General features: G+C 71.3%; 103 protein-coding genes, 8 tRNA genes and 1 pseudogene (1 of these 112 cut by a window edge). 63 read left to right on the forward strand and 49 right to left on the reverse strand.

Going from position 1 to position 113,467, the window contains the following annotated elements; translation table 11 throughout:
* The coding region (locus Raf01_RS22480) for a chitinase (RefSeq protein WP_203919952.1) at nt 1–962 on the forward strand (962 nt) is incomplete at its 5' end.
* A 182-nt stretch (nt 963–1,144) separates the two neighbouring features.
* Here Raf01_RS22480 and Raf01_RS22485 read toward each other — a convergent pair.
* Nucleotides 1,145–1,576 carry an SsgA family sporulation/cell division regulator gene (locus tag Raf01_RS22485; protein ID WP_203919953.1) on the reverse strand — a complete coding sequence of 144 codons (432 nt, stop codon included), beginning with the start codon at nt 1,574–1,576 and terminating at the stop codon, nt 1,145–1,147.
* An 835-nt stretch (nt 1,577–2,411) separates the two neighbouring features.
* On the opposite strand from Raf01_RS22485, the gene Raf01_RS22490 reads away from it, so the two are divergent.
* The 7 genes from Raf01_RS22490 to Raf01_RS22520 all read left to right on the forward strand — a co-directional run bounded on the left by Raf01_RS22490 (nt 2,412) and on the right by Raf01_RS22520 (nt 7,318).
* On the forward strand, nt 2,412–2,687 hold the full coding sequence (locus Raf01_RS22490) for a hypothetical protein (RefSeq protein WP_203919954.1): 276 nt from the start codon (nt 2,412–2,414) through the stop codon (nt 2,685–2,687).
* A 14-nt stretch (nt 2,688–2,701) separates the two neighbouring features.
* The gene (locus Raf01_RS22495) at nt 2,702–3,352 is read left to right on the forward strand and encodes a DsbA family oxidoreductase (RefSeq protein WP_203919955.1); all 651 of its coding nucleotides are present in this window, start codon (nt 2,702–2,704) and stop codon (nt 3,350–3,352) included.
* A gap of 184 nt (nt 3,353–3,536) precedes the next feature.
* Nucleotides 3,537–4,166 (forward strand): class I SAM-dependent methyltransferase, encoded by a 630-nt coding sequence (locus tag Raf01_RS22500; protein ID WP_203919956.1) that lies wholly within the window; start codon nt 3,537–3,539, stop codon nt 4,164–4,166.
* Between the two features lie 77 nt (nt 4,167–4,243).
* Nucleotides 4,244–5,329 carry a sensor histidine kinase gene (locus Raf01_RS22505; protein WP_203919957.1) on the forward strand — a complete coding sequence of 362 codons (1,086 nt, stop codon included), beginning with the start codon at nt 4,244–4,246 and terminating at the stop codon, nt 5,327–5,329.
* Entirely contained in the window at nt 5,314–6,000 is a 687-nt protein-coding gene (locus Raf01_RS22510; protein WP_373319550.1) for a response regulator transcription factor, read from the forward strand. The genes Raf01_RS22505 and Raf01_RS22510 overlap by 16 nt, the downstream gene beginning before the upstream one ends.
* Nucleotides 6,001–6,057: 57 nt before the next feature.
* The gene (locus Raf01_RS22515) at nt 6,058–6,654 is read left to right on the forward strand and encodes a hypothetical protein (protein WP_203919958.1); all 597 of its coding nucleotides are present in this window, start codon (nt 6,058–6,060) and stop codon (nt 6,652–6,654) included.
* A 118-nt stretch (nt 6,655–6,772) separates the two neighbouring features.
* Complete coding sequence (locus Raf01_RS22520; RefSeq protein WP_203919959.1) at nt 6,773–7,318, forward strand: histidine phosphatase family protein; 546 nt, start codon at nt 6,773–6,775, stop codon at nt 7,316–7,318.
* Nucleotides 7,319–7,327: 9 nt separating this feature from the next.
* Here the strand turns inward: Raf01_RS22520 and Raf01_RS22525 are convergent, their stop codons facing one another.
* Nucleotides 7,328–8,287: an MBL fold metallo-hydrolase gene (locus tag Raf01_RS22525; protein WP_203919960.1), complete on the reverse strand. Its 960-nt coding sequence runs from the start codon at nt 8,285–8,287 to the stop codon at nt 7,328–7,330.
* Nucleotides 8,288–8,399: 112 nt separating this feature from the next.
* On the opposite strand from Raf01_RS22525, the gene Raf01_RS22530 reads away from it, so the two are divergent.
* Nucleotides 8,400–8,591: a helix-turn-helix transcriptional regulator gene (locus Raf01_RS22530; RefSeq protein ID WP_203919961.1), complete on the forward strand. Its 192-nt coding sequence runs from the start codon at nt 8,400–8,402 to the stop codon at nt 8,589–8,591.
* Nucleotides 8,581–8,991 (forward strand): hypothetical protein, encoded by a 411-nt coding sequence (locus Raf01_RS22535; protein ID WP_203919962.1) that lies wholly within the window; start codon nt 8,581–8,583, stop codon nt 8,989–8,991. The genes Raf01_RS22530 and Raf01_RS22535 overlap by 11 nt, the downstream gene beginning before the upstream one ends.
* Nucleotides 8,992–8,998: 7 nt before the next feature.
* Here the strand turns inward: Raf01_RS22535 and Raf01_RS22540 are convergent, their stop codons facing one another.
* Genes Raf01_RS22540 through Raf01_RS22550 form a run of 3 tightly spaced genes read right to left on the reverse strand, consistent with a single transcriptional unit; the run spans nt 8,999 to nt 10,019 of the window.
* On the reverse strand, nt 8,999–9,211 hold the full coding sequence (locus Raf01_RS22540; protein WP_203920143.1) for an SPOR domain-containing protein: 213 nt from the start codon (nt 9,209–9,211) through the stop codon (nt 8,999–9,001).
* The gene (locus Raf01_RS22545; protein ID WP_203919963.1) at nt 9,212–9,778 is read right to left on the reverse strand and encodes a hypothetical protein; all 567 of its coding nucleotides are present in this window, start codon (nt 9,776–9,778) and stop codon (nt 9,212–9,214) included.
* 55 nt (nt 9,779–9,833) lie between these two features.
* Nucleotides 9,834–10,019 (reverse strand): response regulator transcription factor, encoded by a 186-nt coding sequence (locus tag Raf01_RS22550; protein ID WP_239133818.1) that lies wholly within the window; start codon nt 10,017–10,019, stop codon nt 9,834–9,836.
* A 10-nt stretch (nt 10,020–10,029) separates the two neighbouring features.
* On the opposite strand from Raf01_RS22550, the gene Raf01_RS22555 reads away from it, so the two are divergent.
* Complete coding sequence (locus tag Raf01_RS22555) at nt 10,030–10,491, forward strand: hypothetical protein (protein WP_239133819.1); 462 nt, start codon at nt 10,030–10,032, stop codon at nt 10,489–10,491.
* Nucleotides 10,492–10,523: 32 nt separating this feature from the next.
* On the opposite strand, the gene Raf01_RS22560 is transcribed toward Raf01_RS22555, so the two are convergent.
* The gene (locus Raf01_RS22560) at nt 10,524–10,811 is read right to left on the reverse strand and encodes a hypothetical protein (protein WP_203919964.1); all 288 of its coding nucleotides are present in this window, start codon (nt 10,809–10,811) and stop codon (nt 10,524–10,526) included.
* A gap of 265 nt (nt 10,812–11,076) precedes the next feature.
* Nucleotides 11,077–11,733, reverse strand: a complete 657-nt coding sequence (locus tag Raf01_RS22565) for an alpha/beta hydrolase (protein ID WP_203919965.1) — start codon at nt 11,731–11,733, stop codon at nt 11,077–11,079.
* Nucleotides 11,734–11,830: 97 nt separating this feature from the next.
* Here Raf01_RS22565 and Raf01_RS22570 point away from each other — a divergent pair, with 97 nt between their 5' ends.
* Entirely contained in the window at nt 11,831–12,085 is a 255-nt protein-coding gene (locus tag Raf01_RS22570) for a hypothetical protein (protein ID WP_203919966.1), read from the forward strand.
* 158 nt (nt 12,086–12,243) lie between these two features.
* On the opposite strand, the gene Raf01_RS22575 is transcribed toward Raf01_RS22570, so the two are convergent.
* Nucleotides 12,244–12,315: transfer RNA gene (locus Raf01_RS22575), tRNA-Val, on the reverse strand.
* Between the two features lie 198 nt (nt 12,316–12,513).
* On the opposite strand from Raf01_RS22575, the gene Raf01_RS22580 reads away from it, so the two are divergent.
* Genes Raf01_RS22580 through Raf01_RS22590 form a run of 3 tightly spaced genes read left to right on the forward strand, consistent with a single transcriptional unit; the run spans nt 12,514 to nt 14,726 of the window.
* Entirely contained in the window at nt 12,514–13,161 is a 648-nt protein-coding gene (locus tag Raf01_RS22580) for an ArsR/SmtB family transcription factor (RefSeq protein ID WP_203919967.1), read from the forward strand.
* A gap of 7 nt (nt 13,162–13,168) precedes the next feature.
* On the forward strand, nt 13,169–13,987 hold the full coding sequence (locus Raf01_RS22585) for an alpha/beta fold hydrolase (protein ID WP_203919968.1): 819 nt from the start codon (nt 13,169–13,171) through the stop codon (nt 13,985–13,987).
* Nucleotide 13,988: 1 nt separating this feature from the next.
* On the forward strand, nt 13,989–14,726 hold the full coding sequence (locus tag Raf01_RS22590) for an SRPBCC family protein (RefSeq protein WP_203919969.1): 738 nt from the start codon (nt 13,989–13,991) through the stop codon (nt 14,724–14,726).
* A gap of 71 nt (nt 14,727–14,797) precedes the next feature.
* Here Raf01_RS22590 and Raf01_RS22595 read toward each other — a convergent pair whose 3' ends face one another.
* Together Raf01_RS22595 and Raf01_RS22600 are read right to left on the reverse strand one after the other, a co-directional pair.
* Nucleotides 14,798–15,757 carry a fructosamine kinase family protein gene (locus tag Raf01_RS22595; RefSeq protein ID WP_203919970.1) on the reverse strand — a complete coding sequence of 320 codons (960 nt, stop codon included), beginning with the start codon at nt 15,755–15,757 and terminating at the stop codon, nt 14,798–14,800.
* A gap of 63 nt (nt 15,758–15,820) precedes the next feature.
* Nucleotides 15,821–16,672 (reverse strand): spermidine synthase, encoded by an 852-nt coding sequence (locus tag Raf01_RS22600; protein ID WP_239133820.1) that lies wholly within the window; start codon nt 16,670–16,672, stop codon nt 15,821–15,823.
* A gap of 125 nt (nt 16,673–16,797) precedes the next feature.
* Between Raf01_RS22600 and Raf01_RS22605 the strand changes: the two genes are divergently transcribed.
* Nucleotides 16,798–18,159: an outer membrane protein assembly factor BamB family protein gene (locus Raf01_RS22605; RefSeq protein ID WP_203919971.1), complete on the forward strand. Its 1,362-nt coding sequence runs from the start codon at nt 16,798–16,800 to the stop codon at nt 18,157–18,159.
* A gap of 111 nt (nt 18,160–18,270) precedes the next feature.
* Nucleotides 18,271–18,789: an SRPBCC family protein gene (locus Raf01_RS22610; protein ID WP_239133821.1), complete on the forward strand. Its 519-nt coding sequence runs from the start codon at nt 18,271–18,273 to the stop codon at nt 18,787–18,789.
* A 7-nt stretch (nt 18,790–18,796) separates the two neighbouring features.
* Here Raf01_RS22610 and Raf01_RS22615 read toward each other — a convergent pair whose 3' ends face one another.
* The 8 genes from Raf01_RS22615 to Raf01_RS22650 all read right to left on the reverse strand — a co-directional run bounded on the left by Raf01_RS22615 (nt 18,797) and on the right by Raf01_RS22650 (nt 21,881).
* A complete protein-coding gene (locus Raf01_RS22615; protein WP_203919972.1) occupies nt 18,797–20,674 on the reverse strand; it encodes a PAS domain S-box protein in 1,878 nt (625 codons plus the stop codon).
* Nucleotides 20,675–21,031: 357 nt separating this feature from the next.
* Nucleotides 21,032–21,105: transfer RNA gene (locus tag Raf01_RS22620), tRNA-Val, on the reverse strand.
* Nucleotides 21,106–21,182 (reverse strand) — tRNA-Met (locus tag Raf01_RS22625).
* Between the two features lies 1 nt (nt 21,183).
* Nucleotides 21,184–21,258, reverse strand: a tRNA-Pro gene (locus Raf01_RS22630).
* Nucleotides 21,259–21,291: 33 nt separating this feature from the next.
* A tRNA-Arg gene (locus Raf01_RS22635) sits at nt 21,292–21,366 on the reverse strand.
* A gap of 291 nt (nt 21,367–21,657) precedes the next feature.
* Nucleotides 21,658–21,729: transfer RNA gene (locus Raf01_RS22640), tRNA-Glu, on the reverse strand.
* 1 nt (nt 21,730) lies between these two features.
* Nucleotides 21,731–21,803 (reverse strand) — tRNA-Ala (locus Raf01_RS22645).
* A 5-nt stretch (nt 21,804–21,808) separates the two neighbouring features.
* Nucleotides 21,809–21,881, reverse strand: a tRNA-Pro gene (locus Raf01_RS22650).
* A 737-nt stretch (nt 21,882–22,618) separates the two neighbouring features.
* Between Raf01_RS22650 and galE the strand changes: the two genes are divergently transcribed.
* The 4 genes from galE (at nt 22,619) to Raf01_RS22670 (ending at nt 27,388) form a co-directional block, all read left to right on the forward strand.
* On the forward strand, nt 22,619–25,360 hold the full coding sequence (galE, locus tag Raf01_RS22655; RefSeq protein WP_203919973.1) for a UDP-glucose 4-epimerase GalE: 2,742 nt from the start codon (nt 22,619–22,621) through the stop codon (nt 25,358–25,360).
* A 35-nt stretch (nt 25,361–25,395) separates the two neighbouring features.
* Complete coding sequence (locus Raf01_RS22660; protein WP_239133822.1) at nt 25,396–26,109, forward strand: polysaccharide deacetylase family protein; 714 nt, start codon at nt 25,396–25,398, stop codon at nt 26,107–26,109.
* A 41-nt stretch (nt 26,110–26,150) separates the two neighbouring features.
* Nucleotides 26,151–26,441: a hypothetical protein gene (locus tag Raf01_RS22665; RefSeq protein WP_203919974.1), complete on the forward strand. Its 291-nt coding sequence runs from the start codon at nt 26,151–26,153 to the stop codon at nt 26,439–26,441.
* A 332-nt stretch (nt 26,442–26,773) separates the two neighbouring features.
* Complete coding sequence (locus tag Raf01_RS22670) at nt 26,774–27,388, forward strand: FKBP-type peptidyl-prolyl cis-trans isomerase (protein WP_203919975.1); 615 nt, start codon at nt 26,774–26,776, stop codon at nt 27,386–27,388.
* 129 nt (nt 27,389–27,517) lie between these two features.
* Here the strand turns inward: Raf01_RS22670 and Raf01_RS22675 are convergent, their stop codons facing one another.
* The 3 genes from Raf01_RS22675 to Raf01_RS22685 all read right to left on the reverse strand — a co-directional run bounded on the left by Raf01_RS22675 (nt 27,518) and on the right by Raf01_RS22685 (nt 30,740).
* On the reverse strand, nt 27,518–28,804 hold the full coding sequence (locus Raf01_RS22675; RefSeq protein ID WP_203919976.1) for a citrate synthase: 1,287 nt from the start codon (nt 28,802–28,804) through the stop codon (nt 27,518–27,520).
* A gap of 56 nt (nt 28,805–28,860) precedes the next feature.
* A complete protein-coding gene (locus tag Raf01_RS22680) occupies nt 28,861–30,291 on the reverse strand; it encodes a serine/threonine-protein kinase (protein WP_203919977.1) in 1,431 nt (476 codons plus the stop codon).
* A gap of 74 nt (nt 30,292–30,365) precedes the next feature.
* Nucleotides 30,366–30,740, reverse strand: coding sequence for a hypothetical protein (locus Raf01_RS22685; RefSeq protein ID WP_203919978.1), 375 nt, complete (start codon nt 30,738–30,740; stop codon nt 30,366–30,368).
* Nucleotides 30,741–30,881: 141 nt separating this feature from the next.
* Here Raf01_RS22685 and Raf01_RS22690 point away from each other — a divergent pair, with 141 nt between their 5' ends.
* From Raf01_RS22690 to Raf01_RS22700, 3 genes are all read left to right on the forward strand, one after another.
* Nucleotides 30,882–31,073: a hypothetical protein gene (locus Raf01_RS22690; RefSeq protein ID WP_203919979.1), complete on the forward strand. Its 192-nt coding sequence runs from the start codon at nt 30,882–30,884 to the stop codon at nt 31,071–31,073.
* A 73-nt stretch (nt 31,074–31,146) separates the two neighbouring features.
* Nucleotides 31,147–31,317 (forward strand): hypothetical protein, encoded by a 171-nt coding sequence (locus Raf01_RS22695; RefSeq protein WP_203919980.1) that lies wholly within the window; start codon nt 31,147–31,149, stop codon nt 31,315–31,317.
* 218 nt (nt 31,318–31,535) lie between these two features.
* On the forward strand, nt 31,536–32,930 hold the full coding sequence (locus tag Raf01_RS22700; protein WP_203919981.1) for a cellulose binding domain-containing protein: 1,395 nt from the start codon (nt 31,536–31,538) through the stop codon (nt 32,928–32,930).
* Nucleotides 32,931–33,014: 84 nt separating this feature from the next.
* Here Raf01_RS22700 and Raf01_RS22705 read toward each other — a convergent pair whose 3' ends face one another.
* The 7 genes from Raf01_RS22705 to Raf01_RS22735 all read right to left on the reverse strand — a co-directional run bounded on the left by Raf01_RS22705 (nt 33,015) and on the right by Raf01_RS22735 (nt 41,035).
* Entirely contained in the window at nt 33,015–33,920 is a 906-nt protein-coding gene (locus Raf01_RS22705; RefSeq protein WP_203919982.1) for an SRPBCC family protein, read from the reverse strand.
* A gap of 7 nt (nt 33,921–33,927) precedes the next feature.
* The gene (locus tag Raf01_RS22710) at nt 33,928–35,166 is read right to left on the reverse strand and encodes a vWA domain-containing protein (RefSeq protein ID WP_203919983.1); all 1,239 of its coding nucleotides are present in this window, start codon (nt 35,164–35,166) and stop codon (nt 33,928–33,930) included.
* Nucleotides 35,167–35,176: 10 nt separating this feature from the next.
* A complete protein-coding gene (locus Raf01_RS22715) occupies nt 35,177–36,079 on the reverse strand; it encodes an AAA family ATPase (RefSeq protein ID WP_203919984.1) in 903 nt (300 codons plus the stop codon).
* A 130-nt stretch (nt 36,080–36,209) separates the two neighbouring features.
* Complete coding sequence (locus Raf01_RS22720; RefSeq protein WP_203919985.1) at nt 36,210–37,250, reverse strand: XdhC family protein; 1,041 nt, start codon at nt 37,248–37,250, stop codon at nt 36,210–36,212.
* Nucleotides 37,251–37,267: 17 nt separating this feature from the next.
* On the reverse strand, nt 37,268–39,658 hold the full coding sequence (locus tag Raf01_RS22725; RefSeq protein WP_203919986.1) for an aerobic carbon-monoxide dehydrogenase large subunit: 2,391 nt from the start codon (nt 39,656–39,658) through the stop codon (nt 37,268–37,270).
* Nucleotides 39,655–40,131, reverse strand: coding sequence for a (2Fe-2S)-binding protein (locus Raf01_RS22730; protein ID WP_203919987.1), 477 nt, complete (start codon nt 40,129–40,131; stop codon nt 39,655–39,657). The genes Raf01_RS22725 and Raf01_RS22730 overlap by 4 nt, the downstream gene beginning before the upstream one ends.
* A gap of 1 nt (nt 40,132) precedes the next feature.
* Complete coding sequence (locus Raf01_RS22735) at nt 40,133–41,035, reverse strand: FAD binding domain-containing protein (RefSeq protein WP_203919988.1); 903 nt, start codon at nt 41,033–41,035, stop codon at nt 40,133–40,135.
* A gap of 162 nt (nt 41,036–41,197) precedes the next feature.
* Between Raf01_RS22735 and Raf01_RS22740 the strand changes: the two genes are divergently transcribed.
* The 4 genes from Raf01_RS22740 (at nt 41,198) to Raf01_RS22755 (ending at nt 45,144) form a co-directional block, all read left to right on the forward strand.
* Nucleotides 41,198–42,145, forward strand: coding sequence for a LysR family transcriptional regulator (locus tag Raf01_RS22740; protein ID WP_203919989.1), 948 nt, complete (start codon nt 41,198–41,200; stop codon nt 42,143–42,145).
* Between the two features lie 44 nt (nt 42,146–42,189).
* A complete protein-coding gene (locus Raf01_RS22745; RefSeq protein WP_203919990.1) occupies nt 42,190–43,356 on the forward strand; it encodes an XdhC family protein in 1,167 nt (388 codons plus the stop codon).
* A gap of 43 nt (nt 43,357–43,399) precedes the next feature.
* Nucleotides 43,400–43,966, forward strand: a complete 567-nt coding sequence (locus Raf01_RS22750; protein WP_203919991.1) for a nucleotidyltransferase family protein — start codon at nt 43,400–43,402, stop codon at nt 43,964–43,966.
* A gap of 119 nt (nt 43,967–44,085) precedes the next feature.
* Entirely contained in the window at nt 44,086–45,144 is a 1,059-nt protein-coding gene (locus Raf01_RS22755) for an alpha/beta hydrolase (protein WP_203919992.1), read from the forward strand.
* Here the strand turns inward: Raf01_RS22755 and Raf01_RS22760 are convergent.
* Both Raf01_RS22760 and Raf01_RS22765 read right to left on the reverse strand, forming a co-directional pair.
* Nucleotides 45,141–45,707 (reverse strand): TetR/AcrR family transcriptional regulator, encoded by a 567-nt coding sequence (locus Raf01_RS22760; protein WP_239133823.1) that lies wholly within the window; start codon nt 45,705–45,707, stop codon nt 45,141–45,143. The two genes, Raf01_RS22755 and Raf01_RS22760, sit on opposite strands and share 4 nt — an antisense overlap.
* Before the next feature lie 55 nt (nt 45,708–45,762).
* Entirely contained in the window at nt 45,763–46,488 is a 726-nt protein-coding gene (locus tag Raf01_RS22765) for a hypothetical protein (protein ID WP_203919994.1), read from the reverse strand.
* 98 nt (nt 46,489–46,586) lie between these two features.
* Between Raf01_RS22765 and Raf01_RS22770 the strand changes: the two genes are divergently transcribed.
* The gene (locus Raf01_RS22770) at nt 46,587–48,686 is read left to right on the forward strand and encodes a catalase (protein ID WP_275413024.1); all 2,100 of its coding nucleotides are present in this window, start codon (nt 46,587–46,589) and stop codon (nt 48,684–48,686) included.
* A gap of 85 nt (nt 48,687–48,771) precedes the next feature.
* Here the strand turns inward: Raf01_RS22770 and Raf01_RS22775 are convergent, their stop codons facing one another.
* The gene (locus tag Raf01_RS22775; RefSeq protein ID WP_239133824.1) at nt 48,772–51,267 is read right to left on the reverse strand and encodes a Tex family protein; all 2,496 of its coding nucleotides are present in this window, start codon (nt 51,265–51,267) and stop codon (nt 48,772–48,774) included.
* Between the two features lie 55 nt (nt 51,268–51,322).
* On the opposite strand from Raf01_RS22775, the gene Raf01_RS22780 reads away from it, so the two are divergent.
* The 3 genes from Raf01_RS22780 (at nt 51,323) to Raf01_RS22790 (ending at nt 54,455) form a co-directional block, all read left to right on the forward strand.
* A complete protein-coding gene (locus Raf01_RS22780; protein WP_203919995.1) occupies nt 51,323–51,862 on the forward strand; it encodes a DUF1697 domain-containing protein in 540 nt (179 codons plus the stop codon).
* Nucleotides 51,863–52,622: 760 nt separating this feature from the next.
* On the forward strand, nt 52,623–53,684 hold the full coding sequence (locus Raf01_RS22785) for a LacI family DNA-binding transcriptional regulator (protein ID WP_203919996.1): 1,062 nt from the start codon (nt 52,623–52,625) through the stop codon (nt 53,682–53,684).
* A gap of 27 nt (nt 53,685–53,711) precedes the next feature.
* Nucleotides 53,712–54,455: an SDR family oxidoreductase gene (locus tag Raf01_RS22790; RefSeq protein ID WP_203919997.1), complete on the forward strand. Its 744-nt coding sequence runs from the start codon at nt 53,712–53,714 to the stop codon at nt 54,453–54,455.
* A 64-nt stretch (nt 54,456–54,519) separates the two neighbouring features.
* Here Raf01_RS22790 and Raf01_RS22795 read toward each other — a convergent pair whose 3' ends face one another.
* The 3 genes from Raf01_RS22795 to Raf01_RS22805 form a co-directional block, all read right to left on the reverse strand.
* Nucleotides 54,520–55,266 (reverse strand): SDR family oxidoreductase, encoded by a 747-nt coding sequence (locus Raf01_RS22795; protein ID WP_203919998.1) that lies wholly within the window; start codon nt 55,264–55,266, stop codon nt 54,520–54,522.
* A gap of 140 nt (nt 55,267–55,406) precedes the next feature.
* Nucleotides 55,407–56,084, reverse strand: coding sequence for a BON domain-containing protein (locus Raf01_RS22800; RefSeq protein ID WP_203919999.1), 678 nt, complete (start codon nt 56,082–56,084; stop codon nt 55,407–55,409).
* Nucleotides 56,085–56,207: 123 nt separating this feature from the next.
* A complete protein-coding gene (locus Raf01_RS22805) occupies nt 56,208–59,000 on the reverse strand; it encodes a winged helix-turn-helix domain-containing protein (protein WP_203920000.1) in 2,793 nt (930 codons plus the stop codon).
* A gap of 199 nt (nt 59,001–59,199) precedes the next feature.
* On the opposite strand from Raf01_RS22805, the gene dnaK reads away from it, so the two are divergent.
* The 9 genes from dnaK to Raf01_RS22850 all read left to right on the forward strand — a co-directional run bounded on the left by dnaK (nt 59,200) and on the right by Raf01_RS22850 (nt 71,493).
* Complete coding sequence (dnaK, locus tag Raf01_RS22810; protein WP_203920001.1) at nt 59,200–61,062, forward strand: molecular chaperone DnaK; 1,863 nt, start codon at nt 59,200–59,202, stop codon at nt 61,060–61,062.
* A complete protein-coding gene (locus Raf01_RS22815; RefSeq protein ID WP_203920002.1) occupies nt 61,059–61,628 on the forward strand; it encodes a nucleotide exchange factor GrpE in 570 nt (189 codons plus the stop codon). The genes dnaK and Raf01_RS22815 overlap by 4 nt, the downstream gene beginning before the upstream one ends.
* Nucleotides 61,629–61,702: 74 nt before the next feature.
* Nucleotides 61,703–62,488 carry an aldo/keto reductase gene (locus Raf01_RS22820; RefSeq protein ID WP_203920003.1) on the forward strand — a complete coding sequence of 262 codons (786 nt, stop codon included), beginning with the start codon at nt 61,703–61,705 and terminating at the stop codon, nt 62,486–62,488.
* Between the two features lie 112 nt (nt 62,489–62,600).
* Nucleotides 62,601–63,026 (forward strand): pilus assembly protein CpaE, encoded by a 426-nt coding sequence (locus Raf01_RS22825; protein WP_203920004.1) that lies wholly within the window; start codon nt 62,601–62,603, stop codon nt 63,024–63,026.
* 5 nt (nt 63,027–63,031) lie between these two features.
* Nucleotides 63,032–63,703 (forward strand): DUF1707 SHOCT-like domain-containing protein, encoded by a 672-nt coding sequence (locus Raf01_RS22830; protein ID WP_203920005.1) that lies wholly within the window; start codon nt 63,032–63,034, stop codon nt 63,701–63,703.
* 86 nt (nt 63,704–63,789) lie between these two features.
* Nucleotides 63,790–66,231 (forward strand): transglycosylase domain-containing protein, encoded by a 2,442-nt coding sequence (locus Raf01_RS22835; protein ID WP_239133825.1) that lies wholly within the window; start codon nt 63,790–63,792, stop codon nt 66,229–66,231.
* A gap of 250 nt (nt 66,232–66,481) precedes the next feature.
* Complete coding sequence (locus Raf01_RS22840; protein ID WP_203920007.1) at nt 66,482–68,599, forward strand: diguanylate cyclase; 2,118 nt, start codon at nt 66,482–66,484, stop codon at nt 68,597–68,599.
* Between the two features lie 234 nt (nt 68,600–68,833).
* Entirely contained in the window at nt 68,834–70,600 is a 1,767-nt protein-coding gene (ggt, locus tag Raf01_RS22845; RefSeq protein WP_203920124.1) for a gamma-glutamyltransferase, read from the forward strand.
* Nucleotides 70,601–70,740: 140 nt separating this feature from the next.
* A complete protein-coding gene (locus tag Raf01_RS22850; RefSeq protein WP_203920125.1) occupies nt 70,741–71,493 on the forward strand; it encodes an ROK family protein in 753 nt (250 codons plus the stop codon).
* Nucleotides 71,494–71,557: 64 nt separating this feature from the next.
* Here the strand turns inward: Raf01_RS22850 and Raf01_RS22855 are convergent, their stop codons facing one another.
* The 3 genes from Raf01_RS22855 to Raf01_RS22865 are packed head-to-tail and all read right to left on the reverse strand — an operon-like array spanning nt 71,558 to nt 74,738.
* A complete protein-coding gene (locus Raf01_RS22855) occupies nt 71,558–72,424 on the reverse strand; it encodes a carbohydrate ABC transporter permease (protein ID WP_239133827.1) in 867 nt (288 codons plus the stop codon).
* A 3-nt stretch (nt 72,425–72,427) separates the two neighbouring features.
* Nucleotides 72,428–73,411 (reverse strand): carbohydrate ABC transporter permease, encoded by a 984-nt coding sequence (locus Raf01_RS22860; protein ID WP_203920008.1) that lies wholly within the window; start codon nt 73,409–73,411, stop codon nt 72,428–72,430.
* Nucleotides 73,412–73,427: 16 nt separating this feature from the next.
* Nucleotides 73,428–74,738 (reverse strand): extracellular solute-binding protein, encoded by a 1,311-nt coding sequence (locus tag Raf01_RS22865; protein WP_239133828.1) that lies wholly within the window; start codon nt 74,736–74,738, stop codon nt 73,428–73,430.
* A gap of 144 nt (nt 74,739–74,882) precedes the next feature.
* Between Raf01_RS22865 and Raf01_RS22870 the strand changes: the two genes are divergently transcribed.
* Together Raf01_RS22870 and Raf01_RS22875 are read left to right on the forward strand one after the other, a co-directional pair.
* A complete protein-coding gene (locus Raf01_RS22870) occupies nt 74,883–75,887 on the forward strand; it encodes a LacI family DNA-binding transcriptional regulator (protein ID WP_239133829.1) in 1,005 nt (334 codons plus the stop codon).
* Between the two features lie 96 nt (nt 75,888–75,983).
* Nucleotides 75,984–78,437: a beta-glucosidase family protein gene (locus Raf01_RS22875; RefSeq protein WP_203920009.1), complete on the forward strand. Its 2,454-nt coding sequence runs from the start codon at nt 75,984–75,986 to the stop codon at nt 78,435–78,437.
* On the opposite strand, the pseudogene Raf01_RS22880 reads toward Raf01_RS22875, so the two are convergent.
* Nucleotides 78,422–78,622 (reverse strand): annotated as a pseudogene (locus Raf01_RS22880) (response regulator transcription factor); the annotation flags it as partial. The gene Raf01_RS22875 and the pseudogene Raf01_RS22880 overlap by 16 nt on opposite strands.
* A 149-nt stretch (nt 78,623–78,771) precedes the next feature.
* Nucleotides 78,772–79,518: a GntR family transcriptional regulator gene (locus Raf01_RS22885; protein WP_203920010.1), complete on the reverse strand. Its 747-nt coding sequence runs from the start codon at nt 79,516–79,518 to the stop codon at nt 78,772–78,774.
* 161 nt (nt 79,519–79,679) lie between these two features.
* On the opposite strand from Raf01_RS22885, the gene Raf01_RS22890 reads away from it, so the two are divergent.
* The 15 genes from Raf01_RS22890 (at nt 79,680) to Raf01_RS22960 (ending at nt 95,955) form a co-directional block, all read left to right on the forward strand.
* On the forward strand, nt 79,680–80,681 hold the full coding sequence (locus Raf01_RS22890; protein WP_203920011.1) for a Gfo/Idh/MocA family protein: 1,002 nt from the start codon (nt 79,680–79,682) through the stop codon (nt 80,679–80,681).
* The gene (locus Raf01_RS22895) at nt 80,678–81,523 is read left to right on the forward strand and encodes a TIM barrel protein (RefSeq protein WP_203920012.1); all 846 of its coding nucleotides are present in this window, start codon (nt 80,678–80,680) and stop codon (nt 81,521–81,523) included. Before Raf01_RS22890 ends, Raf01_RS22895 begins: the two co-directional genes overlap by 4 nt.
* A gap of 71 nt (nt 81,524–81,594) precedes the next feature.
* Nucleotides 81,595–82,605 (forward strand): 5-dehydro-2-deoxygluconokinase, encoded by a 1,011-nt coding sequence (iolC, locus tag Raf01_RS22900; protein WP_239133830.1) that lies wholly within the window; start codon nt 81,595–81,597, stop codon nt 82,603–82,605.
* On the forward strand, nt 82,598–83,473 hold the full coding sequence (locus Raf01_RS22905; protein WP_203920013.1) for a Cgl0159 family (beta/alpha)8-fold protein: 876 nt from the start codon (nt 82,598–82,600) through the stop codon (nt 83,471–83,473). The genes iolC and Raf01_RS22905 overlap by 8 nt, the downstream gene beginning before the upstream one ends.
* A gap of 9 nt (nt 83,474–83,482) precedes the next feature.
* On the forward strand, nt 83,483–84,337 hold the full coding sequence (gene iolB, locus Raf01_RS22910) for a 5-deoxy-glucuronate isomerase (protein ID WP_203920014.1): 855 nt from the start codon (nt 83,483–83,485) through the stop codon (nt 84,335–84,337).
* A 12-nt stretch (nt 84,338–84,349) separates the two neighbouring features.
* Nucleotides 84,350–86,209 carry a 3D-(3,5/4)-trihydroxycyclohexane-1,2-dione acylhydrolase (decyclizing) gene (gene iolD, locus Raf01_RS22915; RefSeq protein WP_203920015.1) on the forward strand — a complete coding sequence of 620 codons (1,860 nt, stop codon included), beginning with the start codon at nt 84,350–84,352 and terminating at the stop codon, nt 86,207–86,209.
* A gap of 32 nt (nt 86,210–86,241) precedes the next feature.
* Nucleotides 86,242–87,222, forward strand: coding sequence for a sugar ABC transporter substrate-binding protein (locus Raf01_RS22920; protein ID WP_203920016.1), 981 nt, complete (start codon nt 86,242–86,244; stop codon nt 87,220–87,222).
* Between the two features lie 71 nt (nt 87,223–87,293).
* Nucleotides 87,294–88,337, forward strand: coding sequence for an ABC transporter permease (locus Raf01_RS22925; protein WP_203920017.1), 1,044 nt, complete (start codon nt 87,294–87,296; stop codon nt 88,335–88,337).
* On the forward strand, nt 88,334–89,164 hold the full coding sequence (locus Raf01_RS22930; protein WP_203920018.1) for an ATP-binding cassette domain-containing protein: 831 nt from the start codon (nt 88,334–88,336) through the stop codon (nt 89,162–89,164). The genes Raf01_RS22925 and Raf01_RS22930 overlap by 4 nt, the downstream gene beginning before the upstream one ends.
* A 200-nt stretch (nt 89,165–89,364) precedes the next feature.
* Nucleotides 89,365–90,606: a S8 family serine peptidase gene (locus Raf01_RS22935; RefSeq protein ID WP_203920019.1), complete on the forward strand. Its 1,242-nt coding sequence runs from the start codon at nt 89,365–89,367 to the stop codon at nt 90,604–90,606.
* An 80-nt stretch (nt 90,607–90,686) separates the two neighbouring features.
* Entirely contained in the window at nt 90,687–91,691 is a 1,005-nt protein-coding gene (locus Raf01_RS22940; RefSeq protein WP_203920020.1) for a phosphotransferase family protein, read from the forward strand.
* Between the two features lie 9 nt (nt 91,692–91,700).
* A complete protein-coding gene (locus Raf01_RS22945) occupies nt 91,701–92,912 on the forward strand; it encodes an acyl-CoA dehydrogenase family protein (RefSeq protein ID WP_203920021.1) in 1,212 nt (403 codons plus the stop codon).
* Nucleotides 92,913–92,968: 56 nt separating this feature from the next.
* Entirely contained in the window at nt 92,969–93,601 is a 633-nt protein-coding gene (locus tag Raf01_RS22950) for a TetR/AcrR family transcriptional regulator (RefSeq protein WP_203920022.1), read from the forward strand.
* Complete coding sequence (locus tag Raf01_RS22955) at nt 93,588–94,781, forward strand: acyl-CoA dehydrogenase family protein (RefSeq protein WP_203920023.1); 1,194 nt, start codon at nt 93,588–93,590, stop codon at nt 94,779–94,781. The genes Raf01_RS22950 and Raf01_RS22955 overlap by 14 nt, the downstream gene beginning before the upstream one ends.
* Before the next feature lie 91 nt (nt 94,782–94,872).
* Nucleotides 94,873–95,955, forward strand: a complete 1,083-nt coding sequence (locus tag Raf01_RS22960; protein ID WP_203920024.1) for an acyl-CoA dehydrogenase family protein — start codon at nt 94,873–94,875, stop codon at nt 95,953–95,955.
* Here the strand turns inward: Raf01_RS22960 and Raf01_RS22965 are convergent.
* The 4 genes from Raf01_RS22965 to Raf01_RS22980 all read right to left on the reverse strand — a co-directional run bounded on the left by Raf01_RS22965 (nt 95,936) and on the right by Raf01_RS22980 (nt 100,375).
* A complete protein-coding gene (locus tag Raf01_RS22965; protein WP_203920025.1) occupies nt 95,936–96,598 on the reverse strand; it encodes a Rossmann-fold NAD(P)-binding domain-containing protein in 663 nt (220 codons plus the stop codon). The two genes, Raf01_RS22960 and Raf01_RS22965, sit on opposite strands and share 20 nt — an antisense overlap.
* A complete protein-coding gene (recD2, locus tag Raf01_RS22970; RefSeq protein WP_203920026.1) occupies nt 96,595–98,805 on the reverse strand; it encodes an SF1B family DNA helicase RecD2 in 2,211 nt (736 codons plus the stop codon). Before recD2 ends, Raf01_RS22965 begins: the two co-directional genes overlap by 4 nt.
* A gap of 296 nt (nt 98,806–99,101) precedes the next feature.
* On the reverse strand, nt 99,102–99,722 hold the full coding sequence (locus Raf01_RS22975; protein ID WP_239133831.1) for a YflT domain-containing protein: 621 nt from the start codon (nt 99,720–99,722) through the stop codon (nt 99,102–99,104).
* A 215-nt stretch (nt 99,723–99,937) separates the two neighbouring features.
* Entirely contained in the window at nt 99,938–100,375 is a 438-nt protein-coding gene (locus Raf01_RS22980; RefSeq protein ID WP_239133832.1) for a universal stress protein, read from the reverse strand.
* A gap of 117 nt (nt 100,376–100,492) precedes the next feature.
* On the opposite strand from Raf01_RS22980, the gene Raf01_RS22985 reads away from it, so the two are divergent.
* Nucleotides 100,493–102,601, forward strand: coding sequence for an alpha-galactosidase (locus Raf01_RS22985; protein WP_203920028.1), 2,109 nt, complete (start codon nt 100,493–100,495; stop codon nt 102,599–102,601).
* Nucleotides 102,602–102,640: 39 nt separating this feature from the next.
* Here the strand turns inward: Raf01_RS22985 and Raf01_RS22990 are convergent, their stop codons facing one another.
* The 3 genes from Raf01_RS22990 to Raf01_RS23000 all read right to left on the reverse strand — a co-directional run bounded on the left by Raf01_RS22990 (nt 102,641) and on the right by Raf01_RS23000 (nt 105,830).
* Entirely contained in the window at nt 102,641–103,585 is a 945-nt protein-coding gene (locus tag Raf01_RS22990; RefSeq protein ID WP_239133833.1) for an LLM class F420-dependent oxidoreductase, read from the reverse strand.
* Nucleotides 103,586–103,737: 152 nt separating this feature from the next.
* Entirely contained in the window at nt 103,738–104,412 is a 675-nt protein-coding gene (locus Raf01_RS22995) for a response regulator (protein ID WP_203920029.1), read from the reverse strand.
* Nucleotides 104,409–105,830, reverse strand: a complete 1,422-nt coding sequence (locus tag Raf01_RS23000; protein ID WP_203920030.1) for a sensor histidine kinase — start codon at nt 105,828–105,830, stop codon at nt 104,409–104,411. Before Raf01_RS23000 ends, Raf01_RS22995 begins: the two co-directional genes overlap by 4 nt.
* Nucleotides 105,831–106,073: 243 nt before the next feature.
* Between Raf01_RS23000 and Raf01_RS23005 the strand changes: the two genes are divergently transcribed.
* Nucleotides 106,074–107,456 carry an alpha/beta hydrolase family protein gene (locus tag Raf01_RS23005; RefSeq protein ID WP_203920031.1) on the forward strand — a complete coding sequence of 461 codons (1,383 nt, stop codon included), beginning with the start codon at nt 106,074–106,076 and terminating at the stop codon, nt 107,454–107,456.
* An 89-nt stretch (nt 107,457–107,545) separates the two neighbouring features.
* Here the strand turns inward: Raf01_RS23005 and Raf01_RS23010 are convergent, their stop codons facing one another.
* Complete coding sequence (locus Raf01_RS23010; RefSeq protein WP_203920032.1) at nt 107,546–108,904, reverse strand: MFS transporter; 1,359 nt, start codon at nt 108,902–108,904, stop codon at nt 107,546–107,548.
* A 279-nt stretch (nt 108,905–109,183) separates the two neighbouring features.
* Between Raf01_RS23010 and Raf01_RS23015 the strand changes: the two genes are divergently transcribed.
* Complete coding sequence (locus tag Raf01_RS23015; RefSeq protein WP_203920033.1) at nt 109,184–109,609, forward strand: winged helix-turn-helix transcriptional regulator; 426 nt, start codon at nt 109,184–109,186, stop codon at nt 109,607–109,609.
* A 412-nt stretch (nt 109,610–110,021) separates the two neighbouring features.
* The gene (locus tag Raf01_RS23020; RefSeq protein WP_203920034.1) at nt 110,022–110,990 is read left to right on the forward strand and encodes an NAD(P)/FAD-dependent oxidoreductase; all 969 of its coding nucleotides are present in this window, start codon (nt 110,022–110,024) and stop codon (nt 110,988–110,990) included.
* A 136-nt stretch (nt 110,991–111,126) separates the two neighbouring features.
* Here the strand turns inward: Raf01_RS23020 and Raf01_RS23025 are convergent, their stop codons facing one another.
* Complete coding sequence (locus tag Raf01_RS23025; RefSeq protein WP_203920035.1) at nt 111,127–111,771, reverse strand: hypothetical protein; 645 nt, start codon at nt 111,769–111,771, stop codon at nt 111,127–111,129.
* A 38-nt stretch (nt 111,772–111,809) separates the two neighbouring features.
* Nucleotides 111,810–112,472 carry an HAD family hydrolase gene (locus Raf01_RS23030; protein ID WP_203920036.1) on the reverse strand — a complete coding sequence of 221 codons (663 nt, stop codon included), beginning with the start codon at nt 112,470–112,472 and terminating at the stop codon, nt 111,810–111,812.
* A gap of 169 nt (nt 112,473–112,641) precedes the next feature.
* Between Raf01_RS23030 and Raf01_RS23035 the strand changes: the two genes are divergently transcribed.
* Nucleotides 112,642–113,467, forward strand: the start of a protein-coding gene (locus Raf01_RS23035; protein WP_203920037.1) for an acyl-CoA dehydrogenase family protein. The gene runs 1,253 nt beyond the window's last position; only the first 826 of its 2,079 coding nucleotides appear in the window; its start codon is at nt 112,642–112,644; its stop codon lies off the right edge, out of view.

The following is a 113,467-nucleotide window of genomic DNA, read 5'->3' on the forward strand; positions in this document are numbered from 1 at the left end:
GCCCACCGCCTACCAGCGCGCCGCCGACCAGCCCGCCACCGAACAATGGCAGCTTCAAGAACCCGATCTACTTCATGCCGCTGGACAACAACCCGCAGAACATCACCGACGCGATCAACGCGTCCGGGGTGCGGAACTTCAATCTGGCGTTCGTACTGGACTCGGGCGGGTGCACGCCGGCCTGGGGAGGGGACTCCGCGCACCGGGTGTCCTCGGACGGCACGGTCACCGGGGTGGTGAACGCGGTACGGGCCAAGGGCGGCGACGTCGCGGTGTCCTTCGGCGGGTACAACGGCAACGAACTGGGCGCCTCCTGCGGCGGCGCGTCCGGCCTCGCCGCGGCGTACCAGTCGGTCATCAGCAAGTACGGGCTGACCCGCATCGATCTCGACTACGAAGGCGATGACCTGGATGCCAACACGGCGGTCCGGTTCGGCGCCATCAAGATCCTGGAGGACAACGCCCGCGCGGCCGGTCGGGCGCTGCACGTGTCGCTGACGGTACCGATGACGACGGTCGGCTTCCCCGGCTCCGGTACCGATGAGATCCGCGCGGCCATCTCGGCGGGCGCGGCCTTCGACATCATCAACATCATGGCCTTCGACTACGGCCTGACCAACGCCGGCGACCAGGTGACCAGCGTCGAACTGGTGACGGCGGCGGCCCAGGGGCAGCTCAAGAGCCTGTACGGCTGGGACGACGCGACCGCGTGGAGCCACCTCGGCCTACAGATCATGAACGGGCACACCGATCAGCCCTCGGAACTGTTCACGCTGTCCTCGTTCCAGTCGCTGCTGGCCTACGCGAAGTCCAAGCACGTCGGCTGGTTCTCCTACTGGTCGCTGAACCGCGACCGGGCCTGCGATCCGAGTGTGCCGCACAACTGGGCGGACGGATCGTGCAGCAGCGTCGCCCAGAACCCGTACGACTTCTCCAAGATCATCGCGCAGTACAACGGGTAGGCCAACCCCGTCGTATCACCGGTGATCGGAACGGGCCGGCAGTCGCCCCACACGGCTGCCGGCCCACCGCTGCTCTGTCGCCCCGCTGCTCTTTTGCCCCGCGGTTCTGTCGCCCCGCGGGTTGACGAAGAGCCGGCGCTGGGATCGCGCCGACTCGTTGCGTCATCGTGAGAGGTGGCCGGTCAACGACCCGCCAGCAACCTGGACACCGCGCCGTCGAGGTCGAGATAGTCGGTCTCCCGCCCGCGCGGGACGACTACATAGGTACGGCGAAGGAATCGCACCAGCACGCTGCGTGGTACCTCGAACAGTGCGTTGCCGTCCGGCGAGGACAGGGCGAGCGCGATGAAGTCCCCGCGCGGCGTGGCCCACGGCCAGACCCTCACATCACCGATGCCGGCTGGTTCGTCCAGCCCACTGACCAGCAGTTCGCGGGCGAAGGACCAGCTGACCGCCTCGCCGCCGGCAGATTCGGCGTGAAAGAGCACATGAACGGCATATGGATCGACCGGGTCGTACCTCAAACTCGCCCGGACCGGTAAGGCGGTGGCGTCCGGCGCAACCAGCCGTAGTGACGTCTCGACCTCTACGGTCGTGGGACGAATGGCACTCATGTTGTACTCCCCCCGGCACCATTGCGGGGCCGCTCGCTGTGCCCCGCCCCTCCCATACTCAAGGCGCTACCTCTCGTCACGCTCCGCCATGGCCTTATCTCACCCTGTAGTGGGATGACAAAACAGAGTACTCAGGCGATTGAGTGGAAATTTAATGAGATGTCCACTTCCGCTTTTGTGCCCCGATTTGCCCGGCGTCGGGTTTTGCTTTTCTGCCGTTGACTCACCTCGGTAACGTGCGTTGGTCCGTTCAGGTGACGGCGCAACCCTTATTGCCGGTCGCCGCCCACGAGACGAGGCGAGCCGCCCGAACCGTGCGCACCCGTTCGTACCGGTCTTGTCCGGCGGACGGATGAGATTCGGCTGTGGCGCCAACGGTTCCGGCGATGTCATGCGATGTGCTGCGGGGTGGTCCGTGCGTGGTCGGCGCGACGGGGTGGTGTCCGGAGTGCTCCGCGGGCCGATGCTCCCGTGGACGATGCGGTCGCGAACGTACGTCGATGTTTCGCACATAATCGCGCCATTACCGGCCGGCCCCACTGTTCTGTCTGAAGAAAAGCTTTTGGCGCGCGCCGCACGGTTGAGTGGCGTCTCGTTGTCGAGAGCCCGAACCCGCGACAAGTCGTCGGAGTGGCGATCCCGCTGCGACATCTCCCATTTAATCGGACATGTTGCGTCTTTGCGGACAGATGCCTTAGAGGAGGCCAAGTCGGCTCTCGGCACCGGCCATCAGTCACATCGGTGTGCCTGGCTGACCTTCAGGTGCCTCCTACCGATCGCCACCATGCTGACGCATGATTGGGTTACGAACAAGAAGTAACCAATGGGAGACCCGATGAGCGTATCCAGCCCTGACGGGCGCGCGCCGGCCGACGAGCCCGCGCCGGCCGACGGAACCATCGCCGGCGGCGCGACCGTCGCCAGCACCGGAACCGTCGCCAGCACCGCGACCGCCCCGACCACCGCGGGCACCGGAACCGGCGAGTCCGCGCCGCCCGCGTTGTCGGTACCCGCGAATTCGGTGCCCGCGCTTTCGATGCCCGCGGTACCGGGTCTGGTCGTGCTGGCCACGGACGACGCGCCGATGTGCTCGGACGGGGTCTGCCTGTGAGCAGGGAGTTGCCGGTGAAGATCGAAGTGTGGTCGGACGTCGTGTGCCCGTGGTGCTACATCGGCAAGCGTCGGCTGGACCGGGCGCTCGCGGGGTTCGAGCACGCCGACGAGGTCGAGGTGGAGTGGCGTAGCTTCCAGCTCGATCCGACGTACCCCAAGGGAGCCCAGCGGCCGGTGCTGGCGCACCTGGCGCAGAAGATGGGCGGCTCGGTCGACCAGGTACGCGCGATGACCGACCGGGTGAAGTCGCTGGCCGCCGACGAGGGGCTGGAGTACGACTTCGATCGGGCGATCGCCGTCAACACGGTCGATGCCCACCGGGTGTCCCACCTGGCGAAGGCCCATGGGCTCGGCGGCCAGATGCACGAGCGGCTGCTGCGCGCCCACCTCATGGAGGGCGAGACGGTCGACGACGTCGAGACTCTGGTCCGGCTGGCCGGTGAGGTCGGTGTCCCGGCCGACGAGGCGCGCCGCGTGCTGGCCGGCGACGAGTACGCCAAGGACGTCGAGGCGGACAGCCGGGAGGCCCAGCTGCTGGGTGCGAACGGGGTTCCGTTCTTCGTACTGGGCCGCCGGTACGGCATCTCGGGCGCCCAGCCGCTGGAGGTGTTCGAGACTGCGCTGCGCACGGCGTACGAGCAGGCGAGCCCGACCGCCGAGTAGCCGCCGCCGAGTAACCGGCCCGACGCGACGCACCCTGTTCGGAGAATGATCTCCGGACGGGGTGTTGTCGTCAGGCGTGCCGGGCGGTGACGATGACTTGTGGCGAGCGCAGAGGGCCGTGCCGAGTGGTGAGGGCCTGGCGAGCGCTGAGGGCCGTGCCGAGCGCAGAGGGGGAGCCACCGCGATGAGTACCGACGCGACCGCCCACAACCGGCGCCTCTGGGACCGGATGGCACCGAGCTACGACCGCGCCATGCGGCGATGCGAACCGCTGATGTTCGGCCGTGACGTCCGCCCGCTGGTGTGCGCCGAAGCCGGCGGCGACGTCCTCGAGGTCGCCATCGGGACCGGGCTGAACCTGCCGTACTATCCGCCGGGCGTCCGGCTCACCGCCGTCGACCTGAGCCCGGCGATGCTGGCCGCCGCCCGTACCCGCGCCGCCGACCTCGGACTGGCCGCCGACCTGCGCGAAGCCGAGGCCGAACGGCTCCCGTTCGCGGACGCCTCGTTCGACACCGTGGTGGCCACCCTCTCGCTGTGCAGCGTGGTCGACGACCGGGCCGCGATCGCCGAGATGCACCGGGTGCTGCGCCCGGGCGGGCAACTCCTGCTTCTCGACCACGTCGCGGCGACGAACCCGATCGTCCTCGCCCTGCAACGGCTCCTGGAGCGCTTCACCGTCCGCACGGCCGGCGACTACCAGACCCGGCACCCGCTGCCGCTGGTCGAGCGGGCCGGCTTCACCGTGCGGTACAGCCACCGCTCCAAGCTCGGGATGGTCGAACGCCTCGCCGCGGTCAAACCGGCGACCTGATGGTCCGCGACGCGGCTGTGACGACAGTACCGCGTTCGTGGTATGCCAGATCCCCGCGGGTTTCGTACCGTGGCCCCATGCGTCGTTGGTGGTTGGACGCCGGTGTGGTGGTCGTCGCCGGTGCGGCCGCCGCGGCCCGGGTCGCGGCGGCGCCGGTACTGCCGCGCGATCGGGCACCGGACGGTGTCGCGTACGCGATGGTGGCGGGCATGGCGCTGGCGCTCCTGCTGCGCCGGTACTATCCGGCGGCCGTCATGGCGGCGGTCGGTGTGCTGTACCTGGCCTACCACGTGTCCCGCTATCCCGGTGGTGCGCCCGCGGTCGCGGTCTGGGTGGCCCTGTACTCGGTGGCGGTCGCGCCACGCCGGCGCCTCGGCCTGGCCGTGGCGGCCGTACTGATCGTGCTGGACGCGCAGGGGCGCATGGCGGTCGCCGGGGTAGGGCCGCTGGATTCCACACTGGACGGTTCGACCGGCCTGTTCATCGCCGCGCTGTTGCTCGGCGAGGTGGTACGCGGGCGGCAGGTTCGGCTGGCGTTGCTGGCCGCGGAGCGCGACCGGGCGGAGGAGCAGGGCCTCACGCAGGAGCGCATCCGGATCGCCCGCGAGCTGCACGACCTGAGCGCCCACACGCTGGCGGTGGTGAGCGTGCAGTCCGGGGTGGCCGCCGAGCTGATCGACGAGGATCCCGTCCAGGCGCGTACCGCGTTGGAGGCGGTGAGCCGCGCGGCCCGGGAGGCCATGGTGGAACTGCGCGCCGCGGTGGGCGTACTGCGCGACGGAAACCGTCCCCGCACGGCCGAACCACCCGCGCCGACGCTCGATCGGTTGCCCGACATCGCCGCCGGTACCGGAGCGACGCTGGTGTGCGAGGGCATGCCGCGCCAGCTGCCCCGGGCGATCGAGGCCACCGCGTACCGGATACTGCAGGAAGCCGTGGCCAACGCGGTGCGGCACTCTGGCGCCCGACATATCGAGATGCGGGTCGGCTACCTGCCCGACGGGCTGTCGTTGACTGTGCTCGACGACGGGCGCGGCGGCGAGGCCGTACCCGGCAATGGCCTGCGCGGCATGGCAGAACGGGCTCGTGGCCTGGGCGGCTGGCTGCGCGCCGGACCGGCCGAACGGGGAGGGTTCCAGGTGCGGGCATGGCTGCCGGGATGACGGTGCGGGTACTGCTGGCCGACGATGAGACGCTGGTGCGCGCCGGGTTCCGGGTCCTGCTGGAGCGCGCACCCGACATCGAGGTCGTCGCCGAGGCCAGCGACGGCGACGAGGCGATCGCGCTGACCCGGGCGCACCGGCCGGATGTCGTCCTGATGGACGTGCGGATGCCGGGTACCGACGGCCTGACCGCCACCCGCCGGATCCTCGGCGACGGCCGGCTGCCCGGCGTCCGGGTCGTCGTGCTGACCACCTTCGAACTCGACGAGTACGTGTACGGCGCCCTGCAGGCGGGCGCCAGCGGCTTCCTGCTCAAGGATCTGACCCCGGACGAGCTGCGCCACGCGGTCCGGGTGGTGGCCGCCGGCGAAGCCCTGCTCGCGCCGGCCGTCACCCGGCGCCTCATCGCCGCCTTCACCGCCCCAACCGGCCCCGCCGACGAACCGCCACCACCCGGGCTGGACACCCTCACCGTGCGCGAGCGGGAAGTGGTCGCGCTCATCGCCGACGGGCTGTCCACAATGGAGATAGCGGATCGGTTGAGGATGAGCCCGGCCACGGCGAAGACCCACACCAACCGGGCGATGACGAAGTTGGGAGCACGCGACCGCGCGCAGCTGGTGGTCTTCGCCTACCGCTGGCGGCTGGCTCGGCTACCACGTTCGTGGTAGTCCGGGTACCGCGTTCGCGAGATTGCGGACGGTCTCGACGGCCATAGCGTCATTCGCATGTTTCTCATCCTCGGTCCGGCGCTCAACCTCATCGCCGGCTTTTTCTGGCGGCAGGACGGAAGTCAGGGCGTGACGGGCGGTACTCTCACCGCGCTGTCCACGGGGTGCTGGCTTCTCGGCCTCATCGGTATCTACGGGCGGCTCCGGCCCCTCTCGCCGCGCTACGTGGCGGTCGCTCTGGCGGCCACCGTGTTCGGCACGGTGGGCGGTGTGACGTTCGCCGTACAAGCGATCCACGAACAGATGTTCGACATCTCCCACTCCGTGGCCGTTGAGCGGGTCAATGACTTCCCGCTCGCCACCACGCTGTTCTGGATCTGCGGCCCGCTGTTCCCGGTCGCCCTAGCCGCGTTCGGGGTGCTGCTGGCCCGGCTCCGGGTGGCGCCGCTGCCGGTCAGCATCCTGATCGTGCTGGGGAGCCTGGCGTTCCCGCTGAGCCGGATGACCCGGCAGGCATCCATCGCACACGTGGCCGACGTGCTGCTGCTCCTGCCATTCCTGTACCTCGGCATTCAAGAGCTGCGTACCGCAAAGGCCGCGCCGAGCCAGGCGGTCCACGCGCAACCGTCCGTCCAGCAACCCGTCTCCCGGTAATTCGTTCTCCCGCAATCCGTTCTCCCGCAATCCCTGGCGACCTGGCCGGGCATCGGTCGACAGACCGCCGCCCGGTCAGGTCGCCAGCCGTATGCTCCCCATGCGCTAACCTGCGCTTGTGACGATCGCTGTCGATCGGCTGATCCTTGTGCGGCATGCCATGCCGGCAGTGGATCCCGAAATTCCCGGTCACCTGTGGGAACTGGGCGAGGAAGGGCGCGCGGCTGCCCGGGCGTTGGCCGCGCTGCATGAGCCCGGATACTACGTGGCCAGCGACGAGCCGAAGGCGCTCCAGACCGTACGGGAGATGTCGGCCGGTCGTGACGTGGTACCCGAGCCGCGCCTGCGCGAGGTGCTGCGGCCGCACCGTTGGTCCGACGGCTATCGCGCGCAGGCCCACGCCTACGTCGACGGCGTCTGCCACGAGGGGTGGGAACCTCACGCCCGAGTGGCCGCCCGCTACGAGGCGGCGATTTCTCACCACGCCCGGGTCGCTGCCGCCCGGAAGCAGGCGCTGATCGTGGGTACCCACGGTCTCGCCCCGACGGTGTGGCTGGCGACCCGTCTGCGTCTCGAACCCACTCCGGCCGACTTCTGGTCGAGCCTGCGGTTCCCCGACCTCATCGAGGTCGACTTCGTCGGAGGGCGTGTGCTGCGCGGCTGACGAGTCCAGCTACAGGCGTGCGAGCCGGTTGCGGATCCGTGACCACATCCAGTACCCGTAGTAGGACGGTCTCTTCGGGTTGCCCAGGTCGTTGAAGATGACGAAGTCGTCGAACACGTGGACCCCGGGCTTCGCCGCCACCGAGACCGCGGCATCCCGCGCGGCGGTCAGTTGCGCGACCGTCATCGGCAGCGGTGCTTCGTGCGGCTGGTACAGGCATCCCGCTTGGTAGTCGTGGCGGGGTCTGCGGCTCATCTCGATGTGGCAGCCCAGTATGTGCGTGACCGGCCGCGTGGACGCGAACTCGACGAGCCGGGTCAGACTGTCGACGAACGCGGGCATGTCGCGGACATACAGCCGGAACGGACCGACCGAGTCGCCGGTGACCAGGAATCCGGTCCACCGGTCGTACACCGCGATGCTCCGCTCGTCGTGGCCGGGAATCCCGGTCAGCTCCAGCACCCGACCGCCGAGGTCGAACGTCACCACCTCGGTCGGCCAATCCGTGAAGCCGAAGAACGCCGTGATCGCCTCGACCGTGGCGGGCACAACCGTGGCGGGCACAACCGTCGCATCCGCACACTCCCCGAACTGCGCGTCGCCCGCTACGTGGTCGCCATGGCCGTGGGTATGCGCGACAACCAGCCGGTACCCCTCGCGTGGGTTCGCCGCCAGCCACCCCCGTACGACCTCGTCGATCGTGCGGCGCAACGGGAACAGGTCATGCTCAGCCGTCGCGCCGGTGTCGAGCAGGAGAGCGCGGTCGTTGCCGAAGAACAGGTAGAGGAATGGCGCCTCGAACGAGGTTGCCTTGCTCTGCCGCAGGATGTGCGTGTGCTCGTCGTACCGATGCACCTGGATCGGTGGGTCGGTATGGGGATGCCCCTTGGGCGTGCCATGGATCCAGCGCACATCGAGCGACCCGGCCACCGGCGCGCCCGACTCGTAGTCGACCGGTGCGAAATCCATCGCGGCCCCCTGAACTCGTCGAGCTACAACGTACCCGGCCGCCGGGTTCTTGACGCTGCGTGGTGTCAAGTGTACTTTCCATTTGTCGGTTGATGTAAAGGACGCTTTACGCATGCGCAACGACGTCCGGGGCCTCCGCAAGGCGAAGGGCATCTCACAGGAGCAGCTCGGCCGGGAGCTCGGAGTCTCCCGGCAGACGATCAACGCCGTGGAACAAGGGCGATACACGCCATCGCTGCCGCTGGCGATCGGCATTGCCCAATTCTTCGGTCGTACCGTAGAGGAGATCTTCCATGTCGACTGAACGGACGTCACCACCACGCGGCTGGCGTCGATGGGTTCCCGCGCTCTGGACCGGATACGGCGCGCTCTACGTCCTGGCCTTCGCCCTGCGCGGCCAGCTCGCGCCCGCTCTGGTGGCCGCCGCGCTCGTCGCAGCAGTGGGTGTCGGTCTCGCCGTCGAGTTGCGCCGACCCGGGAGAAACCAACCTCAGCAGTTGGGTTGGGCTCAGGACGAACGGCAGCGGCTGATTCACCACAAGGCCATGGCCCTTGTCGGTTACGCGGCACTCGCCGCGGCCACCGTTGCGTGCTTCGTGACGTTCATCGTGAGTTCCCGCCCGCCATCGTGGCCGATGCTCTGCGTGCTCGGGCTTGCGGCCGTCTACGGCGGCGGTCTGGCTTTCTACCAGCGCCGCATGTGAATCGACGTCACTTGGTGCTGTGCCGCCGGGATCGGCGAGCGACCCAGTAGGTCTGCTTGTGGCCGCGCGCCTCCAGCGTCGCGGCCGCCGATTCGGCATCCGCGCGAGAGTCGTGCCGGGACACCTCATACTGGTTGCCGTTGTCGTCCTGCCGCCACACGGTCCACACCGGATCCGGCGTCTCCGCGTCGCGCATCGCCGCGTCACTCAACGGTTCCACCTACTCCTCGGCGTCGTCCGTGGACTGTTGACCGGCGGGTTCGGCGGGCGCGGCGGCGCCCTTGGTGGCCGCCTCGGCGGTGGCCTCGGCGGTGGTGGCTTGGGCGGTGGCGGCCTCGGCGATGGCGGCTTTGGCGGCGCGCTCCAAGCGGAAGTAGCCCGCCGAATGGACCATCATCGCGACGAAGCCACTGACCAGGATCCCCACCCCGGCGAGCCACATGATGTGCCAGAAACCGGCGACCACGCCGACGAACGCGAGGAACTGCGCGATTGCCTGAGTCGCCCGTACGAGAAGGGAATCGGTCGCCCGGCGCCGGAAGCTTTCCTGGCGGTTGACCAGGACCAGGGCCGCCAGTAGCGGGATCGCCACGGAGAAGGCGATCACACAGGTCTTCGCCGACCAGTTGAGGGTCGTCACGGTGAGGAACGGCTGTACCAGGACCAAGCCGATCGCGATCAGTCCGGCGTAGATCACGTTGTTCTGCCGGATCCACTCCCGCTGCTGCTCCGGCTCCTCTGCCGCCTGCTGGAGCCATGCCGCCTGCTGCTCTGGGTCAACCGCCACGGTGGACATCATCCCAGGACGTCCGCCTCCCAGCGCGACCGCGCTGGCGGCAGGTTCAGGCGTTTCCTATGACTCGGTTCTCGTAGGCCCAGACGGCGATCTCGGTGCGGTTGCGAAGGCCAAGCTTGGTCTGGATGGTCGAGACGTGGCTTTTGACGGTGCTCAGGGAGATGAACAATTCCGCCCCGATCTCCACGTTGGTGCGGCCGCGGGCGATTTCCCGCACCCTGGTGCGCCGCACGTTACCGGCGATGGCGATCGTGTTCCTGGCCGTGATCGCGATGCAGTTCGCCGTACCGAATCTGCTGCGACCGCATTTCATGCCGGCCGAGCGGGCCACCGTACCGATGACTGCCGACACCATCGACCAGGCCCGGATGCTCGGCAGCATCACCGGCGGGCCGGTCGTGGGAGGGCTGGAGGTACCGAACGCCTGGGTGACCGATACCAGCAGACTTTTGACGCCAGACGGTCGCCAGCTTTCCGACGCGGCCTTCAACGAGTGCTTCAACAACGCCCCAAAGACCGGCGCCACCGGGAGATTCGGAGACATCGCGGTGTGCCTCGGCAAGCTCGACCTCCACGTAGACCTGGCCTACCAACCCGATCGACGATTCTGGCCGTTCCAATGGATCGAACTGGCCCTGTATCTCGGCGCTAGCGGGCTACTGGCGGCGGTCGGCCTGTGGCGCGTCCAGCGCCGTGCCAGCTAGCCCACGGGTCTGGCGCGAGGTCGGATGGGTTGTCACGGCTTGCTGGGGTCGCGCTCGACGTCGTCGGCTGCCGCATTTGGCTGCTGTACGGCTTGCGGAGACGGGGACGTTTCTGGTGGACGTGTCCGTCGCATGACCCACACCTTGAACCTCGTCCAGCCGTGCATCTCCGACCCGAGGGTGAAGAGCACGCAAGCCGGGATCCACCAGGTGAGGGCGAACGTCCATGTCTTGCTACTCAGGAAGTGGGACCAAACGGCCATGAAGACGCCAAAAACAACGCCGCGGATGAGCACCTTCAGCAGATCGGCACGTCGCATGTCAACTCACAGAGGTGGCTTTCGCACGCCGCAAGGGACTGCCGGAACTGTCCGGAATCCCGGCGACAAAGAACACTGTCGAAGGATCCTTGACGATACATCGCTCGTCGTTGCCCCGTACGCCGTCGACCCGCAACCGTAGAGCGGGCAGGTTCTGGGGTCGCCACGATCCGTCGACGGTGACCGGCGGTGCCAGGCAGGCGACCCCGGGTCCGATCGCCTCGCCTCGCCTGGTCGACGGAGGGCGGGGCGGCCGCGCAACCGTTCAGCTTCCGAACGCCCACGCCACCATCAGCGGGAACTCTTCTGTCCAGAACGCGTCGCCGTGCGACCCGACCCGCTCGTTCATGACGACGTCCGCTCCCGCCTCCCTCAGCGCGACGGCCCACCGTGTGGCGTTCTCGAGAAAGAACGGCTCCAGGGTGCCGGCGACGAGGTACACGCGGGGAAGCGGGCTTGGCATCAGGGCAGGTGGCCGGTAGCCGCCGCCCGGCGAGGCGGAGAAGACGGCGCCGTAGACGTCCGGATGGCGAAGCCCCATGGCGAGCGCGAGCTCACCCCCTAGGGAGGCACCCCACACCGCGGTGCGTTCAGCGCGTAACACGATTCCAAAACGCGACTGCACCCATTGGCGCACGTCCTCGACGAAGAACTGCTCGTGTGCCGCGAAGCGTTCCGCATCGAACACCGGCACGTACTCGTGGAGCCGCGCGTCGTCATCCGCAAGCCCGTGGACACCGACGACCATCGTGGACGGGGCGTTGGCGGCCTCAAGGACGGCGACCAACCGCGAGACATGCCACCCACCGTCACCGGCGAAGACAACGGACTCCGTGGAGGCACGCGGGACGTACACCGTGACCTCGCGGCCACCGTCGTAGTCGAACGTCTCGCAGACGAACTGCCCGGCTGTGGACGACATTGGCGTGCACTCCTCGTCGGTAGCGGCGACCGCCCGATGGCCATATCCACTGGCGGCTCTCTTCGGTCTGTTGCTCCTGAATGGTTCAATCACGCTCGTGAGCCGCATGCAGCGTCGCTTGGTCGTGACGATCGTCGTGGCGTTCGTCTTCGGGCTCGTTGTGCCCGTCGTCGGCCTGGCGCTGGAGTGGTATCTCCCGCTGCCACGCCGGTGGTGGAGTCTTCTCTTGTTCGTCGCTACCATCTACTTCCCGCAGCCCATCGTGTTTCTAGGTGTTCGTCGGTTGATCCGGCTAACGCGAGAGATCAAAGCCGAGCGTGCGTCTGGAAGCATCGCCGATCAGGCCTTTTGACGGGTTACGTCAGGCTTGATCGCCAGCCGGCTCGCTCGGCCACCCGGAACACGGCTAGTCGATGTGGCGCGTCATGCGGTCTCCCAAACGACCGCCCGAGACAGCAAAAAGGCCGGTCGCCTCTTCGGCAAACCGGCCCTGACCTGGGCTTTCTTCGGTGGGCGATACTGGGATCGAACCAGTGACCTCTTCGGTGTGAACGAAGCGCTCTCCCGCTGAGCTAATCGCCCTCAGCGGGTTCAGACTGTACCCGATCCGCCCCCCGAGTGCGTATTCCGATCCCCCTTCTTGAGTCACCTCCTTCCGCGCGCCGCCCTTACGCGGCATTTGAGCGCATATAAGCCGCCTCTCCGCCCGCCATTCCGCCGGCCGCCCCGACAGTCGAAGTTGTCTTGACAAAAAAAGCTGTCGGTGCGAGGCTCATGGACATGTTCGAGGTAACAGTGATCGAGGATCCGGCGGCCGCCGAGGCGTCCCTGGACCCGATGCGGGCGCGACTGCTGGCCGCTCTGGCCGAGCCGGGGTCGGCCACCACCCTCGCCGCCCGGGTCGGCATGGCGCGGCAGAAGGTGAACTACCACCTGCGGGCGCTGGAGGAGCACGGACTCGTCGAACTGGTCGAGGAGCGGCGCAAGGGCAACATGACCGAGCGCGTGCTGCGGGCGACTGCCGCGTCGTACGTGATATCTCCGGTCGCCCTGTCCTCGCTGGCGCCGGACCCGGCCCAGTCACCCGACAGGCTCTCCGCGAGCTGGCTGCTCGCGCTGGCCGCGAAGCTCGTCCGTGACGTCGGCGCGCTGATCACGGGCGCGGCACGGGCCGACAAGCGGGTGGCCACGTTCGCGCTCGACGGCGAGGTCCGGTTCGCCTCGGCGGCCGATCGGGCCGCGTTCGCGGAGGAGTTGGCCGCCGCGGTCACCGCGCTGGTCGGCAAGTACCACGACGACCAGGCGCCGGGCGGCCGGACCCACCGGGTGGTGGTGGCCGTGCACCCGAGCATGAAGAAGCCCGCCGACACCGGTGCGGGCGATAGCACCGACACCGACAACGACACCGACAGCGGCGAAAGGAACTGATCCGGCGATGACCTCCGTGACCTCCACCGACGGCACCATCATCGACTATGACCGCAGCGGCGACGGGCCGCCGCTCATCCTGGTCGACGGCGCCTTCTGCAGCCGGTCGTTCGGGCCGATGCCGGCGCTCGCGCCGCTGCTGACCAAGCACTTCATGGTGTACCTGTACGACCGGCGGGGCCGGGGCCGCAGCGGCAACACTCAGCCGTACGCGGTCGAGCGGGAAATCGACGACATCGAGGCGCTCATCGACGCGGCGGGCGGGTCGGCCCACCTGTACGGTGTCTCGTCCGGCGCGGTACTGGCGATGCGCGCCACGGCCGCACTGCCCGGGAAGGTGCGCAGGCTGGCGGTGTACGAACCGCCTTTGGTGGTGGACAAGAGCCGGCCGCTGCCGCCGGCCGATTACCGGCAGCGGGTGGACGACATGCTCGCCAATGGGCGCAACGGCGACGTGGTCAAGTTCTTCATGACCAAGGTGGTCAACGGGCCGGCGTTCCTCGGGGTCATCATGCCGCTGATGCCGGTCTGGTCGAAGCTCAAGGCGGTGGCTCCGACGCTGCCGTACGACCTCGCGATCCTCGGCGACGTGATGCGGGGCGAGCCGATCCCCGAGGAGTACCGCAAGGTGCTGGCAAACATCGACGTGCCGACGCTCGTCGGCGACGGCGGCAAGAGCCCTGCCTGGATGCACAACGGAGTCCAGGCGGTGGCTGACGCCATAGGACAGACCCGGCGGATCACGCTGCCGGGACAGACACATCAGGTCAAGGCTGGCGCGATCGCGCCGGCGCTCATCGATTTTTTCACGGCGGAGGCCATCTGACATGGGGCACAAGTTCGAGCAGGCACACGACGCGGACGTTGACGCGACCGTCGACGAGGTATGGCAGGCGATCGCGACCGGGCCGGGGATCGACGCCTGGTTCATGGGGCGCACCGAGGTGGAGAACGGCGTCGTGCGTACCAACTTCGGCGACTGGGCGCCGGAGTCGCCGATCACCATCGAGGAACCCGGCAAGCGGTTCGGGTACCGCATGCCGGACGGGCCGGACGGCCGGTTCATCGCGTACGACTACCTCATCGAGGGCCGAGCCGGCGGCGGCACGTCGCTGCGCGTGGTGGCCAGCGGCTTCCTGCCCGGCGACGACTGGGCGGAGGAGTTCGAGGCGATGAGCAAGGGTGGCGCGATGTACTTCCGCTCCCTGGTGGAGTATGTCAACCACTTCGCGGGCCGCACCGCCACGCCGCTGACGGCGTTCGGGCCGCCGGTCGAGGACTGGAGCCGGGCGTGGGAGAAGCTGGGTGCGGCGCTCGGCCTGGACCGGTCGGTGCGCGAGGGCGACAAGGTGCGGGTCAGTGTCCCCGGCGGAGAGACGGTCGACGGGGTCGCCTTCCACGTCAACGAACAGACTGTCGCCGTCCGCACCGCGGACGCGTTCTACCGCTTCGTCCAGGGCTTCCACGGCCCGATGCTCGCGATGCACCAGCTGTTCGCGCCGGACGCCGACGCCACCGCGGCCGGCCGTGACTGGCAGGAGTGGCTGGGCCGGGTGTTCGGCTGAGCCAGACATCTTGTACCGCAAGGGATGCCCGCCGGTTCGCGCCGGCGGGCATCCGCGTGCCCGGCACCGGATCAGCGGAACACGCGAATGATGTGCCGTACGTCGGCGACGAAGTCGCGCCGCTGGTCCCCGTGCGCGATCAGGCTCAGCAGCTCGCGCAGGTGCAGCAGAGGCGCCCGATCGCGCCAGCCGTCCGCGATCGGGCGCCGCTCGGCGTACGCGTCGAAGAACCGGTCGGGCACCCTGGCGCCGGGCCAGGCCAGCCCGACCCAGTACAGCATGCTGAGATCGACCTCCGGCCAGGTGAACGACACGGCCGGGTCGATCAGTGCCGGGCGCCCGTCCGGGGTGGCCATGACGTTTGCCGGCGCCAGATCGCCGTGCGTGATGGTCGCGGGCGCGGGCGGTATGAGCTGGGGGAGCCGTTGGCAGATCCGGTGCAGGCCGGCCCGGTCCTCGGCGGTGAGCGCCGCGTCGACCGGGGATTCCTTCAGGTACCGCAGGATGCGGTGCGTGGCATAGAACGCGTGCCCGTCCTCGTGCCACCCGTTCTCCTGGCGCAGCGAGCCCAGCCACCCGTCGCGGTGCCAGCCGAAGCATGAGTCGGTCACGCCGTGGGTGGCGGCCAGCGCGTGGCCCGCCCGCTCCCAGAACCCGACGTCGTCGTGCGGTCTGGGAAGCAGGGACTGGAGGACGAGGGCGTGCGGTGTGACGGCGAGTACGTCGGGGATGACGAATCCGCCGGGGATGCGCAGCGCGGCCAACCCCTGCGCCTCCACCTCGAACAGATCGTCCGGCGCTGCCGTGCTGTCCAGCCCTCCGGGCTTGCCGAACGCCTTGACCACGACCGCCGACCCGTCCGGGCGGCGTACCCGCCACGCGGTGCTGTTGTCCCCACCGGCCAGCATCTCCGGTGACTGGTCCGGGTCGTCGCGCGGCGTCAGACGCGCCGAGCCGGACCGGTCGAAAGGTCCGGCACCGGTCAGTCCGGCGGCGGCCAGCGCCTCACGTACCGCGGGAAGGTCGGTCACCCGCCGATCCTCCCGCACCGCCGGAGCGGTGGTCGAGTTTCCGGGCGGTGTATCAGGGGACCGTCAGAGCATCCGGTCCGCGATGCCGGCGGTCTCGTCGGTCAGGGGCCGAGCGCCGGCGATGAAGTCGTCCAGCTCGGAGCCGTGGACCAGCTTGCCGCGGTCGCCCTCGGCGCGCCGCAGAACACCGGCGAGCCGCGACACCGGAAGGCCACCGGCTCGGGGCGACGCGGCCATCACGATGTTGCCGAACCGGCGCCCGCGCAGCACACCCGGCTGGCCGATGACCGCGACGTCGGGGAACACCCGGCGCAGCGTGGCTGCCTGTACCCGGGACTGGGGCAGGCCGGGCAGGTCGGTCACGTTCAGCGCGTACAGCCCGGTGTCGGCCAACGCTTCGCGTACCGCGAAGGTGAACTCCACGGTCGCCACCTGAGCCGGCATCTGGGCCGCCTGGTAGGCGTCGGCGATGACCAGGTCGTACCGGTCCCCGGGCGCCCTGTCGCGCAACGCCGCCCGGGCGTCCGCGACGCGCAGCTCGATGTCCGCCGACTCCGGCAGTGGAACGATCCGGCGTACGGCTCCGGCCAGTTTCCCGTCCCGCTCGATCACCCGCTGCACCGACCCGGGCCGGGTCGCGGCCACGTACCGGGGCAGGGTCAGCGCTCCGCCCCCCAGGTGCAGCGCCCGGATCGGGGCGTCGCGCGGGCCGACCACCTCGATGACGGCGGCGACCCGGCGGGCGTACTCGAATTCCAGAAACGCCGGCCGATCCAAGTCCACATAGGACTGAGCCACGCCGTCGACCAGCAGCGTCCAGGCACGCTCGCGCCTCGGGTCGGGGACGAACTCCGCGGTACCCAGGTCCACCGGCAGGACGATGCTGTCGCCGTTCGCCGGCCCGGTGGTCGCCACACGATCACGGTAACCGGTGTATGACCAGTGCGAACGGCCGGCCCCGGATATCGGACGGGGGACCGGAAACCGGGCAGCGGGGTAAAGTGCGGTTCCCGGGCAGTCACCGCGAGACGGGCGTGTCGATGGCGGACGACGTGATCATCGATCTGGACTGGGAACCGCCGGCCCCGGCCGCCGGTCGACAGGCCGCGCGGCGCCCGGTACACCGCCTGCTGGTCGTCGCGATCGCGGTGCTGTGCATGGCGGTGCTCGGCGGGGTCGAACCGGCTCCGCCGCGGATTGCCGCGGTGTTCGCGGTACCCATCGACGAGCGGCCGGCGATAGCGCTGACCACGGACACCATCGTGGTCGCAGAAGCCGCCGACACCTCGGGTGGCCGCACCCCGCGCGGCGTGGTGACCGCGTACGCGTTGCCCAGCGGCGCGCTGCGCTGGCGGAGCCTGCTTCCCAACGGGGTACGGGACCTGACCGCCCTGCCCGGGGCCGGGGTGGTGCTGGTCACCAGCGAATCGGACGGCGACGACGCGATGACCGTGCTGGACGTCCACGACGGCAGGACACTGTGGGCGAGCGGGTCCACGGTTGTGCTGGACGCCCCGCCGGGCAGCACCGAGGGGCTGCTGTTCGACGGCGGAAGCGGCGGTACCGCGACGGTCCGGTGGGCCGACCTGCGTACCGGCCGGGCCGTGTGGACCCGCTCCTGGTCCACCTCGGCGGACATACAGTTCAGCACCAACATCTGGCCCCCGGAATCGACCCGGCTGCTGATGCCCGCGGCGGACGGTACGGTCGACCTTGTCGAGGAGCGGACCGGGAAGGTGCTCGCCTCGGGGCGCTTGGGCGACACCGCGGCGCCGCCCCGGCACGACGGCCAGCCCGAGGGGGCCGACCCGACGGCGCCGCCCGGATCCGCCGGGACGTCTCCCACGGAGTCGGTCGTCGCCGGAGACCGGATCGTCGTGCTCCGCCCGTCCCCCCTCGGCCAACCGGGGCGGTTGGCCGCCTTCGACGCGTCCACATTCGCTCCACAGTGGACAGCCGATGCGCGGCCGGGGTACCTCGACGGAGCGTGCCGGCCGATGCTGTGCCTGTCCGGCGATCAGTTGACGGTGATGGATCCGGAGACCGGACCGTTGTGGCGCAGCGGCCACTGGCAGGCCGCCGCGCGGTTGGACGACGCCCACCTGCTCACCTTCAGCGCGGACAACGACTCGGCAATGGTCGACACGCGCACCGGCAGGGTGGTGGCGGACCTGTCCGACTGGAGGCCGGTCTTCGACCGGGACACCGGGCAGCTCCGACTGCTGCTGAGCACCACGTTGAGGCCGTACGGGGGATTCTGGCTCGCCGAGCTCGGGAGCGCCGGGGTGCGGCCACTCGGGTTCGTGCCGGCCGCCATCTTCGGTGACTGCCAGACCGCGGGCGATCTGCTGGCCTGCGACACCCAGCGGGGCATCGTCCAGGTGTGGCGGTACCGGGACTGATCCCGGGCGGCCCGCCGTCGCCGCCGGCCGCGACGCGCCTGCTCAGCCTTGACATGTGACTGAACGGTCACATATTTTGGCGTCATCGGAATCGAGCTGGAGGACATAGTCATGACTGACGCCATGCAGGCCGGCACGGTCACCAGGACCGCACCGGTCACGCAGGTCTACCGCGTGTATATCCGGGCGACGCCCGAGCAGGTCTGGGACGCGATCATCAAACCGGAGTGGTCCGCGCTGTACGGGTACCGCTGCGCGTCTGAGTACGAGTTGCGCGCGGGCGGGGCGTTCCGCGGGTACGCGAACGACGGGATGAAGGCGATGGGGGCGCCGGACGTGGCCGTCGACGGCGAGGTGATCGAGGCGGATCCGCCGCGGAAGCTGGTCCAGACCTGGCGGTTGGCCATGGCCCCGGAGGGCGTGGAGGAGGGCTTCACCCACCTCACGTACGAGATCAAGTCCGGTGACGGTGGCGTCACGACGCTGACCGTGACCCACGATCTGACCGATGCGCCGAACACCGCCCTGCTGGTGGCCGGGGCCTTCGGCGAGAGCGCGGGCGGCGGCTGGAACTACGTGCTGAGCGACCTGAAGACGCTGCTGGAGACCGGCACGGCACTGTCCGGCTGAGCGCGCGTCACGCGTGCGGGGCTCGGCTCATGCGGAGCCCCGCACGGCCGGGTCCGCTCACCCGGTTCTGGGCGGCCGGCGACGCGCTCAGCGCGCGCTGGATCGACTCGCGCTGTCCGGCACCGGTACCCTGCTCGGTCAGGTCGCGCAGGGTGATGACGTACCCCCGCACCATCCGGTCCTGGCGCAGGTCGCGGCAGCTCACCTCGACCGTCATCAGGCTGCCGTCGGGGCGGGGGAGATGCCACCAGTCGCGCGCCCCGGCCGGCTGCGCCGTCCGGTGTGACGCCGACAGCGTGCGCTCGACCTGCTCGTGGTCGTCGGCGTGCACGATGTCCCACAGCGTCGTCAGCAGCGCAAGCTCCACGCCGAGGATGTCGGCGAGTGACGGGCTCGCGTACCGGACCCGGTGCTCCCGGTCGACGATCACCACCACGTCGATGCTGTTGCGGGTCAACGTGCGCAGGTACTCCTCGTTGGACCGGCGGTTGAACTCGTCGGTCAACGCGATGCGCTCCAGCGCCAGCGACGCCTGTGTCGCCAACACCTCCACCGAGTCCTGGATCGCGGCCAGTTTCCGGTGCTCGCCGGCCACCAGCAGCGTCCCCAGGTCGGGATCGTCGAGGTCGCGCTGGTTCACGACGAGGCGGCAGGCCAGGGTCGCGGGAAGCTGGTGCAGGCGTTCCCGCAGGTCGGGGTGCAGGATCCGGGTGTTCAGCAGGCGAGTGTGCCGATCGCCCGCGCTCGGCAGCGGGTGCTGCCGGATGAGCCCGGCGACCGGGTCCGTCCCGGTACCCTCGGTGCCCTCCGGCGATGGATCGTGGACCGCGAGTACCACCGCATGGGCGAGCCCGGCGGGCATGAGTTCGCTGACCGCGGCGTGCACGGCGGCGCGGACCTCCTCGGTGTCGCCCGCGGCGACCAGCGTGCCGCACGCCCGGCGCAGGCGCCGCTCCCGGGCGACCGCCTGGCGATGCTGCCTCAGCGCCATGGCGAGCCGGGTGATCACCAGCGCGGCCATCACCGTCCAGGCGACCGCGATGACCACGCCGTCGTCCACCTGCCCGGTGGCCGCCTCGACCAGCAGGACGGCCGGCGGGATCGCCAACGACAGGCCGAGCAGCACCATCCAGCGCAACGGAAGCTGAGAATTCCTCACGGCCGCCGGCTCGGTCAGGCGCACCATGGACGGTTGGAGCGCGGCCGCGCCCCAGCAGGCGTAGCCCAGCAGGTACCCGGCGTCTCCCGGGCCGCCCGCGCGCCAGCCGCCGCCGAGCGTGGCCAGGGCATACATCACGTCCGCCGTCAGCAAGGCGAACGCACCCGCGGCCAGCAGGATCATGGAGGCGTTACGGGGAGCGGCGGACACCAGCCGTACCGTCGTCACCAGGACCAGAAGGCCACCAAGCGCGTACGCGGCCAGCGTCGACCGGTCGACCGGATCGAGGTTGTCGGCGCCGAGGCTCGGTCCGATCAGGCACACCCAGGCCAGCAACGCGGCGGCGCAGGTGAACGTCAGCAGGTCGAGGGTGCGCGACCAGTCGACGAGCACGGCACGTGTCCTGACCATCTGGATGAGGCCGATCGTCAGCAGCGGGAACATCGCCAGGTAGCAGACGTCCGCGACGACCGGGGCGGCCGAGTGGACCCGTACGTCCGAGCCGAAGATCGTGTCGCCGACCGCCATGGCGAGGATCGCCGCGGCAATCATCCACCAGGGCAGGGCGCGCACCGGGGCATGCCGCCGGGTGCCCACGACCACCGCGCCGGCGCTGCACAGACCGATCGCCGCCCAGCTGTACGCGGCCAGGCCGGGCGTGACGAACACGCTCGCTCCGAGTACGGCCATGAGCGCCGTGTATCCGGCGGTCCACCGGGTCGACACGCAACCTCCTTCGAAGACGGTCCCCTTCGAGACGATGCCTCGTCCGGCACGCGTGGCCTGCGTCGTCGCAGGCACGGGCGGGAGGGTCTTGGGGTCGGCGAGCGGGTCGACCGCAGCACGATCACCCACGCCGTCGGCCATTCAACAAGCAGGGTGCCATATCGATGGGCGGTCATGGAACCGTCCGGACGTCGCCAACCGTCCACCGACCGGACGCCGTGGCCGCCCGACGGTCGTTGCTCACCACCGCCGGGCGGCCACCCGCCCCCGTTCCGGCCAGCCCGTACGTCGCGGGCTGGCCGGCCCCCGTACCGTGCGCTCCACAGCGGATGGCATCTACCCGGGCGAGCGATCGCGTGTCCCGACCTGGGATCGAACCAGGGGCCTCGGCCGTGTCGTGGCCGCGCTCGTACCGCCTGAGCTACCGGGACTGGGAGCGGGACCGGGAATCGAACCCGGGACCTCTGGCGTATGAGACCAGCGCGCTTCCTTACTGCGCCATCCCGCAGTCGGGCTGGCGGGATTTGAACCCGCGGCTTCTGCGTCCCGAACGCAGCGCGCTGACCAAGCTGCGCCACAGCCCGTTGAGCCGGACCCGGCGTCTCCGCCGGTTCCCGCGGCCCCGGGAGGATTCGAACCTCCAACTGACACGGCTTCGTAAACCGTCGCTCTATCCATTGAGCTACAAGGCCAAGCATCGCCGGCAGCGCCGGCGACTGGACGACGTGGCGGACGGGCCGACGGTCGCGGGAACCGCCGCTTGGCCCGGCCGATCGGCGCCGGGACCCGTCCGCCAACTCAGCGCGCGGTGAGGGCGGCCCACGGCGCGGCGTACGGGGTGGTCCGTAGCGTCATCCGTGTCTCGGCCGGCGTCCGGTCGCCTCTGCGCTGATTCGTGGCCGCCGCAGGCGGCCACGGTATCTGTCTCGGCCGCCACTGCTTCCGGTGCGCGGCGGATCACCGCGTACCTCGGGGCGGCACCGTAGCGAGTAGGGGAGTCGAACCCCTGTCTCCGCGCTGAGAACGCGGCGGCCTGACCGCTAGCCGAACCCGCCGTGGAGCTGCGGGGAGTCGAACCCCGGGCCTTCGGTCTGCCGAACCGACGCTCTACCTCCTGAGCTACAACCCCTCGCGTCCGGGGCCCGGGAATCGAACCCGGTGTGTCCTGGTCCCAAACCAGGCGGGTCAACCAGCTCCCTCGCCCCGGATGCGTACAACCAGTCCGGCTCGGGGCGTGTGACCCGCGCGGCGATCCGGACCGCTTGCCCGTCGTCGGTATCCGTGGCGACGGGGCATCCTGTTGTGCCATCCACTGTGGAGTTTTCAATATCCGCTGCCACGAGCGCTGCCGGGGCGCTGGAAATCTGGTGTGCGTGCGGCGGGCGCGCGCCATCGACTGAGGAAAGTGCGGGAACGTGCGTCCGGCCCGGGACGGAAAAGCCGCCCGTTCCGGATCCGGAAGGGCGGCGTCGACGCGATGCGTTCGCGTCAGTCGCGCCACCGTTCCGGCGGAGTGCCGTGAGTGTGCGTGGGCACGCACACCGGTCGAGCATCTTCGCGCCGGCTCGCCTCACCGCGCGGCGACAGCCGGTGCGGGTTCGCTGAGGCTTGCCAGAACATCTCGGAATCTCCTTGTTCGGTGTTGCTGACAACGGTACGGGCGATGATCCCCGCGGGCAATCCATTTAGTGGCCGAGCCCGCTTTCACGCATCTCCACACGTCAATCGTCTGCCAATCGCGCGCCAATCGCCCGGCCCTCGCTTGCCAATCGCCGTCGGTCGTCCGGCCTTCGCGGCGGTTGCGGGCACACTCACCCGTTCGGGTAACGCGCCACGAAACCGGACCGCCGTCGGCCGAACCCTGTGGCAGCGGCCGAAACGGACACTCGTACCAGGTCGTTGCGGGGGGAGGGTTAAACCGAGCAATCGGGGTAACGGGGCCTCGTGGCCTGGTTGGTAACGGGCGGGGCCGGATACATCGGCGCCCCCGTGGTGCGCGCGCTGCTGGACAGCGGCCGGCCGGTCGTCGTACTGGACGATCTGTCCTCCGGCGACCTCGGCACGGTACCGCCGGAGGTACCGCTGGTGCGCGCGTCCGTCGGCGACGGCCTCGCGGTCCGGCACGCGCTGGCCGAGTACGGCGTGACCGGCGTGGTGCACCTGGCCGGCCGCAAGTCGGTCGTGGAGTCACTGGCCCGTCCGCTGACCTATTACCACCACAACGTCGGCGGTACTCAGGTTCTCATCGAGGCCATGGCCGAGGCGGGCGTGGAGAAGATCGTGTTCGCGTCGAGCGCGGCGGTCTACGGCGATCCCGACGGTGACCCGGTCGACGAGGACGCACCGCTGGAGCCACGCAATCCGTACGGCGCCACCAAGGTGGTCTGCGAATGGATCATGGCGGAGGCCGCCCGGGTACACGGGCTGAAACCACTCGTCCTGCGGTACTTCAACGTTGCCGGTGCATCGATGATCGGGCGGCCGCGACCGGCCGACATCGGGCTGGTCGGCCGGGCCGTCGAATCGGTCGCACGGGGCGCGCAACCGGTCGTCTACGGCCGGGACTACCCGACGCCCGACGGCTCCTGCGTCCGGGACTTCGTACACGTGCTGGACGTCGCGGCCGCGCACGTCCTCGCGGCCGACGCGCTCGACGCCGGCCGCACCGGTGGCGTCTACAACGTGGGTCGCGGCGTCGGCTACTCGGTCGGGCAGGTATTCGACCAGATCCGGGAGGTGACCGGCATCGCGTTCGAGGAAGAGACCCGGCCGCGGCGCGGCGGTGACCCGGTCCGGGTGGTCGCGTCGATCGCCCGGATCGGACGGGAGCTGGGCTGGCAGCCGGGCCACGACCTGGCCAGCATCGTGCGCAGCCAGTGGCTGGCGCACCTGGAAGCCGCACACCGCCGGCCGGGAACGCCGCAGGCACGGCCGTTGCCGGTGGGTACGAGGGCCGGCAAGGACGGGTTGGCCGATGGCGGGTTGGCCCATGGCGGGTTGGTCGAGGGCGGGTTGGTCGAGGACGCTGGGCGGCGCTCGGAACCCGGTGCCGCCAGGGAACCAGACAACAGGGCGCAGACGGCTCAGCTGCCACCGCGCGGGGACGAACGTTCCGCCCGCATCCAAATCATCTCGGCGAGCATCGGCGCCGGGCACGACGGCGCGGCGCGGGAACTGGCCGGCCGGCTGACCGAGCGCGGGTTCCAGGTCGAGTCCATGGACCTGATCTCGGTCTTCCCGGGATGGCTGGGACCGCTGTTGCGCGGCATGTACCGCCGCATGCTCACCAGGCGACCCCGGCTGTACGACTCGCTGTTCCGCATCGCCTGCACGTTCAACGGGGCGGCCCCGATCACCCGCGCACTGCTGCGACCGATGCGCCGCCGGCTGCTGCGCCGCCTCCCGCCGGACGCCGGTGCGGTGGTATCCACGTTTCCGTTGGGCGCCCAGATCCTCGGGCCGCTGCGCCTGAGTGGGCGCCTCACCGTACCGGCGGTCACCTACCTGACCGACTTCGGCGTGCACCCGATCTGGATATCGCCCGGCGTCGACCTGCACTGCGCGGCGCACGAGGTGACCCGCGCCCAGGCGCGCGCCCACGGTGCCGGCGACATCCGGGTGGTCGGCCGGCTGGTGTCGCCGCTGTACCGCCCGGCGACGCCGGAGGAGAAGCGCCGGGCGCGGGAGCGTCTCGGGCTGCCGGTCTCCGGCCGGTACGCGTTGCTGGTCGCCGGATCCTGGGGCGTGGGCGAACTGGTCGAGACCGCGGCGGAGGTGGCCGGGAGCGGAGCCGCCGTACCGGTGGTGGTCTGCGGCAACAACGCGGAGATGTGCCGTGCCGCGCGCCAGCAGGGTGTCGGGTACGTGTACGGCTGGGTCGAGGACATGCTCGCCATGCTCCAGGCGGTCGACGTACTGGTGGAGAACGCCGGCGGGTTGAGCGCGCTGGAGGCGATGGCGTGTGGTGTACCGGTGGCCACCTACCGCGCGATTCCCGGGCACGGTACCCAGAACGCGGAGGCCATGGTGGAGGCCGGGGTCACCCACTGGATCCACGACCGCGAATCGCTGGGCCCGTCGCTGACCGAGCTGATCGACGGGGGAGCGAGCCTGCCGCAGTGCCAGATCGCGCTGGCGCTGTTCGAATCCGATCCCGCCACGGTGGTCGCCGACCTGGCGAAGGCCGGCGCCGAACACAACGGCCAGAGGCGCGATAGTCAGGCCCGGGATGGCCAAGGGCGGGATGGCCAGGGGAGCGAGCGCCCGGGACGCAATGGCCAGGGAAGCGGCAGTCCGGGACGCAACGGCCCGGGGCACAGCGGTGCGGCCACCAACGATGCGGGAAACAACCGTCCGGGGCACGACCGCCCGGGGCACGATGGCGCGGGCAGCCGCAAGGGCATCTGGCGCAACCGCGGCGCGGGCAAGCGCCGCCGCTTCCGCAAGGGCGGTGCGGGAGCGAGCGGTGCCGCGCCCGACGGCGCTGAGGTGAACGGTGCCGCGTCCGACGGTGCCGCACTCAACCGCGCCGCGTCCGATTGCGCCGCACCCGAGGGCGGGGCGTCGCGCGGCGCCGGAACGCCGGTCGCCGCCACGCCGGTCGCGGTTCGCGGCACCGGTACTGAGCGGGCCTCTGGTAAGGACGGCCCGACCGGGCAGGGCGGCGGCGAACGGCCGATGGCGTGACGCTGCGCCGGGGCCGTGCTCTGCGGAGTACGGCCGTGGCGCTGGGTGCGGCGCTCGGAGCGGGCGTGACGGCCCACGCGGTACCGGGACTGCTGGGCATCCCCTGGATACGGGCGGCCGTCTCGTCCCGGATGACCGGCGTCGGCGACGGCGGCCGGATCGCCCTCACCTTCGACGACGGTCCGAACCCGGCCTCGACGCCCCGGTTCGTGGAGACACTGAACGCGTCCGGCGTACGCGCGACGTTCTTCATGCTCGGCTGCATGGTCGCCCGGGCACCCGCGCTGACCCGGTCGATCGTCGAGTCCGGTCACGAGGTCGCCCTGCACGGGTGGAGCCACCACAACCTGATGCTGCGCGGGCCCCGCGCCACGTACGCCGACCTCAACCGCGCCCGTTCGGTCCTCGCGGAACTGACCGGTCAGGTACCCCGGTTCTTCCGGCCGCCGCACGGACTGTTCAGCTCGTCCGCGCTGCTGGCCGCGCGGCGGCTGGACCTGACCCCGGTGCTGTGGACGTGCTTCGGGCAGGACTGGACGCCCCAGACGACGCCGGAGTCGATCCTGGGCAGGCTGCGCCCGGGGCTCAACGGCGGAGCCACCATACTGCTGCACGATTCCGCCGGGTCGCGCGCGCCGGACGCCTGGAAGTCCACTCTGGACGCGCTGCCGCGCGTGCTGGACGAGTGCGCGCGGCGCGGGTTGCGGGTCGGGCCGCTGCGCGACCACGTCCTCCCCGCCAATGCGTGAGCCCCCGCTACCCGGCCGCCCGGCGGTGTTATCGTCTGCCCATGCCTGATCGGGATGATTCCGGAAAGCCCGACGACCGCGACCTGTCCACGGCCGCCTCCGACGAAGCCCGCGCCCGCAGCGACGGTGAGCAGACCGGTGGTGGCCAGGAGGCCGGCGCTCCGGACGGCGAGCCCGACGCGGAGCCGGCCTTCCTGAACCGTGCCGCGCGGCGGGCCCGGGGCAAGGGCGGGGCCGCGCCGCACCAGACGCCGGGCAGAGGATCCAACCCGCCCGGACGCGGCCCGGCGCAGTCCCGCCGCCAGTGGGGTAACCGGCGCACTGGCGGCTGATCCGCAGGCGCCCACGGGGCACGTCCGGGGAGGCCGGTAGGGCCGTCTTGTCAACTTTCTGAGGTCGACCGGGTACCTTGTGCACAGTCTCTGCCCGGACTCCGGGTGGGGACTCTCACACCGAATCTGCCTACAGGGAGCGATGTCCAGTGAGCGACCGGGTGCGCAGCCGCCAGCCTGGTGGGTCGACGATACGGAGGCCGGCTGGTCAGCCGGTGACGCAGGGCAAGTCGTCGACAAGGGATCAGCCGTCGACCAACGGCTCTGCCAAGGGCTCGGGGTCGTCCGGTGGGCGGTCGCCCGGAGGCAGGCCCAGGGTCGGCAAGCAGCCGATGACCAAGGCCGAGAAGCGGGCCGCTTCCAAGGCCGCTCGGGAGGCCGCCGCGGCAGCCGCCGCCAGGCGCCGGTTCCGTCGCCAGTGGGGCATCGCCATCGGTACGGCGGTGGTCGTGGTCGCACTCGTCGTCGGGGGCTTCGCGCTGTTCGGCGGCAAGGACAAGGGCACCGCGACCGCCAACCCGTCGGCAAGCGCCAGCGCCACCGCGGCGGCGTTCCCCTCACTGCCGCCGGGCACGGACTCGGCGCTGGCCACGAAGCCGACCGTGAAGGCGGGCACCGGTACCCTGTCGAAGCTCAATGTCACCACGCTGGTCCCGGGCACCGGCGCGGCCACGAAGGCCGGCCAGAACATCACGGTGAACTATGTCGGCGTCTCGTACCAGACCGGTGCCGAGTTCGACTCGTCGTGGAAGAACAAGCAGACGTTCAGCTTCGTCCTCGGCCAGGGCAACGTGATCAAGGGCTGGGACCAGGGGCTGGTCGGGGTCAAGGTGGGCAGCCGGGTCCAGCTGGACATCCCGGCCAACCTCGCATACGGCGACAATACGACCGACGGCAGCCCGTCCGGTCCGCTGCGCTTCGTCGTGGACGTGCTCGGCGCCCAGTAGGCCCGTTGTCCGCCGCTGGAAAGTCGCCCGGCGCCTCTGCCGCCGCGCGACCCGGATCAAGCGCGGGCGCGGGCCGGTTTCCCGGCCCGCGCCCGCTTTCCGTCGCAGGGGTGCGCCTGAGGACGGGACCTAGCCGCGCTGCTCCATCGGCACGTACGCGCGCTCGGTCGCCCCGGTGTAGATCTGCCGCGGGCGGCCGATCTTCGTCATCGGGTCGGCCATCATCTCGCGCCACTGGGCGATCCAGCCGGGCAGCCGGCCGATCGCGAACAGCACCGTGAACATCCGGGTCGGGAAGCCCATCGCCTTGTAGATCAGGCCGGTGTAGAAGTCCACGTTCGGGTACAGCTTGCGCTCGATGAAGTAGTCGTCGGACAGCGCGATCTCCTCGAGTCGGAGCGCGATGTCCAGCAGCGGGTCGGGCTTGGCCATCCCACTGAGTACCTCCTGGGCCGCCTTCTTCACGATCGCCGCGCGAGGGTCGTAGTTGCGGTAGACCCGGTGCCCGAAGCCCATCAGACGGGTACCGGCCTGCTTGTCCTTGACCTTCTTCACGAACGACTGCGCGTCGTCGCCGGCCGCGTGGATCTGCTGCAACATGTCCAGCACCGCCTCGTTGGCGCCGCCGTGCAGCGGGCCGAACAGCGCGTTGACGCCGGCCGACACCGACGCGAACATGTTGGCCTGGGCCGAGCCGACCAGACGGACCGTGGACGTCGAACAGTTCTGCTCGTGATCGGCGTGCAGCACGAAGAGCATGTCCAGCACGCTGGCGTGTACCGGATCCAGCTCGTACGGCATGGTCGGTACGCCGAACGTCATGCGCAGGAAGTTCTCGACGTACCCCAGCGAGTTGTCCGGGTACAGGAACGGCTGACCGATCGAACCCTTGTACGCGTAGGACGCGATGGTGGGCAGCTTCGCCAGCAGGCGGACCGTGGAGATTTCCACCTGCTCGCGGTCGAACGGGTCGAGGCTGTCCTGGTAGAAGGTGGACAGCGCGCTGACGGCCGATGACAGCACCGCCATCGGGTGTGCGTCGCGCGGGAAGCCGTCGAAGAACCGGCGCATCTCCTCGCGCAGCAACGTGTGCCACTGGATGCGTTCAGTGAAATCGGCCAACTCGCTCGCGCCGGGCAGTTCGCCGTAGATGAGTAGGTAAGCCACCTCGAGGAAAGAGGACTTCTCCGCGAGCTGGTCGATGGGGTAGCCGCGGTACCGCAGCACCCCGGCATCACCGTCGATATAGGTAATCGTCGATGCGCAGGACGCCGTGTTCACAAAGCCGGCGTCGAGCGTGACGTGTCCGGTCTGGGCGAGAAGCCCGGTGACATCGAGTCCGGACGGGCCCTCGGTCGCTTCCTTGACCTTCAGTGGGAACGTGCCGCCGTCAAATCCAAGGTTGAAACCCGTCATCCGCCCAGTGTGCGGTTTTTCGTGACGAGCGCCACCCCGCGAAGTCGAGAGCTGAATCACTTCTCAGGCTGGTCGTTCTGGCCGCTCGGCCCTCCGGTCGGGGTGTCCTGGGGCGACGGCGGAGCGCTCGATGGCTGGTCAGCCGGGCCGGTCCCGGTGGGGGTCGGGGACGCGGGCGGGGCCGACGGGCTCGTCGAGGCGGTCGCCGACGGCGCCACCGAGGATGGCACACCGGCGGACGGCGGGGTGCTGAAGTCGACGGTCGCCGGCCGGGAGCGCCGGTCGCCGGTCGGCTGCGGCCCGAGGGTCTGCGTCTCGGTCGGCGTCGATGAGACGGGCGGCCGATGCACCGGTCCGGCGGGCGTGGACTGATGGTTATTCAGCAGTACCGTCAGCCCCACCAGCCCGATCAGCACGACAGCGCCGGCCACCGCCAGGATCGCGGTGCGGCGACGGCGGACCGGTCGGCCGGCATCCATCGGGTCGTCGGACTCAGCCCCGGTCAGGGTGTCGCCGGGCGCGGCCCCGGCCGCCGCGAGCCCACCGGCGCCGAGGGCGGCCCTGGAAACAGCGGCGGCCTTGGCGCCGGGAACGCCCTTCGAGCCGGCCGCCAGCAGGGCCGTGGCGGCCGGGTCGGCGGTCTCGGGTACCGCATCGGGATCGCTGGCGACCGCGCGGGCGGCGGCGGCGAACGCGGCGGCGCTGGCGAAGCGATCGGCCGGATCCTTCGCCAGCGCACGGGTGACCAGGGCGCGCGCGGCCACCGGAACGCTCTCCGGCAGCGGCGGCGGCTCGTCGGACACGTGCTTCAGGGCGACTTCCAGCGCGGTCTCGCCGTTGAACGGGGGAGTCCCGGCCAGGCAGTGGAACGCCACCGCGCCGAGGGAGTAGATGTCGGTGGTCGCCGAGACCGTCTTGCCGGACGCCTGCTCGGGAGCCATGTAGAGAGCGGTACCGATGATCGCGTTCGCGGTGGTCACGGACGTCAGGGCATCGGTCCGGGCGACGCCGAAGTCGACCAGGGTGACCGTGCCGTCGGCCTGTACCAGGAGGTTCGCCGGCTTGACGTCGCGGTGCACGATGCCGTGCTGGTGTACCGCGTGCAGCGCGTCGGCGGCCTGCGCCAGCAGCGTCATCGTCTCGACCACCGGCAGCGGACCGCCATTCGTCAGCCGGTCGCGCAGCGACTCGCCGTCCACATAGGTCATCACCAGAAACGACACCGTGGTGCCGTCGGGCAGCGGGCTGCGCCCGTAGTCGTAGATGTTCACCACGTTGGGGTGGTGCAGCGCGGCCATCGTGCGTGCTTCCGCCCGGAACCGGGCGTCGAAGTCGGCGTTGGCGACCCGCTCGGCGCGCATCACTTTCAGAGCAACGGTCCGGTCCAGGGTGGTGTCGGTCGCCCGCCACACTTCGCCCATCCCGCCGCTGGCGATCGGGGCATCCAGCCGGTATCGCTCGTTGAGCACGTCTGCGGGGGTCAGCACTTCAGTACTCTACCCACGCCGCCGATACGCTAAGCCGGCCGGGGCGCGCTAGTCGATATTGAGGCCGGCCGGGCTCAGCGCTCCCGGAATCCGCCGAACATGCGGCGGAAGAAGCCGCCCTCCGGAGGCAGCGGAGGCGCCGTAGGCGGGGCGGTCGACCGCCGCCGCGCGACGGGCTGGTTGTAGTCCGTCCGCTCGATGGCATCGATGACCTGCTGCTCGTCGAAGTTCTCCGAGCCCTCGATCTCGGGTACGTAGCCGACCAGGATGCCGTCGCGCATGACCTGGGCCTCCAGGCCGGCGGTGCCGTCGGTGTCCCAGACCGCCTCGCGCCCGTCCGGAAGGCTCACCCGCACTCCGAACTGGTTTACCCCACCGCGCTCCAGATGCGCCGGTACGCCCTTGCCGCGCAGCTTGTCCACGACGTGCTGCGCCCGGTTCTCATCCACGTCCCCAAGATAGCTCGCCGGAGGTGGCTCTCCGTGACGCCCGGGAAAGCGGCGTGTCCGGCCTCTGACATGGTCGTCTTGCCATGGTGATTGCCTGGGCCGGGCCTATTCCGCACAATGAGTGAAGAGCGAGGGGGTCCGATGACAGAAGATCACGAAACTCCCGAGAAGTTCACCGACGAGGAGGCCGCCTTCCTGCGGCACGTCAGGTTCGGGGAACTGCCGCCCCGGGCACGCCGCGAGGACTGGGTGGCCCTCGTCGAGACCGACGCGAAGCGTTGCGAGCCCGATGAGGAGCCGATCGGCCGCGACACTCGCTACTGGGGCAGCTGAGGCTCCTGTTACTCCCGGTGCCGGTGCGACCGCTGGGCCGTTTCCGCCCGTCGGGCGGGGGTAGCAGCCGGGCATGAGCCAGCCCGAGGAGAGCAAGGCAAAGACCGCGAGTACCGACGACGTCCTGCTGCGTACCGCGAAGGAAGGCGCGCGGGAACCGGACGAGGCGCTGCGCCCGCCGGAGGAGGAGTTGCCGGAGGAGGAACGGCGGCACAGCAAGCCGCAGCACAAGCTCACCGGCTGACCGAACCGGCTGACCGAACCGGCTGACCGAACCGGCCGACTGGGCCGGCCGACTGGGCCGGGTGGTCGAGCCGGGTCATCGACGTCGATCATTGACAATCCGCCATCGCCGGCGAAACCATGGAGCCGGGCGCCAGGGGCCGGGTTCGAGATCCCGACCTCATTTCTTCGCAGCCGTGCACGGGGCAACGGCACGGCGCCGCCCGGAAGGACAATCCCATGGATGTGCCTCGCAGGAGGCGCACCGGCGTGTGGGTACGCGTTGCCCTGGTTGCCGCGCTGTGCGCCGTCGCGTCGTTGCTCATCGCACAACTCCCCGCCGGCGCTCTCACCGTGACCGACACGCCGACACCGGTGACCGGCAACTCCACGTACTTCGACGGACTCGGCCAGCCCTACGGCGGCTGTGGCATACCCCAGGCCAACCTCGACTCGCAGGACTTCGTCGCGCTCAACGTGTTCAACACCCCCGGCGACTACGGTGCCTACCCCCGACCGGTACCGCCCTCGCTCGCCGACAAGATGGGGATGTGGGACAACGGGCTCAACTGCGGGCGCTACGTGCAGGTCAGCATCGGCGACTTCTGCACCGGGGTCAACGACGGTGCGCCCAACCAAGCGTTCTGCCGTAACGGCTCCTGGGTCTCCGACGCGTACAACGGCGCGACCCTCACCATGCTGATCGCGGACAGCTGCGCCGACTCCAACGCCTGGTGCCGGGACGACCCGTACCACCTGGACCTGCACAAGGATTCGTTGAACCGGTTCGTCAAGAACGGAGCACCGGTCGGCGACCTGTACCCGAACCACTTCAACAACCGTCACATCCAGTGGCAGTTCGTCTCCGCGCCCAACTACACCGGCGACATCCAGATCGGGTTCCTGCAGGGTGCCCAGTCGTGGTGGGGCGCCGTCGCCATCTCCCATCTGCCCAACGGCATTCACGGCGTGGACTTCCAGACCTCCAGCGGAGGTTGGCAGGCGGCCACAATGGACGGTGACATGGGTCAGGCGTACATCGTGTCGCCGACCACCGCCGGGGGTACCCAGTTCCAGATCCGGGTCCACGACAGCACTGACGCGTTGCTCAACAACGGCCGGGTGTACACGTTCTCCCTGCCGGCGGCGTGCGGCTCCCAGTGCTCCGCGGCGTACACCCAGGCCAGCTACACCACGACGAACCCGGGCGGCGGCCCCAGCACCTCGCCGTCGGCGAGCCGGTCGCCGACCCGCAGCCCCTCGGCGAGCCCGTCGACGAGCCCGTCGCGGACTCCGCCGACCAGCGCACCGCCAACCAGCACGCCGCCGACCGGCTCGATCCAGTGCGACGTGAACTACCAGGTGGCCAACGCGTGGAGCGGCGGCTTCACCTCGAACGTCACGGTGACCAACCGGGGAACGACCGCCTGGAACAACTGGACCATCGGCTGGACGGTACCGGCCGGGGTGAGCCTGGTCAGCGCGTGGAGTTCGACCATCACCACCAGCGGCACCAGCTGGACCATCAAGGCGCCGAGCTGGGCCACCAGCCTGGCAGCCGGGGCGTCGACCACCTTCGGGTTCCAGGCGAACGGGTCGTCCACGCCCGCGCCGAGCGGCATCCGATGTAGCTGAGCCGGGGTAGAGCTAACCGAGATCTTGGTACCGATCCGCCCCGCTGGGGGCAGATCGGTACCAAGTCTCCGCGAGGAGCCGGGCTCAACCGAGCCAGACGATCAAGATGACGATGATCGCCACGATCAGCACCAGCGGCGGCAGCACCCGCTTGAGAATCGGTACCGCCGCGACGCGTAGCAGGTCGGCAGGCGCTGCGGCTTCGGGCTCGGCCGCCGGAGTGCGGGCACCGGCCTCGGCCGAGCCGCCCGCGGGCGTCCGTCCAGCAGCGGCGGCTTGGCCTCCCGTGCCGGCCTCGGCCGTGGTGCTCGTGGCGGCCTCGGCCGTGGTGCTACCGCCGGCGGCGCTCTCGGCCGCACCCGCTACCGGCGCGGAGTCTCCGGAAGCGCCGGCCTCGGCGGCGGCCCGGGGAGCCGGGACAGCCCCGCCGGCGGCCGTCGTGGTCCCAGTGGCTGCCGCCGCAGCCGCCGCCGAAGGGGGAGCCGACGGTGAAGACGACTCAGCCGCCGGTGTGCCGGCCGCCGGCACCGTCTCCTGAGGCGCTGTCTCCTGAAGCACCGTCTCCTTGAGCCGGTCGACGAACTGGTTCAGCAGCCTGCTGCTGACCTCCGCGATCGCGCCGCGACCGAACTGCGCCAGCGGTCCCGAGATGGTCAGGTCCGTGCTCACCGTGACCCGGGTGCTGCCGTCCTCGCCGGTCAGGTCCGCGGTGACCAGCGCCGAGGCCAGGCCGCGCCCGTTGCGCTCCTTGCCCTTGGCTTCGAGTACCACGCGGTGGCGCTCGGCATCCAACTCGGTGAAGCGGACCGCGCCGCCGTACTGGGCGACCACCGGCCCGACCTTCACCTTCACCGTTCCGTGGTAAGAGTCTCCGACCACCTCGGTCAGCTGCGCGCCCGGCATGCACGGGGCGATCCGCTCCACGTCGGTCAGCACCGTCCATGCCTCGTCGACCGGTCGCGGTACCACGAACTCGTTGTCCAGTCGCATTGGCTGCTCATCCTTCCCGGAACTGGTTGGTGCGCCGCCGCTGCGGGTCGGCCAGCGCGTCGAGGAGGTCGGTCAGCGCGGTCAACCGGTGCGCGCTGACCACGGCGTCGCAGTGTGGCCACGCCGCCGCCATCCCGCCGACCAGCGGGCGGTAGCGCGGGCTCTGGGTACGGGGGTTGACCCACACGATCCGGTACGCCAGCCGGGACAGCCGGGCCATCTCGCGCCCCAGCGGCACCGGGTCGCCGGTCTCCCAGCCGTCGGAGATGATCAGAATGACCGCGCCGCGCGCCAGTCCCCGCCGCCCGTACCGGTCGGTGAACTCGCGCAGCGCCGCACCGATCCGGGTGCCGCCCGACCAGTCCGGAGCCGCCCTGCCGGCCCGTTCCAGTGCGACCGCCGGAGCGGTCCGGGCCAGTACCGGGGTGAGTCGCGTCAACCGGGTGGCGAACGTGAACACCTCGGCCCGGGTACCGCCGGCCGCGCAGTACAGCAGCTGGAGCATGGCCCGCGCGTACGGCTCCATCGACCGGGAGATGTCGCACAGGGCGACCAGGCGCCGGGGCTTGTCCCGGGCCCGCTGCCGGATCACGCGCAGCGGATCCCCGCCGGTACGGCGGCCCAGCCGCAACGTCGCCCGCAGGTCCACCCGGTGCCCGTGCGGTACCCGCCGGGTCCGCCGGCAGCGGCGCGGCGGGGTGGCCAGCCGCAGCCGACCCATCACGTCGGCCAGCAGCGCGAGTTCCTGCGCGGTCAGCTCTGCGAAGTCGCGGCCCGCCAGGCGTTCGCCGGCACTGGCCGCAGACGGTACGTCGACCCGGACCCCGGCCCGACCACTATGGGCATCGGCCTCGGCACGCGCCGACCCGGAGTCCCGGCCGTCGAGGCCGGCACCGGACGGTGACGGCGCCTCCGGTGCGAAAGACACCGGAGGGAACGACCCGGGGGACAGCGGCGGGGCGTTCGGGTCGCCACGCGAGTCGGCCGGATCGACCAGGCCGCCGAACACCTCGTCGAAGACCCGATCCAGCAGGGCGAGCTGGGCCGGACCGGTGGCCAGCGTGGCTCTCGCGCACCAGCGCAACTGCTGGGTGGTGCGCGGGGCGGCCAGCCGGATCGCACCGGCGAACCGCTGGCACCGGTCCGGTCCGGCGGGCAGCCCGGCGCCGCGCAGCCGCTCGCCGAAGTGCGCGGCGACCTCGGCGAGGTCGACCGGCCACCCGGCCAGCCGAGCAGCCTCAGGCATCCGAACCCGCTCAGGCATCCAGACCCACCACAGTGGACAGTCCCGCACCGCGTACCGTCTCCTGGTCCTCCTGGTGCTTGACCACAGCTCCCAACGTACCCGCGGCGGCCGCCGCCGTCAGGCGCGTGACGCCGAGCGTACGCAGGGCCGACGCCCAGCTGATCGCCTCGGCCACCCCGGGCGGCTTGGTGAGATCCAGCGCCCGCAGCCTGGCGACCGACCCGGCGACCGACTCGGCCAGCGCGGCATCCGTGGCCGGCTCCCGCAGCCGGATGATGTCCGCGACCCGGTCGGGCCCGGGATAGCTGATCCAGTGGTACAGGCAACGGCGGCGCAGGGCGTCGTGCAGGTCGCGGGTGCGGTTGGAGGTGAGTACGGCGACCGGCGGCACCACCGCCCGCCGGGTGCCCAGCTCCGGAATGGTCACCGCCGACTCGGCCAGCAACTCGAAGAGGAACGCCTCGAACTCGTCGTCGGCCCGGTCGATCTCGTCGATCAGCAGCACGGCCGGCCGGGGTCCGGGGTGCTCGATCGCGGCCAGCAGCGGACGGGCCAACAGGTACTCGGGGCCGAACAGGTCGTCGTCGCGCAGGCGCTCGCCCCGCGCCTCGGCCAGCCGGATGCCCAGCAGTTGCCGGGGGTAGTTCCACTCGTACAGCGCCTCGGCCGCGGTCAGGCCCTCGTAGCACTGCAGCCGTACCAGTGCCGTGGCCAGCACCGCGGACAGTGCCTTGGCGGCCTCGGTCTTGCCGACCCCGGGCTCGCCTTCCAGGAGGATCGGCTGGCCCATGCGCACCGCGAGGAACAGCGCGGTGGACAGCGACTCGTCGGCCAGGTACCCGACCCGTTCCAGCTCCGCCGACAGCGCCGCGACATCCGGCAGCAGCTCGGGAACGGGAGGAGGCGCGCTCATGCCGGATCCTCTCCGACCAGTCTGGCTCGGCGCGTCTGACGCCGCGCAGCGACCCAGACCAGTCGCTCCGCTGCCGGTCCGGCATGAGGCACCAACGCGCTGCAACTCCAATTCACTCGCTGACGCTCGCTCATGCGGCCGTCGCGTACCGGTCGGGTGCGTCGGCGAACGCGTCGCGGCAGCCGGATCCACAGAAGTACCAGCTGTGGCCGGCGTACTCGTGACGCAGCGCGTCCGGGGTGACCGCGACCCGCATGCCGCACACCGGATCGACCGCCGCCTCGATCCGCGGCGCCGGTACCCGCCCCGCCCCGGGTACCCGCGCCGCTGCGGCCCCCCTGTCCGACCGGTCTGGCTCGGCGCGTCTGACGCCGCGCCACGACCCAGACCAGTCGCCGCGCAGCGAGATGATTTCGGCGAAGATCGACAGGGCGACCTCGGGTGCGGTACGGGCGCCGATGTCCAACCCGGCCGGGGTGTGGATCCGGGCCCGTTCGGGTTCCGTGAGGTCCAGCCCGGCCAGTACCGCGGCGCCCCGCCGCCGGCTGGCGACCAGCGCCAGGTACGGCACCCCGGCCCGGGCCGCCTCGGTCAGCACCCGCTCCTCGTCGCGGCCGTGCGACGCCACCACCACCGCGTCGGCGTCCGGCGGCACCGGCACCCCGGGGTCGGTGCCGGTCACCACGTCGTACCCGAGCGCCGCCCCCAGGTCCGCCATAGCCCGCGCGACCGGTGCCGCGCCGAACACGTGCACCAGCGGCGGCGGGATCATCGCCTCCAGGAAGATCTCCAGTGACCCGCCGGACAGGCACGGGTTCGCGACGGTGAGCAGCCCGTCGCCGTCGCGCTCGCCGTCCGGGTCCGCCACGAGGACATCGTCTTCCGGGCCGGCCGGAGACATGTCGGCCGGCCCGGCACCGGCCGGAGCAGGCGTGATCCGCAGCAGTGTGGACTCGCCGGTCTCCAGCAGCCGCAGCCCGGTCAGCCGGACGGTCGACTCGGCGCAGGTGCCGCCGACGAACCCGTCCAGCGTGCCGTCGGCCAGCACCAGCGCCCGGTCGCCCGCCTTCGCACTGGTCGGCCGCTGCGCCCGGACGACCGTGGCGAGGACGAACGGTGTGCGCTGCGCGCGCAGGTGCTCGGCGCGGGCCAGCAGTTCGCTCGTACCCACTGCCCTGCCGCCTCCCCTCAGCCGATCGCCAGATCGGTGCGCAGCGGAGCGCCCTGGATCGCGCGCCACACCGCGGCCGGGGTCAGCGGCATGTCCGCGTGCCGGACCCCGAACGGCTTCAACGCGTCCAGCACCGCGTTCACCACGGCGGCCGGCGAGCCGACCGTCGCGGACTCCCCGACCCCCTTCGCACCGATCGGGTGGTGCGGTGACGGGGTGACGGTCGCGCCCAGCTCCCAGGACGGGCACTCCATCGACGTGGGCAGCAGGTAGTCCATGAACGACGCGCCCAGGCAGTTGCCGTCCGGGTCGAACGCGATCAGCTCCATCAGCGCCATCCCGATGCCGTCGGCGAGGCCGCCGTGCACCTGGCCCTCGACGATCATCGGGTTGATCCGTACCCCGCAGTCGTCCACCGCGACGAACCGGCGCACCTTGACCCGCCCGGTACCGGGGTCCACGTCCACCACGCAGATGTACGCGCCGAACGGGAACGTGAGGTTCGGCGGGTTGTAGACCGTGGTCGCGTCCAAGTGGCCCTCGACGCCCTCGGGCAGTTCCAGGCTGGAGTGCGCGGCCAGGGCGATCTCGGTGATCGTCCGGCCCTGGTCGGGATCGCCGCGCACGAACCAGCGGCCCTTCTCCCACTCCAGGTCCTCCGGTGAGACCTCGAGCATCGCGCCGGCGACGATCCGGGCCCGTTCCCGTACCTTGCGGGCCACCACGGCGGTTGCCGCGCCGGACACCGGTGTGGAACGGGAGCCGTAGGTGCCCAGCCCGAACGGCGTCTGGTCGGTGTCGCCGTGCACCACCTCGATGTCGTCCGGCGAGATGCCCAACTCCTCCGCGACGATCTGGGCGTACGTCGTCTCGTGCCCCTGCCCCTGCGACTGCACGGAGATGCGCAGCACCGCCTTTCCGGTGGGGTGCACCCGCAACTCGGCGCCGTCGGCCATGCCGAGCCCGAGGATGTCCATGTGCTTGCGCGGGCCGGCGCCGACCGCCTCGGTGAAGAAGCTGATGCCGACACCCATCAGCGTGCCGCCGACCTCGCCCGCCGCCCACCGCTCGCGCTGCGCCGCCTGTTCCGCGCGCAGGTCGTCGTACCCGGCGATGTCCATCGCCAGCGCCAGGGCGCGCGGGTAGTCCCCGGAGTCGTACTCCCAGCCGGTCGGGCTCGGGTACGGGAACTGCTCCGGGCGCAGTAGGTTGCGCATGCGCAGCGCCGCCGGGTCGGTACCCAGCTCGTACGCGAGCACGTCGACCATGCGCTCGATCAGGTACGCGGCCTCGGTCACCCGGAACGAACAGGCGTACGCGACGCCACCCGGCGCCTTGTTGGTGTAGACCCCGGTCACCGCGCAGTGCGCGGCCTCCAGGTCGTACGAGCCGGTAAATACGTGGAAGAAGCCGGCCGGGAACTTGGTGGGCTGCGCGGTGCCGTTGAAGGCACCGTGGTCGGCGATGACGCTGACCCGTACCGCCCGGATCTTCCCGTCCCTCGTCGCCGCGATCTCGCCGCGCATGTGGTAGTCGCGGGCGAAGCTGGTGCTCATCAGGTTTTCCGACCGGTCCTCCATCCACTTCACCGGCCGGCCGGTCACGATCGAGCCGACCACCGCGCAGACGTACCCGGGGTAGATGCCGACCTTGTTGCCGAACCCGCCGCCGATGTCCGGGGAGATGATGCGGATCTTGTGCTCGGGCAGCCCGGCGACCATCGCGTAGACCGTGCGGTGGGCGTGCGGCGCCTGGGTGTTGCACCAGATGGTGAGCTTGCCGGTCACCTTGTCGAAGTCGGCGATCGCCCCGCACGTCTCCAGTGGTGCCGGGTGCACCCGCGGGTACAGAACATCCTGCGTCACGACCACCTCGGCCTCGGAAAAGACCCGGTCGGTCGCGTCCTTGTCGCCGGACGACCAGTCGAAGATGTGGTTGTCCGTCTTGCCGTCCTTGTCGTCGCGGATGACCGGCGCGTCCGGGTCCAGTGCGCGGCGCGCGTCGACGACCGCCGGCAGCGGCTCGTACTCGACGTCGATCAGCTCCAGCGCGTCCCGGGCGGCGTACCGGTCCTCGGCGACGACGAACGCCACCTCCTGACCCTGGAAACGCACCTTGTCGGTGGCCAGCACCGCCTGGGTGTCGTAGGACAGCGTGGGCATCCAGGCCAGTTTCAGCCCGTCCAGGATCGCGCCGGTGATGACCGCCCGGACCTTGGGGTGCGCCTCGGCCGCCTTGGTGTCGATGGACACGATGCGGGCGTGCGCGAACGGGCTGCGCAGCACCGCGCCGTACAGCATGCCGGGCAGGGTCACGTCGTCGACGTAGGTGCCCCGGCCGCGGATGAACCGGGCGTCTTCCTTGCGGCGCATCGAGCCGTACCCCATCGGGGTCTCCACGGTCGTCATTTCGTGGCCTCCACTGTGGAGTGTTCGGCGGCCCAGCGCACCGAGCGGACGATGTTCTCGTACCCGGTGCAGCGGCAGGACTGTCCGGAGATCGCCTCGCGGATCTGTTCCTCGGACGGGTCGGGGTTGTGGTCGAGCAACCAGCGCGCGGTGAGCATCATGCCGGGCGTGCAGAACCCGCACTGCAGCCCGTGACACTGCACGAAACCCTCCTGTACCGGGTCCAGCGTGCCGTTGCGTTCCAGCCCCTCGACGGTGCGTACCGCGTGCCCGTCCGCCATCACCGCGAGCACCGTGCAGGACTTCACCGGTACGCCGTCCAGCCACACGGTGCACACTCCGCAGTTCGACGTGTCGCAACCCCAGTGCGTACCGGTCAGCCCGAGGTGGTCACGCAGGAAGTGGACGAGCAGCAGCCGGGTGTCCACGTCCCGGGTGTACTCCTCGCCGTTGACGGTCACGGTCACCTGCATGTCATGCCTCCTGACCCCGGGCCCGGGCGGCGGCCCGGCGCAGCGCGCGGACGGTGAGTTCGCTGGCGAGATGCCGCTTGTAGTCGACCGGGCCGCGCTGGTCGGCGGCCGGTTCGCAGTGCGCGCCGGCCAGCCGTCCGGCCTCGGCGAAGTTCTCCTCGGTGGCCGGTGCGCCGCGCAGCGACGCTTCGGCCTCGGCGGCATGGAAGTGCGACGCTCCGACCGCGGTCAACCCGATGCCGACGTCCCGCACGATGCCGGGCTGGCCGGCTCCGCCAGCGCTCTCGCCGTCCAGCCAGATCGCCGCGCCGGCAGCGGCCACCGCCCAGTCGCCGACCCGCCGCTCGACCTTCTCGTAGGCCGATCCGCCGCCCGGCCGGATCGGCACTCGGATCTCGGTGAGCAGCTCGTCGGGGCCAACCACGGTCTCGTACGGGCCGGTGTGGAACTCGCGCACCGGCACGGTACGCGCGCCGGACGGGCCGCGGATCACGGCGACCGCGTCGATCGCGGCGAACGCGGCCGACAGGTCCTCGGACGGGTCGGCCTGGCACAGCGAGCCGCCGATCGTCCCGCGGTTGCGCACGATCGGGTCGGCGATCACTCGTTCGGCGTCATGCAGGATCGGGTAGTGCTCACCGACCAGCGGTGAGGCCAGCAGGTCCGCGTGCCGGGTCATCGCGCCGAGGAGCAACTCGTCGCCGGCCAGCCGGAGGTAGGACAGCTCGGTCAGGTCGTTGATGTCGATCAGGGCTTCGGGCCGGGCCAGGCGCAACTTCATCATCGGGATCAGGCTGTGCCCACCCGCCACCACCCGCGCCTCGCCGCCCCAGCGGGCAAGCAGGGCGAGTGCGTGATCGACGCTCGTGGCCCGCTCGTACTCGAAGTGCGCAGGTACCTGCATCCACGCCCCCACTCCTTGGAGGCGCTCCCGCCATCGCCAGGGGCGCCAGTTCAGGCCCATCCTGGGCAGCGGCTGGCCGGCCGGCAATGGGCCGATAACCGAATGGTTAGCACCCTGAGGCGGGGGCTGTTGCGAATCGTTTCCGGCTGCGAAGGTATGACCATGACGCTCACCCAGCTCGGGGCGTTTGTCCTCGTCGCGAGGCTCGGATCGGTCCGGGCCGCCGCCGACGTGCTGGGAGTGAGCGAGCCGGCGGTGTCCCGGGCGCTCGCCGCGTTGCGCCAGCATCTGGGCGACCAGTTGCTGGTCCGGGACGGCAACGGGATGGCGCTGACCGAAGGCGGAAACCGGCTGTTCGGCATCGCTTCGCAGATGGTCGCCCTGGGGTCCGACGCGGAGGCCGCGGTGCGCGCGGCCAAGGGCGCCCCGGCCCGGCTGCGGCTGCTGGTGTCCAGCACCATCGCCGAATTCATCGCCACTCCGCTGCTGGAGGGGTTCGGCCGGCGGTCGGGCGGCGCCTTCGACGCGTCGTCCGGGGTGGCCAGCGTGGGGGAGATGCGAGTGTTGCTGCCCAACCGGCTGGCCGATGTGGCGCTCGGACCGGACCTGCGCGGCGATGCCGACTCCGGACTGATCAGCGAGCCGGTGCTGAAGTACCGGATCATCCTGGTCGCGGGGCAGAACTTCCGGGCGGCCGGGAGCCCGGGCCGCTGGCCGTGGCTGGTGGACTCCTCCGGTACCGACCCGGACAGCGACACCGGGCGGCTGCTGCGCGGGTTCCGGGTCCCGGAGTCGTCGATCCGGGTGTTCCCCAACCAGACTGCCGCGTGGGCCGCCGCGGCCGACGGTCTCGGCGTCGCCCCGGCGGTGGCCACCCTGGTCAGCCGGCAGGTGCGCCGGGGCGAGCTGAAAGTGGTCGACACCGAGCTGACGCCGGCCGTGGCCTGCTGGTATGTGACGACGTTGCGCCCGGAGCGGCGCACGGCGGCGGCCCGGTACCTGCGCAACTTCCTGTCCACGCCGGACGCCATGCAACTGATGTGCTCGCCGGGCACCGGGGTGTCGCCGTCCCGGTTCCGGCCCCCGGTCTACGTGACGATCTGGAGCTGAGTGGAGCACAGTGAGAGGAACAGGGACACGATCGGTGGGCGGTCATGCGCGACGTACTGGATGAGTTGGACCGTTGGTGGAAGGCCGGCGAACCGGTCGGCATGGCCACGGTTGTGGCCACCTGGCGTTCCTCGCCCCGTCCGGCCGGCGCGACGATGCTGGTCGGACCGGACGGTACGGCCGTGGGCAGCGTCTCGGGCGGTTGCGTCGAGGGCGCCGTCTACGAGCTGGCGCAGGAGGTGGTCGCCACCGGCGCGCCGATTCTCCAGCGGTACGGCGTGAGCGACGACGACGCGTTCGCCATCGGCCTGACCTGCGGCGGCATCATCGACGTTTTCGTCGAACGGATCGACGGCCCGGCGTTCCCGGAGTTCGGTGAGGTGGCCGCGTCGATCCGGGCGGAGATTCCGGTGGCCGTGGTCACCTGCGTAGCGGTCGGCGGAGCGCCCGGCGTGTCCGGCCCGCCGGGCGGTGGCCCCGATCCGGAGGCGCGCCTCGGCCGGCGGCTGGTGGTCTGGCAGGACCGCACCGCGGGCTCGCTGGGCACGGATCGGCTGGACGCCGCGGCGGCCGACGACGTGCGCGGCATGCTGGCCAGCGGGCGCAGCGGCACCCTGCGGTACGGGTATCAGGGTGAGCGGCGCGGGGACGACCTGGCGCTGTTCGTCGCGGCGTACGCGTCGCCGCCCCGGATGGTCGTGTTCGGCGCCATCGACTTCGCGGCCGCGGTCGCCAAGGTCGGGGCGTTCCTCGGGTACCGGGTCACGGTCTGCGACGCCCGACCGGTGTTCGCCACCAAGCGACGGTTCCCGGACGCGCACGAGGTTGTCGTCGGCTGGCCGCACCGGTACCTGGCCAGCGAGGCGGAGGCGGGCCGGATCGACGAACGCACGGTCGTGTGCGTGCTCACGCACGATCCGAAGTTCGACGTACCGGTGCTGGAGGTCGCGCTCCGGATGCCGCTGGCGTACGTGGGCGCGATGGGCTCCCGCCGCACCCACGACGACCGGCTGGAACGGCTGCGCGCGGCGGGGCTGAACGACACGGAGCTGGAACGGCTGGCCTCACCGGTGGGTCTCGACCTGGGGGCCCGCACCCCGGAGGAGACCGCGGTGAGCATCGCCGCCGAGATCATCGCGGGCCGGTGGGGCGGCAGCGGCCAGCGGCTCACCTCGCGGATCGGCCGCATCCACCACGAGACGCTGGCATGAGCGCGTCCGGTGGCTCGCGCGAGCCGCGCCCCGGGCCGGCCAGGTGACGGTCGCGGGACTGCTGCTCGCGGCCGGGGCCGGGCGGCGGTACGGGATGCCCAAGGCACTGGTCACCGACGCCGGCCGGCTACTGGTGGAGCGGGCCCTGGCCACGTTGGTCGAGGGCGGGTGCGACCCGGTGATCGTGGTGCTCGGCGCCGCCGCCGACGAGGTGCTGACACGGGCGGACCTGAGCGGGGCGACCGTGGTGGTCAACCCGGACTGGGACAGCGGCATGGGCTCCTCGCTGCGCACCGGCCTGGCCACGCTGGACCCGCGGGTCGACGCGGCCTGCGTTCTTCTCGTGGACACGCCGGGAATCACCGCCGGCGCGGTACGGCGGGTCGCCGGCCTGGCCGCGCCCGCCGCACTCACGGTGGCGACGTACCACGGCGAACCCGGCCACCCGGTGCTGCTCGGCCGCGACCACTGGAGCGCGGTCGCCGAGCTGGCGATCGGTGACGTGGGTGCCCGCCGGTACCTGGCCCGGCATCCGGAGCTGGTGACGGGCGTGCCGTGCGAGGACATCGCCGTCGGCGATGATCTGGACGTCCCGCGGCCTTCACCGTGACGCCGCCTCTACCGTGACGCCGCCGCTACCGTGACGCCGCCTCCACCCTGAGGCGGGCCACCGGATATGTGGGCCGGCACCATTGCCGGCTCGCTCGCTGTGGTGGCAGCATCCGCCGGATGAGTGTGGAGCAGGTCCAGATCGCCACCGGTGCGATCACCCAGAATGTCCTCGTTCGCGGGCCCGAAGACGGCACACCGGTGCTCCTCGTGCACGGCAACTGCTCCAGCGCCGGGTTCTGGCTGCCGCTGCTGCGCCACCTTCCGGACTCGTTGCGCGTCGTCGCCCCCGACCTGCGCGGGTACGGGTTGACCGACGTCGCGGCCGTGGACGCCACCCGGGGGCTGCGGGACTTCGCCGACGACGTGGCCGCCCTGCTGGACGCGCCCGAGCTGTGGCCGGCCGGCGTTCGTCCGGTGGTGGTCGGGCACTCGATCGGCGGCGGCGTGGCGATGCGGCTGGCGATCGACCACCCGGACCGGGTCGCCGCACTGGTACTGGAGGCGCCGGTGTCGCCGTACGGGTACGGCGGAACCCGGGACGTCGACGGCAACCCGACCACGCCGGACTTCGCGGGTACCGGTGGCGGGTCGGTCAACCCGGAGTTCGTCCGGAGACTCGCCTCCGGCGACCGCGGTGAGGACGACCAGACCAGCCCGCGCAACGTCCTGCGCGCCACCTACGTCGCCGACCCGGCGAGCCTCGGCGCCGACGAGGAGGCGCTGCTCGACACGATGCTGTCGACCGCGGTCGGCACCGGCAACTACCCGGGCGACGGGAGCCAGAGCCCGAACTGGCCGGGCTCGGGACCAGGCACCCGGGGAGTTCTCAACGCCATCTCGCCCCGGTGGTTCCGGGTGGCCGAAGACCTGGTCGCGATCGACGGGAAGCCGCCGGTCCTCTGGGTACACGGCGACGCCGACGTGATCGTCTCCGACACGTCCCTGTTCGACCTGGCTTACCTCGGCAAGCTCGGCGCCGTACCGGGCTGGCCGGGAGACGACGAGTGCCCGCCGCAGCCGATGGTCGCCCAGACCAGGGCGGTCCTCGACCGGTACGCGGCGGCGGGCGGCTCGTACACCGAGGTGGTGTACGACGGCTGCGGGCACTCGCCGCACATCGAGCGGCCGGCGGAGTTCGCGGCCGCGCTGCTCAAGCTGATCGCCGCGGCCTTCTAGGGGGTACCGGTCAGGTACCGCTGGAGGGTCGGCGCCAACCAGGCCACCACCTCGTCGCGGGTCAGCCGCGAGATCGGCGGGATCCGCAGCACGTAGCGCACCAGCGCCAGCCCGAGCACCTGGGCGCCGACCAGCCCGGCGCGTACCGGTATCTGCGCCGGATCCGGGCACAGCGGGGCGAAGGCCGGCCCGACCTGAGTCACGAAGATGTCCCGCATCCGGTCGGCGGCGGCCGCGTTCGTCGCCCCGGCCCGCAGCAGCGCGGTCAACGTCTCGTCCGACTCCCAGCGCTCGACGAAGTGCCTGGCGAGCACCTCGCCCACGGTCTCCGGCCGCACCGACGTGAGGTCCGGCAGCCGCAGGTCGAACTCGGCGGCGGCGGCGAACAGCCGCTCTTTGCTGCCGTAGTAGCGCATCACCATGGCCGGGTCGATGTTGGCGTCCGCCGCGATCGCCCGGATGGTGGCCCGCTCGTACCCGTCGGCCGCGAACCGCTCGCGAGCGGCGGACAGGATCGCCGCCCGGGTGGCGTCGGATCGGCGGGGCTTCTCGGTGTCGGTCACGCCAACGAATGTAGGCCAACGATCGTTGACGCGGAAGTGGACGCGTCGGACCGGTTCAGCGGCGCGTACCGGCCGGAGCCGGGCGCCCGTCGCGCAGTTCGCCGGCGATCCGATCCCGGGTACGCAGCGCCGCCCGCCAGCCGACCACATCGGTCCGGTACCGCTCGCCGGTCCGGTCGCACCGGGCCTCGACGGTCCACGGGCGGCGCAGCAGGACGCGGGCCGGGATCGCGACCGCGAGCAGGCAGGCCACCACGACCGCGTCCAGTACGACCAGCAGAAGCGGCAGCAGCACCCACCAGAACACGCCGGCGAAGAGAACGAGGCCGACGATCACCACGATCCCGACGAGGATGTCGTCGCCGAGGTTGTCGAACCAGCCGCCGCCGCCCCCGCCGCCGCCGCCGAGGTGGAAGCCGCCACCGGATCCGCCGCCGTGCCCACCTCCAGCGCCGCCGCCCGATCCGCCGCCGTGCCCGCCGCCCGATCCCCCGCCGGTTCCGCCGCCCGATCCGTCGCCCGATCCACCGCTGTGCCCGCCTCCGGTTCCGCCGCCGCCGTGCCCGGCACCCGGGCCCGCGCCGCCACCGGCATGGTGGCCTCCGCTACCGCCATCGTCGAGGTTGCCGAGTTCGTCGAGGTCGCCCGGGTCGAACCGGTCCCGGCGTCGCTTGCGCCGCCAGCCGCCGAACCGGCGCGCCAGGGGCCGCCACCGGGGCTGCCAGGCGACGCGGACTCGCCAGACCGTCGCATCGGGGGTGGAGACGGTGACCGTACGCACGGCGGCAGTGTAGCGACGCCGCGCACTCTCCCCCTGTCCTGTTTGCCGGGTCTGTACCAAGGGTAAAGGCGCACGACAGCCGACCTCAGGAGGCCCCGGTGACCGAAGCCCGGCCCGTCGACAAAGACCAACAACTCGCCGCCGCGCGAGTCGACCACACGGGAACTCGGCTCACCACGGACCAGGGCATCCCGGTCGACAACACCGACAACTCGCTGCACGCCGGCGCCCGGGGCCCGAGCCTGCTGGAGGACTTCCACCTGCGCGAGAAGGTGATGCGCTTCGACCACGAACGCATCCCCGAAAGAGTCGTGCACGCCCGCGGCTCCGGCGCGCACGGCCACTTCCAGGTGTACGAGTCGCTCGCCCGGTACACCACCGCCGAGTTCCTGTGCGATCCGGAGCTGCGTACTCCGGTATTCGTCCGGTTCTCCACGGTCCAGGGCTCGCGCGGCTCCGCCGACACGGTGCGCGACGTCCGCGGCTTCGCCACGAAGTTCTACACCCGCCAGGGCAACTTCGACCTCGTCGGCAACAACATGCCGGTGTTCTTCATCCAGGACGGGATCAAGTTCCCGGACGTCATCCACGCGGTCAAACCCGAGCCGCACAACGAGATCCCGCAGGGGGCCTCGGCACACGACAGCTTCTGGGACTTCGTGTCGCTGCAGCCGGAGACCCTGCACCACGTCATGTGGCTGATGTCCGACCGGGCCATCCCGCGCAGCTTCCGTACCATGCAGGGCTTCGGGGTGCACACGTTCCGGCTGGTGAACGCCCAGGGCGCCAACACCTTCGTCAAGTTCCACTGGACCCCGGTGCTCGGTACGCACTCCCTGGTCTGGGACGAGGCGCAGAAGATCGCGGGTACCGATCCGGACTTCAACCGGCGCGACCTGTGGGAGGCGATCGAGGCCGGCGCGTTCCCCGAGTACGAGCTGGGCCTGCAACTGATCCCGGAGGATCAGGAGTTCGAGTACGACTTCGACCTGCTGGACCCGACGAAGATCGTGCCCGAGGAACTGGTACCGGTCACTCCGGTCGGCAAGCTGGTGCTGGACCGCAACCCGAACAACTTCTTCGCGGAGACCGAGCAGGTGGCGTTCTGTGTCGGCAACGTGGTGCCCGGCATCGACTTCACCGACGATCCGCTGTTGCAGGCGAGGCTGTTCTCCTATCTGGACACCCAGCTGACCCGCCTGGGTGGTCCGAACTTCGCGCAACTGCCGGTGAACCGGCCGCTGGCCGCGGTGCACAACCACCAGCAGGACGGGTTCGCTCAGCACCAGATACCGGTGGGCGAGGGCAACTACCACCCCAACACCCTGGGCGGTGGGTGCCCGGCGGTGCCCGGTACCGGATTCACACACTTTCCCGAGCGCGTCGACGGCCACAAGGTACGGCGGCGCAGCGAGACCTTCGCCGACCACTACAGCCAGAGCACCCTGTTCTGGAACAGCATGTCCGGTTGGGAGCGCGAGCACATCATCGAGGCATTCCGGTTCGAGCTGGGCAAGTGCAACCGGATGGCGGTCCGGGAACGGGTGGTCGGGCACCTCGAACAGGTCGACCACCAGTTGGCGGTCGCGGTCGCCGCGGGAATCGGGGTGGACGAACCGGCGCCGGTCGGCGAGAACCACGGCCGCCGCTCCCGGGCGCTGAGCCTGACAGCTCGGACCGGCAACGGGGTCCTCGGCCGGAAAGTGGCGGTACTCGCCGCTCCCGGCGTGGAGGAGGTCGGCCTGGCCCGGCTGTGCCAGGCGTTGCACGAGCGCGGCGCGAAGGCTGACGTACTCGCTCCGATGGCCGGCCAGCTGCGCACGTCCAACCGGGACACGCTGGAACTGCCGGAGGCCAAGGGGCTCTACACGATGGCCTCGGTGCTCTACGACGCGGTGGTGGTGGCCGGCGGCGAGGACAGCGCGGCCATGCTGGTCGAGGACGGGTACGCGGTGCACTTCGTGGCCGAGGCGTACAAGCACGCCAAGCCGATCGGCGCGGTGGCCGAGGGGGTCGGGCTGCTCCGCCGGGCCGGACTGCCGGGCGCCGACGGGGCTCCCGCGCCGGACGGTGCCGGGGCCGGGGTGGTGATCCAGTCCGAGGCGGGTCCGGCCGGCGCGGACTTCCTGGAGGAGTTCATCGCGGCACTGACCGGCCAGCGGTACTTCCAGCGGCCGCGCAAGGGCGTCGTCGCTTAGGTCCCGAGCCGGCCCTGTCCTGCCGGCCCTGTCCCGAGCCGGCCCTCCGGCGTCCCGCGGGAAAGGGGACGCCGGAGGGCCGGACTCAGCGCTTGTCGGTCCCCTTGTCGAGGCCGGCGCGGCGCAACGCGTCGGCCATCGCGGTGTTGAACGCGCGCGAACCGCCGCCCGAGCCACCGGACCCGCCGGAGCCGCCCGACGAGCCGCCGGAGCGGCCGGGAGCGCCCTGGTTGCCGGGCGCCGGCCCGCCGGCACCGCCGCCCCGGCCCACCCGCCGGGGCCGGCCGGGTCGGCCGGTCCCCCCGGAACCGGCGCCGGAACCCCCGCCGGGGTTGCCGCTCGGGCCGCCCGGACCGCTCGGGCCGGTCCCACCGCCACCACTGGTACCGCCTGTCCCGCCGGCCCCAGCCATCGGCTCATCGTCCAGCCGCAGGGTCAGCGAGATGCGCTTGCGCGGGATGTCTACGTCGAGCACCTTCACCCGTACGATGTTGCCCGGCTTCACGACGTCGCGTGGATCCTTGACGAAAGTCTTCGACATCGCCGACACGTGGACCAGGCCGTCCTGGTGCACTCCGATGTCCACGAACGCGCCGAACGCGGCCACGTTGGTGACCACGCCCTCCAGCACCATGCCGGCGGTGAGGTCGGCGAGCGTCTCCACTCCGTCGGCGAACACGGCGGTCTTGAAGGCCGGACGGGGGTCCCGGCCCGGCTTGTCCAGCTCGCCGAGGATGTCGGTGACCGTGGGCAGGCCGAACGTGTCGTCCACGAAGTCGGTCGGCTTGAGCTTGCGCAGCAGCGTGCTGTTGCCGATCAGCGAGCCGATGTCCGAGGTGGTGGCGTTGAGGATCCGGCGGACCACCGGGTACGCCTCCGGGTGCACGCTGGACGCGTCGAGCGGGTCGTCGCCGCCCCGGATGCGCAGGAATCCGGCGCACTGCTCGAACGCCTTGGGGCCCAGCCGCGGTACCTGTAGCAGCGCCTTCCGGGACCGGAACGGTCCGTTGGCGTCCCGGTGCGCCACGATGCTGCCGGCCAGGCCGGAGCCGACGCCGGAGACCCGGGTCAGCAGCGGCGCCGAGGCGGTGTTCACGTCCACGCCGACGGCGTTCACGCAGTCCTCGACGACGGCGTCCAGGGACCGGGCCAGCTTGGTCTCCGCGAGGTCGTGCTGGTACTGGCCGACCCCGATCGACTTGGGATCGATCTTCACCAGTTCGGCCAGCGGATCCTGGAGCCGGCGGGCGATGGACACCGCGCCGCGCAGCGAGACGTCCATGCCGGGCAGTTCCTGCGAGGCGTACGCGGAGGCCGAGTACACCGACGCGCCGGCCTCGGAGACCATGACCTTGGTGAGCTTGAGGTCGGAGTGCGCCGCGATCAGGTCGGTGGCCAGCTTGTCGGTCTCCCGGGAGGCCGTCCCGTTGCCGATCGCGATCAGTTCCACCCCGTGCACGCTGGCGAGCTTCGCCAGCGTCGCGATGGACTCGTCCCAGCGCCGCTGCGGTACGTGCGGGTAGATCGTGTCGGTGGCCACCACCTTGCCGGTCGTGTCGACGACCGCCACCTTGACGCCGGTACGGAAGCCGGGGTCCAGACCCATGGTCGGGCGGGCTCCGGCCGGCGCGGCGAGCAGCAGGTCGCGCAGGTTGGCGGCGAACACCCGGACGGCCTCGTCCTCGGCCGCCTGGCGCAGCCGCATCCGCAGGTCGATGGACAGGTGGCCGAGGACGCGGGTACGCCAGGCCCAGCGCACGGTCTCCATCAGCCAGCGGTCGGCCGGGCGGCCCTTGTCCGCGATCTCAAACTGGCTGGCGATGCCGCGCTCGTAGCTGGTCGGCCCGTCCGCCGGCTCCTCCGGCTCCATGACCAGGTCGAGCATCTCCTCCTTCTCGCCCCGGAACAGGGCGAGGATCCGGTGGGAGGGCAGCGTGGTCAGCGGCTCGGAGAAGTCGAAGTAGTCGGCGAACTTCGCGCCGGCGTCCTCCTTGCCCTCCCGTACCGTCGAGATCAGCCGGCCGCGCGACCACATCTGCTCGCGCAGCGTGCCGATCAGGTCGGCGTCCTCGGCGAACCGTTCGGTCAGGATCGCCCGGGCGCCGTCCAGCGCGGCGGCCGGGTCGGCCACCCCCTTCTCGGCGTCGACGTATCCGGCGGCGGTGGCCTGCGGATCGAGGCCGGGGTCGGCGAGCAGCGCGTCGGCCAGCGGCTCCAGGCCGGCCTCCCGGGCGATCTGAGCCTTGGTCCGGCGCTTCGGCTTGTACGGCAGGTAGATGTCTTCGAGGCGGGCCTTCGAGTCGGCCGCCATGATCTGCGCCAGCAGGGCGTCGTCCAGCTTGCCCTGGCCGCGGATCGACTCGACGATCGCGGCGCGCCGCTCCTCCAACTCCCGCAGGTAACCCAGCCGCTCCTCAAGGGTGCGCAGCTGAGCGTCGTCCAGGGCGCCGGTGACTTCCTTGCGGTACCGGGCGACGAACGGCACGGTGGCGCCGCCGTCGAGCAGGTCTACGGCCGCCCGTACCTGCCCCTCCCGTACGCCCAGCTCGGTGGCGATCTGTTGATGAATGGAGGTGGTCACGGTGGGCCATCCTACGGGGGCTTCGCACGTGAGAGCGGGATGGTGTAATCGCGGCATGGTGAAGTACGCGGTGTTACTGCGCGGCGTCAATCTCGGATCCAACCGGCGGATAGCCATGCAGGACCTGCGCGCGCTGCTCGCCGGGCTCGGCTACCAGGAGGTACGCACGTTGCTGCAGAGCGGCAACGCGGTGTTCGCCGCGCCGCGCCGGAAGCCTGAAGCGTTGTGTACCGAGATCAGCGAGCGGATGGGCACCGAGTTCGGGATGAAGATCGGCTGCGTCATCCGCACCGCCGACGAGCTCGCCGCGGTCGTCGACGCGAACCCGTTCCCGGACAAGGCGTCGCAGGGGTCCAAGCTCGCGGTGACGTTCCTGGCCGGACCGGTCGATCCGGCCAGGTTCGCGGACGCCGACCCGGCCGACTTCGCCCCCGACGAGTTCCGGCTCGGCGAGCGGGAGATCTACACCTGGCTGCCCAACGGGTTCTCCAACAGCAAGATCCCGGTGAACTTCTGGGACAAGCGAGCCGACCACCTGGCGACCACGCGCAACTGGAACACGGTCACCAAGCTGCTGGCGATGGCGCGCGACTGACCCGGTTCGCGGTTATTCGGTTCGCGGTGTTCGGCTCGCGGTGTTCGGCTCCCTCCGGCGGCCGGCGCAGCGCGGAAGCTCGCCCGACGATCCTGGCGGCAGTGTCCTTCGTCAACGCTTTGCTCTGCATACCTATACGCAACGATTTTCGCCAAGAGTGTTGCGTGGGGGTAAGCAGAGCAAAGGACGTCGCACCCAGCCCCCAGCCCCAGCCCAGCCTCCAACCGCCCGCCGCGCCGCGGTCGGCGCGGCCGGCGCGCCCGCCCGCCGCGCCCACCCGCCCGCCGCGCCCACCCGCCCGCGCGCCCGCCCGCGCGCCCGCCCGCCGGCCGCGCCCACCCGTTCGCCGCGCCCGCCCTCCGCGCCCGCCGTGCTGGGCCGCCGCGCCCGCCGGCCGGTCAAGGCCGCCCAAGCAGCTGCGGCCCGCGCCAACGTCAACTTGGTCGGCAATCGATTGCCAATGTGATACTCGCATCACCCGATCATGGTGGTTGTTTGTCCAGAAAAGAGGCGCTTCGCCGGGACAATCTGCGGAGAGAGGGGTTGGCACACGAGTGCCGGGACGTGTCATAGTGCTAGCCGAGCCGACCGGAACGGGCCAGGTCCGGGAGGCCAGGACGGGGCCTGGCCGGGGTGCCGGCCGGGGGCCGGCCGGCGGCGGGAACCGCACGACCAGCCAGGGCAGGAAACCAGCCCGGGGGCGGCGAACCAGCCCGGGGGCGGGGGAGACCGGGGAGACGACAGGGGAGGAGACGCCGAGATGCGGGACGCGACACCGGAACGACCGGCCGGCGCCGGCCAGGGCAGGCCGCCGACGATCAAGGACGTGGCCGCGCTCGCCGGCGTGCACCCGGCAACCGCCTCGCGCGCGCTCAGCGGCGCGCGCACGGTCAGCCCCGAACTGGTACGCGCGGTGCAGCGTGCCGCCCGCAAGCTGAACTACCGGGTCAACCCGATCGGTCGCGCGCTCAAACAGGGTGCCAGCGGCACCGTGGGCATGGTGGTCCCGGACATCGAGAACCCGTTCTTCCCGGCCCTGGTGCGGGCGGTGGAGAGCGCGCTTCACCGGGAGGGACTGGGCTTGTTTCTGTGTGACGCCAACAACTCGGTACGGATCGAGGCGGAGCGCCTCGACGAACTGCTGCTCAGGCACGTCGACGGGCTGATCATCAGCCCGGTGGACGCCGAGCGCAGCGCGGAGGCGGTCCGGGCGGCGGCCGGGCGGGTGCCGGTCGTCCAGGTCGACCGGACCGTGGACGTCTCCACCGACGCGGTCGCTGTCGATCAGCACGGGATGATGGAGGCGGTCGTCGGCCACCTGCGGGCGTCCGGCCGGCAGCGGTTCGCGTTCATCACGTCCGGCGAGGCGAACTCGCCGTCCATCGAGCGGCTCGCCGCGTACCGGCGGGTGTTCGCCGGCGATCCCGGTGCCCTGGCCCGCGTCCAGGTGGGTGACCTGACGCTGGAGTGGGGCGCGAAGGCGGCGGGCACGCTGCTGTCCGGCGGGGAGCCGTTGCCGGACGCGCTGATCTGCGCGAACGACCTGATCGCCATCGGCGCGATGCAGACCCTGCGCCGGGCCGGGGTGCGGGTGCCGGAGGACGTGGCGATCGTCGGCGTCGACGACACGCCGTTCGCGCGGGTGGCGGAGCCCCCGCTGACCACCGTCGCGCAGCCGGTCGGGCAGATCGGCGACGAGGCGGTACGCATGCTGCTCACCCGCAAGCGCGAGCCACACCTGGCCCCGCGCCGGCTGACTCTCGCCGGTCAGCTGGTGGCCCGCGACTCAACCCCGTCACAGCTGAAACTCCGTCACAGCTGAAATCCCGTCACAACTGAGGAACGACAGATGAGTACGAGCAATGTGGAGAGCCGGGACCTGACCGGTACCGTCGTCGCGATCACCGGGGCCAGCTCCGGCATCGGCCGGGCAGCGGCCCGCCAGCTGGTCGAGGCCGGCGCGTCCGTGGCCCTGGCGGCCCGGCGCAAGGACCGGCTCGACGAGCTGGTCGCCGAGCTGGGCGCGGATCACGCCCTCGCGGTCCCCGGGGACGTCCGGTCACCGGCGGACAACCAGCGGCTGGTCGGTGCCGCCTTGGAACGCTTCGGCCGGCTGGACTCGCTGGTCGCGAACGCTGGGATCGGCGCGTACGGGGGCATCCTCGACGGCACCGACGAGGAACTGGTCGAGATGATCGAGACGAACTTCACCGGTACGGTGTGGAGCGTCCGGGCGGCTGTACCGGCGATGCTGGCGGCGGGCGGCGGCGACATCGTGGTCGTCAGCTCGGTCGCCGGGCTGCGTGGCGGCGCCGACGAGGCGGTGTACGCCGGGACCAAGTTCGCGCAAATGGGCCTGGCCGGCTCGATCGACCGCGAGCTGCGGGAGAAGGGCATCCGGGTCAGCACGATCAACCCGGCCGGCGTGCACACCGAGTTCGCCATCGGCCGCGGCCGCACCGAGGGATCGCCCTGGCTGGACGAGGTACTGCGGCCGGAAGACGTGGCCGCGGCGGTCGTCTACACGCTGCGCCAGCCGCGACGGCTGCGTACCCAGACCTGGTCGATGTGGAGCATGGCCCAGGGCAGCTGAGCCGGGCTCCGGTGAGTGGGTCTCCGGCCCGCGCCGCGTCCGGGGGGTACGTGGCGCGGGCCGGTCACAAACCGCCGTTGCTCCACAGGAGCTGGCCGTTGATCCAGCCGCCCTGCTCGGAGCAGAGGAACGCGACGAGGTTCGCGCAGTCCGCCGGTTGGCCCAGCCGGCCGAGCGGGGTCTGGGCGGTGAGCCGCTCGACCAGCTCCGGGCTCATCCAACCGGTGTTGACCGGCCCCGGGTTGATGACGTTGGCGGTCACCCCCAGCTGGCTCAGCTCCCGGGCCGCCGCGATGGTGATCCGGTCCAGTGCGCCCTTGCTCGCCCCGTAGGGCAGGTTGTCGACGGTGTGGTCGCTGGTCAGCGCGATGATCCGGCCGGCGCCGAACGGGTCCCGGTACCGGGCGGCGAATTCCTTGATGAGCAGCCAGGTGGCCCGCGCGTTCACGGCGAAGTGCCGATCGAAGCTCTCCACGGTCGTGTCGAGCAGGCCGGAGTCCACCGACTCGCAGTGCGCCATGACCAGCGCCCGTACCGGCCCGAGCGCCTCGGTGACCTGGTCGAGCACTCGCCCGGGCGCCTCCACGTCGGTGAAGTCGGCGGAGACCGGGTGGGCCCGGACCCCGAGGTCGGCCAGTTGGCGCTGGATCAGCTCGGGTGCCTCGTCGTCGGTACCCCAGGTCATCCGCTCGTCGTACGGCTGCCAGTACGAGTACCCGATGTCCCAGCCATCGGCGGCCAGCCGCGCGACGATGCCCGCGCCGATGCCCGCCCGGCGCCCCACTCCGGTCACCAGAGCCACACGTCTCATGCCGGCGACCCTAGGCGAGGTACGGCATCGGGCGGAGCGATTTTGATCGGAGTCGGCCGGCTCGTCCCCCGTAAACGAGCCGGCCGTGTCCATGGGCCCCGCGCGCCAGACCGCGCCGGGCCGGGCTGGTCGGGAAGGGTTCAGAGCGTGACGGCGATCCGGTTGTCCACCGACGTCACCCCGGGCGCCGACCAGGCCACCCGCTCCGCCTCCTGCTTCTCGACCCAGGAGTGCACCGATCCGCGCAGGATCACCTTGTCGCTCTCGACGTCGACGTTGACCTGTTCGGCGTTGGTCTCCGCGTTGCGGTTGAGCGCATCCTCGATCCGCTGCCGCAGTTCCTGGGTGGTGGGTTGCACCCGCGGCTTGACCGCGGCCAGGTTCGTCACGCCGCGGACGCCGGACAGCCTGCGTACCGCGCGCTCGGCCGACCGCCGCTGGTACTCCCACTCGACCTCGCCCTTGATCGTCACCCAGCCCCGGGCGACCGTGACGTCGAGGCGTTCGATCGGTACGAAGGCGTCCCACTCCAGCGCGCGGGTGGCCGCGCCGGCGATGTCGGCGTCGGTGCGCTCGGCGGAGCTGGGCAGCCGTACCTCGATGTCGTTGGCCACCGCGCGCACGCCGTTGACCCGGTGCGCGGTGCGCTCGGCCGTCCACTTCTTGCCGTAGTTGTCCACCCAGCCGGTCAGCGCGACCACGCCGTCCTTGACGGTCACCCCGATCTCGTTGGGCTGGACCCGGGCGTCCCAGCTGAACTCTTCCAGCACGTCGTGCTGGATTTGATCGTCGGTACGAGTCACCGTTGCGCCGGTCATCTGCGGATACCCTCCTGATGTCTGACCTCGTGATCGTTACCCCGGTCCGGGTGAGGCTCCCTCACCTCGGGATGGTGAATCCCGCCCCCGCCGGTGACGGCCCGGTGAGGGGCGGGCGAGGGCTCACAGCAGGTGCAGCTCCCGGGCGCGGCGGACCGCGTCCCGGCGGCGCGCGGCGTCCAGTTTGCGGTAGATGTTGCGCACGTGAGTCTTGACCGTGTTGACCGACAGCGACATCTCGACCGCGATCTCCGTGTTGGACAGGATGCTCTGCAGGTACCGCAGCACGGTCAGCTCGCGTTCGGTCAGCGGCTCGGCCAGGGTGGCCGGCGCCGGGGTGCCCGGACCGGTGGGTACCGGCCGCTCGCCGGCCGCGACCAGCTCGTTCACGAGTGACCAGCAGGCCGTACCCGAGTCCAGGTGCTCGATGAGCAGTTCCCGGGCGGGTGCGCCGGCCCGGGTGAACACCCGCCGGAACCCCTCCGGCTCGGCCAGCCGCAGCACCTGTTCCAGCGTCCGGCTGGCCCGGCGGGAGTCGCCGGCACGGCGGGCGGCCAGCGCCTCGACCAGTCCGGCCGACAGCCGCAGCGGCAGCGGCGCCCCGGTCTCCTCATGCCAGGCGGGCAGGGTGCGCAGCGCGGCCCCGGGATCGTCGTCGCGCAGGTACGCGTGGGCCAGCGTGACGGCGACGGCGGGGTCGGGTACCGCCGGCCGGTCCGGCCGGGGCACCCGGCTGGCGGGTTCGCCTTCGGTGGCCGGGGCGAGCAGCCGCCGTACCGTCTCGGCGTCGCCGTGCGCGGTGCGCAGGTCGGCCTCGACCGCGGCGTACCACTGCTCGAGGAACGGCGAGGACGGCCGCTCGGCCAGGTCGCGCCGCCCGGCAGACAGCGCCTCGTACCCCTTGGCCAGGTCACCCTGCTCGCGCAGCAACTGCGCGGTGACGACCGCGATCGAACAGGCCAGCGCCGGTTCCGAGCCCGACTCGCAGGCACCGGACGCGAAGTCCAGCTCGGAGCGGGCCCGGTCCAGCCGGTCCCACTGGATGTCCACCATGGCCAGGGCGAGGTACGCGTGGCCGCGATGCACGGCCCGGGACTGTCCGGCGCAGGGCGGCATGGCCAGGGCCGCCTGTGCGGTGCGCTGGGCGGCGCGCAGCTCGCCGCGTACCGCCTGGACGAACGCGAGCGTGCTGGCGCACACCAACCGGGCACAGGACAGCCCGGCGGCCTCGGCGTGGGCCAGGCCGGCACGCAGGGCGGACTCGGCCTCGTCCAGATTGCCGGCGGTCAGCTCGGCGGTCCCCAGCGCGGTCAGCGCGATCGCCGCCGGTCCCGTCTCAGCCGCCGGCCCCGCTTCTCCGGGCGGCCCTGTCTCGCCGGTCGACGCCGTCCCATCGGTCCACGCCTGCTCCGGGCCGAGCAGGTCGAGCATCGCGACCGCCGCCTCGCGGGTGCGCGCCGGGTCGCCCCGCTGCTGCGCCTGGGCCAGCTCCAGGGCGCCGGTGATCAGCGAGAACCGATCCCGACGGTCCTCGTCGAGCAGGTGCCGGTGCCGGTCGGCGAGCCGCAGGTACCCCTCCGCCGTGTCCAGGTCGCGCAGGTCCAGCCGGTCCGCGGCGTACGCCAGCGCCAGCTCCGGATCGGCCCGAATCGCGTCGGCCGGCGGCGGCTCGACCGACGCCGGCAACGGCTCGTCGTGCCCGTACCGGGCCACGTGGTGCCAGTTGCCGACCAGCAGGCCGGTCGCGTACCCCCAGTCCTGCGCGGCCAGCGCGTGGCGCAGCGCGTCGACCGGCTGATCCTGCCCGGCGTGCCAGCGGGCCGCGCGGAGGTGCAGCTCCGCGATGCGTTCGGGTGCCTGCCGGTGCAGCTGCGCGCGCAGCAGTTCGCCGAACATCCGGTGGTACCGGTACCACGACGGCCGCGAGTCCAGCGGCACCACGAACGTGTTCGACCGGGACAGCTCGGCGAGTACCTGATCCCCGTCGTCGCGCCCGGTCAGCGCGTCCACCAGGCCGCCACACAGCCGCTGCAGGATCGAGGTGTCCATCATCATCTGCTGGATGCCGGGCGGCTGGTCGAAGAAGACCTCACCGATCAGGTACTCCGCGACGGTCGCGTCGTCCCCGGCGAAGTGCCCGATGAACCGGGCCGGATCCGGGTGCGCCTGCAGGGAGAGCGCGGCGAACCGTACCCCGGCCGGCCAGCCCTCGGTGTGTGCCTGGAGCGCGTCGAGCGCCGGCCCCGGCAGCGTGAGTTCCTGCTCGCCCAGCAGCCGCGCGGTCTCCGCCGCGGTGAACGACAGCTCGCCGGTACGCAGCTCGGTCAGCTCGTCGCGCAGCCGCAGCCGGTGCAGTGGCAGTGCCGGATCGGCCCGGGTCGCGATGACCAGCCGTAGCCCGGAGGCCGCGTGGCGCAGCAGGAATTCGAGCCCGTCCAGCACCCCGGCGTCCTCGACGTGGTGGAAGTCGTCGAGCACGAGTACCGCCGGCTCGGCGAGCCCGGCCAGCGTGCCGGCCAGTTCGGTGAGGTACCCGCCGGACTCGGGTACCGGCAGCGGCCCGGGCACCCCGGCCGAGTCGAGCGCGGCGTGCAGGTACCGCCAGAACCGCGCACCCGTGTCGCCGGGTTCCAGGGCCAGCCACCCGGTCCTGCCGCGCTCCCGTGCCCAGGTGCTCAGCAGTACGGTCTTGCCCCACCCGGCGGGCGCGACCAGCACCGTGAGCGGCCCCCGGGTACCGGCGTCGAGCAGGTCGTGCAGCCTGGGCCGGGTGACCAGGCTGCCGGGCAGCGGCGGCACCGCCAGCTTCGAGACCAGCAGCGACTCGCCCGGCGACTCGGGGGCTGTGCCGGAGCCGGTCTGTGGCGAAGGCGAGTAGTCCACACGCCCGCCGATGTCCGGGCGATCGCGCAACACCCGTCCCACCCCCGCGGAGATCCACCGAACGACACTCTTGCGTTATCCCCTCCGGTGCGGTGCAAACCGGCTCTGTGGAAGGACGTTCATCCGCGAAAGGCGACCCGGGATCACCCGGTCAGTACAGATCATGGCGCTACGAAGTAGTTCGCGCGCCGATGTGACCCGTTGCGGGACACAGGGGAGGTTGCACGCAGGCATGGCCAAGGCAGTCGGTATCGACCTCGGGACCACGAACTCGGTGATCGCCCTGGTGGAGGGCGGTTCGCCGACGGTGATCGTGAGCGCCGAGGGCTCCCGCACGACTCCGTCGGTGGTGGCCTTCACCGACGGGGAGCGCCTGGTCGGGCAGCTGGCCCGCCGGCAGGCGATCCTGAACCCCCGGGGCACCGCCTACTCCGCCAAGCGGTTCGTCGGCCGGCGGTTCGACGAGACCGTCGAGGAGGCCAAGGCGGTGGCGTTCGAGGTGGTACCCGGGCCGGACGGGGAGGCCAGGTTCGACATCCGCGGCAACCAGTACCCGCCGGAGGAGATCAGCGCGAGGGTCCTCGGCAAGCTCGTGGAGGACGCCAGCAAGTACCTCGGCGAGCGGATCACCCAGGCCGTGATCACGGTACCGGCGTACTTCAACGACGTGCAGCGCGCCGCGACCAAGGAGGCCGGGCGGATCGCCGGCCTGGAGGTCCTGCGCATCATCAACGAACCGACCGCCGCGGCGCTGGCCTACGGGGTGGACAAGCGGCAGCACGAGACCGTTCTGGTCTTCGACCTCGGCGGCGGCACGTTCGACGTGAGCATCCTGGACGTCGGCGACGGTGTGGTGGAGGTGCGGGCCACGGCCGGCGACACCCACCTGGGCGGCGACGACTTCGACCGTCGGCTGGTCGATCACCTGGCCGGCGCGTTCCAGCGGGAACAGGGCATGGACCTGCGCGAGGATCCACAGGCGTTGCAGCGGCTGTTCGAGGCCGCCGAGGCGGCCAAGGTCGAGCTGAGCTCGGTCGCGCAGACCCAGGTGAACCTGCCGTTCATCGCCTCGGACGAGGCCGGGCCGAAGCACCTGTGCGAGACGATCACCCGGGACGCGTTCGAGGAGCTGACCCGGGACCTGTTGGACCGGTGCGAGGAGCCGGTACGGCGGGCGATGGGCGACGCGCGCCTGAACGCGGATCAGATCAACGAGGTGCTCCTGGTCGGCGGGTCGACCCGGATGCCGGCCGTTCAGGCGCTGGTGAAGCAGCTGATCGGCGGCAAGGAACCGAACATGAGCGTCAACCCGGACGAGGTCGTGGCGATGGGTGCCGCGATCCAGGCCGCGGTGCTGACCGGTCAGGGGCCGGACGTCGTCCTGCTGGACGTCATCCCGCTGTCCCTCGGGCTGGAGACGCTGGGCGGTGTGATGACCAAGATAATCGAGCGGAACACCACCATCCCGGTACGGCACAGCGAGGTGTTCTCCACCGCGGAGGACCACCAGTCGGCGGTGTCCATCGTGGTGTTGCAGGGTGAGCGGGAGCGGGCCGGCGACAACCGGGTCATCGGACGGTTCCTGCTGGAGGAGATCCGGCCGGCCCAGCGCGGGGTACCGCAGATCGAGGTCACGTTCGACATCGACGTCAACGGGATGCTCAGCGTGTCCGCCCGGGACCAGCACACCGGCTCCGAACAGGCGGTCACCCTCACCAAGACCACCGACCTCGACCGGGTCGAGGTGGACCGCATGGTCACCGACGCGCACCGCAACTCCGAGGACGACGAGCGGCTGCGCCGCCTGATCGACGTGCGCAACGAGCTGGAGTCGGCCGCGTACCTGGTCGAACGGCGGCTGGACGAACTGGAGGACGAGGTGCCGGTGCACGACAAGGCACGCGGCGAGACCCTGCTGGCACAGGCCCGCCAGGCGATGGAGGACCAGGCGCCGCTGGAACAGATCGAGTCGATGAACGCCGAGCTGCGCGAGATCGCGAGGGATCTGGTCACCCGCGGTTCGACCACCCGGATCGGCGCCCCGGACCGGCTGGTCGGCGACGACGTGATCGACGTCGAGCCGCAGTCGCGGTGAACCCCTCGACGCGGCCCGCTCAGGGCGGACTGCAAGGCGACGGACTGCCAAGCGACGGTGCCCGGACGGCCCGGCAGGCCGTGCCGGAGGCCAGCGCCGGCACGGGTGCCCGGCCGGTCGCGGCGGCGCCCGGAGGTCCGGCCGTGCGGGACATCGAGCAGCGGTGGCGCCGGGCCCTTGCCGACCTGGACAGCCTGCGCCGGCGCTACGACCACCAGATGGCCCGTGACCAGGCCACCGAGCGGTGCCGGGTGGTCGCCGCGTGGCTGCCGGTGGTGGACAATCTCGACCTCGCGGTGGCGCACGCCGGCGACGGCGGGGGTGGCGTCGTGGAGGGGGTACGGGCGATCCGTGACCAGGCGGTCGCGGTGCTGTCCGCACTCGGCTACCCGCGCCACGACGAGGTCGGGGTCCCGTTCGATCCGGTCACCCACGAGGCGATCTCCGTGGAGTGCCACGACGGGCAACCGCCCGGGGTGGTGCTGAAGGTGCTCCGGCCGGGGTACGGCGACGGGGACCGCCAGTTGCGGCCGGCCTCGGTGGTGGTCTCCGGGGAGGCGGGTTGAGGCGGCCAGGCTGCTTGAGGCGGTCTGACCGGAGCCGGTCGTTTCACCAGTTAACGGTTGGAGACAATGTCGACATGGAGGCAGGCGAGGTGCCAGCAGTGAGGCTGGCCAACGACATATCTATGCCGAGCGTGGGCTTCGGCACCTGGCAACTGCAAGGGGACTCGGCCTACCAGGCGGTCCGGCTGGCGCTTGAGGCCGGATACCGGCACATCGACACGGCGACGATGTACGGCAACGAGGACGAGGTGGGGCGGGCCCTGCGCGACAGCGGGCTGGACCGGAGCGAGGTCTTCGTCACCACGAAGGCGCCGCCCAGCTCGGCCGGCCGGGAGCGGGAGACGATCGCCGCCAGCCTGCGGGCGCTGGGCGTCGACTACGTCGACCTGTGGCTGGTGCACTGGCCTCCGGCGGGCCGCGCCGCGCCCCCGATGTGGCAGGAGTTCCTGACGGTACGGGACAAGGGAATGGCGCGCGCCATCGGCGTGAGCAACTACCGCACCGACCAGATCGACGAACTGATCAAGGTCACCGGGGTGGCACCGGCGGTCAACCAGATCCCGTGGAGCCCCGCCCAGCACGACCCGGGCCGGCTGGCCGACAGCCGCGACCGCGGGGTGCTCATCGAGGGGTACAGCCCGCTGCGGGGTACGCACCTGCGCGACCGCGTACTCGTCGAGATCGCCGAGGCGCACCAGGTGACGGTCCCGCAGGTGGTGCTGCGCTGGCACGTCCAGCACGGCATCCCGGTGATCCCGAAGTCCGCGCAGGCGGACCGGATCAGGGAGAACTTCGACCTGTTCGACTTCTCGCTGACCGATCAGGAGATGAGCCGCGTCGACGGGCTTTCCACGGAGTGAGCGCGCGGACCGGTCCGCGACGGGCTCGGACCGGTCCGCATATCAGGACGCCCACTCTCCCTTGGCCGCCGCTCGCCTAGCCGGCTTCCGGGGAACTGGGCACGATGGACTCATGGTCCCCCTCGAACTCGCGATCCGGCTGCGTGACGCCGGACTGACCTGGAAGCCCGCCGTCGGCGACTGGTTCGCCATACCCGACCGGGAGATGGACGACGACCTGTTCGTCCTCAGCGACATGACGATCCAGGTGTACGAGGTACCCGAAGGGTCGCTGATCGGGTTCAACGGCACCACCGAGTGGGCGCTGGACGACCTGGACAAGGACGAGGCGGTCTGGCTGCCCCGGGAGGATCAGCTCCGGGATCTGCTCGGTGCCGCGTTCGGCGCGCTGTCCCGGGTCGGAGACGCGTACCGGGTGACCGGCACCGGGATCGACGTCCTGGCCGACAGCGCGGAGCGCGCGTACGGCGAGGCGCTGCTCGGGGTCCTCAGTGGCCGGACGGGGGACGAGCCACCGCCGGATCGGCGGTTACCCTGAGCGGCATGGCTGACCTCCCCGATCGCCCGGTGCCCGCGGATCCCCGCCAGTTGCGTGCCTCGGACGCCGACCGCGAGCGGGTCGCCGAGGTCCTGCGCCGGGCTGCCGGCGAGGGCCGGCTGGCGCTCGACGAGCTGGAGGAGCGCCTCGGCGTGGTGTATGCCGCCCGGACCTACGCCGAACTCGAGCCGGTCACGGCCGACCTGCCCTCGCACGCCGCGCCGCCGCCGATCCCGTCCGCGCCGCCGGTCCAGCGGAGGACCGGGAGCTCCACCAAGGGCGGCGCCGTGGCCATCCTGGGCGGCTTCCAGCGCAAGGGAGCCTGGGACGCTCCCGGCGTCTTCACCTGCTTCGCCGTGATGGGCGGCGGCGACATCGACCTGCGAGAGGCGCGGCTGGTCGACGGGGAGATCACGATCTGGGCGTTCGCGCTGATGGGCGGCATCAACATCATCGTGCCGGAAGAGGCCGAGGTGCGCGTCAACGGCATCGGCATCATGGGCGGGTTCGACCACCGCGCGTCCGGGGCCGGCCAGGCCAACGGCCCGCGCATCACGATCAACGGACTGGCGTTCTGGGGCGGCGTCGACGTCCGGCGGTTGCCGTCCGAGGAAGAGCGGCAGCGCCGGAAGCTGGAACGCAAGCGGTTGAAGCGGGAGGGGCAGATCGAAGGCTGATCGGTCTGCCGTTATTGCGGGAATCGATGCGCTTTCGGCACTCGCGGGGGACGTACCGAACGCAGCTATTCGCATACTCTGGTCTCGTGTTCCGGCGACGTAGGGTCCGCAAGCGTGACCACAGCCTGTTCTCCAATGCCACGGCCCTGATCGCGTGCGGACTGCTCGCCGGTGTCGTGGTCGCCGCGGCGGTCTTCCCCGCGGTCGCCATGTCCGGCCTGGCCGCCAAGGCGGGTGCCGATGGCTTCGACGACCTGCCCACCCAACTGACGGTCACGCGGTCGCCGCAGATCAGTTATGTCTACGCCTCCGACGGCAAGACGCTGATCTCCACGTTCTACGACGAGAACCGGCGCGACGTGCCCATCGCGCAGGTCGCCGAGGTCATGCAACACGCCATGGTGGCAGCCGAGGACATGCGCTTCTACCAGCACCACGGCGTGGACGTGAAGGGTGCGGCCCGCGCCCTGGTGGCCAACCAGCAGTCCGGCCAGACCGAGCAGGGCGCGTCGACGCTGACCATGCAGTATGTGCGGCAGGCGATCGAGTATTCGGCGTCCTCGCCGCAGGAGGTCGTCGACGCCACCTCGGACACGCCGGCGCGCAAGCTGCGCGAGATGCGCTACGCGCTGGCGCTGGAGAAGACCCTCAACAAGCAGCAGATCCTTGAGCGCTACATGAACATCGCGCCGTTCGGCAACGGCGCCTTCGGGATCTACGCCGCCGCGGAGGTCTACTTCGGCAAGCCGCCCGGCCAGCTCAACCTGGCCGAGGCGTCGTTGCTGGCGGGCCTGCCGAAGGCACCCAGCTCGTACGATCCGATGACCACGCAGGGGCTCAAGTTCGCGATGGAGCGGCGCGACAACTACGTGCTGGCCAACATGGTGAAGATGGGCTACATCAGCGAGGCCGAGCGGCAGGCTGTGATCAAGGCGCCGCTGAAGTTCACCGGCAAGCCCACGCCCAACGGCTGCGCGCTGGTGACGAACAACAGCTGGGGCTTCTTCTGCGATTACTTCTACCGCTGGTGGCTGCAGCAGCCGGCGTTCGGCGCCGACGCGTACGAGCGGGAAAACCGGCTCAAGACGGGCGGCTACTCGATCGTCACGTCGCTGGACGTGGGCGCGCAGGCGGCGGCCAAGAAGCACATCGAGCAGCTGGACAAGACCGGGAGCAATCCGAGCGCCTTGATGCTCGCCGGCGTCGAGCCGGGCACCGGGCACATCGAGCTGATGGCGGCGAACCGGAACTACAGCAACGACCAGTCGCACAATCCGCTGACCACCGACCCGATGAAGCGCAAGTACGGCGTCCGGGGCAACACCCCCAACACCACCAACCCGCTGATCAGCGGCGGCGGCGACATCAACGGATACCAGGCCGGGTCGTCGTTCAAGGTGTTCACCATGGTGGCCGCGTTGGAGCAGGGAGTCTCGCTCAACTACAACATCGACACCACGTCGCCGTACGTCTCGCACTACGTCATCGACCCGGGCAGCCCGGCGGCCTGCAACGGTCCGCACTACTGTCCGGTCAACGACAACCCGTCCTGGATGAACGGGTCCCGCAACATGTGGACCGGCCTGGGCCGCTCGGTCAACACCTACTGGGTGCCGATGGAGGAGAAGATCGGCGCGCAGAACGCGGTCAACGCGGCCAAGAGCCTGGGCATCCAGTTCCGCGCGGGGAACGACGCCAAGCTGGCCGCCAACGCCAGCCAGTGGGGCGCGTTCACGCTCGGCGTCTCCGCGACCACTCCGCTGGACATGGCCAACGCCTACGCCTCCCTGGCCGCGGACGGCAAATACTGCGAACCGCTGCCCGTCGTCGCCATCCGCGACTTCTCCGGCGCCAAGCTCGACGCCGCAACCCCCCGCTGTCACCAGGCGGTCCCGGTCAACGTGGCGCGAGCCGCGGTGGACGCGATGCGCTGCCCGGTCGGCGACCAGTCGACTTACGGACAGTGCGACGGCGCGACCGCCGCGAACATCCGCGGCATGGTCGGCAAGCCGACGGCGGGCAAGACCGGAACCACCGACGGCAACATGACCGCGACACTGATCGCGATGACCAAGCAGCTCGCGGTCGGCGGCATCCTCGCCGACCCGGACTGGCCGACGACCACCCATCTGGTACGCGACGTGGGCGGCCGCGACCCGCACGCCGGTGTGGTCAACCCGGCGGTCGGCGAGACCCTGCACGACTTCATGGTCGGCAAGCCCGGCATCGGCTTCACCGCCCCGCCCCGCAACCTGGCGTTCGGGAAACAGTCCGGGATGCCGAACGTGACCTGCCAGTCGGTCGCTTCGGCGACCAGCAAGCTCAAGGGGGCCGGGTTCAAGGTGACCGTGGACCGGACCCCGATGACCTCGAAGTGCGCGGCGGGGACGGTCGCGCAGGCCAGCCTGTCCGGCGGGACGGTCACACTGATCGTGAGCAAGGGTGGCGGTGCCACCACGCCGCCCACCCGCGGCGGCGTCAAGCCGCCCACCCGGGGTGCCCCGCCGTCTCGGGGCGGCCACGGCTAGACCCGACCGGCAGGTCGTGCCGCGGACCTTGGCACCGGTTGACCGGTGGTCTACGGTGTAGCTCGTATCAGCCAGGGGGAGGCGTTTGGGGGGTTCGCCTCCACCACAAGCTGGCTGCGGCTGCGCTCCCCCAGGGGGCTGTTCCGGGCTCCATCCGCTTCATCAATAACGGCAGGCGGGTCACGATGCGGGCTGGCGAGCCCGGAGCACGGTGACCTGACTCGATCAGATGACCGTGGGGGAAGCCCCGATGGAACCGAAGACGCGACGTGGCGTTGACGGCTGGTTCGTCTACCTGGTCGGCGGGCTGAGCGTCGTCGCGGCGTACTGCCTGGTGCCGGGGCAGGAGACCGGCCGGGCCGTACGGGTGGCGCTGTACTGCCTGGTGGGTGTGTCGGCCGCGGTGGCTCTCGGGTACGGACTGTGGCGACACCGTCCCCCGCAGTGGTTGCCCTGGCTGTTGCTCGGCGTCAGCCAGCTGATGTATGCCGGCGCCGACGCCGGGGTACGGCTGGCGAACCTGGCCGGGGTGACCGTACCGTGGCCGGTCCTCAACCTGCTGTACCTGTCCCACTACCCGTTGTTGGTGGTCGGGCTCAGCCTGCTCGTCCGCGCCCGGATTCCGGGCCGGGACCTGGCCGGCCTGCTGGACGCGGGCGTGCTCGTCGTGGTGGCGGCGCTGCCGTACTGGCTGTACCTCATCGAGCCGCACTCCCACCACCACACGTCGCTGGCCGTGAAGGCGGTCTGCGTCGGGTACCCGGTGATGGACCTGGCGTTGCTCGCGGTCGCGGTGCGGCTGATGCTCGGCGCCGGACGCCGGCCGGCCGCGTTCCTGCTGCTGTCCGGTTACCTGGCGGCGATCCTGACGGCCGACACCTGGTACGCGATAGAACGGTTGCACGGCGCCCACATGTCCGGCCGGGCGCTGAACCTGGTCTGGCTCATCGGCGACCTGTGCCTCGGCGCCGCCGCGCTGCACCCGTCGATGCGCCGGCTCGGGGAGCGGTCACACACCAGGGACGCGGGCCGGGTGCCGCTGCGGGTCGTCGCGCTGTCCGCGACCGCGTTCACCGCGCCGGTGATGCTCCTCGTCGAGTTTTCCAACCGGGAGTACCGCGACATCCCGGCCACCGCGGTCGGTTGCGCGCTGCTGTTCGGGCTCACCGTCATCCGGGTCGGCGGTCTCGTGGCCGACCAGCGGCGCTCGGCCATCACCGACGCCCTGACCGGACTGCACACCCGGCAGTTCGTCGAGGCGCAGCTCGCCCTGGAGGTGGCCCGGGCACGGCGGGCCGACACCACGGTGGCGATGTTCGTCATCGACATCGACGGCTTCCAGTCGATCAATGACCGGTACGGACACGCGGCAGGCGACCGGGCGCTGGTCGAGATCGCCGAGCGGCTGCGCGCGGCGGCCCGGCCCGGCGACGTGCTCGGCCGTTACGGCGGCGAGGAGTTCGCCGTGCTGGCACCCGGGATCTGCCCGGACGAACTCGCCGCGATGGCGCACCGGTTGTCCGAGCGGCTGACCGGCAGCCCGCTCGCGGTGTCGACGACCACCATGCTGATGATCACCGTGTCGGTCGGTGCAGTCAGCTATCCGAGCGGCGGCGACACCCCGGACGAGCTGGTCGCGGCCGTCGACCGGGCGCTGGCGCGGGCCAAGGAACGCGACTGGGCCCGGTTGTCGTACCGGGGCCCGGCGCGATCCGGTGCGGCGCCGGCCGTCCTGCTCGGCGGCGAGGCGCCGATGGTCGACTACCTGCGCCAGATCGCCGACCGGGTCGACCTCTGGCTGTCCGCGCAGGAGCACAGCACGGCGATCGCCCGGTGGGCGACCGTACTGTCCGGGCGACTCGGCCTCGACGAGGCCACCGGCTGGCGGCTGGAGCTGGCCGGCCGGCTGCACGACGTCGGGAAGATCGTGGTGCCGGAGTCGATCCTCACCAAGCCGGCCCGGCTGACCGATGAGGAGTGGCTGCTGCTGCGCCAGCATCCCGACCACGGGTCGCGGTTGGCTCGGCTGGTGCCGGGGTTCGACGCGGTCGCCGAGTCGATCCGGCAGCACCACGAGCGGTACGACGGCGACGGGTACCCGGACCGGCTGGCCGGTTCGGATATCCGGCTGGAGGCGAGGATCATCGCGGTCTGCGACTCGTGGGCGGCCATGCGCTCGGACCGGGCGTACCAGGCGGCGCTGAGCGAGGACCAGGCGCGCGAACAGATGTGGGCGGGCCGGGGCACCCAGTTCGATCCGGACCTCGTCGACCTGTTCCTGGACCTGCACGAGCGCGGCGAGGTCGGGGCCCTGCGCCTGCTGCGGCCCGCGGAGCCGGAGCGGACGTTCCAGAAGTCCGTCCCCTAGCCGACCGGGCACGCCTCCGTCCATTGTGGACAACCTGGCACGCCGGCCGGAGTGTCGTGCCGTCTCCACTTGCGGGTCGCTACCGGTGGGGGTAGGCAGAGGAATGTCGATGTTTCGTCGTACCGGGGAGGCACTATGAGGCCGAGTCGCGGGTTGCGCCGCTCTGTGTTGCGGCGCGGCTACCTGCTGGCGGCGTTCGCCGCGGCGACCGCGCTGGCGGTGCCGGGCACTGCGATGGCCGCGACGCCGGCCGGTCACTCTCCCGGTGGGGGTGCCCCGCCGACAGGGGTCACGCCCTCGGGAGCCACCGCCGTGGGCTTCGGCGGTGCGGTGGCCACGGTCGACCCGACCGCGACCAGCGTCGGCTTGGAGGTGCTGCGGCGCGGCGGCAACGCGGTCGACGCCGCGGTGGCGGCCGCGGCCACGCTCGGAGTCACCGAGCCGTTCTCGTCGGGCATCGGCGGCGGCGGCTTCTTCGTGTACTACGACGCCCGCACCCGCAGCGTGCACACCCTCGACGGCCGGGAGACGGCACCGGTCTCGATGGACCAGAACGCGTTCGTGAACTCGAGCACCGGGCAGCCCTACGCGTTCCAGGAAGGCAGGGTCAGCGGCATCTCGGCCGGCATTCCCGGCTCACTGCTGACCTGGCAGACGGCGCTGCACAACTGGGGCAGCGGGTCGCTTCGCGACGCCCTGGCCCCGGCGATCGGCGTGGCGCAGCACGGGTTCCCGGTCGACGCCACGTTCGCCGGCCAGATCAGCAGCAACGCGGCCGCGTTCAGCCAGTTCACCTCCACCCGGGCGCTGTACCTGCCGAATGGCGCCCCGCCCGCGGTCGGCTCGACGTTCCGCAATCCCGACCTGGCGAACACGTACCGGCTGATCGCCCGCGACGGCGTGCGGGCGTTCTACCGCGGCCCGATCGCCGGCGACATCGTGCACACGGTGCAGCACCCGCCGCTGGCGGCGGATCCGGCGATGCCGTGGGCATACCAGATCCGGCCGGGCACCATGCGAACCTCGGACCTGGCCGCCTACACGGTGCGCCAGCCCGCGCCGACCCACGTCACCTACCACGGCCTCGACGTGTACGGCATGGCCACCCCGTCCAGCGGCGGCAGCACGACCGGTGAGGCGCTGGACATCCTGAAGAACTTCGACCTGGCGCACGAGTCGCGCACCACCGCGATGAACGACTACCTCGAAGCCAGCGCGCTGGCATTCGCCGACCGCAACCGCTTCGTCGGCGACTACACGCCGCGGTCCGAGTTGAACGCCCTGCTCACCAACGACTTCGGCAAGCAGCGGGCCTGCCAGGTCAATCAGGCGCACGCGCTGGCCGCCCCGGTGGGGCCGGGCGTGCCGGGCGGCAGCGCCGGGTGCACGGCGTCGGCCGGCACCGCGGACGACAGCAACGAGCAGAGCACCACCAACCTGACGGTGGCCGACCGGTGGGGCAACGTGGTCGAGTACACGCTGACCATCGAGCAGATCGGTGGCAACGCGATGCTGGTGCCCGGCCGCGGTTTCCTGCTGAACAACGAGCTGACCGACTTCAACTTCACCCCGACCCAGGGCAGCGCACCGGATCCGAACCTGCCCGGCCCGGGCAAGCGGCCGCGCAGTTCGATGTCGCCGACCATCCTGCTCGACCACGGCCGCCCGTTCCTGGCGGTGGGCTCGCCGGGTGGCGCGACCATCATCACCACGGTGCTGCAGATTCTGGTCAACCGGCTCGACTTCGGGATGAGCCTGCCGGACGCGATCGCCGCGCCACGGGCCTCCCAGCGCAACAGCGCGACGACCGACGTGGAGCAGCCCTTCCTGGATTCTCCGCAGGCCGGCGCACTGGCCGCGTTGGGGTATAAGTGGGGCACCCCGGCAGAGATCGGGGCGGCCACCGGCATCGAGTTCCTGTCCGGCAACCGGCTGCTCGCGGCGGCCGAGCCGGTGCGACGGGGGAGCGGATCGGCCGGGGTGGTGCATCCCACGCGTTGACCGACATGACTACCGAATCCGGCGGGGCGGCCAGTGGCGGCCCCGCCGGGCTGTCCGGGTACGAACTCGCACCGCCCGCCGGACCGGGCCTGCGGACGGTGCCCCACAACGGTTCCGTGGGGGCCAGGCACACTGTGATCGTGAAGACGACGCTGGCCATCGACTGCGGCGGTGGCGGGATCAAGGGTTCGATACTGGACGAGGCCGGGACGATGCGTACGCATCCGAAGCGGGTACCCACGCCGTACCCGCTGTCGCCGGCCCGGTTCGTCGACACCCTCGTCGATCTGGGCTCGTCGTTTCCGGCGCCGGACCGCGTCACGGTCGGCATGCCCGGCATGATCCGCCACGGGGTCGTGGTCGCCACACCGCACTACGTCACGAAGAGCGGGCCGCGCACGAAGGTCGACCCCGACCTGCTGGCCGCGTGGAGTGGGTTCGACGCGCAGACCGCGGTCGCCTCGGCGTTCGGGGTGCCGACGCTGGTGCTCAACGACGCCGAGGTGCACGGGGCCGGTGTGGTCGCCGGAGCCGGGCTCGAACTGGTGCTGACGCTCGGCACCGGGCTGGGCTGCGCCCTGTTCGACGGCGGCACGCTGGCGCCGCACGTGGAGTTCTCGCAGGCGCCGGCGAAGTGGGGACAGAGCTACGACACGTACATCGGGGAGCCGGAACGGCGCCGGTTGGGTGACGCTTTGTGGTCACGTCGGGTACGGGCGGTGGTGGAGGCGCTGCGGCCGGTGTTCCTGTGGGACCGGCTCTACCTCGGTGGCGGCAACTCCCGGCGCATCCGGCCGGAGCAGTTGACCCGGATGGGCGACGACGTGGTCGTGGTGCCGAACGCCGCCGGCATCGTCGGCGGCGTCCGGGCCTGGTCGATCCGCGGAATCTAGCGGGCGGGCCGAACCGGCACCCCCGTGCCGGCTCGCCTCAGACCGTGCCGGCCGACCGCTCGGCTCAGCCCTTGACGGAGCCGGTGAGACCGCCCACGAGGTGCCGTTCGGCGAACACGAACAGCCCCAGCGCGGGCAGCATCGACGCCGCCGTGTAGGCCAACACCCGCGCGGTGTCCTGGGTGTACTGCGACTGGAACGCGGCCACCCCGAGCGGCAGCGTGAAGTCGCTGGGATCGCTCAGCACCAGCATCGGCAGCAGGTACGCGTTCCAACTGGTGACGAACGCGAGCACGCCCACCGTGGTGAGCGCCGGACGGGACAGCGGCAGCAGGATCCGCCAGAAGAAACCCAGCCGGCTGGCGCCGTCCACGACCGCGGCGTCCTCGATCTCACCGGGGATCGCGCGCATGAACGGGCGCAGGATGACGATGGTCACCGGCAACGAGAACGCCGCCTCCGGTAGTGCCACGCCGATCAGGTGCTCCAGCAGGCCCACCTGGCGCAGCAGCAGGTACAGAGGCAGCGCGGCGGCGGAGATCGGGAACAACAGCCCCACCGTGAACAGCGTGTAGATGCCCTCCCGACCCCGGAACGTGTAGCGGGACAGCGCATAGCCGGCCATCGAGCCGAAGACCAGCACCAGGGCGGTGGCCACCACCGCGATGATCACGCTGTTGCCCAACGCCTGCCAGAACACCGCCGAGGTGAACACCGAGGTGTAGTTGCTGGTGATCCACGGGTGCGGGATCCCGGCCGGGTGCGCGTTGATCTGCGCGTTCGTCCGGAACCCGCCGAGCGCGGTGAACAGCAGCGGTACCACGGTGATCCCGACGACCAGCACCGCCGTGAGGTAGGTGAACGGGGTTCCCAGGGACATGGCGCGCCGCCGAGGCGAGGTGCGCCGGATGGTTGTCTCAACGGTGGTCACTGGTCACCCCACGATCCGGGTCAGCGCGCCCTCGGTGTCGCGCCGCAGTGCGAAGCGCTGGTAGATCAGCGCGAACGCGAAGCAGATGACGAAGAGGATCACCGCTACCGCGCTGCCGTAGCCGAACTGGTAGCTGGTGAATCCGTGTTCGAGCAGGTAGTTCGCCATGGTGTTGGACGCGTCCGCCGGCCCGCCGAGCGTCATGATCCAGACCAGGTCGAACAGTTGCAGCGATCCGATGACGGACAGGAAGATCCAGATCCGGATGGTCGGGCCGAGCAGGGGCAGGACGATCCTGCGCGTGGTGTGCCAGGCCGACGCGCCGTCGATCGCCGCCGCCTCGTGCAGTTCACGCGGGATGTTCTGCAGGCCGGCCAGCAGGAGGATGATGCCGAAGCCGATGTACTTCCAGGTGATCACCACGAACAGCGTGTACAGCACGATGTGCGTGTTGGCCAGCCACTGGTGGATCAACCCGCCGAGACCGACCCCGCGGAACACGTGGTCGACCAGGCCATCGGGTTGGAGCATGAGCGACCAGACGACCGCCGTGATCGCCTCGGAGAGCACGTACGGCGCGAACACCACCAACCGCAGGAACCGCCTACCCCGGATCCGGCGGTTGAGCAGCAGCGCGAGCCCGATGGACAGCGGCAGCTGGATGATCACCGAGAGGACCGCGATGATCAGGTTGTGCCCGATCGCGTGCACGAACACGGTGTCGTGCAAGGCCCTGCGGTAGTTGCCGAAGCCGTACGGCTCGCGGGGGCTGAAGCCGGTCCACTTGAAGAAGCCGTAGTAGACGGCCGCGACGATGGGCGCCAGCACGAACCCGACGAACATGATCAGTGCTGGGCCCAGCAGAAGGACGAGCTCCAACCGTTTGCCCCACCCGGCCCGGCGCCGGGCTGGCCGCGCGTTCGCGCGACCAGCCGGCGTCCGGGTCGTCGCCGCCAGCGTGGCGGTCTGACCCTTTTCGATCGTCATCCGAATACTGCCTCAATCACTGGTTCGCGACGGCCTTGGTGAATGCCTGCACGATGCCCTCGGGCGTGCCCTGCCCCGCGAAGAAGTTGGCGATGGCGTCGTTGAGGGCGTTGCCCACGCTGGTCGGCAGCGCCTGGTCGAAGTACATCTGGATGTACGGCGCGGACGACAGGTAGTTCTGCACGGTCTTCAGGGTCGGGTCGGTGATCGCCGAGACCGCGGCCGGGTTCGACGGCAGGGTCGCCGTGTTGGTCTGCACCAGCTTGGTCTGGACTTCCGTGCTGGAGATGTACTTCAGGAAGTCCGGGCAGGCCGGTCCGGCCTTGACGCTGCACGAGAAGCCGTCGCCGCCGCCCAGCGCGACACCGGGCGTACCCGGCGAGCCGGTGATGTTCGGGAACGGGAACCAACCGAGCTTGGTCGCGTACTGCTTGTCGGTGGCCAGCGGGATCATCGTGGGGAGTTCCCAGTCACCCTGCAGCTCCATCGCGGCCTTGCCGTTGGCGACCAGGCCTGCCGAGCTGCCCGCGCCCTGCTGGGCGGGGGTGCCCAGGAACGCGTTCTGGAACGGGCTGGTCCCGATGAACGTCTTGAGGTCCTGACCGGCCTTCACGTAGCACTGGTCGGTCATCTTGAGGTCCTTGATGGTGGACTTGATGGTGTCCAGCGAGCACTCGCGCAGCGCGAAATACTCCCACCAGAACGCGTCCGGCCACTTGTCCTTGCTGCCGATCGCCATCGGCGTGATGTGCGCGGCCTTGAGCTTCGCCACGTCGCTGTTGAGGTCGTCCATCGTGGCCGGCGGGTTGGTGATGCCGGCCTGCGTGAACAGGTCCTTGCGGTACCAGAAGCCGACCACGTGCAGGTCGTACGGGATGCCGTACTGCTTGCCGTCAGCCTGCCAGAGCGCCGCCGAGTTGCCGAGGTCCTTGATCCAGCTCGACGTCGCGTCGGTCATGTCCATGAGCTTGCCGGACTGGACCTGAGTCGCCTCGGCTCCGCCGCCCCACTGCTGGAAGATGTTCGGCGGGTCGCTGGACTGCAGGGCGATCGGGATCTTCGTCTTCAGTGACTCGTTCTGAGTCGGAGAAATCTTGAACGATACGTTCGTATGCGCCTTGTGGTAATCGTCGGCGATCGACTGCCAGACCCCGCGTCCGGGCTGCTGATCGGCGTTGTGCCACCAGGTCAGAGTCGTCTTGCCGCCGGAGGAGTTGGACGAACTGTCATTGCCGCCGCATGCCGTTGCGGTGAGTGCTAACGCCGTTGCGACGGCAAGTGCGGCACACCTCCGGGGGATGCTCATGTGGACGTGCATGTTGGTCATCTCCTGACAGTGTGAGGACTGGCAACTGGCTCAGCCATCGATGGCGGGGAGTCTCCGCCGGAATCGATAGCGGCGAGTCTCCGCTTGTTCTCGTCAGGTTGTCAATCGTTGTTGATAACGTTATCGACGGCTATCCTGCGTACCGTGGAACCCAGCTCTCGAGTCACCATCCGTGACGTCGCCGCCCGTGCCGGTGTTTCGGTCGCCACCGTGTCGAAGGTGCTCAATGGGAGGTACGGGGTCTCCGCCGCCACGAACGCCCGGGTTCAGGAGGTCATCGAGGAGCTGGGATACGAGGCCAGCCTCGTGGCGCAGAGCCTGCGCAACCACCGGACCAACGTCATCGGGATCTTGGTCGCCGACATCGAACCGTTCAGCGCCGAGCTGCTCAAGGGTGCCGCCGAGGGGATCAGGGGCACCGGGTTCGAGATGGTGGTCTACTCGGCCGGCGGTCGCACCAGCGATCGCGTGGGCTGGGAGCGGCGGTACCTGTCCCGGCTGTCCGGCACGCTCATCGACGGCGCCATCCTCGTCACCCCGACCGTGGTCGACGTGCGCTTCGGCGCGCAGGTGGTCGCCGTCGACCCGCACACCGGCCCGACCGACCTGCCCACCGTCGACTCGGACAACCTGCGTGGTGCCCGGCTGGCCACCGAGCACCTGCTCAGCCTGGGCCACCGCCGGATCGCGATGCTGACCGGCCGGCCCGACCTGCAGTCGGCGCAGCTGCGGGAGCAGGGCTTCCGGGAGGCCATGAGCGAGGCCGGCGTACCGGTCGACCCGGCGCACGTGCAGCCCGGCGGGTACGTGCCGGAAGTGTCGACCGAGGCGGCCGGCCGGCTGCTCGCCGGGGCGGACCGGCCCACCGCCGTGTTCGCGGCCAACGACCAGTCCGCCATCGCGACCGTGGACGTCGCGGCGAAGGTGGGACTACGGGTACCGGAGGAACTGTCCGTGGTCGGCTTCGACAACATCCCCGAGGCGGCGCTGTCGGTACCGCCCCTGACCACGGTCGAGCAGCCGATCCACGAGATGGGCCGGCGCGCGGTCGACATGGTCATCAACCTCATCCACGGGCGGGACATCGGCCCGACCCACGTCACCCTCCCGACGAGGCTCGTCGTGAGGCAGTCCACCAAGCCCCTCTGACCGCCGAGCCCCTTCTGACCGCCGAGCCCCTTCTGACCGCCAAGCGCCTCGGAACACCAAGCACTTCTGACCCCAGCGCCAGAACGGACCCCTTGCATGACACACGACAGCGACCTGCCGCAGGACACCTGGCGGGATGTCACAGCCCCCACCGCCGCCCGGGTGGCCGACCTCATGGCGCGCATGACGGTGCGCGAGAAGTTGGCTCAGCTGTACGGCGTGTGGGTCCAGGTGGATGAGGTGGCGGGAGCCGTCGCACCACACCAGGGGGACCAGGCGCCCGATCCGCTCGACTGGGACGAGCTGATCCGGCACGGCCTCGGCCAGATCACCCGCGTCTACGGGTCCGCGCCGGTCGACCCCATCGACGGCGCCCGGCGGGTGGCGAACCTGCAGGGTCAGGTCACCAAGGCCGGCCGGTTCGGCGTCCCCGCGATCGTGCACGAGGAGATTCTCACCGGCCTGGCCGCGTGGCAGGCGACGATCTACCCGTCGCCGCTGTGCTGGGGGGCCAGCTTCGACCCCGAGCTGAGCGAGGCGATCGGGGCCCAGATCGGCGGCCTCATGCGGCGCCTGGGCGTCCAGCAGGGCCTGGCCCCGGTCCTGGACGTCGTACGCGACCTGCGGTGGGGCCGGGTCGAGGAGACCATCGGCGAGGACCCGTACCTGGTCGGCATTATCGGCAGCGGTTACGTGCGCGGCGTCGAGTCGGCCGGAGTCGTGGCCACCCTGAAGCACTTCGCCGGCTACTCCGCCTCGCGCGCCGGGCGCAACCTGGCGCCGGTGTCGATCGGGCGGCGCGAGATCGCCGACGTGCTGCTGCCGCCGTTCGAGATGGCGTTGCAGGCCGGGGCGCGTTCGGTGATGAGCAACTACACCGACCTCGACGGGGTACCGGTGGCCGCCGATCCGGCGCTGCTCACCGAGGTGTTGCGGGAGCGGTACGGGTTCACCGGCACCGTGGTGTCGGACTACTTCGGGATCGCCTTCCTGCAGACCCTGCACGGGGTGGCGGCGAGCCGGGCGGACGCGGCCGAGCTGGCACTGAGGGCCGGCATCGACGTCGAGCTGCCCGGCATGAACTGTTACGGCCAGCCGCTGGTCGACGCGGTCGAGTCGGGTCGGGTGGACATCGCTCTGATCGACCGAGCGTTGACCCGTGTCCTGCGTCAGAAGTGCGAACTCGGCCTGCTGGACCCGGACTGGTCGGCGCAGCCACCGGCGTTGTCGGCCGGGGTGACCACCCTGGAGATCGACGACGAGGCGTCCAGGCAGCTCGCTCGGCGGGCCGCGCAGCGGTCGATCGTCCTGCTCCGCAACGAGCCCCCCGGCTCGGTCCAGCAGGCTGGCTCGGCTCAGCAGGGCGATTCGGCTCAGCAGGCCGGTTCGCCGGTCCTGCCGCTCGCGCCGGGCCTGCGGCTGGCCGTGGTCGGGCCGGGAGCCGACGAGCCGGACGCGATGCTCGGCTGCTACTCGTTCCCCCGGCACGTCGGCATCCACCACTCCGACCTGCCCAAGGGGGTGGCGATCCCGTCGCTGGTGGAGAGCCTGCGGGCGGATCCGGCCGGGTACGAGGTCCGGTACGTGCAGGGCTGCCCGGTGACCGGCGGGGACGACGCGGGCATCGCCGACGCGGTCGCCGTCGCCCGGTGCGCGGACGTGTGCCTGGTGGTGCTCGGTGACCTGGCCGGGCTGTTCGGCGCGGGTACCTCCGGCGAGGGCTGCGACGCGGTCGACCTGCGCCTGCCGGGCCGGCAGGAGGAGTTGCTGGAGGCGGTGCTGGCGACCGGTACGCCGGTGGTGCTGGTGCTCCTGCTCGGCCGCCCGTACGAGCTGAGCCGCCAGGTCGACCGGTTGGCCGCCGCCGTGTGCGCGTTCTTCCCCGGCGAGGAGGGTGCCCCGGCGCTGGCCGACGTGCTCTCCGGGCGGGTCAATCCGTCCGGCCACCTGCCGGTCAGCTTCCCGGGTGCGGGTGCCAGCCAGCCCTCCACGTATCTGGCGGCGCCGCTGGCCCAGCGCAGCGAGGTCAGCACCGTCGACCCGACACCGCTGTTCCCGTTCGGGCACGGGCTGTCGTACGCGCCGGTCTGCTGGGGCGAGGTGACGCTGAACGGCCCGTCGCTGTGGCCGGCGGAGGGCAGCAGCCGGCTGTCGGTGACGTTGCGCAACGAGTCGGACCGGGACAGCAGCGAGGTCATCCAGGTCTACCTGCACGACCCCGTGGCCGAGGTGGTGCGGCCGCTCCAGCGGCTGATCGGTGCGGCCCGGGTGGATCTCGCGGCGGGCGATTCCCGCACCGTACTCATGGATCTGCACGCCGACCTGACGTCCTACGCCGGGCTCGGCGGTGAGCGGATCGTGGAGCCGGGGGAGGTGGAGCTGTGGGTGGGCGCGTCCAGCACCGACATCCGCGCCCGGCTGCACCTCATCATGACCGGGCCGCGGCGGACGGTCGGCTTCGACCGGGTGATGCATCCGAAGGTGACGGTACTGGCGCAGCAGGCCCTCAGTTCCGATGAGGCCGCTAGCGCGGATCAGATGTCCAGGTAGCGCAGCACGGCCAGTACCCGGCGGTTGTCGTTCTGGGAGGCGGGCAGGTTGAGCTTGGCGAAGATGTTCGCCACGTGCTTCTCGACCGCCCCTTCCCCGACGACCAGACTCGCCGCGATGGCGGCGTTGGACCGGCCCTCGGCCATGAGCGCGAGCACCTGACTCTCCCGGGGTGTGAGGGCGGCCGCGGAGCGGTCCGGGGCTCCTGGAGATCACGTTAGGGAGCCGCGACGGCACGCAGAATACGGCTGCCACCCGCCTTCGTTACGGGGGGTAACCCCCGGTACCGGCTCGGCGCCGGCTGGCACGGCGTTGGCTTTCCGGCGCTGGCGGATCAGCGCTGGCTGCTCAGCACGAACTCGAAGGAGTACAGCGAGGCGCGGTAGTAGTGGTTGCCGAACTCCACCGCGCGCCCGGTGTCGTCGTACGCGGTGCGCTGCATGGTCAGCAGGGCGCCGCCCTTGCGGTCGCGCAGCAGCCGGGCCTCGGCCGCGGTGGCGCAGCGGGCACCCACCGTCTGGGTGGCCAGGTGCAGGCGGATCCCGGCCGCGCGCATCAGCTGGTAGAGCCCGGTGCGCTCCAACGCTTCCGCGGACAGCGGCACCAGGTCCGCCGGCAGGTAGTTGCGCAGCACGGCCAGCGGCTCGCCCCGCGCGTAACGCAGCCGCTCCAGCACCGCGACCGGTGCGCCCTCGGCCAGCGCGAGCGAGCGGGCGACCAGGTCGGGCGCCGGCTGCTCGTGCAGGGACAACACCTCGGTGGTCGGGTCCTGGTCGCCGCCGGTGAGGTCGTCGAAGAGGCTGGTCAGCTCGAGCGGCCGGCGGACGCGAGGCTGGACCACCTGGGTACCCACGCCCCGCTTGCGCACCAGAAGTCCGCGGTCGACGAGGTAGCCGATCGCCCGGCGCACCGTCGGGCGGGACAGCCCGAGCTGGTCGGCGAGCGCGATCTCGTTGCCCAACTGGGTGCCCCGGGCCAGGTCGCCGGACTCGATGGCGGCCTCCAGCTGCTGCGCGAGCTGGTAATACAGCGGCACCGGACTACTGCGGTCGACCGTAGCCTCCGCGGGCGAGAAAGCCACCGGATCCTCCCTGCGAGCTGGATCCCCGAATGCGAGTGCTGGATCGCCAATGTGAGCGCCGCGCTCGTATTGGCCTGACGTCAGATTGTAAGTATGTCAGAACAAAGTATTGACGCCATGGTTGGCGGGCGTGACGATCGGTTCATCGAGGAGGTTCGACGATGCGCATAGGACTTGCCGGCGTCGGCCGGATCGGCGCTTTCCACGCAGCCACTCTGCGCGGCCTCGACCGGATCGAATCACTGGTGCTCGCGGACGCCGACCGCACCCGGGCCGACCAGGTCGCGGCGGCGTTCGCGGCCGAGTCGGTCGACTCGCCCGACGACCTGTTCTCGGCCGGGCTCGACGGTCTGGTGATCGCCGCCGCGACCGGTGCGCACGCGGAACTCATCATGCGCGGGGTGGACTGCGGGCTGCCGGTCTTCTGCGAGAAGCCGGTCGCTCCCGACGTGGCCGGCACGCTCAAGGTGCTCGCGCACGTGCGCGACTGCGGGGTACCGGTGCAGATCGGTTTCCAGCGGCGGTTCGACGCCGGATTCGTGGCGGCGCGCGAGGCGGTCGCGTCCGGGCGGCTCGGTTGGCTGCACACCGTCCGCGCCGGCACGCTGGACCCGGCGCCGCCGTCGCCGTCGTACATCGCCACCTCCGGTGGACTGTTCCGAGACTGCAGCGTGCACGACTTCGACGCGATCCGTTGGGTCACCGGGGCCGAGGTGGTCGAGGTCTACGCGGTGGGTGGCAACCGGGGCGCCGACTTCTTCCGCGAGGCCGGCGACGTGGACACCCTCTCCGCGGTGCTCACCCTCGCCGACGGCACCTTCGCGCACGTCGCGGCGACGCGGTACAACGCGGCCGGCTATGACGTCCGGCTGGAACTGCTCGGGTCGGCGTCCAGCATGACGGTCGGCCTGGACGACCGGCTGCCGATGCGCTCGGCCGAGCCCGGGGTCGCGTTCCCGGCCGGGGCGCCGTACCCGCAGTTCATGGACCGGTTCCTCGACGCCTACCGGCGCGAGCTGGCCGCGTTCGTCGACATCGTCGCCGGCCGGGCGGCGGTGAGCTGCTCGGTGGACGACGCGCTGGAGGCGTTCTACATCGCCGAGGCCGGCGAGCGTTCCCGCCACGAGCACCGCCCGGTCCGGGTCGAGGAGGTACGCGCGTGAGGATTGCCGGGGCACCTATTTCCTGGGGAGTGTGCGAGGTGCCCGGCTGGGGTCACCAGCTGGCGCCGGACCGCGTCCTGACCGAGATGCGGGAACTGGGCATCGCGGCCACCGAGTTCGGGCCGGACGGGTTCCTGCCCGACCCGGCCATCCTCGCCCGGTACGGGCTGGCCGCGGTGGGCGGCTTCGTCCCGGTGGTGCTGCACGAACCGGAGCTGGATCTGGCTGCCCTCATCACTCCGGTACTGGACGCGTTCACCGCCAGCGGAGCCGGCGTCCTGGTGCTCGCGGCCGACGCCGGCCAGGTCGGCTACGACGAGCGGATCGAGCTGGACGAAACGGCGTGGCGCACGCTGACCGGAAACCTCGACCGGATCGCCGCGCTGGCCGCCGGGCGCGGGATCCTGGCCACCCTGCACCCGCACGTGGGCACGGTCGTCGAACGCCGTGCCGACGTGTTGCGGGTACTCGACGGCAGCGAGATCCCGCTCTGCCTGGACACCGGGCACCTGCTCATCGGTGGCACCGACCCGGCCTGGCTCGCGGCCCGCGCCCCGGAGCGGATCGGGCACGTGCACCTCAAGGACGTCGACGAGGAGTTGGCCGGGCAGGTGCGCGGCGGTGCGCTGCGGTACACCGACGCGGTCGCGGCCGGCATGTACCGGCCGCTGGGCGCCGGGGGAGTGGACATCGCCGGGATCGTGCGCGCGCTGGAGGCTTTCGGGTACCGGGGCTGGTATGTGATGGAGCAGGACGCGGTGCTGTCCGGCGAGCCGCCCGACGGCGCCGGCCCGATCGACGACGTGCGGGCGAGCCTGGCGTACCTGAACGGGCTGCCGTGACCGACAACGCCGTGCCAGGCAACGCCATGTCTGACGGCCCCGTGCCAGACAACGCCGTGCCAGGCAACGCCATGTCTGACGGCCCCGTGCCAGACAACGCCGTGCCCGACAACGCCGTGCCCGACAGCGTCGTGCCCGAGTTCGACGTGTTGACGATGGGGCGCATCGGGGTCGACATCTACCCGTTGCAGACCGGGGTGTCGCTGCGCGAGGTGAGCACGTTCGGCAAGTACCTGGGCGGCAGCCCGACCAACGTGGCGGTGGCCGCCGCCCGGCACGGCAGGCGGGCCGCGGTCATCACCCGTACCGGTGCCGACCCGTTCGGCGCGTACCTGCACGACGCGCTGGCCCGGTTCGGCGTCGACGATCGGTACGTCACCCCGGTGCCCGGGATGCCGACCCCGGTGACGTTCTGCGAGATCTTCCCGCCCGACGACTTCCCGCTGTACTTCTACCGGTACCCGACGGCACCCGACCTGCAGATCCACGTCGGCGAGTTGGACTTCGACGCGATCCGCCGGGCCCGGCTGTTCTGGGTCACCGGCACGGGACTGTGCCAGGAGCCCAGCCGCTCGGCGACGCTGGAGGCGCTGCGGGTCCGGAACCGTACCGGAATCACCGTGCTGGACCTGGACTACCGGCCGATGTTCTGGGAGTCGCGCGACCATGCCCGGCGCTGGTTCCGGGAGGCGCTGCCGTACGTGAGCGTGGCGGTCGGCAACCTCGACGAGTGCCTGACCGCGGTCGGCGAGTCGCGGCCCCGCGCCGCGGCGAAGGCGCTGCGGGAAAGCGGAGTCGGGCTGGCCGTCATCAAGCAGGGGCCGCGGGGCGTGCTCGCCGACGACGGGCGGGAGGAGATCGTGCTGCCGCCGGTACCGGTCGAGGTGGTCAACGGCCTCGGTGCCGGCGACGCGTTCGGTGGCGCGCTGTGCCACGGGCTGCTGGCCGGCTGGCCGCTGCGGGACACCATCCGGTTCGCCGGCGCGGCCGGTGCGCTCGTCGCCGGCCAGCTCGCCTGCGCCGACGCCATGCCGGACACCGGCCAGGTCGAGGCGAAGCTGGAGGAGGCGATGGATGCATAGCGAGCAGCTGCGCAGGATCATCGAGGCGCGTACCGGCCGGGCCGAGACGATCGCCGAGGCCGCCGCCCGCCGGATCCGGCCGAAGTCGCTGACCGGCCCGAGCGGCAAGCTGATGATCATCGCGGCCGACCATCCGGCACGGGGCGCGCTCCGGGTCGGCGACCGGCCGATGGCCATGGCCGACCGCACCGACCTGCTCGACCGGATCGTGCTGGCGCTGTCCCGGCCCGGCGTCGACGGCGTGCTGGGCACCGCCGACATCGTCGAGGACCTGCTGCTGCTCGGCGCGCTGGACGGCAAGGTGGTCATCGGTTCGATGAACCGGGGTGGCCTGGCCGGCACCGCGTTCGAGGTGGACGACCGGTTCACCGGGTACCGGGCGGACGCGATCGCGGCGATGGGGTACGAGGGCGGCAAGATGCTGATGCGCATCGACCCGGACGACCCCGCCACGGTGTCCACAGTGGAGTCGTGCGCGCACGCCGTGACCGAGCTGGCCCGGCACCGGCGGATCGCGATCGTGGAGCCGTTCCTGTGTCACCGCGGCGGCGGCCGGTTGCGCACCGACCTGAGTGCGGACGCGATGGTCCGGGCGGTCACCGTGGCGGCCGGGCTGGGCAGCACGTCGGCGTACACCTGGCTGAAGATTCCGGTGGTCGACCAGATGGAGCGGGTGGCCGCGGCCACCACGCTGCCGGCGCTGATCCTCGGCGGCGAGGTGAGCGCCGACCCGGACGGGGCGTTCGACGGCTGGCGCAAGGCGCTGGAGCTGCCGACCGTGTGCGGCCTGGTGGTCGGCCGCGCGCTGCTCTACCCGCCGGACGGTGACGTGGCGGCCGCGGTCGACACCGCGGTCGGCCTGCTGTAGGAGTATGAGATGGATTTCCACCTGTCCAGAGGCGGCGCCGCCGACGGGCCGTACCGGCTGGCGGTCACCCCGGAGCGCGCGGGCTGGGAATACAGCGGGCTGCGGGTGCTGGAGTTGCCGCCCGGCGGCTCGCACCGGTTCGACACCGGCCCGGACGAGATGCTGGTGCTGTCGCTGTCCGGCGGATGTGCGGTGCGCTGCGACGGTCAGTCCTTCGAGCTGACCGGGCGCCGCGACGTGTTCGCCGGGGTCAGCGACTTCGTCTACCTGCCGCGGGACGCGAGCGTGGACATCGTGGCGCCGGACGGCGGGCGGTTCGCGTTGCCCAGCGCGCGGGCGGGGCGGCGGCTGCCGGCGCGGTACGGGCCGGCCGGGGCGGTGCCGGTCGAACTGCGGGGCGCCGGCCAGGCGAGCCGGCAGGTGCACAACTTCTGCGCGCCGGAGGCGTTCGAGGCCGACCGGCTGATGGCGGTCGAGGTGCTCACCCCGGGCGGCAACTGGTCGTCGTACCCGCCGCACAAGCACGACGAGTCCAGCTCCGGGGAGTGCGCGCTTGAGGAGATCTACTACTACGAGGTGGCCGGCGAGAACGGCGTCGGGTACCAGCGGGTCTACCAGTCCACCGTGGACAGACCGATCGATGTGCTCGCCGAGGTGCGCACCGGCGACGCGGTGCTCATCCCGTACGGGTACCACGGGCCGTCGATGGCGGCGCCCGGGTACGACCTGTACTACCTCAACGTCATGGCCGGGCCGGGGAAGGCGCGGGAGTGGCGGTTCACCGACGACCCGGCGTACGCGTGGATCCGGTCGTCCTGGTCGCAGCAGCCGGTCGACGCGCGGCTGCCGCTGAACTCGAGATGACGGTGATGGCAAATGCCGAGGCTGACCGTGGCGCAGGCGCTGGTGAGGTTCCTGGCCAACCAGTACACCGAACGGGACGGAGCGCGGCACCGGCTGTTCGCCGGGTGCCTGGGCATCTTCGGGCACGGCAACGTGGCCGGCGTCGGTGAGGCACTGCGCGCCGCCGGTGACGACCTGCGCTACCACCAGGCGCGCAACGAACAGGCGATGGTACACACCGCGGTCGGGTACGCGCGGATGCGCAACCGGCTGTCCACGTTCGCCTGCACCACCTCGGTCGGGCCCGGCGCCACCAACCTGGTGACCGGCGCGGCGCTGGCCACCATCAACCGGATTCCAGTGCTGCTGCTGCCCGGCGACGTGTTCGCCAGCCGGGCGGCCAGCCCGCTGCTCCAGGAACTCGAGGACTTCCGGGCCGGTGACGTGTCGGTCAACGACTGCCTGCGCCCGGTGTCCCGGTACTGGGACCGGATCAGCCGGCCCGACCAGCTGATCCCGGCCGCGCTGGCGGCGGTGCGGGTGCTCACCGACCCCGCCGAGACCGGTGCGGTCACCCTCGCGCTGCCGCACGACGTGCAGGTGGAGGCGTACGACTTCCCGGAGGCGTTCCTTGCCCCGCGGACCTGGCCGGTGCGCCGGGCGGAGCCGGATTCCCGGGCGCTGGCCGAGGCGGTACGCCTGATCCGCGCCGCCCGCCGGCCGCTGCTGGTCGCCGGTGGCGGGGTCATCTACTCGGAGGCCACCGAGGCACTGTGCGACCTGGTCGAGGCCACCGGGATCCCGGTCGCGGAGACCCAGGCCGGCAAGGGGGCCCTGCGCTACGACCACCGGTGCGCGGTGGGCGCGATCGGCGCCACGGGTACCACCGCGGCCAACGCGCTGGCCGCGCGGGCGGACGTGGTGATCGGGGTGGGTACCCGGTGGAGCGACTTCACCACCGCCTCACGCAGCGTGTTCGCCGACCCGGGCGTGCGCTTCGTGAACCTCAACGTGACGGCCGTCGACGCCGGTAAGCACGCCGGCCTGGCGCTGGTCGCCGACGCCCGGGCCGGACTGGAGGGGCTGCGCCGGGAACTGGCCGGCTGGGCGGCACCACCGTCGCATGTCGAGGCCGCCGCCCGACTGGCCGGGGAGTGGGACACCACCGTCGAGGCAGCGTACCGGCAGGGTCACGCGCCGCTGCCCGCGCAGAGCGAAATCATCGGTGCGGTCAACGACGTCAGCGGCCCGCGCGACGTGGTGGTGTGCGCCGCCGGGAGCATGCCGGGGGACCTGCACAAGCTGTGGCGTACCCGGGATCCGAAGGGGTACCACGTCGAGTACGGGTACTCGTGCATGGGGTACGAGATCGCCGGGGCGCTCGGGGTGAAGCTCGCCGATCCGGACCGCGAGGTGTTCGCGATGGTCGGCGACGGCTCGTACCTCATGATGGCGCAGGAGTTGGTGACCGCCGTCCAGGAGAACGTGAAGCTGACCGTCGTCCTGGTGCAGAACCACGGGTTCGCCTCGATCGGCGCGCTGTCCCAGTCGCTGGGGTCCGACCGGTTCGGCACCGCGTACCGGTACCGGAACCCGGCGACCGGCCAGCTCGACGGCGACGTGCTGCCGGTCGACCTGGCCGCGAACGCGGCGAGCCTGGGCGCGGACGTGATCCGGGCGGCCGGTGTGGAAGAGTTCCGGGCGGCTCTGCGCAAGGCGATCGCCTCGTCGCGGACGACCGTGGTGCACGTCGAGACGGACCCGACCGTGCCGGCGCCGGATTCCGGCGCCTGGTGGGATGTCCCGGTGGCGGAAGTGTCCGGTGTGGACGACGTGCGCGCGGCCCGGGACGGGTACGAGAAACACAAGCGGGCGCAGCGCCGATACCTGTGAACGCAAGCATAGCGAACCGGAGGATGCGAAACATGCGAAAGAGTAGGCGGCTGCTGTCCGCGCTCGTGCTCATACCGCTTGCCCTGACCGCGCTGACCGCGTGCCAGGGCGGCAAGAAGAACGAGGCGAAGACCACGCCGGGCACCAGCGGGGGGTACACCTTCGCGGTCGTCACCCACGGCGGCTCCGGCGACGCGTTCTGGACCGTCGTCAAGAACGGTGCGATGGCCGCCGGTAAGCAGATGGGCGACAAGGTGACATACTCCAGCAGCGGCGACCCGCAGCAGCAGTCACAGCTCATCGACGCGGCGGTCAACCAGAAGGTGGATGGGCTGGTGGTCTCGATGGCCAACCCGGACGCGCTGAAGTCGTCCGTCACCAAGGCGGTCGCCGCCGGAATCCCGGTCATCACCATCAACTCCGGTGCCGAGGACTCCGCGGCGTTCGGCGCGATCGCCCACGTCGGGCAGGACGAAACGGTGGCCGGCAAGGGCGCCGGGGACAAGCTCGGCTCGATGGGCGCGCACCACGTGCTGTGCGTCATCCACGAGGCCGGCAACGTCGGGCTCGAGCAGCGGTGCGCCGGGGCGAAGGCCGGGCTGACCGGTGGCACCGTGGAGAACCTCCAGGTCGACCTCAACAACCCGCAGGCGGCACAGTCGACCATCCAGGCCAAGCTCCAGTCCGACAAGTCGGTGGACGGGGTGCTGACCCTCAACGCCCAGGTCGCCTCGTTCGCCGTGGCAGCGGTCAAGGGCGCCGGTTCGAAGGCCAAGGTGGCCACGTTCGACCTGAACACCGATGTGGCCAAGGCCGTCGAGTCCGGCGACATCGCGTTCGCCGTGGACCAGCAGCAGTACACCCAGGGGTACCTGCCGATCGTGCTGTTGACGCTGTACAAGCAGAACCTGAACACGCTGGGCGGCGGGCAACCGATCCTGACCGGTCCGGGCTTCGTCACCAAGGACAACGCCGCACAGGTCGAGGCATTGACCGAGAAGGGCACCCGGTAGAGCCTGTGGGGCGTCCCGCGACGCGGGGCGCCCCTCCCGCCGGCTTCGGCGATGATCCGAGAGGAACGTGCATGGCAACCGCAACCGCCGCACCGGTGGACGAGCGGATCAAGAATCTGGGCGTCACTCGACAGCTGCTGGCCCGCCCCGAGATCGGCGCGCTGCTCGGCGCCGTCGTGGTGTTCGCGTTCTTCGCGGTCCAGTCCAGCGTCTTCCGCTCCGGCGCCGGGGTGGCCAACTGGCTCGACCCGGCGTCGACCCTGGGCATCATGGCGATCCCGGTGGCACTGCTGATGATCGGTGGCGAGTTCGACCTGTCCGCCGGCGTGATGGTGGGTACCGTCGGGCTCACCATCGGGCTGCTGACCGGCCAGTACGGGATGAACACCTGGGGCGCGCTGGTCATCGCGCTCGCCCTGGCGCTGGCGCTGGGCTTCTTCAACGGGTACCTGGTGGTGCGCACCAAGCTGCCCAGCTTCATCATCACGCTCGGCACGTTCCTCATGCTGCAGGGACTGAACCTGGGCGTCACCAAGGCCGTCACCGACACCGTGCAGGCGGACGCGATCGACACCGCCCCGGCGTACCGCCCCGCGTACGACATCTTCGCGAGCACAGTCAGCGTCGGCGGCGTCGAGTTCCGGGTCACCATCCTGTGGTGGATCGCACTGACCGCGCTGGCGACCTGGGTGCTGCTGCGCACCCGGTTCGGTAACTGGATTTTCAGCGTCGGCGGCAACGTCCAGGCCGCGCGCAGCGTCGGGGTACCGGCGGCCCGTACCAAGGTGGTCCTGTTCATGACGACCGCGGCCGGCGCCTGGCTGGTCGGTACGATGAGCGCGCTGCGGCTGACGTCGATACAGGCGAACACCGGCATCGGCGAGGAGCTCATCTACATCGTCGCGGCCGTGATCGGCGGCTGCCTGCTCACCGGCGGGTTCGGCTCCGCGGTCGGGGCGAGCCTCGGCGCGCTCATCTTCGGCATGGTGCAGCAGGGCATCGTGTACCTCGGCTGGGACAGCGACTGGTTCAAGTTCTTCCTGGGCGCCATGCTGCTGCTGGCGGTGTTCACCAATCAGTTCGTGCGGCGTCTGGCAGAGGAGAGTCGGCGATGAGCGAGACGGCGCAGGCCGATCCGGTACCGGCGGCGGCCCCGGAGGCCGCACCGCTGCTGGAAGTCCGCGACATCGGCAAGTACTTCGGCAGCGTCATCGCGCTTCAGGGAGTGTCCACCCAGGTGGCTCCCGGGCAGGTCTGCTGCGTGCTCGGCGACAACGGCGCCGGCAAGTCGACCCTCATCAAAATCCTGTCGGGAGTGCACCAGCAGGACACCGGGGAATACCTCATCGACGGGGAGCCGATCCGGCTGGCCAACCCGCGCGCCGCGCTGGACCGCGGGATCGCCACGGTGTACCAGGACCTGGCGATGGTGCCGCTGATGCCGATCTGGCGCAACTTCTTCCTCGGTTCCGAACCGACGAAGGGCCGGGGGCCGCTGCGCCGGCTCGATGTCGCCAAGGCCCGGGACATCACCCGGCGGGAGCTGGCCGGCATGGGCATCGACATCCGCGACCCGGATCAGCCGGTCGGTACGCTGTCCGGCGGCGAGCGCCAGTCGGTGGCCATCGCCCGGGCCGTCCACTTCGGAGCGCGGGTGCTGATCCTCGACGAGCCGACCTCGGCGCTGGGCGTGAAGCAGGCCGGGGTCGTGCTGCGCTACATCGCCCAGGCGCGCGACCGTGGCCTGGCGGTCGTCTTCATCACGCACAACCCGCACCACGCGTACCCGGTCGGCGACCGCTTCGTGTTGCTGAAGCGGGGCCGCAGCCTGGGCGACTTCGCCAAGTCCGAGGTCGGGCTGCCGGAGCTGACCCGGCTGATGGCCGGCGGCGCGGAGTTGGAGGAGCTGAGCCACGAACTGGAGCGGGAACCGCAGGCATGAACCGGCCGTCCGGGCGCGCTCGCGAGCGCGCCCGGACGGGTAGCGGGGCTCTCAGCCGAGCGTGGGTAGAAAGTCGAGTGTTGAAGCCGCTCCGGCATCGACTACCGCGCTGGTTGCAGGCGACGATCCAACCAGGGCTGGATGTCGCGGAACCTTTCGATCAATAGCGTCGCGGATGATCTCTGTCGAAAGGAGCGCCCATGCGCTCGTGGCCGCGCGCCGGTGCCGTGATGGCGGTGAGCATGCTGCTCATCGCGATGACCCCTTCGCCCGCGCCAGCCGCCCCGTCACCGCGTTCCGACGAATGGTGGCTGTCCTCCTGGGGGATCGACAAGATCTGGCCGATCACCCAGGGCAAAGGAGTGACAGTCGCCGTTCTCGACACCGGTGTCAACGCCGACCTGCCCGAGCTCGCGGGGCACGTGCTGCCCGGTACGGATGTCACCGGTGAAGGCGGGGACGGGCGTACCGACATCGACACCCAGGCCGGCGGTCACGGTACCGCCATGGCCGCGCTCATTGTCGGACAAGGCCGCGGTACCGGCCTGGTTGGGGTCGCGCCGGAGGCCACGGTGCTGCCGGTGACCGTCACCGACGGCACCGCCGCCAGCGCCGAGCCGTTCCACGAGCACATCGCGGCGGGGATCCGGTTCGCCGTCAACCACGGAGCGACCGTGGTCAGCATCTCCCAGGCTTACCCTGCCGACGGCTGGCCGCAGCAGTGCCCGCCGGACATCCTCGACGCGATCGTCTACGCCAGCCGGCACGACACCGTCATCGTCGCCTCCACGGGCAATGACGGCGGTGTCGGCAACTCGGCCCAGGCGCCCGCGTCTTGCCCCGGGGTGTTGGCCGTCGGCGGAGTCATGGCGGACGTGAAGCCCTGGCCTCTGACCCAGCAGGTGCCGTTCGTCGGCGTCGCCGGACCGGCCGGCGCCGTCGGGCTCCTGGACAAGCACGGGCAGCTGAGCACCGGTAGCGGTACAAGCCAAGCGGCCGCGCTCGTTGCCGGCGGAATCGCGCTCGCCCGCGCCGCCAACCCGACGATGCCCGCTCGGCAGATCGTCCAGCGGTCCATGGCCACCGCGCTGGACAGCGGCGCGCCCGGGTTCGACAACCAGACCGGCTACGGCGCCTTCCGCATCCACCGGGTCATGGATCTCAGCTTCCAGGTGCCCGACAACGCACCGAATCCGACCTATGAGCGACTCGACAAGGTGCTCAACGCCCAGGCGGGTGCCACCGCACAGCCGACAAGCACCGGGCCGGCCGCGTCTAACGTGCCCCGCGCCGAGTCACCACGCAAGTCGTCAACGGGTCCGGTCGTCGTTGCCGGGTCCGTCATCCTCGCGCTGCTGGTCATCGGCGGCCTGGTGCTCGCCGGGAAACGGCGGGCCGCGCGACCGAAGCAGTGGCAAAACGTACGGGATATCGATGAGTAGCACTGTCAGCCTGAGGTGTTGACGCTTCCCGTGCCGCGGCATAGCCTCCATACCGACCAGTCGGTATGGAGGTCGGTCGGATGGCGCAGGTTCCCGGGCTCGACCTCGACCGTGCCGGCCACCTGCTGCTCGACGCCGCCGACGGGCGGCTGACCGGGCCGCTGGTCGCCGAGGTGATCAGCGGCGGCCGGTCCAACCTCACCTACCTGGTGCGCGGGCAGGCCGGCCGGATCGTGCTGCGCCGCCCGCCGCTGGGCCTGGTGCTGCCCTCGGCGCACGACATGTCCCGGGAGTACCGGGTGACCTCGGCCCTGGCCGGCGCCGGGTTCCCGGTCGCCCGGCCGCTGATGCTGTGCACCGACGAGGATGTCATCGGCGCCCCGTTCTATCTGATGGAGTATGTCGACGGCATCGTGCTGCGCGACGACGCGCTGCGCGGGGTGCCGGCGGAGGCGGCCCGGCGCCAGGGTGAGGTACTCGTCGACACGCTGCTGCGGTTGCACGCTATCGACTACACCGCGATCGGGCTGGCCGAGTTCGGGCGGCCCGACGGCTACCTGCTGCGCCAGGTGAAGCGCTGGCACCGGCAGTGGGAAGGTGCCAAGACCCGGGAGTTGCCGCTGCTGGAGGAGGTGACCGGGCGCCTGCTCGACGCCGTACCGGCGTCGCCCCGGCCGGGCATCGTGCACGGCGACTACCGACTGGACAATGTCATGTTCGACCGGTCCGGCGTGGACATCGCCGCGGTCATGGACTGGGAGATGGCCACGATCGGCGACCCGCTGGCCGACGTCGGGCTGCTGGTGGTCTACAGCGGGCAGACCGGGCTGCGCGGCACCGCGCGGGTGCCGGACGGGTTCCCGTCCGGCACCGAGCTGACCGAGCGGTATGCGCGGGGCAGCGGCATCCCGGTGGAGGGCCTGGACTGGTACGTCGCCTTCGGCAACTTCAAGCTCGCCGTCATCTCCGAGGGCATCCACGCCCGCTACCTGCAGGGCAAGACGGTCGGCGAGGGGTTCGAGACGTTCGGCTCGGCGGTGCCGGTGCTGATCGAGCAGGCGCACGCCGTACTGCACAAGAGGTAAGGAGCCATCATGGACTTCGGGTTCAGCGACAAGGCGCGCTCGATCCAGCAGCGCGCGACGGAATTCCTGACCGAATGCGTGTACCCGGCGGAGCCGGTCTTCGCCGAGCAGTTGGCCGCGCGTCCGGACGAGTGGACCGCGCCGCCGGTGATGGAGGACCTCAAGAAGCAGGCCCGCGAGCGCGGGCTGTGGAACCTGTTCCTGCCGCACTCGCAGTGGGGGGCCGGACTGTCCAATCTGGAGTACGCACCGATCGCCGAGATGGCCGGGCGCAGCCCGCACATCGCGCCGGAGGCGATGAACTGCGCCGCTCCGGACACCGGCAACATGGAGCTGCTGGCCATGTTCGGCACGCCGGAGCAGCAGGAGCAGTGGCTGAAACCGTTGCTGGCCGGTGAGATCCGGTCGTGCTTCTCGATGACCGAGCCCGAGGTGGCCAGCTCCGACGCGAACAACGTGGCCACCCGGATCGAGCGGGAGGGCGACGACTACGTCATCACCGGGCGCAAGTGGTGGTCGTCGGGGGCGATGAGCCCGCGGTGCAAGCTGTCCATCGTCATGGGGGTCAGCGACCCGGACGGGGAGCGGCACCAGAGGCACAGCATGGTCCTCGTGCCGATGGACAGCCCCGGGCTGACCGTCGTGCGGCCGACCACCGTGTTCGGGTACGGCGACCAGGCACACGGCGGGCACGCCGAGGTCGTGTTCGACCGGGTGCGGGTACCGGCCGGCAACCTGCTCGGCGCTCCGCACCGCGGCTTCGCGCTGGCTCAGGCCCGGCTGGGACCGGGTCGCATCCACCACTGCATGCGCGCGATCGGCATGGCCGAGCGGGCGCTGGAGCTGATGTGTCAACGGGCGCTGGACCGGCGCGCGTTCGGTTCGGCGATCGCCGACCAGGGCGTGGTACGCGACTGGATCGCCGAGGCGCGGCTGCGCATCGAGCAGGCCCGGTTGCTGGTGCTCAAGGCCGCCTGGCTGATGGACACGGTGGGCAACAAGGGCGCGGCGATGGAGATCGCGGCCATCAAGGTGGTCGCGCCGGACGCCGCCCGGTGGGTCATCGACCGGGCCATCCAGGTGCACGGCGCGGCCGGGGTCAGCCAGGACACCCCGCTGGCCTACCTGTACGCGCACCTGCGCACGCTGCAGATCGCCGACGGCCCCGACGAGGTGCACCGGCGCACGGTCGCGCGCCAGGAACTCGCCCGGTGGCGGTGAGCGAAGCATCGTGAGGGTGAGTGGAGTATCGTGGCGGTGAGCGGAGTCCGGTGGCGGTGAGTCGAGCCAGCGTCGCCCGGCGGGTCCTCGACGCGGCCGTGGAGCTGTTCGCGGAGCAGGGCTTCGACGCCACCTCGGTGCAGGAGGTGGTGGAGCGGGCCCAGGTCACCAAGGGCGCGATGTACCACTACTTCCGGTCCAAGGACGCCCTGCTCTACGAGATCTACCACGAGCTGATCACCGTTCAGCTCGACGGCATGGACCGCATCCTGGCGGTGGGCGGGGCGGGGCCGCGGACGCTGCGCGCCATCATCGTGGACCTGGTGGTGACGACCGCGGCCCAGCTGGGCGCGGCCACGGTGTCCGCCAGGGAGCTGCACAAGCTCGCCGGTGAGCCGGCGGCCGCGCTGCGCGCCCAGCGCCGCCGGTACCACGAGGGGGTACGGGACCTGATCGCGCGCGGGCAGCGCGACGGCGAGTTCGGCTCGACGGTCTCGGCGCAGACCGCGACGTTGATGGTGTTCGGCATCGTCAACCAGCTACCCCAGTGGTACCGGCCGGACGGGGCGACGTCGCCTCGCGAACTGGCCGACGAGATCGCCGGCTTCGTCCTCACCGGCCTCGGCGCACGTGCCGCGGAAGAGGCCGGCGACAATGACACGAGACAGGAGCGGCATGCAGACCGATGAGCTGACCGGCCGGGTGCGCGAGTTTCTCGCGGCCCACGACCCGGCGGGCACGCAGCGGCTCGACTTCCTGCGCGCCCGCTTCGACGCGGGCCTGGCGTGGGTGAGCTTCCCGGTCGGGCTCGGCGGTCTGGGGCTGTCCCGGGCCGCGCAGCCGGCCGTCGACGCCGCTTTCGCCGCGGCCGGCGCCCCGGACAACGATCCGCTGAGCATCGGCATCGGATTGGGCATGGCGGCACCGACGATCCTCCGGCACGGTACGGACGAGCAGCGCCAGCGCTGGCTCCGTCCACTGTGGACCGGCGAGGAAGTGTGGTGCCAGCTGTTCAGCGAGCCCGGCGCCGGCTCGGACCTCGCCGCGCTCGGCACCCGTGCGGTGCGCGGCACCGGGCCGGACGGGACGGACGGCTGGATCGTGAACGGCCAGAAGGTGTGGACGTCCATGGCGCACCAGGCCCGGTGGGCGATCCTGCTCGCCCGTACCGATCCGGACCTGCCCAAGCATCAGGGCATCACGTACTTCGTGTGCGACCTGACGCACCCCGGCGTCGACGTGCGCCCGCTGCGCCAGATCACCGGCGAGGCCGAGTTCAACGAGGTGTTCCTCACCGACGTGTGGATCCCCGACGGGTACCGGTTGGGCGGCGTCGGCGAGGGCTGGCGTGTCGCGCAGACCACCCTGATGAACGAGCGGGTCGCCATCGGCGGCGGCGCGGTGCCCCGCGAGGCGGGGATGATCGGTGCCCTCAGCCGCACCTGGCGCGAGCGGCCGGAGCTGCGGGGCCCGGGTACGCACGACGCGCTGATGAAGCTGTGGGTCGCCGCCGAGGCCGGCCGGCTCGCCGCGACCCGGCTGCGCGAACAGCTCGCCGCCGGGCAGCCGGGCGCCGAGGGCTCCGCGGTCAAGTACGCGTTCGCCCGGCTCAACCAGGAGGTGTCCGGCTTCGAGCTGGAGCTGCTGGGTGCCGACGGACTGACCTACGACGACTGGACGATGCGCCGACCGTCGCATGTGGACTGGGAGAACCGATCGCCCGGATACCGGTACCTGCGGGCGAAGGGTAACTCCATCGAGGGCGGTACGTCGGAGATCCTCTGCAACATCATCGCCGAGCGGGTGCTCGGGCTGCCGCCGGAGCCCAGGGCGGACAAGGACGTCGCGTGGAAGGACCTGCCCCGGTGAGCGAGCGTAGCGAGCGAACCATCACGCACAGCCCCGTTGAGCTCCGTCGTGCCGGCGAGCGCCGGTCCGCCAAGACCGCCGAGGCGGTGCGATGAGTACCCTCCTTTACTCCGACGTCGAGGAAGACCTGCGCGCCTCGGTTCGCCAGGCGCTGGACCGCCCGGCGGGCGGCGACGCGTGGCGCGCGCTGGCGACCGGCATCGGCTGCGCCGGCCTGGCGGTACCCGAGGAGTTCGGCGGTGCCGGCGCGTCCTGGCGCGAGGCCGCCGTGGTCGCCGAGGAGGTGGGCCGGGCCGCCGCGCCGGTACCGTGGCTGGGCAGCGTCCTGGGCACCGCGGCCCTGACCACCGCGGCTGTGGGCACAGCGGCTGTGGACACCGCGGCCCCGCTGTCGGCCGGCGCGCGGGACCTGCTGCCCGCGGTCGCGTCCGGCGACCTGCTCGCGGTCCTGGTGCTGCCGCTGTCCACGCCGCCCGGCGCACCGGTACCGGCGACGGTCCGGGCCGACGGGCACGCGCTGACCGGCTCCGTGACCACCGTCGCCGACGCGCAGGGCGCCGGCGTGCTCATCGTGCCCACCCCGGACGGCCTGTACGCGGTGGACGCCGCGCACGCCGAGCAGACCCCGGTCACCGCGCTGGACCAGACCCGTCCACTGTCGACGGTCACGTTCTCGTCCGCCCAGGCCACCCGGCTCGGCGACGGGGCAATGGCCGGCGCGGCGTGGGCCGCGGCGCTGCGGATCGGAGCCGCGGTACTGGCCGGCGAGCAACTGGGCGTCGCCGAATGGTGCCTCTCGTCCACTGTGGACTATGTGAAGACCCGGTACCAGTTCGCCCGGCCGGTCGGCTCCTTCCAGGCGGTCAAGCATCGGCTCGCCCAGCTGTGGGTGGACGTGACCCAGGCCCGGGCGGTGGCCCGGTACGCGGCCGGCTGCGTCGCCGACGACGATCCGGACGCGGCCGTGGCGGCCAGCCTCGCCCAGGCGCACTGCGGCCCGGTCGCGGTACGGGCGGCCGAAGAGTGCGTGCAACTGCACGGAGGCATCGGCTTCACCTGGGAGCACCGGGCGCACTGGTACCTGAAGCGGGCCAAGGCCGCCGCCATCGCGCTGGGTACCGCGACCCAGCACCGGGCCGCGCTCGGCGACCTGGTCAGCCTGCCACCGAATTGATGTCCGGGTTCTCCAGGATGCGTTGTGGCGCACCGGTCTTCGCCACGTTGATCATCGCGCGGCCGACCCGTTCGGTCGTGGTCACGTGCCGGGGCGCCACCCTGCGCAGCACCGGGTAGAACGGCGTGGTCACCCGGTACAGCAGCCGGTACAGCGTGGTCTTCGAGGTGGCACCGTGCATCGGCTGGATGTACCCGGGCCGGAACAGGTACGTCTCCAGCGGCATGGCCAGCAGCGCGTTCTCGGTGCGTCCCTTGACCCGGGCCCACATGGTGCGCCCGCGCTCGGTGCTGTCCGTACCCTGCCCGGACACGTAGACGAACGTCGAGCCCGGGTTCAACCGGGCGAGGGTCTGCCCGGCGGCCACCGTGATGTCGTAGGTGACCCGCCGGTACGCGTCCTCGTTCATGCCGGTCGATGACACGCCGAGACAGAAGAAGCACGCCTCATATCCGGTCAGCTGGTCCTCGACCGGAGCGAAGTCGGTGAGGTCGTCGCGTACCAGTTCGGTCAGCTTCGGGTGCTGCCGGCCGGTGGGCGTGCGCCCGACGGTCAGTACCCGCTCGATCTGGTCGTCGAGCAGGCACTCGCGCAGTACGCCCTGCCCGAGCATGCCGGTGGCGCCGAACACGATCACCTTCATGCGCGTACGCCTCCCGTTTCATCCAGCCGGTATGTCAACGCGGTGTGCCGGCGACCGGCGCCGACCGTGCGTACCGCGGCCGCCAGCGCGCGCCGCGAACCCACCAGTACCACCAGCTTCTTCGCCCGGGTGACCGCGGTGTAGAGCAGGTTGCGTTGCAGCATCATCCAGGCGCTGGTGGTCAGCGGGATCACCACTGCCGGGTACTCCGAGCCCTGCGAGCGGTGGATCGTCATCGCGTACGCGTGCGACAGCTCGTCCAGCTCGTCGAACTCGTACTCGATGTCCTCGTCCTCGTCGGTGCGCACGGTCAGCGTCTGTTCCTCGGTGGACAGCGCGGTCACCACGCCCAGCGTGCCGTTGAAGACGCCGGCCGCGCCCTTCTCGTAGTTGTTCCGGATCTGGGTCACCTTGTCGCCGATCCGGAACACCCGGCCGCCGACCCGCCGCTCCGGCAACCCTTCCCGGGCCGGCGTGAGCGCCTGCTGCAGCAGCGTGTTGAGCGCGCCCGCGCCGGCCGGACCGCGGTGCATCGGCGCCAGCACCTGAACGTCCCGGCGAGGGTCGAGGGAGAACCGGCTCGCGATGCGCCGGCACGCGACGTCCACGGTCAGCTCGGCGGTCGCCTCGGTGTCCTCGTTTGGAAACAGGAAGAAGTCCGGCAGGCCGGTGGTCACCGGTGGCCGGCCGGCGTTGATCCGGTGGGCGTTGGTGACCACACCGGACTCCTGCGCCTGGCGGAAGATCTGGGTGAGCCGCACCCGGGGTACCGCCTCGGCGGCCAGCAGGTCACGCAGCACCTCACCGGCGCCGACCGAGGGCAACTGGTCGACATCGCCGACGAGCAGCACGTGCGCGCCCGCCGGAATCGCCTTCACCAGCTTGTTGGCCAGGATCAGGTCCAGCATCGACGCCTCGTCGACAACCAGCAGGTCGGCGTCGAGGGGGTGATCCCGGTCGAACGACGGGTCGCCACCCGGGCGCAGTTGCAACAGCCGGTGCACGGTCGCCGCCGGGTATCCGGTCAGCTCGGCGAGCCGCTTCGCCGCCCGCCCGGTCGGCGCGACCAGTACTACCTTGGCACGCTTGGCGGCGGCCAGTTCCACGATGGACCGTACCGTGAAGCTCTTTCCACAGCCCGGCCCGCCGGTCAGCACGGCGACCTTCGAGGTGAGGGCGAGCCGCACCGCCTGTTCCTGCTCGGGTGCGAGCTCGGCGCCGGTGCGCCGGTGCAGCCAGGCCAGCGCCTTGTCCCAGTCGACGCCGGCGAAGTGCGGCATCCGGTCGGCACTGTTTCGCAGCAATCGCAGCAGGCTGCCGGCGAGTGCGGTCTCGGCGCGATGGAACGGCACCAGGTACACCGCAGTGACCTCGCCCGGCAGCGTCTCGCGTACCACGCCCTCGGCCTCGGCCAGCTCGTCGAGGCAGCGGTCGATGAGGTCGGCCGGTACTCCCAGGATCTTTCCGGCGTCCGTGACCAGCTGGGCCTGCGGGAGGAAGCAGTGGCCGTCGTCGGTGGCCTCCGACAGGGTGTACTGGAGCCCGGCCTTCACCCGTTCCGGGCTGTCGTGCGGGATGCCGACCGCCTGGGCGATGGTGTCCGCCGTCTTGAACCCGATGCCCCACACGTCGGCGGCAAGCCGGTACGGCTCCTCCCGGACGACCGAGATGGACTCCTCACCGTACGTCTTGAAGATGCGCACCGCGAGCGATGTCGACACGCCCACGCCCTGCAGGAAGACCATCACCTCCTTGATGGCCTTCTGCTCCTCCCAGGCGGCGATGATCTTCGCGGTCCGCTTGGGTCCGAGCCCCGGCACCTCGATGAGCCGGTCCGGCGTCTGCTCGATGACATCCAGCGTGTCCACGCCGAAGCGCTCGACGATCCGCTCGGCGAATCGGGGTCCGATGCCCTTGATCAGACCGGATCCGAGGTACCGCTGGATGCCCTGCACGGTGGCGGGCAGCACGGTGGTGTACGACTCCACCTCGAACTGCCGGCCGAACTTCGGGTGGCTGGACCAGCGCCCGCGCAGCCGTAGGCTCTCCCCGGGCTGGGCGCCGAGCAGGGCACCGACGACGGTCAGCAGGTCGCTGCCGGAGTCGGTGGCGACCCGGGCGACGGTGTAGCCGGTCTCCTCGTTGACGTACGTCAGGCGCTCCAGCACGGCGTCCAGGACGGCGGTGTGCGGGCGCGGTGCGGTCACCGGGCCATCGTATTCCGACTGGCCTGGGTCGCCGCGCGGCCTCAGACGCGCCGAGCCAGACTGGTCGGACGATTGGCCTGGGTCGCCGCGCGGCGCCAGACGCGCCGAGCGGCGCGTTCCGCGCACGTCGTGGGCCGGCCGGTCGCGGCGCGCGTGACCGCACCCGCGGGTGTGCCCGGCTCCGGCGGGTCGCCTGCCGCCGGAGCCGGGAGCTGAGTGCCTGCCGGAACCGCGTGCCGGGCCGGCGGTGAGGTGGGACATCGCCGAGCGCCCCAGCAGTTCGTCAGGCGCGCCCGTCAGGCCCGCCCGTCGGGTCCGCCGGTCAGGCCCCCGTCGCCGTCCGGGGGCGTCATCGTCGCCTGCCAGTTCAACCGGGTCAGCAACTGCCTGGCCTGCTCCGCGTGTGCCGCGTCCACGTTCACCGCGTAGTGACTGGCCAGCAGCGAGGTACGTGAGCTGAAGTCCCGGCGGCCACCGGTCGCCGCGTGCGCGATGGCGCCGAAGATGGCACCCCAGGCCGTGGCGATGACGATCGCGGCCACCAGAACCTGCCACCACGACGAGACGGTGAAGATCCCCACCAGCAGACCGATGAGTACGCCGAACCACGCACCGCTCGCCGCGCCGGCCAGCGCTGCCCGGCCGGTGGTCAACCGGCCCAGTACGTTTTCCACCAGTCGCAGGTCGGTACCGACGATGGAACTCTGCTGCACCGGAAAGCCGTTGTCGGACAGGAAGTCCACCGAGCGCTGCGCGGACGGGTAGTCGTCGAACGAGGCGACCTGGGCGGTGGGGCCGGGGTTGGGTAACCCGTTGGCCGGGATGGACGGCACGCCTCCCGGACCCGACGGGAGCCGGTTCGCGAGGTTGGCGAAAGTGGACATCGGGCCACCCGAGGGCATGGACGGTGTACTCATCTGCAGCCTCCGTTTCGCAAACCCCGTTCCCAGGGTCCAGGGGCAGCTAACGTCGCGACGCGGCTAACTCGGAGAGTGCCTGATATTTTCTCGCCCGGCCGGCTTTCGCCGGCCCGAATCCGCGACTGGTCTGGGTCGTCGCGCGGCGCTGGACGCGCCGAGCCGGACTGGTCGGAGCGCCGCCGTGAACCGGGCGCTGCCAGCCGACCGGCCGGTCAGGGGACCACGATGATCGGCCACCGGCCGGTCCGGACCAGCCGGACCGCCATCGAGCCGGCGATCCGGTGCGCCAGTTGCGTGGAGGCGCCGACCACGATGCCGTCCGCGCGCACCTGGTCGGCGACCCTGACCAGTTCGGTGAACGGATCGCCGGTCACCGCGACGAACGTCGCGGACACGCCGCGCGCCGCCGCCTGCTCGGCGACCTGCTGCCGCAGGTCCTCGGTGATCTCGGCGGCCGCCTGCCGGGCCAGCGCCATGCTCTGCGGAGCCATGTTCGCGAACCGGCTCGGCGCGGACACGTGGACCACGACCAGCTTGGAGTGCTGCCGGCGGGCCAAGCCGACGGCGTATGCGCCGGCCCGCATCGACGTCACCGAACCGTCGACACCGACCATGATGACGCGAGGTCCGTCGGTGCCCAACTCGAACATGTCCCAGAGAGTAAAGGGGATCACGGCGCATTTGTCCATGGGCGGGCCGGCGTCCGGTCGAGATTGGCGCGAGTGCGGGACGGTGTGAGACGGCGGCGGGCTCGATAAGCTTCGCGGATGTTCCCGATCGAGTACGACGCCGCGAGCCGGACCTGGCTGCTGTCCACTCCGGGCACCGGCTACGCGATGCGGTTGGGCGATGACGGCACGCTGCGCCACCTGTACTGGGGCGCGCCGCTCACGCTGGAACAGGCCGCCGCCGTACCCGCGCCACGGCCGGTCACCATGACGCAGTTCGAGGGGCGCGAGTACGACATCGAGGAGTTGCCGGTCGAGGGCGGCGCCCGGTTCGGTGCGGTGGCACTGCGGGTACGGTTCGCCGACGGCACCCGGGGACTCGAACTGGCGTACGCCGACCATGCCACCGACGGCGGCACTCTGCGGATCCGGTTCGTCGACCGCCACTACCCGGTCGAGGTCGGCCTGCACTATCGCGTGCGCCCGGACTCCGACGTCATTGAGCGGTGGACGTCCGTTGCCAACACCGGCGGCGAACCGGTCGAGGTGTTGCGCGCCGACTCGGCGGTGTGGCCGATCCCGGGCAGGCCGGGTTACGCGCTGCGCCACGTCACCGGCCACTGGGGCGGCGAGACGCAGTTGGAGCGGGCCGGGCTGGCGCGGGGGGAGACCGTGCTGACCAGCCGGCGCGGCACCACCGGCCACCACGCGAACCCGTGGCTGACCATCGACGCCGCCGATGCCGGCGAGGAGCACGGCGAGGTGTTCAGCACCGCGCTGGCCTGGAGCGGCACGTGGCGGCTGACCGTCACGCGTACCGCCACCGACGTGGTGTCGGTGAGTGCCGGTGCCGGCCACGAAGGCGTGGGCTGGCGGCTGCGTCCCGGGCAGCGGCGGGACACGCCGGTCTCCGCCGGCCTGCGCTCGACCGGCGGGTACGGCGGCGCCAGCGACGCCTGGCACCGCTATGTGCGTACGCACGTTCTGCCGCACCCGGACGAGCTGCGGCCGGTGACGTACAACTCCTGGGAGGCCACCGGGTTCACCGTCGATGAGGCTGGGCAGCGGTTGCTGGCGCGGCAGGCCGCCGCACTCGGGGTCCAGCTGTTCGTGATGGACGATGGCTGGTTCGGCGCCCGAGTGAGCGACCACGCCGGCCTCGGCGACTGGACGGTCAACCCGGACCGGTTCCCGAACGGGCTCGCTCCGCTGGTCGACGAGGTGCACCAGCTCGGCATGAAGTTCGGCATCTGGGTCGAGCCGGAGATGGTGAACCCGGACAGCGACCTGTATCGCGCGCACCCGGACTGGGTGCTGCACTTCCCGAACCGCCGGCGCACCGAGCTGCGCCAGCAACTGGTGCTCAACTTCGCCCGGCCGGACGTGGCCGAGTGGGCGCACGGTTGGCTGGACGAGCTGGTTGGCAAGAACGGCATCGACTTCCTGAAGTGGGACATGAACCGGCCGTTCACCGAGGCCGGCTGGCCGGACGGCAGCGAGGACGCGGACCGGCTCTGGATGTCCTATGTGGACAATCTGTACCGGGTCATCGACCGGCTGCGCGCCGACCACCCGGGACTGCGCATCCAGTCCTGCTGCGGCGGTGGCGGCCGGGTCGACCTGGGCATCCTGCGGCGCACCGACGAGGTGTGGACCTCCGACAACACCGACGCGTACGACCGGCTGGCGATCCAGCACGGGTACGGGCAGCTCTACCCGGCGGCCACGATGTGCGCGTGGGTGACCGACGTACCGAACTTCCTGACCGGACGTACCGTGCCGCTGCGGTTCCGCTTCCACGTCGCGATGGCCGGCGTGCTGGCCATCGGCGGCAACCTGCCGGAGTGGACCGAGTCGGAGCTGGCCGAGGCCGGTCCGCTGGTGGCCCAGTACAAGAGGATCGCGCCGGTGGTGCAGCGCGGCCGGCTGCACCGGCTGTTGCCGCCGGTCGGCGACGGGCTGTCCGCGGTGCAGTACGTGGCGCCGGACGGCCGCGAGTCGGCGGTGTTCTGCTGGCTGCCCGCCCCGCACTTCGGCCACACCGTGCCGGCGCTGCGGCTGCGCGGCCTGGATCCGGCGGGCCGGTACCGCGACGAGGAGACCGGCGAGGTGCACCACGGCGCCGTACTGCTCGGGCACGGGCTGCGGCCGTCGCTGCCGGCCGGCGACTACGCCAGCGCGCTGGTGCACCTCGTTCGGGTGGACTGACAGGCGTGAGTGAACTGACGGGCGTTGGCCCGGCCGGCTTCAGCGTTGGTAGTGCTCCGCGACCGCGATCGCGTCGGTGACCGTGTCCCGGGACGGATCCAGCGGGACGAACGCGAGCACCGGCACGTGCACTCCATTGTGGACATAGCGGCGCACGTGCGCCGCGCACTCCGCCGGAGTGCCGATGACGAACAACTCGTCGACGAGCGCGTCCTCGACCGCCTGGACGGCCGCCCGCCGGTCACCGGCCTGCCACGCCCGCCACATCGGCTCCAGCCGTTCACTGCGGCCCAGGAAACGCTGGAAGTCCGCGTAGCCGGGCACCGTCAGGTATCCGGTGATCAGCCGCTTCGCCGCCGCCCGCACCGCGTCCGGCTCATCGGTCGGGCAGAGGAAGACACGTGCCGCGACCCGCTTGCCCGGCCCGCCCTCGTGCACGTACGGCACCACCGTGGCGACATCGTCCGCGGACAGCCAGTTGAGGATCGCGCCGTCGCCGAGCGAACCGGCCAGCCGCAGCATGGTCGGGCGCAGGGCCGCGACGAGGATCGGTGGCGGGGTGGCCGGCGGTCGCTCCAGCCGGAATCCGTTCGGCAGCTTCTCGCCGGCCAGCGCCGCGCGCAGGAACTCCACGCTCTCCCGGACCCGGCGCACCGGCCGCCGGTACGGGATGCCGTTCCACCGCTCGACGATCGCCGGGGACGCCGCGCCCACGCCGAGCGTGAACCTGCCCGGTGCCGCCTCGGCGAGCCCGGCGGCGCTCATCGCCAGCAACGCCGGCCCGCGCTGGAACACCCCGGCGATGGCGGTGCCGAACCGGGCGCCGGGCAGCACCGCGGCGGCGTGGACCAGCGGGGTGAACGCGTCGAACCCGGCGGTCTCGCTGCTCCAGAACTCGTCGTAGCCGGACTCGGCCAGCCGGGGAAGCACGGTCGCGTGCTCGGGCAGCGACATGCCCAGCGGAATGGTGATGCCGAGCGTCACGGCCGGCCGCCGTCCGTCGTCGATGACGCGCGTTCTCGCCTCATCGTCCGCACTATACCGGCGTTCCGGCCCTGCGCTACCCGTCGGTAACCCGAGTGGGCTCGCCGCCGCTGGCCGTGCCGCCGGGCGCCGGCGACGGGATGTGCCGCCGGCTATTCGCCGGGCACGATCAATCCCGACTCGTACGCGAAGACAACCGCCTGCACCCGGTCGCGCAGGTCCAATTTGGACAGTACCCGGCCGACGTGGGTCTTCACCGTCTGCTCCGCGACGACCAGCTCATCGGCGATCTCGGTGTTGGACCGGCCCCGAGCGACCAGCCGGAGCACCTCCAGCTCGCGCGGTGTCAGCGTGTCCAGCGCGGCCGGCCGCGCCCGGGCCGCCCGTGGCCGGGCGGCGAAGTCGGCGATCAGCCGCCGGGTCACCGACGGCGCCAGCAGCGCGTCGCCCGAGGCCACCACCCGGACCGCGTGCACCAGCTCGGCACCGCGCGCGTCCTTGAGCAGGAACCCGCTGGCGCCGGCGCGCAGCGCCTCGTACACGTAGTCATCCAGGTCGAACGTGGTCAACATCAGCACCCGGGGCCGATGTGTCCCCGGCGGTACGTCGAGCAGGCGTCGGGTGGCCTCCAACCCGTCCAGCACCGGCATCCGGACGTCCATCAGCACCACGTCCGGATCGGTGCGCCGCGCCAGCGCCACCGCTTGGGCGCCGTCCGCCGCGTCACCGACGACGATCAGGTCCGGCTGCGCGGCCAGGAGCGCGCCGAATCCCTCGCGTACCATCGCCTGGTCGTCGGCGATCAGCACCCGGATGCTGCCGGTCATTCGGAAACCTCCAGCGGCAGCACCGCGCGTACGGCGAAACCGCCCTCGACAGTCGGCCCGGCGGACAGTTCGCCGCCGAGTAGCGCGACCCGTTCCCGCATGCCGACCAGCCCGTGCCCTCCCCGGCGCCCACCCGCGCCAGCCGACGGTGCCGCGCTCCCGGGTCCGGCATTCGCCGCGGTTCCGGCGTTCGCGGCAGCCGTGGGTCCGACCGGCGGCGCGGCCCGGCCCGGGCCGTTGACCACGCTCAGCCGCACCGCATCGGGAGCGTAGTCGACAGTCACCTCGACCGCCGCGCCGGCCGCGTGCCGGCCCGCGTTGGACAGCGACTCCTGCACGATTCGGTACCCGCACACGCCCACCGTCGCCGGTATCGACGACTCTGGCTCGGTACGTCTGGCGCCGCGCCGCGACCCAGACCAGTCGCCGGGCGCCCGCCCGCGTACCGACAGGTCGACCCGTACCCCGGCCCGCCGGGCCGCGTCCACCAACTCGGGAAGCTCGCCCAGATCCGGCTGTGGAGCGCGTTGCGCCGCCGTCTGTTCGCTGCGCAGCACGCCGAGCAGCCGGCGCATCTCGGTCAGCGCCTCCCGGGCCGCGCCGCTGATCGCGCTGAACTCCTCCAGCAGCGGCTCCGGTACCGCGTCGTGCCGGTACGGCGCCGTCTCCGCCTGTACCGCGATCAGCGACATGTGGTGCGCCACCACGTCGTGCAGCTCCCGGGCGATCCGGGCACGTTCCTCGAGAGCCGCGCGCCGGCTGGCCTCCCGTTCACTGAGGTCGGTCTGCACCCGAAGGGCGCGCTGGGTGCGCGAGCGTGCCGCCAGCGTGTCCAGCAGCACCACCACGACCGTGAACGCGACATTGGCGCCGACCGCGTCGCTGCCGCCCGGCCCCCACACCCACAGCAGCGGTACCATCAGCGCCCACATCGTCCACAGCAGAGCCCGCGGATATCGCAGGCCGGCGACGCAGAACGCGAGCCCGAGCACCGGGATCTGCACCGGGTCCCACACCCAGGTGCCCCACGGTCGCTCCGGGACCAACGGGATCAGCAACGCCCCCAGGTATCCCAACCGCCACGCCAGCAACGGGTACCGCACGATCAGTGGCAGCGGAAGCAGCTGAGCCAGCGCGACCAGCGGCGCCCACACCCCGACCGACGGGTGGACGTGCTCGACGACGGTCGCCTCCATGCCGAACAGCCCGATGGTCACCACGACCAGTGCCGCGATGACGGCCCAGCGAACCCCGCGCGGGCGGCCCGCCAGCCAGGACGGCCGGGTGTCGGCACCGAGCGCGACGGTGCGCAGTGCCCGTGCCACCGTGCGCACCGCCCGGCGGCCCGCGTCGGGGCGCCCCGGCCACACCGTGCGCGGCCAGGATTCCGCCTGTCCCGGCTTGGTACCCGTCTCCATGACTGCCCAGCGTAGGCGGCTCGTCGTGTACCGGCGTGACTCCACCGGGGGACCTTCGCGTGATACCCGGGTATCACCGCGCCCCCTACCCGGGTCCCACCCGGTGCCCGGGAATGCCGCTCCCCGGCGTGACGCGCCTCGCACGGCCCCGCTCCTACCGTCGGCATCCGTCAGCGAGAAACGAAGCGACAAACGAAGCGACCAAACGAAGCGACCAAACGAAGCGACAACGAGGGAGACAGGATGAACAGGCGCAGAACCGCCCAATCGGCCGGACCGACCGGGCACCGTGCCAGCGGCGCCACCACGGTGCCTGCCGCCAAGCTGCGTGCCGGTACGGTGCTCGCCGCCGGGCTCGCGCTGGCGGCCGGGCTGGCGCTGGCCGGCGTGACACCCGGTTCGGCGTCTGCGGCCGCTACCACCGCTGGCCGAGCGAGCGCGGCCACCGGGACCAAGGCAGACGGCAAGGTGCGAGGCAGCCTGCCCACGCCCGCCGGGCCATACCGGGTGGGTACCGTGGCGCTGCACCTGATCGACCGGTCCCGGCCCGATCCCTGGGTCAGCGAACCGCCGTACCGCGAGCTGATGGTCAGCCTGTTCTACCCGGCGGCGGCGACCGGCCGGGCCAGCGCGCCGTACATGCTGCCCAAGGCGGCCGACCACTTCGACTCGGTGACTGCCAACGGCTACCTCGGCCTCAACCTGCCGACCGGGCAAGTGGACTGGGCGGACACCGCCACCCACGCATACTCCGGCGCGCCCGTCGACCGCCGGGCCGGCAGTCTGCCGGTGGTGGTCTACTCACCCGGGTTGGGGGAGCCGCGTACCTGGTCGACCACGCTCGTCGAGCAGTTGGCCAGCCGCGGGTACCTGGTGGTGACCATCGACAACACGTACGAGTCGCCGGAGGTGCAGTTCCCCGACGGCCGGCTCGCGCTGCTCTCGGATCCGCAGCCGACCGTCCCGTGGGTCACGAAGTTGCTGACCACCCGGTCGGCCGACACGTCGTTCGTCCTGGACCAGCTGACCGCCATCAACCGCGGTGGCGGTCGGGACCTCGCGATCCCGGCCGGCCTGCGCGGCGCGATGAACCTGAGCGCGATCGGCATGCTCGGCCACTCGGCCGGCGGGTTCGCCTCGGCCCAGGCGATGCACGACGACCCGCGCATCCGGGCCGGTGTGAACCTGGACGGCACCATGACGCTCAACCCGGATCCGGCCGCGGTGAACGATCCGGCGTACTTCCCGGACGTGGTGAAGTCCGGCCTGGACCGCCCGTTCCTGCTGATGGGCAGCGACGGGGAGGGCGGCGAGAGCTACCAGAACGATGCCTCCTGGGCCGCCTTCGGGGCACACAGCACCGGTTGGCACGCCGACCTGACCCTGCGCGGCTCCGCACACGCCTCGTTCACCGACGCGGAGACGCTGGTACCGCAGATCGCGTCGGCGGTGAACCTGCCGGCGCAGACCGTCACGGATGACATCGGCACGCTCGCTCCGGCACGCGCCGTCACGGTCGAGGACGACTACCTGGCCGCGTTCTTCGACCGATTCCTGCGGCACCGGGACGGCCACCTGCTGGACGGTCCGTCTCCCCGGTACCCGGAGATGTCCTTCGTCGGGTGACCGGCCCCGGCTTCCCGGCCCGGCTTCCCAATCAGGTGGCTCCCGATCGCGACGCGATCGGGAGCCACCGGTGGTTCAGCTTCGAGCGGTCAGTCACGCGCGGTCGCCGGCCGCCGCAGCGCCACCACCGCCAGCAGGAATGCCGCCGCCACCGCGCCGGCCGCCGTGACAAACGCCAGGTGGTACCCGCTGGTGAGGGCCGCCGCGTCGGCGTGACCGGCGTCCCGCAACTGATCGGTACGGGAGTCCGCCAGGGTGGCCAGGACCGCCAGGCCGAGCGCGGCGCCGACCTGCTGCACCGTGTTCACCAGCCCGGAGACCAAGCCCGAGTCGCTGGGCGTGGCACCGGACATAGCCAGCGTGGTGACCGCCGGGAGGGTCAGGCCGCCGCCGAGCCCGAGCAGGACCAGGGCCGGCAGGAGGTCCACCGGGTACCGGCCGTGCACCGGTACCCGGGCGACCAGCAGGAGCCCGGCCACGATCAGCGCCAGCCCGGCCAGCAGTACCGCGCGGGGACCGAAGCGACCGTTGAGCCGGGCCGAGAACCCCAACGACACGATGCCGATGACCACCGCGGTCGGGGCCACCGCCAGGCCTGCGCGTGCCGGACCGTACCCGAGGACCTGCTGCAGGTACAGCATGCTCAGGAACTGGTACCCGATCATCGCCGCGACCATCAGCGCCTGGATCCCGTTGCCCGCCGAGACGTTCCTCGACCGGAAGATGCGCAGTGGCAGCAACGGATTCGCGGCGGTCGCCTGGCGAGCGAGGAAGCCGCCGAGCAGCACCACCGCCGCGGCGCCCCAGCCGAGCGTCTGCGCCGATCCCCAGCCGTAGTCACTGGTCCGCACGATGGCGTACACGCCCACCATCAGGCCGGCGGTCCCCAGCACGGCACCCGCGACGTCGGCCCCGGCACGCAGCCCCTCCCCGCGACCGGCCGGTGCGAGCCGCACCGCCAGAGCGCCGACGAGCAGCCCGATCGGTACGTTGACGAAGAAGATCCAGTGCCAGTTCAGGGCCTCGGTCAGCGCGCCGCCGAGCAGGAACCCGACCGACGCCCCGGCCGCGCCCACGAAGCTGTACACACCGATGGCCAGAGCCCGCTCACGCGCCTCCGGGAACATCGGCACGATCATGCCGAGGACCACCGCCGAGGTCGTCGCCCCGCCGATGCCCTGGACGAACCGCGCGGCGATCAGCTCCGGCGCGTTCCCGGCCAGCCCGCAGGCCAGCGACGCGAGAGTGAACAGGACGAGTCCGGCCACGAACACGCGGCCCCGGCCGACCAGATCGCCCAGCCGGCCGAACAGCAGCAGGAGGCCGCCGAACGGGATCACGTACGCGTTGACCACCCAGGCCAGGCCGGAGGAGGAGAAGCCGAGATCGTGCTGGATCGACGGCAGCGCCACCGTCACGATGGTCTGGTCGAGAATGATCATCAGCATGCCCGCGCACAGCACGACCAGTGCGAGCCAGCGCGAGCGTACGGCCGGCGCGGGCCCGCGTCGGGCGGGTTCACGTTGAGTGGGTTCACGTTGGGCGGGTCGAGGTTGAGCGGATCCACGTCGGGCGGGTCCACGTTGGGCGATTCCGCCTTGAGTCGGGTCGCCTTGAGCCGGTCCGCGTTGAGCGGTGGCCTGGGTCATCGGTGCCTCCCTTGGTGCACGACTTGTAACAGTGCCCATCTTGTGTGACCATCGGAGGCGGCGTAAGGAGGCACATTCATGTCACAGGGAGCCAGCGTTGTACCGTTCGAGGTCGACGCCTCGTGCGTGGCATACGCCACAGGCGAGCGGGCGAAAGCCTGCACCGTCCGGGAGGTGCTCGACCGGGTTGGCGGCAAGTGGAGCATCGGCATCATCGTCGAGGCGAGCCAGGCTCCGGTGCGTTTCACCGAGTTGGAGCGCACGGTCGAGGGCATCAGCCGGCGGATGCTCACGCTGACCCTGCGCAACCTGGAGCGCGATGGCCTGCTGACCCGCACCGTCTACCCGACCGTCCCGCCGAAGGTGGAGTACCGCGCCACGCCCATGGCGCTTGAGCTGTACGACACGCTCGTGGCGCTCACCGGTTGGGCGGACCGGCACCGGGAGACGATCGCGGCGGCCCGCGACGAGTACGACCGGGAGCACGGCGCGGCCGTCGCCTGAAGCCGGCCCGCTGCCCCGCTGCCCGGCCGGCCCGCTGCCCCGCCGGCCCGCGCACTCGAGATCTTGGTACGAAACCACCTCGCGCGGGGCGGTTTCGCACCAAGATCTGAGGGTCATTCAGCCCGCCGGCCGGTGCGGCGCCGGTCGAATGAGTCACCCGGGACCGGGTAAGACCCGGGCAAGCCCGGGTCGCGTGCCGTGCGACCCGCACCGGAACTCAGCCACGGAGGTGAGCAGTGGCTTCGCGGGTCGGCAAGGGCGCCACCGTCTGGATCGTGATCGTGGCCATCGTCATCATCGGCATCATCCTTGCGATCACGCTGTCCTGCGGCGGCAAGGGCGGCGGCGGGTACTGATCTCGCTATGTAGGACGACCGTTCCAAATACTGGCAAGCGGGGCCATGATCGCCACATGCGTGAGTGCGACGTGGTGATCGTCGGAGGCAGCGTCGCCGGCCTCCAGGCGGCGTTGACCCTGGGCCGGGCGAGGCGCCGAGTCGTGGTCATCGACGACGGCCGGCCGCGCAACGGGCCGGCGCATCACGTGCACAACTTCCTCGGGCAGCCCTCCGTCACTCCCGCCGACCTGTTGGAATCCGGGCGGCGCATGCTGGCGCCGTACGACGTCACGCTCGTCGACGACCGGGTCGAGAACATCCGGGTCGAGGATGCCGGTACGCCTCGGTTCGAGGCCACCACCCGCCGGGGCGAGCGGTGGTCCGGCCGGTCGGTCGTGCTCGCGACCGGGTTGACCGACGAACTGCCCGACGTGCCCGGGGTCGCGCGGGGCTGGGGCGACCGCGTGGTGGCCTGCCCGCACTGCCACGGCTGGGAGGTGCGCGATCAGCCGCTGGCTCAGCTCGGCATGCGGGGCCTTCCGGCACGCGGGGTCGCGCGGGCGCTGCTGCTGAGCCGGTGGAGCGCCGACGTGGTTCTGTTCACCGACGGCGACGACCTCGACCGCGAGGACCGGATCCGGCTGGAGGCGGCCGGGGTACGGGTGGACACCGGGCGCGTCGACCGTGTCGAGGCGGGTACCCACGGGGTCGATGTCGTCCAGGCGGGCGGTCGGCGCACCGGGTACCGCGCGTTGTTCGTGGTCACCCGGCAGCACCAGCAGAGCGACCTCGCCGCCCGGCTCGGCTGCCAACTGGTGGCTGACGGCGCCCGGGCGGGCGCCGCGATGGCCGACCCGGACGGACGCACCAGCGTTCCCGGCGTCTGGGCGGCCGGCACCACGGCGTTTCCGGCGCTGTTGGCGATCGGCGCCGCCGGCCACGCGAGCACGGTGGCCACCGCGGTGCACGCGGCCCTGATCGACGACGACATCGCCGCGGCGATGACCGCCTGGCCTCGTCCAGCCCCGCCGAGCCCCGCCTAACCCCGCCGCCCGTTTCGCCCCCGCCGGTCTTGCCGGCCGCCCGGCCTCGCTGGCCCCGCCGGCCGTTCCGCCCCGCCGACTCCGCCGGCCCTGCCAGAAGTCAACCTCGCCCGGCCCCGCCGGCCGCCCAGCCTCGCTAGCGGGTCGGCGCGCTCCCGTCGAGCAACGCGGTGACCCGGGCGGCCAGGTCCGCCAGGGCGGGGTCGTGCCGCGCGGCGGCGCGTGCCAGCCGGGCCACGTCGCTGGCCCAGGCACCGGTTGCCCGGTCGCGCTCACCGATCCGGTCGAAACCCCGATCGAGCAGACCGCGGGCGTCGTCGTACCGTTCGCGGGCGATCGCCTTGACCGCCCCGAGAGCGTTGGCCAGGGCACTGGCCGGCCGCGACCATTCGCCCTCCCGGGCGCGCGCCCCCGGATTGTCGCTGTCGTAGTGCGCGTCGCCGGCCACCGAGGCGGCGCGGACATCCAGGTCCAGCCGCCAGAACAGCGGTACCCCGGCGAAGCGGACGAACAGCAGGCGGCGGCGGTCGGACCGGTGGAAGTCCGGATCGCTGCGCACGCTCTCGATCGGCCGTACCCGCCGCAGCGCCGCCACCGCGCTGGACAGGCATGCCGGGAACGACACGTCCGGTACTACCCAGGCGAGGTCGATGTCGCTGTACGCGTCGGCGGTGCCCGCCCCTAGCGAGCCGATCAGCTCGGTACGGGAGCCGGAGCAGCACGCGTCCAGCGCGGTACGCACCTCATCCGCCAGTGCCGCACGGCCGGTACCCGACGCCATGGCCACACGCTAGCCGCTCGCTCTGACAGCGATCGCCGCTAATCCCGGTCGGGCACCGACGAGATCCGCTCCATCGTGAGTTCGCTCAGGTCGTTCAGCGTCAGGTCGGCGAGGGCCAGCGCGTCGGACTGCGGCGGGTAGGTCGGATGCGGGATGGCGACGACCGCCATGCCGGCCGCGGCGGCCGACCGCAGCCCGTTGCTGGAGTCCTCGACCGCGATGCAGTCCTTGGGTGCCAGCCGCAGCCGGTCGGCGATCGTCAGGTACACGTCCGGGTCGGGCTTGCCCCGCTCGACCTCCTCGGTCGACATGGTGACCTCGAACGCCTGCGTCAGCTGTGCCGTCTCCAGTACCCGGTCGATCAGTGAGCGGGGCGACGAACTGGCCAGCCCGCGGCGGTACCCGTCGCCGATCCGGTACACCGTCTCCACCGCGCCGGGCATCAGCGGCAGGTCGACCTCGTACCGCTCGCGCATCTCGGCGATGACCTCATCGGCGACCTCGGCCGGATCCTTGCCGACACCGAGTTCCTGGCTCAGGTACGTGGCCCACTCCGAGGTGCTCATGCCCATCAGCCGTGACTGGCTGTCCGGTTGCCACTGGCCGCCGTGCCGCAAGACGTAGGCGCGGCGGACCTCCTCCCACACCGGCTCCGAGTCGATGAGAATGCCGTCGAGGTCGAAGACGACTGCCTGAATCATGAGTCACGCTCCATGGTGTTCCATGGTGGCACGGTGCCGGCGTGCCGAGCAGCCAAACCCCCGCCGATCGGTGCAGGCGCCGGGGATCGGCCGGCGGCAACCGGAGGCGTACCGGCACATCGCCGCCCACCCGCGCCGGATGGCATTGTCCCGGCGATATCGTTTGGCGATGGCCACGATGACCGACTCCGATGTCGCCGCGTTCGCCGATTCGGTGCGGGGTGTGCTCGCCAAGCTGTGGCCCGATGCCCGCACTGCCGCGGCAGGGCCGATCGGCGAAGTGTGGGACGCCGCCGTGGCACACGGCTGGTTCGAGCTGGCATCGGAGCGCGCGTTGGGCGCCGCGCTCGCCGCCGTACGGGAGTGCGGCCGGGTTGGCTGCCCGCTACCCGTCATGGACGGCTACGTCGCCGGTGCGCTGCTGGCACGGCGGGCCGCACCGGCCGCACCCGTCGCCGGCCGGATCCTCGTCGCGCTTCAGCAGAAGGGCAGCGACCGCCTTCAGCAGGACTACGACCGCGTCCGGTACGCCGAGGCGGGCACCACGGCCACCCACGTGCTCACGCTGCCGGTCGAGGGCGGTACCGCACGGCTGCGTCCGATCCTGGCCGCCACACCGATGCCCGGCCTGGCCGTCCCGGACTGGTCCGAACTGGCTCCCGGTCCGGATGTGTCCACTGTGGACGTCGATCCGGCCGCGGTCGACGAGGCCGCCGTTCTGCTCCGGCTGGGACTCGCCGTCCGGGCGCTGGCCGCCGCCGAGCGGACCCACGAGCTGGCCATCGAACACGCGAAGGTCCGCCGCCAGTTCGGGCGGCCGGTCGGCAGCTTCGGTGCGGTCGCGGCACGTGTCGCGCAGTGCCAGATCGAGCTGTCCGCCGGCAACCTGCTCATCGCCGATGCGGTGCGCCGCTTCGAGGCCGGGGCCGCCGACTGGCCGCTGGCCGCCGAGATCGCCACCCGGCACACCCGGGTCGCCGCGCCCCGGGTACAGC

It is taken from the genome of Rugosimonospora africana (assembly GCF_016862975.1).
GTDB classification, from domain to species: domain Bacteria; phylum Actinomycetota; class Actinomycetes; order Mycobacteriales; family Micromonosporaceae; genus Rugosimonospora; species Rugosimonospora africana.

Coding starts and splice junctions, on each gene's coding strand:
- Raf01_RS22745 (WP_203919990.1), top strand. CDS start 42,190: ATGCGCGACGTACTGGATGAGTTGGACCGTTGGTGGAAGGCCGGCGAA.
- Raf01_RS22715 (WP_203919984.1), bottom strand. CDS start 36,079: ATGAGCGCGCCTCCTCCCGTTCCCGAGCTGCTGCCGGATGTCGCGGCG.
- Raf01_RS22740 (WP_203919989.1), top strand. CDS start 41,198: ATGACGCTCACCCAGCTCGGGGCGTTTGTCCTCGTCGCGAGGCTCGGA.
- Raf01_RS22825 (WP_203920004.1), top strand. CDS start 62,601: ATGGTCCCCCTCGAACTCGCGATCCGGCTGCGTGACGCCGGACTGACC.
- Raf01_RS22890 (WP_203920011.1), top strand. CDS start 79,680: ATGCGCATAGGACTTGCCGGCGTCGGCCGGATCGGCGCTTTCCACGCA.
- Raf01_RS22785 (WP_203919996.1), top strand. CDS start 52,623: ATGCGGGACGCGACACCGGAACGACCGGCCGGCGCCGGCCAGGGCAGG.
- Raf01_RS22735 (WP_203919988.1), bottom strand. CDS start 41,035: ATGCAGGTACCTGCGCACTTCGAGTACGAGCGGGCCACGAGCGTCGAT.
- Raf01_RS22490 (WP_203919954.1), top strand. CDS start 2,412: ATGAGCGTATCCAGCCCTGACGGGCGCGCGCCGGCCGACGAGCCCGCG.
- Raf01_RS22995 (WP_203920029.1), bottom strand. CDS start 104,412: ATGACCGGCAGCATCCGGGTGCTGATCGCCGACGACCAGGCGATGGTA.
- Raf01_RS23005 (WP_203920031.1), top strand. CDS start 106,074: ATGAACAGGCGCAGAACCGCCCAATCGGCCGGACCGACCGGGCACCGT.
- Raf01_RS22820 (WP_203920003.1), top strand. CDS start 61,703: ATGGAGGCAGGCGAGGTGCCAGCAGTGAGGCTGGCCAACGACATATCT.
- Raf01_RS22565 (WP_203919965.1), bottom strand. CDS start 11,733: ATGTCGTCCACAGCCGGGCAGTTCGTCTGCGAGACGTTCGACTACGAC.
- Raf01_RS22985 (WP_203920028.1), top strand. CDS start 100,493: ATGTTCCCGATCGAGTACGACGCCGCGAGCCGGACCTGGCTGCTGTCC.
- Raf01_RS22500 (WP_203919956.1), top strand. CDS start 3,537: ATGAGTACCGACGCGACCGCCCACAACCGGCGCCTCTGGGACCGGATG.
- Raf01_RS22965 (WP_203920025.1), bottom strand. CDS start 96,598: ATGAAGGTGATCGTGTTCGGCGCCACCGGCATGCTCGGGCAGGGCGTA.
- Raf01_RS23015 (WP_203920033.1), top strand. CDS start 109,184: ATGTCACAGGGAGCCAGCGTTGTACCGTTCGAGGTCGACGCCTCGTGC.
- Raf01_RS22560 (WP_203919964.1), bottom strand. CDS start 10,811: ATGCGACGTGCCGATCTGCTGAAGGTGCTCATCCGCGGCGTTGTTTTT.
- Raf01_RS22705 (WP_203919982.1), bottom strand. CDS start 33,920: ATGCGACTGGACAACGAGTTCGTGGTACCGCGACCGGTCGACGAGGCA.
- Raf01_RS22610 (WP_239133821.1), top strand. CDS start 18,271: ATGACTGACGCCATGCAGGCCGGCACGGTCACCAGGACCGCACCGGTC.
- Raf01_RS22905 (WP_203920013.1), top strand. CDS start 82,598: ATGCATAGCGAGCAGCTGCGCAGGATCATCGAGGCGCGTACCGGCCGG.
- Raf01_RS22925 (WP_203920017.1), top strand. CDS start 87,294: ATGGCAACCGCAACCGCCGCACCGGTGGACGAGCGGATCAAGAATCTG.
- Raf01_RS22920 (WP_203920016.1), top strand. CDS start 86,242: ATGCGAAAGAGTAGGCGGCTGCTGTCCGCGCTCGTGCTCATACCGCTT.
- Raf01_RS22505 (WP_203919957.1), top strand. CDS start 4,244: ATGCGTCGTTGGTGGTTGGACGCCGGTGTGGTGGTCGTCGCCGGTGCG.
- Raf01_RS22945 (WP_203920021.1), top strand. CDS start 91,701: ATGGACTTCGGGTTCAGCGACAAGGCGCGCTCGATCCAGCAGCGCGCG.
- iolC (WP_239133830.1), top strand. CDS start 81,595: ATGTCTGACGGCCCCGTGCCAGACAACGCCGTGCCCGACAACGCCGTG.
- Raf01_RS22670 (WP_203919975.1), top strand. CDS start 26,774: ATGACCAAGGCCGAGAAGCGGGCCGCTTCCAAGGCCGCTCGGGAGGCC.
- iolB (WP_203920014.1), top strand. CDS start 83,483: ATGGATTTCCACCTGTCCAGAGGCGGCGCCGCCGACGGGCCGTACCGG.
- Raf01_RS22940 (WP_203920020.1), top strand. CDS start 90,687: ATGGCGCAGGTTCCCGGGCTCGACCTCGACCGTGCCGGCCACCTGCTG.
- Raf01_RS22510 (WP_373319550.1), top strand. CDS start 5,314: ATGGCTGCCGGGATGACGGTGCGGGTACTGCTGGCCGACGATGAGACG.
- Raf01_RS23000 (WP_203920030.1), bottom strand. CDS start 105,830: ATGGAGACGGGTACCAAGCCGGGACAGGCGGAATCCTGGCCGCGCACG.
- Raf01_RS22555 (WP_239133819.1), top strand. CDS start 10,030: ATGGCGATCGTGTTCCTGGCCGTGATCGCGATGCAGTTCGCCGTACCG.
- Raf01_RS22860 (WP_203920008.1), bottom strand. CDS start 73,411: ATGACGATCGAAAAGGGTCAGACCGCCACGCTGGCGGCGACGACCCGG.
- Raf01_RS22710 (WP_203919983.1), bottom strand. CDS start 35,166: ATGCCTGAGGCTGCTCGGCTGGCCGGGTGGCCGGTCGACCTCGCCGAG.
- Raf01_RS22515 (WP_203919958.1), top strand. CDS start 6,058: ATGTTTCTCATCCTCGGTCCGGCGCTCAACCTCATCGCCGGCTTTTTC.
- Raf01_RS22780 (WP_203919995.1), top strand. CDS start 51,323: ATGGTGAAGTACGCGGTGTTACTGCGCGGCGTCAATCTCGGATCCAAC.
- Raf01_RS22535 (WP_203919962.1), top strand. CDS start 8,581: ATGTCGACTGAACGGACGTCACCACCACGCGGCTGGCGTCGATGGGTT.
- Raf01_RS22975 (WP_239133831.1), bottom strand. CDS start 99,722: ATGAGTACACCGTCCATGCCCTCGGGTGGCCCGATGTCCACTTTCGCC.
- Raf01_RS22790 (WP_203919997.1), top strand. CDS start 53,712: ATGAGTACGAGCAATGTGGAGAGCCGGGACCTGACCGGTACCGTCGTC.
- Raf01_RS22485 (WP_203919953.1), bottom strand. CDS start 1,576: ATGAGTGCCATTCGTCCCACGACCGTAGAGGTCGAGACGTCACTACGG.
- Raf01_RS23010 (WP_203920032.1), bottom strand. CDS start 108,904: ATGCTGATGATCATTCTCGACCAGACCATCGTGACGGTGGCGCTGCCG.
- Raf01_RS22580 (WP_203919967.1), top strand. CDS start 12,514: ATGTTCGAGGTAACAGTGATCGAGGATCCGGCGGCCGCCGAGGCGTCC.
- Raf01_RS22585 (WP_203919968.1), top strand. CDS start 13,169: ATGACCTCCGTGACCTCCACCGACGGCACCATCATCGACTATGACCGC.
- Raf01_RS22935 (WP_203920019.1), top strand. CDS start 89,365: ATGCGCTCGTGGCCGCGCGCCGGTGCCGTGATGGCGGTGAGCATGCTG.
- Raf01_RS22865 (WP_239133828.1), bottom strand. CDS start 74,738: ATGACCAACATGCACGTCCACATGAGCATCCCCCGGAGGTGTGCCGCA.
- Raf01_RS22590 (WP_203919969.1), top strand. CDS start 13,989: ATGGGGCACAAGTTCGAGCAGGCACACGACGCGGACGTTGACGCGACC.
- Raf01_RS22695 (WP_203919980.1), top strand. CDS start 31,147: ATGAGCCAGCCCGAGGAGAGCAAGGCAAAGACCGCGAGTACCGACGAC.
- Raf01_RS22800 (WP_203919999.1), bottom strand. CDS start 56,084: ATGACCGGCGCAACGGTGACTCGTACCGACGATCAAATCCAGCACGAC.
- Raf01_RS23030 (WP_203920036.1), bottom strand. CDS start 112,472: ATGATTCAGGCAGTCGTCTTCGACCTCGACGGCATTCTCATCGACTCG.
- Raf01_RS22980 (WP_239133832.1), bottom strand. CDS start 100,375: ATGTTCGAGTTGGGCACCGACGGACCTCGCGTCATCATGGTCGGTGTC.
- Raf01_RS22725 (WP_203919986.1), bottom strand. CDS start 39,658: ATGACGACCGTGGAGACCCCGATGGGGTACGGCTCGATGCGCCGCAAG.
- Raf01_RS22700 (WP_203919981.1), top strand. CDS start 31,536: ATGGATGTGCCTCGCAGGAGGCGCACCGGCGTGTGGGTACGCGTTGCC.
- dnaK (WP_203920001.1), top strand. CDS start 59,200: ATGGCCAAGGCAGTCGGTATCGACCTCGGGACCACGAACTCGGTGATC.
- Raf01_RS22525 (WP_203919960.1), bottom strand. CDS start 8,287: ATGGATTTCGCACCGGTCGACTACGAGTCGGGCGCGCCGGTGGCCGGG.
- Raf01_RS22730 (WP_203919987.1), bottom strand. CDS start 40,131: ATGCAGGTGACCGTGACCGTCAACGGCGAGGAGTACACCCGGGACGTG.
- Raf01_RS22755 (WP_203919992.1), top strand. CDS start 44,086: ATGAGTGTGGAGCAGGTCCAGATCGCCACCGGTGCGATCACCCAGAAT.
- Raf01_RS22960 (WP_203920024.1), top strand. CDS start 94,873: ATGAGTACCCTCCTTTACTCCGACGTCGAGGAAGACCTGCGCGCCTCG.
- Raf01_RS22840 (WP_203920007.1), top strand. CDS start 66,482: ATGGAACCGAAGACGCGACGTGGCGTTGACGGCTGGTTCGTCTACCTG.
- Raf01_RS23020 (WP_203920034.1), top strand. CDS start 110,022: ATGCGTGAGTGCGACGTGGTGATCGTCGGAGGCAGCGTCGCCGGCCTC.
- Raf01_RS22930 (WP_203920018.1), top strand. CDS start 88,334: ATGAGCGAGACGGCGCAGGCCGATCCGGTACCGGCGGCGGCCCCGGAG.
- Raf01_RS22795 (WP_203919998.1), bottom strand. CDS start 55,266: ATGAGACGTGTGGCTCTGGTGACCGGAGTGGGGCGCCGGGCGGGCATC.
- Raf01_RS22605 (WP_203919971.1), top strand. CDS start 16,798: ATGGCGGACGACGTGATCATCGATCTGGACTGGGAACCGCCGGCCCCG.
- Raf01_RS22530 (WP_203919961.1), top strand. CDS start 8,400: ATGCGCAACGACGTCCGGGGCCTCCGCAAGGCGAAGGGCATCTCACAG.
- Raf01_RS22875 (WP_203920009.1), top strand. CDS start 75,984: ATGACACACGACAGCGACCTGCCGCAGGACACCTGGCGGGATGTCACA.
- Raf01_RS22955 (WP_203920023.1), top strand. CDS start 93,588: ATGCAGACCGATGAGCTGACCGGCCGGGTGCGCGAGTTTCTCGCGGCC.
- Raf01_RS22675 (WP_203919976.1), bottom strand. CDS start 28,804: ATGACGGGTTTCAACCTTGGATTTGACGGCGGCACGTTCCCACTGAAG.
- ggt (WP_203920124.1), top strand. CDS start 68,834: ATGGCCGCGACGCCGGCCGGTCACTCTCCCGGTGGGGGTGCCCCGCCG.
- Raf01_RS22665 (WP_203919974.1), top strand. CDS start 26,151: ATGCCTGATCGGGATGATTCCGGAAAGCCCGACGACCGCGACCTGTCC.
- iolD (WP_203920015.1), top strand. CDS start 84,350: ATGCCGAGGCTGACCGTGGCGCAGGCGCTGGTGAGGTTCCTGGCCAAC.
- Raf01_RS23025 (WP_203920035.1), bottom strand. CDS start 111,771: ATGGCGTCGGGTACCGGCCGTGCGGCACTGGCGGATGAGGTGCGTACC.
- Raf01_RS22690 (WP_203919979.1), top strand. CDS start 30,882: ATGACAGAAGATCACGAAACTCCCGAGAAGTTCACCGACGAGGAGGCC.
- Raf01_RS22830 (WP_203920005.1), top strand. CDS start 63,032: ATGGCTGACCTCCCCGATCGCCCGGTGCCCGCGGATCCCCGCCAGTTG.